Here is a 112,912-nt window from a genome sequence, read left to right on the forward strand (position 1 = left end):
GGGTCATTGCATACCTCCTTCGGGGGCCATCGCGGCCCGCTGTTTACGATGGAGCCAGTGTAAAAAGACGAGCGACCTGAATAAACGCGCAACGCTGGTCATGACTGTTTGTAGAATCCAAACTATCCAGATCCGAGTGAGGCGTGAAATGGACCGTTTCGATGCAATGCAGGCCTTTGCCCGAGTGGTGGAAACCGGCAGCTTCACCAAGGCGGCAGCCACCCTGCACATGAGCAAGACCACCGTGACGCAGCTCGTTCAGCAACTGGAAGCGAGGCTGCGTGTGCGTTTGCTCAACCGCACCACACGCAAGGTCAACGTCACCGCCGACGGCGCGGCCTACTACGAGCGCGTCATCCGGCTACTGGTCGATATGGACGACGCCGAGACCAGCCTGTCCAGCGCGTCGATGACACCGCGCGGGCGGCTGCGGGTGGATGTGCCCAGCCCGCTGGCGCGAATGCTGCTGATACCCGCCTTGCCGGGGTTCTTTGCACGCTACCCGGAAATCCAGCTGACCGTGGGCGCGAGCGATCGCATCGTCGATATCATTGGCGAAAACGTCGACTGCGTGTTGCGCGGCGGCGAGATCACCGATCAGTCCCTGGTGGCAAGGCATGTGGGCGATCTGAACATCGGCATGTATGCCGCGCCCGGCTATCTGCAGCGCTTCGGTATGCCGGCGCACCCTCGTGAGATGGAGGAGGGCAGGCACAGTACCGTTGGCTTCCTCTGGTTTCGTACCGGCAAATCCTTGCCCTACGCGATGCAGCGGGGTGAGGAACGCATTGAGGCCCAGGGTCGCCCGCAACTGACGGTCGACGACGGTAATGCGTACCTCGCCGCCGGCCTGGCTGGCCTGGGCATGCTTTGGCTACCGCAGTACATGGCCAAACCGCACCTGGTCAGCGGCGAGCTGCTGCCGCTGTTTGAGGACTGGCACATGGCGCCAATGCCGATGTATCTGGCATTCCCGCCGAATCGCCACGTCAGCGCCAAGGTGCGGGTATTTATCGACTGGGTAATAGAATTGATGGCCGAGCATGCGCCGGTGGTTAAGTGAAACAGGGCCCACAATGGGGGCCCGGCAGGATCAGGAAGAGCGGGCCCCTTGTTGGGTGGGTTTGGCGACGTTGCGCTCGAACAATCCGTGGGAAAACTCCAGTACCGCCAGCACCAGTTGAACGGCACCCAGCACCAGCAAGAACGGCGAAGCGCCACCGCTGACGGCCACTACCTGCAATACCACTACGATCACGCGTAGCAAGGCGCTAAGACGGGCGTGTTCGCGTGTGGGGGCTCGCCAACGCACAAAGCCCCACACGAGATATGCCCACGCACCGATGTTGAGCAGGAACATGGCCGTGGGGTCGAGCGTCGAGAAGGGGCTGTCGAAGCCCAGTTGATGATCGAGCCATTGGATCAGTGAATAGGCCCAGATGGACACCACCGGCAAGGCGAATGGAGCCATTGCAAGAACGTCGTATGCAGCGCCGACGCGTACGATTTTCTCATGTGTGGATTGGGTCATTGCGAGTCTCCTCCTGGAGTGGCTGGTTCAACAAGTCACGAATTTCTTGGAACTCTCCCGATTTCAGTCCATTACGATGGCGCTCGGCCAAGACGTAGGCGATATGCCCAGCGCGGGACTCGGCGTCGACGATGTAGCCGGGAGTTGCCGCTCGTTGTCGCAGCGCGACAAGGTCGCTGAAACGCTCATCCGCCGCCATGATGGTTCGTGCCACCGTTGTTTGGACGTTGCAGAGCCCCAGAACGGCAAAGAAGCTGTGTGGGTTTTCCAATTGATAGATTTTTGCCAGGGCGTTCAACGCTGCCTTGGATACCGAATATGAGAGCATCCCTGCACGTTGGCGCAGTGCCGAAATCGATGATGAGAAGACCACGGTACTGGGGGGCTGCGTCGCACTCAGCATAATGTCCAGGACCATTTTCACGGCGCCCAGGTTGAGCGCCAAGACGCTATTGAACTCCTGCATCGAGGTCTGCGTGGCCAGTTGGGGCGCGCTGCCGAACCTTCCCGCATTCAGGTAGACGGTCTCTACCGGGGTAGGGGTGCGCGATAGCAACGCCTGCAAGATTGCCGGCGCGCGCTCGATATCGGTCAAATCGCACCGCAGGAAGTGGAAGCGCTCCTGTGGCGGGATATTGGCCGCAGGGCTTCGTGACACCGCGAGCACTTCGTCGCCCCTGGCCAGGTGATAGCGCGCCAAAGCGTTGCCGATACCGGTGCTTACACCGGTGATCAATATGCTAGCCATGATTGCCCCTAGAATTTGCCGATGTGATAGCCGCCATCGGCGCTGAGCACCGTGCCGGTGATGTAGCTGGATCTCTTGCTCAGCAAAAACACGATCGCATCGGCGATTTCCTCTGGCTGGGCAAAGCGCTTCATGGCCGTCACGTCAAGCTTGCGCTGGGTGTTTTCCGGGTGGGCAGCCAGCCGTTCCGGAGAGTTCATACCTCCCAGTGTCGGCCCGGGCGCTACGGCGTTGACGCGCACGGCAAAGCGGGATTCGCTGTCGCAGGCGTTTTCCATGGCGGCGACCTGCGTCAAGGCAATGAGCGCTGTCTTGCTGGCGACATAGGCCGCCTGATTGGCCATGGGCATCACGCCAGCGCACGAGGACACGTTGACGATCGCTCCATTGGGGTACTGGCTGATCAATGCCAGTTCTTTTTGCAGGCAGTAAAGGGGGCCGTTCAGGTTGGTGTGGATGACCCTGTTCCAGTCCTGCGGTTGGATTGTTGCGATCGGCGCGTAGGGGGCGGTAATGCCTGCGTTGTTGATTGCGTAGTGCAACCGATCAACCTCGCCAGCCACCGTCGCGAATGCCTCGGCTACTGACGTTTGCGACGCCACATCGCAAAAGATGAACTGCGCCGAAGCACCCAGTATCTCCAGAGCGGCGTCAGCCTTTTGCTGGTTCCTGCTCATCAGGAACAGCCGTGCGCCTGCTTCGGCCAGTTGCTTTGCCACCGCCAGGCCGATGCCGCTTGCACCGCCGGTAATGACGATGTTCTTGTCTTTAAATTCCATGTTATTGATTCCCGTAATGGATGTGAGCAGGACGCTTGTAATGCTCATTTACACAGCAATACACCCGATCGAGTTGCGGATTGCTCTTGTCCCGAAAGCAGTTACCGTCAAACCGGCATTGCTGGACCTGATCCTCGTGGCCGGCGAGCGACTTGCTGATCAGGTCGTTATCGGCAAAAAGGGCCCGGCTCATGCCGATCAGGTCGCAGTGACCAAGCCGCAGTTGATCTTCTGCCTCCTGCAGGGAGCCAATGAAACCGGCATAGCCGACCGGGAGCGAGGTGAACGACTTGATCAGGCGTACCCCTTCGACGAACTGTCGCTGAATTGTCGGATGGGCAGTAAGCATGTAGCGGAAGGTTTCCTTGATGGTGATCGAGCACATGATTGCCGACGTCCCCGCGTCCGCCAGGGCTGCCACCACGTCCTCGAGCAGTTCCGGTTGCTGCCCTCTGGCGCCCAGACAATCATCGATGCCCAGGCGCACGGAAACCTCCAGGTCTCCAGCGGTAACCCTATGAATGCGGTCGATGACTTCCAGCAGGAACCGCGCTCGCTTGATGGGGCTTGCGCCATAGGCGTCACGGCGATGGTTGGTCCAGGGCGACAGAAAACTGCTCAGCAGATAGCCGTTGGATGCCTGAAGCTGGACCATCCTGGCACCGGCCTGCCTGGCACGCAGAGCCGCTTGGGCAAACTGATCGCAGACAGCGTCGATGTCCTCGACACTCATCTCTACCAATAGATCGGCGCCGCTGCTGGCGGATAACGCACTGCGGCTCGGGCAAAGCAGCGGTTGGCCGCTGATCTGCGTGCCGCCTTGGGCTCCGTAATGCTGAAGTTGCACCACCACTGGGCAGTCCCGCTGGCGACCGTACTCCACCAGCGGCACGAGCTTTTCCAGGTTGGCATCGCTGTGCAGGCACAGGCCACGCGCATGCAGGCGCGTGGAGGGCGCTATGGAGGAGTTGCCCAGCACCACCATGGCGCAGCCACCGTCGATCACATGTTTATAGAAGGTGAGCATTTCCTCGGACAGCGAACCGTCCGAGGTGGCCAGGTCGATGCCCATCGGGGCGAAATACAAGCGGTTTTTCAGCGAAACGCTCTGGCCGATCACCAGTGGGCGTTGTGATATCTCATAGCTCATGGGCGCACGATCCTCATGCCACGATTTGCTCGTGGGCGAGAGAGGCAGGTGAAGGGGCAGCGGCAGCGGCCCATTGCATCTGCCCGGCAAAGAAGCAGTGGCACTTGATCGTTTCACGCAGTTCGCTGGCCTGGTTCTTGGACAGCTTGCCGAACACCAGCACTCGCTGGTCGGACTCGCTGGTGGAGCAGCTCGAAGCAACTGGCAGACTGAGGAAACCACCCCCTTCGATGTAGAGCGATACGGTACTGACCGTGCTCCAATCGATGGCCCCGGCTTGATGAGTCACCAGCACTCCCAGTACCGAGAGCAGGCTCAGCCTGGCTTGCAACACGCTATCGGCGTGATGCACGAGGATGTTCTTGGGCAAGCGATCAGAAGGGGCAAACCAATGATCCTGAGGGTAGTTCAACGAGCGCATGCGTTTGAACAGCGGTAACTTGATCACTGCGCCTTGTAGCCAAAGACGCGACACCAGCCGACCGTTCTGATAGAAGTTCGCGCACTTGTCGATGGACTTGGGTTGTGATCGCTTGAGGCCCTGGGCCTGCTGCACCACGACTTCGACTTCATAGGCCGATTCGGTGTAGGCATTGAAGGAAATGCGCAAGTCTTCGATAGAAATGGAAACTGCGCCGCGTTGGTGTCCCAAGTAGTTGTAGACGTAGTGGTACATGGCTTGCCTGGCCACTTCGATCAACATCAGGCCTGGTACATGTTCGTGCTGCTTGTTGTAGAAGTAGTAATTCTTGGTGTCGTTGATCAACAGATAAGACCCCTGCCTGGCCTTATCCCACTGCGCGAGCGCTTCAAGGCATTCGATCATGCGTAATACCTGGTCGGCCGGTATTTCGGCATCACCGCCCTGAAAATGCTGGGCCAGGTAGCGTTGGGCCTGCTGGGGGATGAATTCAGCCGTGAGGATGAAGTGGTCGCCGCACTCGGTATAGAAGTCAGTCAGGCGGATCTCGAAGGTGGAGAGTGTGCTCGCCTGCTGCGCGCTGATGGTCAAGGGCAGATAGCGCAGCACATACTGGCCATCATGCGCACGGTACAGGGCCTTGAACAGGGCCTGATCCTGCGCGTTGCCAGCCAGTATTTCGGCACCGATCGGAGTGCTGAGAAAACTGGGCAGAAGCAGCCTTGGTCGAGCGATCAGGACATCCTTGGATGTGTCTTTGTGCAACAGATGAGGGTCAATCGAGTCTGCGCTGTTCATGAGTTGCGATCTCCAAGTGAGCGAGTTGGGGAATGTAGGGGGAGGTGGGACAGTAAAAGCTTGATGATGAGCCCATGCACCGGCGCCACCGGCAGCATGTACAGGCGGCCGAACGTGTTGAAGGTCTTGACGGAGGTGGTGATATGCAGGCAACGCGGTTGCGCGAGTGTTGCATCGATCGAGACCATGACCGCCAGATGGGTATCGCGTGAGGTCAGTACCAGCTTCTGTGCGCTGATGGCCTCGATGGTGAAGAAATCGAGCTTTTCGCCGACCGTCGGGACGCACTGTGGTGTGACGCCCGAGAACCCGCCGATCCTCTCGACGTGAAAGTGCTGGGAGATGCTGTCGCGCAGCCTGAACGCGCCTTTGAGCCAGGCGGGCGTCGCGGCCGTCATTTGGCAGTACAGTTCGAATACCGTGGATTCGGTGTCGATGATCGCGCTGGCCGAATGCAGAAAATTCAGCTCATGGTGCGCGGCCACCAGGCTGGCGCACGGTGGGATCTGGTCATTTGGCGTCTTCATCCTTGATGACGCCTTATTGCAGCAGGGCGATTTGCGCCTGCTCGGCCTGCAACAGCATGTTTTCGTAGAGCTGGTCGGCGGATGCCTGGTCCTCAATGACCTGTTCGGCGACATTCCGAGCGGTGACGTCGATTGATTCGTCATCGATGAATACCGATTCGTAAATCCCGACAACAGGCAGGTAGATACCTTTGACATACGCCACCGTCTGCTGCAAAGGCCTGAGCAATTCATCCAGTGTGTAACGGTTGAACCCGCCAGCGCGGTAGCCTGTGGATGGTGCACCCACCGTGGTGATGATCATGAACTCCTTGTTCTTGAGCTTGTCGCCGCCGCGTGCGTAGGCATAGCCGGGGGTGAACACTTCATCGATCCACTGTTTCATGATTGCCGGGCAGGAATACCAATACAACGGAAACAACAACACGATGCGGTCATGGGCATCGAGCAACGCTTGCTCTGCATGAATATCGAACCCGGTGGGCGTGACCGCGCTGGCCAGGCTATGGACCTTGACGCCACGATGGCTGATCTTGCTCATGATCGCGGTATTGACGCGGGAAACCGAGAGATCAGGATGGCCAGAAATGACAATGACGTTTTTCATGTAGGGCGCGTGTCCTTTATAGAGTCGGTTGGAATGCCGATGCAGCACTATTTAAGAGTAGGTGCCTGAGGTTGTAACCTAACCTTTTGGGGAGTCGGCTTGGCCAACTTGCCGGCAGCGGCAGGCCTTTCGTGGTGCTTCAGGCCACTGCTCGATCAACAAGGCTGGGCGGTACCCTGATCCAGTTGGCCATGATCTTATGCCCGTCGATTACGGTCAGCTTGCCCTCGCAATGCGCGTCGAAGCCCGCTTTGCGCAACAATCGGGCAATCCCCGGCGGAGAGACCGTGATCAATTGGCGAACCTCGTGGCGAGCCGCGACCTTGAGCACTTCGTGCAGTAGCGCCACGGCGTTCGGCGATGACAGTGAATGGCCAGTGAAGGTCTGTTGTTGCAGGTCGACGGCGGCAAAACGGGAGATTTCCCAGATGTCTGCGGAATGAGGGAGTGCCTGGCCGCCAATCACCTGGGGGAACACCTCTCCCAGCAGATAGGGCTTGTGCGTGGGCAGCAGCCGCGCTACGCCGACGATGCGCGGGCCTTGATGGGCGATCACGTATACCGTGTCGTCGCGGTCGAATTGATCCAGTTCCTCACCGATCGCACAATCCAGATGCCATCCAAGCTTCTCGACAAATACGCGATAGCGATAGAGCAACAGGGCCTGCCACAGTTCTATCGGTAATGTAAGGCGCGTACCCGTGGTCATATACATGAGGAACCCTCGGCAAATAATCGAGGGGCTATTCGGCAGAATAATCGAATGCTTAGGTACTGCTCTTTTGGGCAGGTGTGCCGCCAAGGTGCGAGTATCATTATTATTGTTATCACTCAGCGACCTTAACGCATCAGAGGTGCGGAACTGAGTTGTGTGTCAGACGAGCAAGCCCAGTGAAGTGGCGCGCACTACGGTAGCGGTACAGTTATGGACGCCCAGTTTCGAGCCTGCATTGCGCAGGTGAAACTTGATGGTTTCCCGCGATAGCGAGAGGATCAAACCGATCTCGTGGGCGGTCTTGCCGTCGGCTGCCCACTTAAGGACTTCACATTCGCGCCGCGACAGCGATTTTTCCTGTGGTAATTGCCAGTGCGGTGTCAGCACGCGCAAGAAACCCTGATGGGCGACCTGCACCAAAAAACGCATGTATTTTTGATTGGCGGCAAGCTCTTGGGTAGTAATAGGGTCATTGGGGCGCGCCAGTGTCAGCATGCCGCCGCTGCCGCGGCCGTCCAGACAGGATTGCGCCCAACCGTGGGCTAGTCCGACGGCGCGGGCTTCCTCCCACATCTGCGGGTTTTGCTGGGTCATTTGCTCGTCCCAGACAATCGGTACCGTCGATTTCGTGCAGTGTTGTACCGTCGGGTCCACGGCGATGTATTCGCATTGGGTATAGCGTTGTCGCCACGAAGGCAGAAAGTTGTTGCTCATCACGACCTTGGGGCGGGTGACGGGTATAGGTATTCGGATCCCATAGGCGCAATAGTCAAACCCTAGATGTTTTGCAGTGCTTACGATCCGGGTCAACAATTCAACTTCGGTTCGGGCATTGTCGATCGTGTCTAGCAAATCATCCATCCACTTCACTGTCATTCTCCTTGAATTGACCTTGTTACGTTCTATCTGCGCCGAAAATCACTTTCGGAGGCACTGATGACGCAGGGCAGTGTTGTCATGGCTGGGTTGACTGATCGGCCACAACCACGCCGAGCCAGCAATGCCTGCCCCTGTCGTGCTACCGGTAGCTGGATAACTGAGGGCGGCTTTCGCCGAATTAACTAAATCCTTTATAGCGATGTCCTGGCAACCAATGGGCAATCAACTGGCTGGGCTCCGGATACGTCGAGGGCTTCGATCAGGTGCCGGGCGGCCCTGCGCCCGATCTCGTAGTACGGCAGTTGTACCGTTGTCAGCGGTGGGATGAACAGTTCAGCGATACCGATCATGTTGTCGTAGCCGAGTACTGCGACATCGTCTGGAATTTTCAGGCCACGGCCCAACAACAACTGATAGGCACAAAAGGCAATGCGGTCGTTGCCACAGATCAGAATGTCGAATTGGGGACGACCGTCCATGATGTGCCTGTCGAGGATGGCTGCGGTTTCACCATAGGCGTCATGATCAGAAAGGTCGTATTGCAGGAGTGCGTCAGGCGCCAGGCCGAATGCCTGACAGGCGCGCTGCATGCCTTTTTGTCGCAGGTGCCAGGCCAGGCTCTTTTTGGGCAAATTGATACACAGAGGGCGCCTATAGCCCTGGCTCAGGGCGTGGTGTACCGCCCGATACTGTCCCATTTCGTCGTCTGGCACATAACTGACCAGGTGACTGTCATCGGCCAGGCAATTGGCGAGTACCAGGGGTTTGCTCTTCAAGCGCTCAGGAATGCACACCTGGCGTAACCCCATGGCACTGAAGATCAGCCCGTCGGGACGGTGCGATAGCATCAGGTCGATATTCTGGTCGCTGGGCGGGTTGCTTAGCAGATTGAGGATAAAGACATTCCAGCCAGCTTGCTGCGCGGTCTGTTCGATGGACAGCAGCAACTCGACGGCGAACGGTGTTGTAGCGGTGTCCAGTGCGAACACACCGATGGTTCGACTCTGGAGGTTGTCGCCGCGAATCTTTCGCGCCGACATGCTCGGTACGAATTGCAGTTCGTCAATGGCACGACGCACCCGTTGATAGGTTTCGGGGCTCAGTTTTTCCGGATTGCTGAGCGCTCGGGAAACCGTCATCAGGGACACGCCGGCCAGCCGTGCAACGTCTTTCACTGAAGTCATGCGAAGAGAAACCGGTCAGATTGACGACGAATCATGACACATGACACATGGTTTGCGCTTCTCGCGACTCCAATGACGCTGCTCATAACCATCCCGAGGCGAGAGACCATGCCCTGGAAATCGAGACACGTCCGCCACTCCCGCTTGCAACAAGCTTCACACCCAAACTACCGGGCTGTGGGTATAGGCGACTGCTGAGGCTGAAACGCCCGTTTTCGTCGAACACCTCAATGGACGAGCGATCGAGGAACACACGCAGTGCCAGCAAGCCTTGTGTCGGGTCTATCGCCACGCTGCGCTGACCGGTGACTTGTGCGCCTGAGTGGCTGCGGTCAAGTACCAGGCGCTGCAACACCGCGTCGTAGTAGAGCAGGGTCTGTTCATGGCCATCGTCGCTACAGCGCAAGGCGATCCCCAAGTGCCCATCGGTGCAGTCGAGCACATCCAGGTGCACATGGATTTCCAGCCTATCGCCATTCACGTGCGGCACGTCCCGGGTTCCCGGCTCATCCCACCAGGGCGTACTCGGCAACGCTGCCTGGCGCAGAGCGGTGAGCTCCCGTGCCGGAAACATGCAAAGGCGATCTGCGCTGAGTTCAAGCTCGCGTGGCAAACCGAGCATGCCGCACCAATGATGGGCCTGGCTTGGCATCGGGCTTTCCCACATGTCGAGCCACGCCCACACGAGGCGACGACCATCGGGGGCCAATAGCGTTTGTGCGGCATAGAAGTCGTGGCCATTATCGAGCTCGATAAAAGGCCCGCCAGTGAAGTGCCACTCGTTGTCGAGTCGGCCCACTCGGTAACCCGTCTGGTACTTGTTGAGCCGTTCGTAACCTTCGGACTGCATTCCTTGAGGGGAGTACAGCAGTACATCGTGTCCGTTCAGCCGAAACAGGTCCGGGCATTCCCACATATAGCCATCACCCTCGCTGCCGCTTGCCACATAGTCGAGAAACTCCCAGGCGTGCAAATCGGTGGAACGGTACAACGGCAGCAGCGGCGTATCGCCCAGGCGTGCGCCGACAATGAGGTACCAGCAGCCATTTTCCTTCCATACCTTGGGGTCACGAAAGTGCATGATGGTGTCTTGCGGTGGGGTCTCGATGACGGCGCCATGCTTGACGAACTGGATGCCGTCAGTGCTGGTGGCCAGGCACTGAACTTGACGGATCAAGCGTTCATCCCCCACTTCTCCCAGCCAGGTGTGGCCGGTGTAGATCAGGGCCAAGGTCTCTCCACACACCACGGCACTACCGGAAAAACAACCGTCACGGTCGAAGTCTTCGCCAGGTGCCAGCGCGATGGGCAGGTGCTGCCAATGAACCAGGTCGGTACTCTTGGCGTGCCCCCAATACATAGGGCCCCATTTGGCTTCGAAGGGGTAATGTTGATAGAACACGTGGTATTCGCCACGAAAGTACACGACCCCGTTAGGGTCGTTCATCCAGCCTGCCGGGGGGGCGATATGATAATCGGGTCGATAATCCTGGATGACGCGAGACAGGCCATCAGTCAGTGCACGCTGCGCAAGGTCGAGGCAGGAAGACATTGGATCGCTGATGTTATTTGACGGCATGGTCATAGGGCCTGTACTCGGACTGCGTGCAGGGAGACATCACTGCGCGGGTTTTCAACAGTGTGGGGGGGGCGCTTCAAGGCAGTGCCGTCCTCGCCGAACAGGTGCAGGTTGCCGATGTCCAGCTGCAGCTCGACCCGATCGCCAGCCTGCCAGCCGGCGCTGACCTCACAACGACAGATCAGTGGCTCGTCCTGACCTGTTTCGAGGTGCACATACGTTTCGCTGCCAAGGTATTCGACCCCGGTCACGACGATTCCGGCGTCTGCCTCTGCCGCTTTGAGCGAAATGTGCTCGGGGCGAACCCCCAGGGTCAGCAGCGTACCCGCCGCCAGGTCGGCGCTCTCGAAGGGCAGGGTGGTCATGCCCAACACGGGGGCGTCGACCAGGCTGGTGGCTCCCGGGGCCTGCAGGCGTGCCGCCAGAAAATTCATTTTGGGCGAGCCGAGGAAACCGGCGACAAAGCGGCTTGCTGGACGCTCATAGAGTTCACGCGGTGAGCCGACCTGCTCTACGCGACCGCCGTTGAGCACAACAATTTTATCCGCCAGGGTCATCGCCTCCACCTGATCGTGGGTGACGTAGACCATTGTCGAGCCAAGTCGATCATGCAGCCGGGCGATTTCGTTGCGCATCTGCACCCGCAAGGATGCATCCAGATTGGAGAGCGGCTCATCGAACAACAAAATGTCCGGTTCGCGCGCCATGGCCCTACCCATCGCCACACGCTGACGCTGCCCGCCAGACAGTTCCTTTGGCTTGCGTTGCAGCAGTTTGTCCAACTGCAGGATTTGCGCAGTTTTCAGCACGCGCTCGCGCAGACTGGTCTTTTCAGTCTTGGCCAGTTTGAGACCAAAGCTGATGTTGTCGTAGACGCTCATATGCGGGTACAGCGCATAAGACTGAAACACCATGCCGACGCCACGCTCGCGCGGTTCCAGGTCGTTGACCCTTCGCCCGTCGATCAACAAGTCGCCGCCGCAGATGGAATCCAGCCCGGCGATCAGTCGCAGCAGGGTCGACTTTCCGCAACCCGAAGGGCCAACGAAGACCACGAATTCACCCGCAGCAATCTCCAGGCTGACGTCGCGAAGAATCCGTGCGCCGCCCAATTGTTTGTTCACATTATCTAGCTTCAATTTGATCACGATGCTGTTCCTTGTAGTTGTTGGGCATCAACCCTTTAGCGCGCCGGCAGTGAGGCCGGAAACGATTCGACGCTGGAAGATCAGCACCAGGACCACCAGTGGGACGGTGACCAGTACCGATGCGGCCATCAACAGCCCCCAAGGCAGCTCATGGGGGCTCCCGCCGGAAATCAAGGCGATGGCAACAGGCACCGTGCGTTGTGAGTCTGTAAGGGTGAAGGTCAAGGCGAACAGGAACTCGTTCCACGCGGCGATAAAGGCCAACAAACCGGTGGTGACCAGTGCGGGCCATAGCAGTGGCAACAGCACCCGGGTAAGCGTGACCCAGGGCGAAGCGCCATCCATGATTGCCGCTTCTTCCAGTTCATGTGGGAGTTGACCCATGAACGTGGTCAGCACCCAGACGGTGAAGGGCAGGGTGAAAATGGTGTAGCTCAGGATCAACGCCCAAGACGTGTTGTACAGGCCCAGAGCGCGGATCACTTCGAACAGCCCCGACAGTACCGCGACCTGGGGAAACATCGACACGCCCAGCACCATCATCAATACCGTGCCACGCCCACGGAATTTCACTCTTCCCAAGGCATAGGCGGCAGTCACACTGAGGAACAGCGCCAGCGTCACCACGCAAAGCGCGACCGTCAGCGAGTTACCGATAGCCCGCAGGAATGAGGCTTGGTGGAGTACCGTCGCATAGTTGGAAAAGTCGGGATTGTCGACCCAGTAACTGACCTCGAACAAAGCGCTGGACGGCTTTAGTGACGTCACGATGGCGTAATAGAAAGGGAAGACCGCATACAGCAACAAAACCCCGATCAGGCACCAGAACCCGAAGCGCAACAGCGCTTTTTTGAGTAAGCGCAGGCTCATGCTCGAACCTCCATTTGACGGCGTCCGAGGTAGAGGTAAAGCATGGCGATTACCGCAACGACCAGAAACAGCAGAGTCGAGGCCGCGCTGCCATAGCCAACATCCTGGAACTCCACCAAGTGTTGGCGGGCATAGACCGACATGCTCATGGTGCTGGAAGAGTTTGAGGTCAGCACATAGATGACGTCGAATACCCGCAGGGAATCGAGGATGCGGAAGATCGCGGCCACCAACAAGGCTGGCATCAACAGTGGAAGCGTAACGCGCCAGAACACTTTCAGCGGATGAATACCATCGACCTTGGCGGCTTCGTAACAATCGCTCGGCAACATCTGCAAGGCAGCCAGCATCAGTAGCGTGACAAAAGGCACCGTCTTCCAGACGTCGACGATGATGACCGCCCACATCGACAGATCCGCATCTGCTGTCCAGGCCAGGGGAGCATCAATCAGGCCGACGCTCAGCATCATGTGATTGATGATGCCGAACTGGTCGTTGAGCATCCATGACCAGATCTTCGCCGAGACAATGGTAGGAATTGCCCACGGAATCAGAATCAGCGCACGCACCAGGGAGCGGCCGGTGAACTTGGTGTTCAGCAGCAACGCCACCAGCAGCCCCAGGACGACTTCCAGTCCCACCGACACCACGGTGAAATGCAACGTGTTGCGCACGGCGTTCCACCATTGTGGATCAACCAGGATGCCCGACCAGTTGGCGCCGTCGCGGGACAGATAATTGCTCAAGCCCACGAAGGATCCGCCACCGGTGTCCGCCAGGTCGGCGTCGGTCAGGCTGAACCAGAATGTCCGTAGCAGCGGCCAGGCGGCCACCAGGGCCAGACACAGCAACATCGGTGTCAGAAACAGCCAGGCAGCGCGTATTCGGCGACGCTCTATGGGGGTTTCCCTGATGAGCAGGCGCTCATCAGGGCAGGCATGGGTAATAGAGGCAGGCATGGTGATTTTCTTCCTTGTGGCTTACCAGTTCTTGCGTTTGATGCGCGTGAGTTCGCTTTCCAGTTCGGCCAGTGCCTGATCGACAGGCAACTCGCCTGCCAGCACGCCATGCACTCGATCGAAGAACGCATTGGAGACCCGTGGGTAACGCTCGGCGGTGATTGAGGCGGGGCGCATGACCCCGTCGCTGAGAATGCGGTGGAGCTGACTGTAATAAGGCATTGACGCGAGCAATTCGGGGTCCTGATACAGCGACTCGATAACCGGGTTATAGGCGCCGATCAGGGCACGGTGTTTTTGCTCTTGAGCACTGGTGAGGTAGCTCACCAACTCTGCCGCGAGTTTGGGATGAGCGCTGTAACGGGATACCGCCAGGCCCCAGCCGCCGAGCGTGGACGCATGGCTACCGGTCATGCCGCCTCGGGGCAGGGGAGCAACCCCAACCTTGTCCTTGACGACACTGTCCTGGCTTTGCACCAGGGCCCAGACATAAGGCCAGTTACGCATGAACAACGCATTTCCCGACTGGAATACGCCACGTCCTTCTTCCTCGGTGTAGTTGAGTACGCCGCGTGGGGAGATGTCGCCTACCCAGCTTTTCGCCAGGGCCAAAGCAGTTCTTGAGGCCTGACTGTTGACCACGATCTCTCCGCGTGGATTGACCAGCCCGCCTTCCGGTTGGCTGCTGATCCACTCCAGCGCATTACACGTCAGCCCCTCGTAAGCGCGTCCCTGGAAGATATAACCCCACGCATTGGCGTTCCCGGCGTTGCGTTCAGCCTGTTGAACCTCCCTGGCGGTAGTGGTCATTTCCTCCCAGGTCTGGGGAACCTGCTTGTTGTACTTCTCGAGCAAGTCCTTGCGGTAATACAGCAGGCCCGAGTCGGTGAACCACGGCATCGTTACTAGCCGTCCATTCACAGTCGCGTTATCCACCTGTGCCTGGAAGTAGCCTTGCGTCGCATCGGCGGGCAGCACGTCGCGCAAATCCAACAGATGTTTGGCCAGCATCCCGGGCCACACCATATCGATTTGAATGATGTCGATGTCAGTGGACTGCGCGCTGAGAATTTGTTGGTAGAACGACAACCTCTCGGTCGCCGAGTTAGGCGTGGAAACCACTTGGACGTTGTGGCCGGTCTGTTTGGACCATGCCTCGACTGCCTCTTTGCAGAGTTGCAGCTCCGCACCCACCGCGCCGCACGAGATCGTCAAATCGGCTGCGTTCGAGACGGATGGAAGTCCGACACAGAGGGTGAACAGTGCGGCAGGAAGAAGAGATTTCAGATGTTTCATTGATCGCCCTTTATTTTTGTTTTTGGAGAAGTTAACGTTAACACGGCCAAATGTATCAGTGTATTTGCGATAAGACATCCTTTTTTCGCCAATTGGAACAACTCGCAACTCACGCAAAAAAGCCCGGTTGCGGGAGCAAACAATAAAAAAATAGGAAATCCACCATGCGGAAAGGATCAAACTGGCTACTTGCAGGTGTGCTCGGCACATCGGCGGCAACCTCTCAGGCCATGACTCTGGAAGAGCGCATGGCCGCGTTTGAAGCCCGTGCCAGCGCAGCAGAACAGCGTGCAGCCGCGGCTGAACAGCAGACCCAAGCACTTGCCAGGGAACTGCAGCAGATCAAACTCGCCACACCTCCCTTGCAGCCCGCCGCGTCTACAGCGAAAGTCATTGCGGAGCCTGCTTTGGACACCCGGGTGGCGAAACTCGAAGCCCGTCAGCAAAGCCTGGAGAAAGAGGGCAATACCGGACACCTCACGGATGGGTTCAGCTTCCACGGCTATGCCCGCTCTGGATTGCTGGTCGACGAAGGGCTTGGTGGTGGCCGTGGTGGCCCTTATACAACGCCGGCCGGCTCGGTCGGTGGCGCAGTCGGGCGACTCGGTAACGAGGACGACACCTACATGCGTATAGACCTGTCGAAAGAAATCTATGCGCAAAACGGTACCCGTTCCAAATTCACGGTCTCCATCGCCGACGGGGTGGAAAGCTCCAATGACTGGACGGCCGACGAGAGCAAACTGAACGTACGCCAGGTGTTCACCGCGCTCGACCATGTGGCGGCGTTCAAAGGGAATTCAGTGTTCGAGAACGCCACGCTGTGGGCAGGCAAGCGATTTGATAGAGATAATTTCGATATCCACTGGTTGGACTCTGACGTTGTCTACCTGGCCGGCACCGGCGGTGGCATTTACGATGTGCAGATGAACAAGAATTGGCGCTCCAATTACTCCTTGATTGGGCGTAGCTACGGGGATTTCAGTCAGGGCGGTATTAATGCCAATGTGGAAAGCTACATCCTGACCTCCAACCAGTTCTTCGAGGAGGGTCAATGGCAGTGGATGTACAACGCCATCGGCGCAAAGAAAAACGATTTCGGTACCCGCACCAATAAGGCAGGTTTGACGCCTGCGAATTCCGGCTTGCACACCATGTTGGCCAATCACCAGAAAAACTTTTTCGGCAGAGAAGGCTTCTTCAAAACCGCGCTGCTCTATGGGCAAGGCCTGGGGGCCGAGGTCAAGAACGTTGGCTCGGACGGTGAACTGATTGACGACGCCCGCGCTCTGCGTCTTGCACTTTACGGTGAGACGCCTATTGCGCCTGACTGGCGCATCGGGCCCAGTTTGCTGGCCGAACAGAGCAAGGACAGATACGTCAAGGGTGACGACTACCGCTGGCTAACCCTCAACGTGCGATTGGCTAACCAAATCAACAGCAACTTCGAGATGGCCTACGAAATGAGTTGGCAAACCATGAAGCTCGACCCCAAGGGCTATCTACAACGTAATGCGGTCGACGGTAACTTCTGGAAATTCACTGTCGCCCCGACATTCAAACTTGACGTTGGAGATCTTCTCACACGCCCCGAATTGCGAGTGTTCGCAAGCTTCATGAACTGGTCTTCGGATCTGGACAGATTCAGTACCACAGACTCCTTTGGCATGACGGACTTCCACGCTGGAGGCGTATGGCAATACGGCATACAGATGGAAACCTGGTTTTAATATTTGAACGCGTCCGGCCAACCGCCTTCAGCGCACCTGTCGGCTGTTGTCGCAAACAGAGATGTCGGCTGCAGACATCTGCTTTGAAGTTGGCTATGAAGACCTCTCTAACTTCAACAGACACTTTCGCATCGAAATGGAACAGACACCGAGCGAATATCGTCGCGGAACAGGCAATGACGTTATTCAATCGAAACGGTGCTCATCAATCCCTGCCTTTCACCAAAGCGCATTGAGTAAGTGATTACCGGTCGAAGCTGATCAGCCAGCAGTTGTCCCTACGACAAGAAAATGAGGAAATGACGATGATATTGCCTCGCGCAGTGGTATTTGGCGAAGCCCTGACTGAATCGCCCCGGGTTTCGTAGACACCTCTTTGCCTTACATTGGATTAATATCGAGCCGTGTGAGTTGCATGGGATTAATCATTAAGATGGGGGGGCCGTAACATAACGCATTTACGTCCCCCGGTAACCGGGGTAAGTTGGATTTCTTGCCTATACGGTTAAGTTATTTCAGCAAATGAATGCTTCATGAGTCTCCAGGTGGCGGCCTATTGGCCGCCCCTGATCCAAAAGTGCAGAAGTATTGAGTCTTAATAACAAGCTTGCGCAACCTATGAAGCCTCAATCTTCAATGTTGCCCATCGCTGTGGTATTGAAGCCGCCATCGACATACAGTATTTCGCCGCTAATTCCGGACGCCAGCTCCGAACACAAGAATGCGCCAGCGTTGCCAACTTCTTCGATAGTAACGTTGCGGCGCAGTGGAGTCTGCGCCTCGTTAGCCGCGAGCATCTTGCGGGCCTAGTGAGCCGGCAAGATAACGTACACTGGCTTCGAGAGAGGCTTTTGCCATGCCCATGACGTTATAGTTAGGCATGGTGCGTTCCGTGCCCAGGTAGGAAAGTGTCAAAAGGCTGCCATTACGGCCTGCCATCATTTTACGCCCTGCCTTGGCCAGCGCGACGAAGCTATAAGCGCTGATATCGTGGGCAATCCGAAAACCTTCACGGGTGGTCGATTCGGTGAAGTCGCCCTCAAGTTGGTCACTGGGGGCGAAGCCGACAGAGTGCACAATGCAGTCCAGGCTGTCCCAATGAGCGCCCAAGGCTCGCGGCGCAGTTGCTGTCCCAGGTTGATTCTCTCGGGCAGCAGGTCGACCGGATGGGCAAGAAGAACGACCGCTACCAAACCATCATCGAGCAGCTCACCCACGAAATCGCCTGGTTCAAACGTAATAAGTTTGCCAAGCGCAGTGAGCAATTGAGCCCTGCCCAAGGCTGCCTGCTCGACGACCTGCTCGACACCGACATCGCGGCCATCGAAGCCGGGCTGAAGGCGTTGAATCCGCCGGCTGCGCCGGCCTGGCGATCGCCCGCTCGACACTGGCGCAGTGGGTCGGCCAAACTGGCGTGCAGTTCCAACCCTTGGTCGACGCACTGCGCGAAACAGTGCTTGCTCAAGGCGTGATCCACGCTGACGAAACGCTGGTGCAGATGCTCACGCCGGGCGAGAAGAAAATCCATCGCGCTTATGTCTGGGCCGACTGCACTACGCCTTTTTCGGCGCTCCAGGCAGTGGTGTACGACTTCAGCCCAAGCCGTGCGGGCGAACATGCACGCAGCTTTCTTGGCCAGTGGAATGGCAAGCTGGTTTGCGATGATTTTGCCGGCTACAAAGCCAGCTTCCAACAAGGCATCACGGAAATCGGCTGCCAGGCCCACGCCCGCCGCAAGTTTTTCGATTTGCACGCGACGAATAAAAGCCAACTGGCTGAGCAGGCGCTGCACTCAATTGGCGGGTTGTGCGAAATTGAACGGCAAGCGCGGGAAATGACCGACGAAAATCGCTGGCGAATACGCCAGGAAAAAGCGGCCCCCATTATCGACGCACTGCATACCTGGATGTTGGCCCAGCGTGATCTTGTGCCCGAAGGGTCGGCTATCGCGAAAGCTCTGGATTACAGCCTCAAACGCTGGACGGCACTGACTCGATATATCGAGGACGGGGCTGTGCCCATAGATAATAACGCGGTCGAAAATCAGATAAGGCCGTGGGCACTTGGACGCTCGAACTGGTTGTTCGCGGGGTCGCTACGCAGTGGTAAGCGGGCAGCTGCGATCATGAGCTGGATTCAGTCCGCCCGCATGAATGGGCATGATCCTTATGCGTATCTGAAAGATGTGCTGACGCGCCTGCCGACGCAGCGAGCAAGTGAGATCGACCAACTGCTGCCACAGCATTGGATCTCGGCCTGACGTTCTCAACGTGAGGGTGCTCTTGCATTAGAATGACCGCTCAACTCATATGGAACAGGATTGATCCGAATGGAAGCGCGAGCCACTTTTTCCTCCAAGAATTTCAAACCAACTGACCTGACTCTCACGCCCGAAATTACAACAGGCTTACCAGTGTCGATCAGCTCCATGGAAAAGTCCTATACAGGAGCTATCGATGGTATTTCTTCAACAGCCTTTACTGCGGCGTTCGACCAAGCGTCAAGAAGGGGCAGCTACATCGCGATGGAGAGCTTCAAGGGTACGGTGAATGGGGTAGAGGGTTCCTTTAACTTCATTCATTCCGCCTCCACTACCGGAATTGATCGTGCAGATGAGTTTTTCTGCATAGTTGGAGGCAGTGGTACGGACGGTTTGAAAGGGATATCAGGGTCAGGAGGGATCACAATTGACACCGATGGAACGCACCATATTTGGTTGAATTACCACCTCGAATAATTTAACAAACCGTAAGGGGCACCGCCCCTGACGCACCAGGGAGGTGTCCTGGCTAGGTGCTTACCGTGGCTTTGCCGGACGCTTACCTTTGATCGACGGTAACAATCCACGCAAAGGTAATGTGTGACCACACAGGCTGCAGTTGCCCCGGGCACTGCGTGCAAGGGGATATATTTTCATGGTAAAAAGTTTTATTGACTAAAATATTATATGGGGTAATTATTTCTCTGCATCTGCTTCATGCAGAGTCATCTTCAGGGTTACCCCGATGAGTCATAAAGCCCAATTCTCCCTCGCGACTTCTTATGTCGAGGCCAATGAGTCTTCATTGGCCACTCGCGTGGCGCCGCTGCTGATGCAGGGGTTTCCCGCCGCGCCGGAACACCGGGTAACGTGGAACAACTGGATGCGCACGCCCTTCAATCAGTGGGGGTTCCGTCATCTGGCGCGACTGCGCCCCAGCATTGATGTGTCGGCGGGGCCAGGGCCTGTCGGTCAGCTTCAGGAGGCCCCGCGCGCGCTGGATCAGCTGTGTTTCGACAGTGAGAGTGGGCTGGGCATCCGTGTGATCGAGCACCTTGTCGCCAGCCAGACGGACGCCTTTTTGGTGATGCAGGGTGACACGGTGTTGTACGAGCGCTACTTCAACGGTCAGCGCGCCTGTGACCGGCACATCATGTTCTCGGTCACCAAGTCGCTGATCGGTACCTTGGGTGAACAGTTGGTGACGCGCGGCGTGCTCAAGCCCGAGCGGCCGGCCGCTTACTACGTGCCTGAACTGGCGGGCAGCGCATTTGGCGATGCGACGGTACGCCAATTGTTCGACATGGCGGTGGGCATCGACTACAGCGAAGTGTATGACGACCCCAATTCACAAAGCTCGCAGTACGGCTATGCCTGCGGCTTTCAACCGGCACCGGCGCAGTACGCGCAGTTCGAATCGTTGTACCAGTACTTGCCATCCCTCAAGAAACGCGGCAGCCACGGGGGCTTTTTCCATTATGTGACGGCCACCACCGAAGCCTTGGCCTGGGTCATGGAGCGTGCCTCGGGCAAGGCGTGCAGTCAGATGCTGGAGGAGGTCTGGGGGCACCTGGGGTGCGACCGCGACGGCTATTTCCTGGCCGATCCCTGGGGCCGTAACGTGGCCGGGGCGGGCTTCAGCGCCACCTTGAGAGACATGGCGCGTTTCGGTCGCCTGCTGGCCAACAACGGTTGCCACGACGGCGTTGAGCTGCTGTCGCCCGAGACTGTGGCCCGTATCACCGCCGGCGCGGATCCAGCGATCTACGCGCAAAATGCTGAGTTCTCCCGCTGGACGTCCGGTGCGTCCTATCTAAGCCAGTGGTACGTGTTCAACGACCACAGCCAGGCCCTGATGGCCGGGGGTATTCACGGCCAGTACCTGTTCATCGACAAGCCGTCCGGCGTAGTGATCGTCAAGCAGTCTTCGCTTACCGATGCGGTCAGCCCATTTGATACTGACAGCGTGCGCATGCTGCGCGCGATCGCCGCCCACCTGAGCCACTGACCCACGCCAAACAATAAGAGTTTTGCGTTCTATTCACCTGGCTTGCCCAGGTGTTGGCGGCGCCCTGCGTCGCCATTGACTGCCCTGTAACAACAATAATTCCACAGGAGCTTCTTATGGTATTCAGCAAGCGTTTCTCTCGAGCGCTGTTGGCGGTCGGCTTACCCTTGACCACCCACGTCGCATTCGCGGGCTACACCTTTGAGGACGGCGATCTCAAGGGCGAAGTCAATCTCACCGCAGGCGGGGCAACGTTGTTTACCCGTGGGGTCAACTTCGGCAGCGGCCGGGTCGATGCGCGCAACGGTAAAAACGGCGGCGCCCGGATCAACTGGCAAGAGGTTTACGTAAAACCGGGGGTCAAACTCGAGTACGCGCTGCAACCGGATTTCAGCCTGCTCGCGGGCGGTTCCCTGGTGGCGGCGAGCACCTTTGGCGATGGTGACGCGGGTGGCTTCAGCCGCAGTTCCGATGGCAAGGCCGCCGCCGAAGAACTCTATGGCGGTTTTCGCGCCGGCGAGTGGAAGCTCACCGCCGGCCGCCAGAACTACATGATCGGTACGGGGTTCATCGTCATGGATGGCAACCTCGACCAGTACAAGGATGGCGCTTACTGGCTCGGCCCGCGAACCGCGTTCAGGGATTCGGCGATCCTCGCCTGGGATCATGGTGCGCTGAAGTCTCAGGCTTTCACCTTGCGCACCGATGATGACTTGGGCGATTTTCGCATGACCGGCGTCAACCTGGATTACAACCTCGATGACCAGGTGACGCTCGGCGCCATGGCCATGAAGGTCAATGCCCTTGGCCCCAGAGGCAGCACGCTCCCGCGCCGCCGGGACGGGATGCAGGTGTATAACCTGCGGGCGCTCAACGCCAAAGTGCCCGGCGTACAGGCGCTGACGCTGAATGCCGAGTACGCGCTGGAGCGGGGCAGCGGCGAGGGTGTCGATTACGCTGCCAGCGCCTGGTATGCCCAGGCCGACTATGCCTTCAACACCTTGCCGCTGACGCCGGTCCTTGGCTACCGCTACGCGAGCTTTTCCGGCGACGACAACCTCACCGACAACCGGCAAAAAGCCTGGGACCCACTGAGCAAAGGCTTCGTCGACTGGAGCACGTGGCTGGTCGGGGACGTGGTCGGCAACTACCTGCTGTTCAACAGCAACGAAAATGTCCAGCAGTTCTCCCTCAAGACCCACCTCAACGAAACCCTGACCCTCGGCGCGATTCACTACCAGTTCTGGCTGGATGAGAAAAACTACCTGGGCGCACCGGTCAGCGATCGGCGCTTTGCCGACGAAAGTGTGGTTTTCCTCGACTGGACACCCACGCCGTCGTTCTATACGTCGCTGTCCTACAACTGGGTCAAGCCACTGGCCGCCGCCAAACAGGTGTTTGGCGATGACCAGACGTTCAGTGCGCTGGAACTGTATTTCACCTACCGCTATTAAGTGCTGCGAGCCATCGCGGCCGCGCTGGAGTGTTTTGATCATGAACAGATTTCTGCGTAATACCGTACTGGGCACTGTCGCCTCGTTGCTCATCAGTGGTGTTTGCCTGGCTGAAGAACGCACCGTACGGATCTACAACTGGATCGAATACCTGCCACCCGAAGTGCTGAAGAGCTTCGAGGAAGAAACCGGCATTCGGCCTATTTATGATGTGTTCGACAGTGCCGAAACCATGGAGTCCAAACTGTTGACGGGCAACTCCGGGTACGACGTGGTGTTCCCCGGCACCGCTAACCTGGGGCACTTGATCACGGCCGGTGCCGTGCAACCGCTGGACCGCAAGCAGTTGCCCAACTGGCAGCACCTGGACCCGCAGTTCATGCAGTCCCTGGAAGCCGTGGGTGACACCGGCAACCGCTACGCCGCGCCTTACCTGTGGGGCACCACATTGATCGGCTACAACGTCGACAAGGTGCGCAAAGCCCTCGGCCCCGACGTGCAAATGAACAGCTGGGACATCATCTTCAAGGAAGAAAACCTCGCCAAACTCGCCAGTTGTGGCGTGGGTTTTCTCGACGCCGGCAACGAGATCCTGCCGATTGCCTTGCACTACAAGGGCCTCGACCCCAATAGCCAGAAGCGTGAGGACTATGTGCAAGCCCAGGCGGTGATGATGAAGATTCGCCCTTACGTGACTTACTTCAACTCGTCGCGCTACGGCATGGACCTGGCCAACGGTGATATCTGTGTGGGCGTGGGCTGGTCCGGCGGCGTCGCACTGGCCATGCGCCTGGCAGATGCCGCCGGCAAGGGCGTCAAGGTCCAGATGGCACTGCCCAAGGAAGGCGCGCCGATGTGGTCGGACGTGATGATGATCCCGGCCAAGGCCCCTGATCTGGCGGAGGCCCATGCGTTCATCAATTACATCCTGCGCCCGGACGTGATTGCGCGCATCAGCAACAAGATCGGCTACCCCAACCCGAACAGGGACGCTACCGCGCTGGTGGACGCCAGCATCCGCAACGACCCCAACATGTATGTGCCGGACGAAGCGCGCAAGACCCTGTTTGCCCTGGAGCCGATTCCGGCCGCCGTGGAGCGCATCCGTACCCGCACCTGGACCGCCATCAAGAGCAACCGATGATCTGTGTGACCCGGTGCGTGCGCGCCGGGCTCGACTCAGGAGGCAATCAGGCCTGCATGCCGTAAAACACCAGCTCGGTGATACGCCTGACCTGCAGGGAGTGCGCGTCGATATCCGGGTGTTCCTGGTTTACCAGCCTGAACAATTGCAGGTGCGAATAGTCGTTCAACAGGAACGCGGCCAATTCCACATCGAGTTGCGCGCGCAGCTTGCCGGCCCGTTGCAGTTCCCGCAGCAGTTCGCTGATTTCGGCCCTGAGCGCATCGTTCATGGCCCGGTAGCCTTCGGGCAGTCCATTGCTGCCGCCGAACAGGATCAGCGGCAGCAGTTCACGCCACAGGCTGGGGTGCATGACCTCCAGGGCATAGCCCGTGAGCAGGCGTTCCAGGTGGCAGAGCGCTTCGACCGGGTCGTCTATTTGGTGGATCAGGCTGCGGGTGTCGGTGATCGCGCGTTGATCGGCGTGGTGCAGGATCTCCAGGATGATTTCCTGCTTGTTGCCGAAGTACTTGAACACCGTCGGCGGCGACACTCCGGCCTGGCTGGCGATCTGTTCGATGGTGGTGTTCTGGAAACCCTGGCGCTCAAACAGTTCGACCGCAGCTTCACTGATAGCTTGCCGGCGCTCGGCTTTCTGACGTTCACGCAGTCCACTCACAGGAGATCCTTGTCACGAATAATAAAGAGGGGCGCGTGTCGGCCCCATACCCCTGCAAAATACTTAATTGGGTAAAGCTTTTAAAGCACTAATTGCCATTCAAGGAGTTTGCCGCCGGTGCTTCTTCATACGGTAAGCAAATTGAGCACGGCTGAGCCCCACGAGCCTGGCGGCCGCGGCCAGGTTGCCGGCGCTTTGTTGCAATGCTTCAGTGATCAGGCGCGATTCAAGGCCTTCAATGGAAACCCCCTGGTCCAACGGGTCGAGGGTATCCAGCAGCGTCGAGCGAGGCGCCTGCGCGGTATTTGACAGGCTGCCTTGGTCGTCGAGGCCATAGGGCTCGGCGGGCATCGGTTCGTTGCGAAACAGATGCACCAGGTCAATGGCCTGGCCTTCGTCGCTGGCGATCAGGCCGCGTTCGATGAGGTTTTGCAGCTCGCGCACATTGCCCGCGAAGTCGTAGCGCAGCAACGTCTTCAGGGCGCGCATGGTCAGGCCTGCCGGGGTCCGGGCGTAGTCCTGGCAGAAGCGCGTCAGGAACGCATTGATCAGTAGCGGGATGTCGTCCCTGCGTTCACGCAGCGGGGGCAGGGCGATGGGGTAAACGTTCAGCCGGTAGAACAGGTCTTCGCGAAAGCTTCCGTCTGCCACGGCTTTACGCAGGTCGATATTGGTGGCGGCCACCACGCGCACATCCACCTTGATCCCGCGCACCCCGCCGACCCGTTCGATTTCCCGTTCCTGCAAGGCTCGCAGCAACTTGCTTTGCCCGGGCAGGCTGAGGCTGGTGATTTCATCCAGGAACAGGGTGCCACCCTGGGCCCGTTCGAATCGCCCGGGGCGCGAGTGCGTAGCGCCGGTATAGGCGCCGCGTTCGACACCAAAGAGTTCGGCCTCCACCAGGTTATCCGGGATGGCGGCGCAATTGAGTGCCACAAACGGGCTGTCATGGCGACGACTGAGCTGGTGCAGCTGGCGCGCAAACATCTCTTTGCCCACACCGGACTCACCGCTGATCAGCACCGTCGCGGGCGTCAGTGCAACCCTTTGCAGCGCTTGCATCGCCGCGTTGAACGCAGCACTGGCGCCTACCAACGGTTGCAGCTGGCGGGTTCCGCCATTGCTGCCCACGGGGCCTGCGAGCGTGGGGGTGGCAGGGCCAGTGACGGCCTGGGACACATTCAGGTAGCGCAGGTCCTGTTCGACATCACCCCATTGCTCGGCCGTCTTGCCAATCACGCGGCAACGGCGATGGCCCATGCCACGGCATTCCACTTCGCGGAAAATCACCATTTGCCCGAAGAGGCCACTGACGAAGCCGATGGCGTAGCCGGTTTCGGTCCAGCACACCGGGTCCTGGCCGATGCCGTAAGCCCCTATATGTTCATCGGCTTCGCACGAGTGGTGCCAGAGAAATTCCCCTTCATAGAACCCCGAGTCGGCATCGAACTTGAAGTGCAGCGGTTCGACCTTGGTCATGCCTTCCAGGGTGTGCAGGTGTGTCCCGGCGCGAAACACCGCGGCGGCATCGGCCTGTGGCCAGCGCTCGCGGATCAAGCGCGCATCCCGTGCGCCGGAGGCATAACCGGTGCGGGTGAACAGGCCCCGGGCCTGGTCCAGTCCCAGGCGCTCGATGACCTCGGCGCGCAGGGCGCCGAACGACGAACTGTGCAGCAACAACATGCGTTGATCGTTGAGCCAGATGCGCCCGTCTTCAGGGGAAAAGAACAGGCAGTCGGCCAGTTCCGCAGTGGTGGGCGAGCTGCTGTCACTGAGTTGGCGACTGTCGCCTCGCGGAGGGTAGGGCGCGCTGGCCACCCGGTCGTCGGGCAGCGCGCTGTGGGGATTAGTCATTGTTATGCCCCTGCAAAGCGAGTGATCGATATGAGCAACTGCTCAGATAGTTATAAAACATAACCTTATCAATTGAACAAGTGGCTGAGCCCGGGTTTTTTGCGGGTCAACGCCCCAGGCGTGTGAGCGTTGCGCGGCAGGCCTCGACCCAGAGCCCTCGCCGGTTTATGTGCGCGCCGTTGCGTGCAAGCGGCACAGCCTTTGCTCAAGACTGGATGCGGCGTTTGCACCCTGTGCAGACGATGACAATTACAAGAACCGGAGTTGCCAATGCCAGTGTCTGAAACCACCCCCTTTCTACAGCGGGCCATCGCGTCCGAATGCCTGTTCAACGGCGACTGGATTCCCGTGTCGGGATCTGTGATTGACGTGATTGAACCCGCCACCGGCGAACCCCTGATGCGCTGCGCCATGGCCAACGCGGCCGACATCGCCATCGCCTGCCGCAGTGCGGCCCTGGCGCAGCCGGCCTGGGCTGCGTTGGGCCCACGGGAGCGCGCCGAGGTGTTTCGCAAGGCGGCGGACCTGGCCCAGCGGTCCTTCGCCGAGCTGGCGCTGTACGTCGCCCGGGAAACCGGGGGCGCGTTGTTCAAGGGCGAGCACGAAGTGCGTGAAGCGATTGTGCTGCTGCATCAGGCGGCGGGGCTGTTGTCCCAACCTCACGGGGTGGTGCTGCCCAGTGCAGCCGGCCGACTGTCCTATGCACGGCGCCAGCCCCACGGCGTGGTCGGGGTGATTTCACCGTTCAACTTCCCGCTGGTGCTGTCACTTCGCTCAGTGGCCCCGGCGCTGGCGGCAGGCAATGCAGTGGTGCTCAAGCCTGACCCGCAGACCCCGGTCAGCGGGGGTTTTCTCATTGCCCGGCTGTTTGAAGAGGCGGGCTTGCCCAAGGGCCTGCTGCAGGTGATGCCCGGCGCGGCGCCGGCGGGGGAAGCGCTGTGCCGCGATCCGAATGTGCGGATGATTGCGTTCACCGGTTCGACGGCGGCGGGGCGCAAAGTCGCTGAAGTGGCCGGGCGACACCTGAAAAAGGTTGCGCTGGAGCTGGGCGGGAAAAACCCGCTGATCATTCTTGAAGACGCCGACCTCGACCTGGCCGCAAGCAATGCAGCCTGGGGCGCCTGGCTGCATCAGGGGCAAATCTGCATGGCGACCGGGCTGATTCTCGTGCATCAATCCATCGCCGAACGCCTCACCCGCAAGCTGGTGGACAAGGCCCGGACACTCACGGTGGGCAATGCCGCCCGGGGTGAAGCGGCGCTCGGCCCGTTGATCAACCAACGGCAATTGCTGCGCGTGCACGAGATCGTCAGTGACAGCCTGCAGGCCGGCGCACGGCTCGAGGCGGGCGGCGACTATGACCGGTTGTTCTACCAGCCCACCGTACTCAGTGGCGTACGTCCGGGCATGCGCGCCTTTGAGGAAGAGCTGTTCGGCCCGGTGGCCACGGTGGTCAGCTTTACCACCGACGAGGAAGCGATCGAACTGGCCAACCGCACGGAGTACGGCCTCTCGGCCGCCATCATCTCGCCGTCGGTTGGGCGCGCCATGGCCATCGGTGAGCGGCTGGACTGCGGCCTGCTGCACATCAACGACCAGACCGTGGCCGACGAATGCATCAACCCGTTCGGCGGGCGCGGTGCTTCCGGCAACGGCGGCAGCGTCGGCGGGCCGGCCGACTGGGACGAGTACAGCCAGTGGCAGTGGGTCACGCTGAAAAATACGCCGCCTGTCTATCCATTCTGAGCCATAGCCGTTCTGGGCGCTGGCTCATCGCTTTGTTACCCCCGTGCCTATACAAAAATAAGAGGGCTTGAACATGAACCTGAACAACAAAACCCTGATCGTCACCGGCGTCGCTTCCGGCATTGGCGCCGAGCTGGCGCGGCTCGCGCGTTTCCAGGGGGCCACGGTGATCGGTGTGGATCGCCATGAACCGCAACTGACCCTGGATGGCTTCTTCCAGGCTGACCTGGGTGACCCTGCCAGCATTGATGCGCTGGTGGCGCGCCTGCCCGCGCGGGTCCACGGGCTGTGCAACATCGCTGGTGTGCCCGGTACGGCGCCCGTGCACGCGGTGGCCACGGTCAATTACCTGGGGCTGCGGCACCTGACTCAATCGCTGCTGCCACGCATGCCGGCGGGCGGCAGCATCGTCAATGTCGCCTCGGTGCTTGGCGCGCAATGGCCGCAACGGCTGGAGCTGCACAAGGCGCTGGCCGCGATACCCAGCTTCGAGGCCGGGCAGCAGTGGCTGGCGGCCAATCCGGTGGAGCAGGGCAGCTGTTATCAATACTTCAAGGAGGCGCTGATCGTGTGGAGCTTCCAACAATCCCAGGGCTGGTTTCGCGATCACTCGGTGCGTATCAACTGCGTGGCGCCGGGGCCGGTGTTTACCCCGATTCTCGGCGATTTCGTCAGCATGCTCGGGCCGCAGCGGGTGGCCGAGGACAGCCAGCGCATGACCCGTCCAGCCCTGGCCGATGAGGTGGCGGCGGTGATTGCCTTCCTCTGCTCGGATGCTGCGCGCTGGGTCAACGGGGTCAATCTACCGGTGGATGGCGGTTTGGCCGCCACCTACGTGTAGGCCCTGCCACAGCAATAAATCCCGGTGCGGCCCCTCGTGCCGGGAGTCTTGAACAACAACAAAAATACAGGACATACAAGATGCTCAAGCCTATCTTGCGGACGGTTGCGGCCACGACATTTGTCGCACTGACATCGACTGCACATGCTTACGACCTGCCCGGACTCAACCTCGGCACCACCAGTTTCTACGACGGCTCGCCAGCGCCGGCCGGCCCTGGCTGGTACCTGGAGGAGTAGCTGACCTACTCGCGGGCCAGCCGTTTCAATGATGCCCACGGCAACAAGCTGGCGCTGCCCAAGCAGGACCTGGAAGTGGTGGCGCCCACCACGCAGATCATCTACGTCGGCCAACCCCTGGTCAATGGCGCGATGCCCGGCTTCACCCTGATCAACACTTCCTTGGCCCGGGTGAATGTCGACGATGGGTTGAACAATGCGGCGCTGAGTTCCCGTGCTGGCGTCGGTGACCTGACGGTCGGTGCCTTCCTGCAACTGCCAACCCTGAATCGCGCTGATGGCAGCCCGCTGTTGACCCAGCGTGTCGAGGCTGATGTTTCGATCCCGGTGGGGGCCTATGACCGCCATCGCTCGATCAACCCCGGCAGCAACTTCTGGTCATTCAACCCGTATTACGCGGCGACGTACTGGTTGAGCCCGACATGGTCGGCGAGCGGGCGTTTCATGTACCTGTGGAATGGCAAGAATGATGATCCGCAGGCTGGCTTCGGGGATGTTTCCGATACCCAGGCCGGCCAGGCATTGCATGCCAACCTGACGCTGCAATATGCCTTGAGCCAGCAACTGAGCGTGGGGGTGAACGGCTATTGGTTGAAGCAGATCACCGACACCCAGGTCGCTGGGCACGCCGTGAGCGGGCGCCGGGAAAAGGTCTGGGCCATTGGCCCAGGCCTGGTCTATGCGTTCAGCAAGGAGGAGGTGCTATCGGTAAACGCCTACTTTGAACAGCAGGCGCAGAACCGCACCGAGGGCAACAAACTGGTGCTCAACTGGCTGCATAAGTTCTAGTAGGCGCGGTACGCACCATCACGCTGATGATGGTCAGTGCGGCAATCACCACCCCGGGGGACGTCGCCAGCAGTACCCCCGCGGTGCCGGCGCCGGCAGCGAGGAGTTGCCCGGCCGCCAGCGGCCCGGCCACCGAACCCAGGCGGCCCACTGCCACGGCGGCCCCGACGCCGGTGGCACGCACCGAGGTGGGATACGAGGGCGGTGCCGAGGCGTACAGCACCAACTGCGCAGCCATCACGAACAAACCGGCGGCAAAGCCGGCAATGGCCATGGGTACGATGCCCACTGACAGCCCGACCCCGGCCAGGGCCGCCAGCAGCCCGGCGTACACCGACAGCACCACTTTGAGGGCATTACAGCGGTCCAGCAGCACGCCGCCGAGCAGCGACCCCAGGGCGCCGCCGATATTGAAGAGCATCTGCACCATGCCCGCCTGGGGTTTGCTGAAACCCTGTTCCAGCAACAGCGACGGCAGCCAGTTAAGCAGCATGTACATCACGGTCAGGGTGAAGAAGTAGCTGAGCCACAAGGCCAGCGTGGTGCGCGCGCGACCGTCGCCGAACAGCGCCTGGCCGGTGGAGGGGCGGGCGCCGTGGGTGTTGTCGAGCTGTTGGCGAAAGGCACTGGATTCAGGCAGCAGCAGGATCATCAGCGGCACGGCCAGCAAGGGCGCCAGGCCGCCGATAATAAACGTGGTCTGCCAGTGCTCACTGGAAAACATCGCCACCACCGCGGCCAATGCTCCCCCCAGCGGCACCCCGCAGTACATCACGCTGATGGCCGTGCCACGGTTGCGTTCGCTCACCGCTTCGGCGCACAGCGCGATCAGGTTGGGCAACGCGGCGCCCAGCCCCAGGCCGGTGAGAAAGCGCACCAGCAACAAGCTTGAGTAGCTCTCGACAAATGCGGTGCTCAGTGAAAACAACCCGAACAGCAGCACGGCGCTGACCAGGATTTTCTTGCGCCCGATCCGGTCGGCAACCCAGCCCCCGAAGAACGCCCCCGGCAGCAGGCCGATGATGCCGACGCTGAACACCCAGCCGAGCATCTTCGGATCCAGGGCGAAGGTTTGACGTAACCCAGCGGCGGCGGTGCCGGCGGCTTGCAGATCGAACCCTTCGATCAGCGCAACGATAAAGCACAACGCAATAGTCAGCGTCGAACGACGCGATGGACTGTCCATGGCAAACCTCATTGTTGTTTTTGTTGTGGTGGCGAGCTTGAGTGGCTGCTAAGGATTAAGATAACAAATATAACTAAAAAATGAATCGTGGAATAAAATCAGTAAAAAAACAGAATAAAGTGATTAAATTCAATTGATTGAGATATTTGTTTGTTCATGGATAAAAAATAGATAGCTTTATTAATGTTCGATTATCGGTCAGTTACGGTTGACGAGTACCGTCGGCTGTTTCCATTCTTGGTTTGCGAGGCTCACAGGGCCGCGCGTGCGCCAACCCAATAACAACAACAAAAATGGACATCGAACATGCCAGAACTCCCTATGGAGGACGCCGTTGCAGCGGCGTCCGTCTCCTGTGTGTCGAACAACACTCCACGCCGGCTGATGGCATTGTTGGCCTTGAGCGTGCTGCCCGGTTCGCTGTGGGCTGCAGGCTTTATCGACGACAGCCACGGCACCCTGACCTTGCGCAATTACTACCTGGACCGCGACTACAAGGATGACGGTGCGAAGACCGCCGCACGGGAATGGGCCCAGGCCTTCATCCTCAACCTGGAATCGGGTTACACCCCTGGCCCGGTCGGCTTTGGCCTGGATGTACGCGGGTTGATGGGGGTCAAGCTCGACTCTTCGCCGGACCGCAGCGGTACCGAGTTGTTGCCGGTGTCGGCCAGCGACAAGCGCGCCGCCGACGACTACTCGCGCCTGGCCCCAACCGCCAAACTGCGGTTCGCCCAAACCACGGTCAAGGCCGGCGATGTGTCGATCTTCCTGCCGTTTGCCTTTGCCAGTCCGTCGCGGCTGCTGCCGCAAACGTTTCGCGGCACCACGTTGAGCTCCAAGGACATCGATGGCCTGACCCTCAACACGGGCTATATCGACCGCATCAACAAGCGCGACTCCACCGACTACCAGGCCATGACCATCGCCTCGCCCAACCGGCGCTTCAACGCCACCGCCACCACCTCGCACCTGGCTTACGTCGGCGGTGATTACCAGGTCAATAAAGACCTCAGCCTGCGGGTTTATCACTCGCAGATCGCGGACCTCTACCAGCAGGACACCTTGGCGCTGCTGCACAACTTGCCGGTGGGCGATGGTGTGCTCACCAGCGACCTGCGCAGTTTTTTCAGCCGTGAGGATGGCAGTGCCAAGGCGGGCAAGGTGGATAACCGCAACCTTTCGGCGTTGTTTGGCTACCGCCTGGGCGGCCATCGCGTCAGCCTTGGCTACATGCACTCAAGCGGGGAGACGGCCACGCCCTATATCTCGGGAACGGAGTTGATGGGCATGAGCGAACTGACCATGAGTTCGGACTTTCTCAACGCCAAGGAGCGCACCTGGCAAGCCATCTACGACTATGACTTCGCGGCATCGGGTGTGCCGGGGCTCAAGACTCGGCTGCGCTATGTGCGTGGCGACCACATCGAACTGGCCGCTTTGAACGCCGAGGATCGCAAGGAGCGCGAGTTCCAGATGGAACTGGGGTATGTGATTCAGAGCGGCCCGCTGAAGAACGTCGGGTTCATGGCGCGCAAGTCGATCTACCGCAATGACTTCCCGAGCGGCGCGGCCTTTCGCGATGAAAACCAGACCCGTTTCCTGGTGCTCTACACCGTGGCGCTCTGGTAGGCCGATCAGTCCTGGTAGACCTTCTTCAGCAAGCGCAGCAGCTCTTCACGTTCCTGGCCGTCGAGGGCGGCCGTGGCGTCGAGGTCACTCTGGGCGGCGATCGCCTTGAGTTCCTTGAGCAGGGTTTCGCCGCTCTTGCTGAGGAAGATCCCGTAGGAGCGCTTGTCCGGTTTGCAGCGTACCCGCACGGCCAGAGCGCGGCTTTCCAGCTTGTTCAGCAATGGCACCACCTGGGGCGGCTCGATGGCCAGGGCGCGAGCCAGGTCGGCCTGCATCAGCCCGGGGTTCTGCTCGATGATTGCCAGGGCCGAAAACTGCGCCGGGCGCAGGTCGTGGTCCGATAACCGGCCGATCAGGTTCTGGAACAGCTTGAGCTGGGCGCGGCGCATGGCGTAACCGATCAGATCGTCCAGGGCTGAATCCAGCGGCGGCCGTACCTCGTCGTTGTCGGGCAGGGCCTGGCTGGCGGTGGCGATGGTGGAAGGCTTGGCCATTGGCAGTGCAATCCTCAGAAGGTGCAGGTTAATAAGAGTATCTAGTTTGCCGGTGTTGGCGCGCTATGGCTATGCCGGGTTTTGAAAGCGCCTGCACCGCGCGGGTTTTAAGCAGGAAAAATATTGGTTATTCAGATTAATAGTTAATTGACATAACTATATTTGCGGTTTAATTTCGAATCATCTTCACACCCAGAACAAGAGCGTACCGCCATGAGCAATTACGAAGGCCGTTGGACCACAGTCAAGGTTGAGATCGAAGAAGGCATCGCCTGGGTCATTCTCAATCGTCCGGAAAAACGCAACGCCATGAGTCCGACCCTGAACCGGGAAATGATCGACGTCCTGGAAACCCTCGAGCAGGATCCTGCCGCCGGCGTGCTGGTCCTCACCGGTGCGGGCGAAGCCTGGACGGCGGGCATGGACCTCAAGGAATACTTCCGCGAAGTGGATGCCGGCCCGGAAATCCTCCAGGAAAAAATCCGCCGCGAAGCCTCGCAATGGCAATGGAAACTGCTGCGCATGTACGCCAAGCCGACCATCGCCATGGTCAATGGCTGGTGCTTCGGCGGTGGCTTCAGCCCGCTGGTGGCGTGCGACCTGGCGATCTGCGCCGACGAAGCGACCTTCGGCCTCTCGGAAATCAACTGGGGCATCCCGCCGGGCAACCTGGTGAGCAAGGCCATGGCCGACACCGTGGGCCATCGTCAATCGCTGTACTACATCATGACCGGCAAGACCTTTGGCGGGCAGAAAGCTGCGCAAATGGGCCTGGTCAACGAAAGCGTGCCCCTGGCTCAACTGCGCGAAGTGACCATCGAACTGGCGCGCAACCTGCTGGAGAAAAACCCGGTGGTGCTGCGTGCCGCCAAGCATGGCTTCAAGCGCTGCCGTGAACTGACCTGGGAGCAGAACGAGGATTACCTCTACGCCAAGCTCGATCAGTCGCGCCTGCTCGACACCGAAGGCGGTCGCGAGCAGGGCATGAAACAGTTCCTTGACGACAAGAGCATCAAGCCTGGCTTGCAGGCCTATAAACGCTGAAGGGCGCGGCCGCCTGGCCGCGCCGTTGTACCCTGCTTGAACGTATTCCCGATAAAGACAATAAAGAGGAATCACCATGCTGGACGTGCCCCTGTTGATCGGCGGCCAGTCGTGCCCCGCCCGTGACGGTCGAACCTTCGAACGTCGCAACCCGGTGACCGGTGAAGTGGTCTCGCGGGTGGCTGCGGCGACCCTGGAAGATGCCGACGCCGCGGTCGCCGCCGCCCACGCCGCGTTCCCCGCGTGGGCGGCGCTGGCGCCCAACGAACGCCGCACCCGCTTGCTCAACGCTGCCGAGCAATTGCAGGCGCGCAGCAGCGAATTCATCGCCGCCGCCGGCGAGACCGGCGCCATGGCCAACTGGTATGGCTTCAACGTGCGTCTGGCGGCCAATATGCTGCGCGAAGCGGCGTCGATGACCACCCAGATTACGGGGGAAGTGATCCCCTCCGATGTTCCCGGCAGTTTCGCCATGGCCTTGCGCCAGCCTTGCGGTGTGGTGCTGGGCATCGCGCCGTGGAACGCTCCGGTGATACTCGCCACGCGCGCCATCGCCATGCCGCTGGCCTGCGGAAACACCGTGGTGCTCAAGGCCTCGGAGCTGAGCCCGGCAGTGCACCGCCTGATCGGCCAGGTATTGCAGGACGCCGGCCTGGGCGATGGCGTGGTCAACGTCATCAGCAATGCCCCGGCCGATGCCGCCGCGATTGTCGAGCGATTGATCGCCAACCCGGCCGTGCGGCGGGTCAACTTCACCGGCTCGACCCATGTCGGGCGGATTGTCGGCGAGCTCTCGGCGCGTCACCTCAAGCCGGCGTTGCTGGAGTTGGGTGGCAAGGCGCCGTTGCTGGTGCTCGACGATGCCGATCTTGACGCGGCTGTGGCGGCGGCGGCCTTTGGCGCCTATTTCAACCAGGGCCAGATTTGCATGTCCACCGAACGCCTGATTGTCGATGCCAGGGTCGCCGATGCGTTCACCGCCAAGCTGGCGGCCAAGGTCGCGACCCTGCGTGCGGGTGACCCTACTGCGGCGGATTCGGTACTCGGTTCCCTGGTGGACGCCAGCGCCGGCACACGCATTAAGGCCCTGATCGACGATGCCCTGGCCAAGGGCGCGCGACTGGTGATAGGCGGCCAGCTCGAGGGCAGCATCCTGCAGCCGACCCTGATCGATGGCGTCACCGAACACATGCGCTTGTACCGCGAAGAGTCCTTTGGCCCGGTGGCCGTCCTGCTGCGTGGTGAGGGTGATGAAGCCTTGTTGCGCCTGGCCAACGATTCCGAGTTCGGCTTGTCGGCGGCGATCTTCAGTCGCGACACCGGGCGCGCGCTGGCACTGGCGCAGCGGGTCGAGTCGGGTATTTGCCATATCAACGGCCCGACCGTGCATGACGAAGCGCAGATGCCGTTTGGTGGGGTCAAGTCCAGTGGGTACGGCAGCTTTGGTGGCAAGGCGTCCATTGAGCACTTCACGCAATTGCGCTGGGTGACCTTGCAGAACGGGCCACGGCATTACCCGATCTGAGCAGTTGCTGCGACATAACAATAACAAGGCGGCTGTGATCCGCCTTGCTGGAGGACATCCTTGTGAGTTCCGAATTCCGACCGCAACCCCAGCCCGCACCGCGATACCGCGAGGTCTCCATCGGCCACGCACCGGTGGCGGTCACTGAAGAACACGGCGTGTTGCACATGCGCTCCCTGGAGCCCCTGGCCGAGTTGCCGGCGCGCCTGCTCGATCGCCTGGTGCATTGGGCTCGGGTACGGCCCGAGCAGACGTTTATCGCGGCACGCCAGGCCGGTGGGGATTGGCGCCGTGTCAGCTACCGCGAAATGCTCGACAGCGTGCGCGCGATTGCCCAGGGCCTGCTCAGCTACGGGCTGTCGGCGCACAAGCCGCTGGCCTTGCTGTCCGGCAACGACATCGAGCATTTGCAGGTTGCCCTCGGCGCCATGTACGCCGGTATTCCGTACTGCCCGGTCTCGCCGGCGTACGCGTTGTTGTCCCAGGATTTCGCCAAGCTGCGGCATGTCTGTGACCTGCTGCAACCCGGGCTGGTGTTCGTCAGCGATGCGGCGGCCTACCAGCGTGCGATCGAGGCCGTATTGCCGGCCGAAACCCCGTTGATCTGCGTGCGCGGCCAAGTGCCCGGGCGCAGCCAGACAAGCTTCGCCAGCCTGTTGCACACGCCGGGGGGCGCTGAGGCCGAGCAGGCCTTCAATGCCACCGGTCCCGACAGCATCGCCAAGTTTCTCTTCACCTCGGGCTCGACCAAATTGCCCAAGGCCGTGATCACCACCCAGCGCATGCTCTGCGCCAACCAGCAGATGCTGCTGCAGACGTTTCCGGTGTTCGGTGAGGAGCCTCCGGTGCTGGTGGACTGGCTGCCGTGGAATCACACCTTTGGCGGCAGCCACAACGTCGGCATCGTGCTCTACAACGGTGGCACCTTTTATCTGGACGACGGCAAGCCCACGGTCCAGGGGTTTGCCCAGACCTTGCGCAACCTCAAGGAAATTTCGCCCACGGCTTACCTGACGGTCCCCAAGGGCTGGGAAGAGCTGGTCAACGCCCTGGAACAGGACGCCGAGTTGCGCGAGCGTTTTTTTGCGCGGATGAAACTGTTCTTCTTCGCCGCCGCCGGCCTGTCCCAAAGTATCTGGGATCGCCTCGACCGCGTGGCCGAACAGCACTGCGGTGAACGCATCCGCATGATGGCCGGGCTGGGCATGACCGAAGCCGCGCCGTCCTGCACCTTCACCACCGGGCCGTTGTCCATGGCCGGCTATATCGGTTTGCCCGCGCCGGGCTGCGAGGTGCGCCTGGTGCCGGTGGACGGCAAGTTCGAAGGGCGCTTTCGCGGGCCGCATATCATGCCGGGATACTGGCGGGCGCCCCAGCAAACCGCCGAAGTGTTCGACGAACAGGGGTTCTACTGTTCAGGAGACGCGATCAAGCTCGCCGACCCTCGGCAGCCGCAACTGGGCCTGATGTTCGATGGGCGAATTGCCGAGGATTTCAAGCTCTCTTCCGGGGTGTTTGTCAGCGTGGGTCCGTTGCGCAATCGCGCGGTGCTCGACGGCTCGCCCTATGTGCAGGACCTGGTGATTGCCGCGCCCGATCGCGAGTGCCTCGGAGCTCTGGTGTTCCCCAGGCTCTACGAATGCCGTCGGCTGGCGGGCCTGGACGCCGCCGCCAGCGACGCCGACGTGCTCGGCAGCGCGCCGGTGCGCCAGTGGTTCGGCGACTGGTTGCAACGCCTCAATCGCGAGGCCACCGGCAATGCCAGTCGCCTGGAATGGATTGCCTTGCTCGACGAGCCGGCGTCCATCGACCGTGGGGAAATCACCGACAAAGGTTCGATCAACCAGCGCGCCGTGCTGCAATGGCGCGCGGCGAAGGTCGAGGCGTTGTATCGCGGCGAAGAGGCCACGATCCTGCGCGCCGAGCCGAAACCTTGAGCGGGCAGTATTCGGCATTTGCCGATGTGGCAATTCTCGAGGCCGTGCGCACCCCCTGGATTGACCTGGGTGGAGCACTGTCTCAGGTCTCACCCATCGACCTGGGGATCAAGGTAGGCCGTGAGGTACTGGCCCGGGCGGGTATTGAACCGCAGGCAGTGGACAGCGTCCTGGCCGGCTCCATGGCCCAGGCCAGTTTCGATGCCTACTTGCTGCCACGGCATATCGGCTTGTACAGCGGGGTGGCGCAAGCGGTCCCGGCACTGGGGGTGCAGCGCATCTGCGCCACCGGTTTCGAACTGTTGCGCCAGGCTGCCGGGCAACTGCAGGACGGCGTGCAACTGGCCTTGTGTGTGGCCAGTGAATCCATGTCGCGCAACCCCATCGCGGCTTACACCCACAGGGGCGGGTTTCGTCTTGGCGGCGAGGTCCAGTTCAAGGATTTTCTGTGGGAGGCCTTGTACGACCCGGCCCCGGGCCTGGACATGATCGCCACGGCCGACAACCTGGCGCGCCGTTATGGTCTGGGCCGCGAGGCGGTGGACCGCTACGCCTGCGCCAGCCACCAGCGAGCGTTGCAGGCGCAGCGTGACGGCGCTTGGGTTGACGAGGTGGTGGCGGTCGATAACCAGCTATTCGAGCTTGAGGGATACCAGCCCAGAGGCATCAGCCTGGCGCGTCGGACCGCTGCCGTCAGCGAGGACAGCCACCCTCGGCCCACCGACCTTGCGAGCTTGAAACGCTTGCGCGCCGTGCATCCCGGCGGCGTGCAAACCGCCGGCAACAGTTGTGCCGTGGTGGATGGCGCGGCGGCGGCGTTGGTGGGCCGCGCCTCGGCCTGCATGCGGCCGGCCCTGGCGCGGTTGCTGGCCAGCGCGGTGGTCGGCGTGGCCCCCGAGTTCATGGGCATCGGCCCGGCACCGGCGATTCGTCTGCTGCTGCAACGCAGCGGGTTGAATCTGGATGACATCGGCCGCTTCGAGATCAACGAAGCCCAGGCCGCCCAAGTGCTGGCGGTGGCCCATGAACTTGAGCTGGACAGCGCCCGCCTCAACGTCCAGGGCGGTTCGCTGGCACTGGGGCATCCACTGGCTGCCACTGGCCTGCGCCTGGTCATGTCCCTGGCCCGACAACTGCGTCAGCACAACCTGCGCTACGGGATTGCCGCGGCGTGTGTGGGCGGCGGGCAGGGTATGGCGCTGCTGATCGAGAACCCTGCTTTTCGCGCTTGAGTACGTGATTCTTTTTAGTTGATGAGGTGTCCCGATGTGGAGCTATGAGGCGCCCCTGCGCGATATGCAATTTGTCCTCGAACACTGGTTGCAGGCGCCCGACAGCTGGCGACGCAACCCGGCGTTCGAGGCCCTCGACCTGCCGCTGGCATTTCAAGTATTGGAGGAGGCGGCACGCTTCAGCCAGGGCGTGCTGGCGCCGTTGAACAGCCGCGGTGATCGCCAGGGCTGCCGCTGGCAGGCGGGCCAGGTCAGCACCCCGGACGGCTTCGTCGAGGCCTATCGTGCTTACGTCGAGGGTGGTTGGCCGGCGCTGGCGTGCGCCGAAGAGCTGGGCGGGCAGGGCCTGCCGCAACTGCTTGATGCGGCGCTGCAAGAAATGCTCTACGCCAGTAACCATGCCTGGGCCATGTACACCGGGATCGCCCACGGCGCCTACCTGTGCCTCAAGACTCACGCCGCCCCTTGGCTGCAGGCACGCTACTTGCCGGAGATTGTCAGTGGCCAGGCGTTGCCCACCATGTGCCTGACTGAGTCCCAGGCTGGCAGCGATGTCGGTTTGCTGCGCTGTCGCGCTGAACCCCAGGCGGATGGCAGCTATCGCTTGAGCGGCAGCAAGCTGTTTATCTCCGGCGGTGAGCATGACCTCACGGCCAATATTCTGCACCTGGTGCTGGCGCGCCTGCCCGATGCGCCGCCGGGCAGTCGCGGCATTTCACTGTTCCTGGTACCCAAGCAGCTGGACGATGGCCGGGCCAATGGTGTGCATTGCGACGGTATCGAACACAAGATGGGCATCAAGGGCAGCGCCACCTGCTCCCTGGTATTCAACGCCGCCCAAGGCTGGCTGATCGGTGATGCCAATCAGGGCCTGGCGGCGATGTTCGTGATGATGAATTCGGCGCGCCTGCATGTCGGCCTGCAAGGTCTGGGGCATGTCGAGGCGGCTTGGCAAAATGCCCGGCAGTACGCTGCCGAGCGTGTGCAGATGCGTGCACCGTCAAGGCCCGAAGACGTGGCGGCCCAGGCCGCTGACCCGATCCGTTATCACCCGGCCATGCGCCGCGTGTTGCTGGAGCTGCGCACCACCAGCGAGGGCATGCGCGCCATCGGCTATTGGGCGGCGCACCTGCTGGATCAAGCCGAGCATGGCCAGGATTCGTCGGCCGCCCGGTTGGCGCCTTTGCTGACGCCCATCATCAAGGCGTTTTTCACCGAGCAGGGCTTTCGTCAGGCGAGCAATGCGCTGCAGGTATTTGGCGGTTACGGCTATGTCACCGAGTTCGCCATCGAGCAAACCCTGCGGGACAGCCGCATCGCGATGATCTACGAGGGCAGTAACGAGATCCAGGCCAATGACCTGTTGCTGCGCAAAGTGCTGGGGGATGAAGGTCGAGCCTTTGGCCTGCTGCTGGCCGAGTTGCGTGCCGAGGCCGGGCAGGGCGTGCAATATGTCGAGTGCGCAGGGTTCTCCCGCGCATTGGACAGCCTGTGCGACGCGCTGGCCAGTGTGGTGAGCGCCGTGCATGAACGCGCGCAGGAAGACAGTGAATACCCCTATCGGGCCGCGCCGGATTTCCTCCAGCTCTGTGGCGTGGCGTTGCTGGCCTTTGCCTGGGCGCGGGCTGCGCGGGTCTCCAGGGCATTGCCCGAAGACGATCCATTGCGTGCCGCCAAGCTGCAAAGCGCCGGGTTCTTTTTCGATTACCTGCCGTCGCGGCTGGCGCAACACCTGGGTGCCATAGAGGGGGCGCGCGCCGCGCTGGCGTTCGTCTGACGGGATCGGATGCTTGCGGTACTATGGCAGGCCACGTTTTCTGGAAGTTGCCTGGATGAGTAAGCCCGGTCAATTGGTGCTGGTTGCACTGCGCAAGATGATTGCCAACGGGGAGTTGGTGGCGGGGGAGCGCCTGATGGAAACCCCTACGGCGCAACGCTTTGGTGTGTCGCGCATGCCGGTGCGCATGGCATTTCGTACCCTGGAGCAGGAAGGGCTGCTGGTGCCGTTTGGCGGGCGCGGCTATCAGGTGCGGTCGGTCAGCGCCAGCGACATTGCCGGCGCCGTCGAAGTGCGCGGTGTGCTGGAAGGCCTGGCTGCACGGCAAGCCGCCGAGCAGGGTCTTTCCGACGTGGCGCGTGCGGCGCTGGAGCGCTGCCTGGTGGAAGGCGACCAACTGTTCGAGAAAGGCTACGTGACCGAAGATGACCTCGAGGTTTACCACGACCTGAACATGCGCTTTCACCAGGTCATTGTGGAGGGCAGCCACAACCCCGCGATCACGGATGCGCTGGCACGCAATGATCACCTGCCCTTCGCATCGGTGACCGCGCTGGCGGTGGATCGTGAGGACATGGCTCGTGAATACCGACGCTTCAACTATGCCCACATGCAGCATCACTCGGTGTTCGATGCCCTGGTCAATCGCCAGGGCGCGCGCGCCGAAGCCATCATGCGCGAACACGCCAATGCGACATTGCGTTATGCCGAGATCTTCAGTTCAACCACCGCCGACGCGCGCATGAAGGTGATTTTGCCCGCGTCGTGACACGGTTCAGATGTCCAGCACCAGCAGTGGCGTTTTCGAGCGTGAGCAGCAGGGCGTGAACTGGTCATTCAGCGCCTGTTCCTGCTCGGTGAGGAACAGGTCGCGGTGCTCCGGGATGCCGTCCAGCACACGGGTCAGGCAGGTGCCACAGATCCCTTGTTCGCAGGACACGGCAATCTCGATGCCTTGGCTTTCCAGGACCTGGACCACGGTTTTGTCGGCGGGGATCGTGAAGACCTGGCCGCTGCTGCCGAGCTTCACTGAAAAGCTCCCGTCGAGGCTGTTGTCCACTGGCGCCGCCGAGAAGTACTCGCGATGCAGGCAGTCCTCCTGCCAGCCTTGCGCCCGCGCGCTGTCGAGCACGTGTTGCATGAAGCCGCCGGGGCCGCAGACATACAAGTGCACATCGTCTGCGGGCGCAGCCAACACCTCGGCAGTCTTGAGGGCCGTGTGGGGCTGCTCATCGAAATGCAGGAACACGCGCTCGGCAAACGGTGACGCCTTGAGCCGCTGTACAAACGCAGCACGCTCACTGGCGCGGGCACAATAATGCAGGTCGAAGTCCGCACCTGCATGGGCCAGGCGCTCGGCCATGCACAGGATCGGGGTGATGCCGATGCCGCCGGCGAACAGCAGGCTGCGTCGCGCTTCATGGGCCAGGGGGAATAGATTGCGTGGTTCGCTGATCGTCAGGTGGGCGCCCTCGTGTACCTGCTCGTGCAAGCTGCGCGAGCCGCCGCGAGAAGCCGGGTCGTTGAGTACGCCGATCAGATAGCGATGACGCTCCTCGGGGTGATTGCACAGCGAATACTGGCGCACCAGCCCGTCCGGCAGATGCACGTCAATATGCGCGCCGGCACTGAAGGCGGGCAGCGGCTGGCCATCGACCCTGGCCAGTTCATAGCTGCAAATGTCCTGGGCTTCGTTAATACGGGATACCACCACCACATCGATCATGTTCGGTCCTCGCAGAGTTGTCGCGCCGTTCAGGCGGTGGTGGTCGTGATCAGTTGTGGTTCGAGGGTGTGTTCCTTGGCGATCAGTCGCTCCAGGATTTTGCGCGACTGCACGCCGCCGGCATCGATATTCAACTTGAGCAGGTTGCGTTGCGGGTGGGCCAGCAGGTTCTGCTGCTGACGTTCGAGCATCTCCAGGTCTTCGCTGAAAATCTTCCCTTGGCCTTCGCGAATGCTGGCGGTCAGCGCCTCATCGTGAGGGTTGAAGTTGCGCGCCATGCCCCAGAAATACCAGATCGACGTCTCGGTTTGCGGGGTGATGAAGTCGACCACGATGCTTGCCGCCTTGTGTTCGGGCGCTGCGTGGTAGCCGCCCTTGCCGGCGTGGGCCACGCCGACTTCGATCAGCACATGGCTGGGCGGGGTGAAGCGACAGATCTGCCAGCGGTCCACCGGCACATCGTCGGCGAGGTTGTTGCCGCGCAGGGCCATGCGCCAGAACGGCGGAGCCATGATGTTTTCCATGTGCCGGGCGGTGACGACTTCGTCGCCTTCAACCGTGGTGACGGGAGGCGCTTCATCGATTTCCTTTTGGCCGATGCTGGAAGCGTGGACGTAGGTTTCGTGGGTCAGGTCCATCAGGTTGTCGATCATCAGGCGGTAATCGCACTGGATGTCAAACAGCCCGCCGCCGTACGCCCACTGGTCACTCACTGCCCACTCCAGGTGATGTATCAGCGCCGGGTCGGCAAGGGCCTGATCGCCGGGCCATACCCAGATAAAGCCATAGCGTTCAACCGCGGCAAAGGTCTTGTTGCACGGAAAACCACGCACCCGCTGCCCGGGCATTTCGACGGTCTTACCGTCAGCCCCCATGACCAGGCCGTGATAGCCGCATACCAGGTTGCCATTTTCGACATAACCCAGTGAAAGCGGTGCGCCGCGATGGGGGCAGAAGTCTTCGACGGCTACGACGCTGCCTTGCGAGCCACGATAAAACACCATTTTTTCACCGCAGATCTGCCGACCCAGGGGTTTTTGGGCGATTTCATCGGGTGTGCAGGCGACGTACCAAGTGTTTTTGGGGTACATGGCGACTCTCTGGTTAATTATTTTTGTTTAATGGATCCATTAAATTTCCAGAGCTGCTATGAGTCAATATATATGGCAGTAATTTTGAGGTTATTATGGGCGATTATCGACCAATGGATTCTTATTGGATCCATTGAGTGGGCGGCGTTTGGTGCGCTGATGGCAAAGAAAGGCCTGCCAAAAAATACCCTGTCTAGATCATCGGGCGTAACCAAGCCCTTCACCGGACATCCGCTACTTTTTTGCGCAGAAATGGAAAGTCACTGCGTCATTTGGTAGCAAATCGCTTTACCCGCTTTGCGCAATTTCCCCCACCTGAACGAAAGACTTCATTTAAATCAATGACTAATGTTCTGTGGTAGGTGTTGGCACGCGTTATGCTTTTTTGTATTCGTGGATAATTGGATACAAAAATACAAAGAGGCCGCCGATGCAATTTGCTCCCGCTCACGTTGACCGCCAGCCCCTCACTGCCGAGGAGGAGGCCTACAACTTCCTGCTCGACGCCATCTGCGGCGGTCGTTTCCGCAAGGGCGATCGCCTGATCGCCGAGGATATCGCCGGCGAGATCGGCATGAGCCGCATGCCGGTGCGTGAGGCATTCCGCCGCCTGGATGCCCAGGGCCTGGTGACGCTGCGGCCCAATCGCGGTGCCATCGTCAGCGGCCTGGATATCGCTGAGCTGTACGAAGTGTTCGAGATGCGCAGCGCACTGGAAGGCCTGGCGGTGCGCGTCGCGGTCAGCCGCATCGGTGAGCGCCAGTTGGCGGCTCTGGAGCGGCTGCTGGACGAGATGGATGACTACCGCGACGAGAGCGCCGCGTGGGTCCGTTGCCACCGTGCCTTTCACGAATACCTGTGCGGGCTCAGCGGCCGGCCACGCTTGCTCAAGCAGATTTCGGCGTTGTATTCGCTGGTGGAAGCGCCCATGCGCTTGTGGCTGCAGCACAGCGAAAAACCCCTCGGTGCGCGCCAGGAACACGCCGTAATCCTCGACGCGATTCGCGCCGGTGACGCCGCCGGTGCCGAAGCTGTGGTACGCGAGCACATCGAAAGCACCGTGCCGCTGCTGATTCAATTTCTGCAATTGGAAAAATAAAAGAGGCGGGCCCCAACCCGCCCATGTTTAGACGTTGATTCCTGCCCCGTTATTTAACGAAGTGGAGTGTCTGGTCATGCATAAACAACACCGCGCCTTGCTGGTGGCTGTCACCCTGGGTCTCTGTACACAATGGGCCTGCGCCGCAGTCCAGGTGCCTGAACGCCTGAAGAGCCTCGACAAACTCACCTATTGCTCGGGGATGGATTCACCGCCCCTGGTGTCCTTCGACGAATCCCAGAAACCGCGTGGGCTCACCGTCGACCTGGGCCTGGAAATCGCCAAGCGCCTGGGCAATAAAACCGTGCAATGGCGGGTCATTCCGTTTTCCGGCCTGGTGCCGGCGCTGCTTGCCCAGCAGTGCGACATGATCGTCGACCAACTGTTCGACAAACCCGAGCGGCGCCAGGTGATCGACATCGTCAACTACATGTACTCCAGCCAGTCGGTGGTGGTGCCCAAGGGCAACCCCAAAGGCATCAAGACCCTGGATGACCTGTCCACGCGCAAGGTGGCGGTGCTCAACGGCTCTACCATCAAGACCCTGCTCGACACCCAGAACGAGAGCCTCGCCAAGGCCGGCAAGCCACCGATGAAACTGGTGGTCTACAACACTGACACCGATGCGTTCCAGGCGCTGCGCATCAGCCAGGTGGACGCCTATGGCACCACCGTGGAAACCGCCGGTTACTACGCGGCGATGGCCCCGGAGCTGTTTCAGGAAGGGGTGCCTGCGTTCAGCCGCATCCTCACCGGCCTGGGCATGCGCAAGGACGACCCGCAACTGACCGCCGCCGTGCAGCAGATCATCAACGACATGCGCAGCGACGGCAGCTATGTGCAATTGCTCAACAAATGGCATGTCAGCAGCGACACACTCGACTGAGGTTCTACCACGATGAATTTCAATTGGGATGTGTTCTGGCAATACCTGCTGCAACCCAGTGGGGTCTACCTCACCGGGCTGTGGCTGACTTGCCTGATCAGCGTGCTGGCGATGCTGCTCGGCTGTGCGCTGGGTCTGGCGGCGGCGCTGTTGCGCCTGTCGAAGAACCCGCTTTTGCACCTGCCGGTACGCCTTTATGTGTGGCTGATGCGCGGCACGCCGCTGCTGGTGCAGATCGTGTTTTTGTACACCGCACTGGCAGCGGGCGGGATCTTCCGCTTCGAGGACATCGAGCTGTTCGGGCTGATCATCCCCGGCAATATCCAGGCGGCGATCATCGCCCTGGGCCTGAATGAAGGCGCGTACATGGCCGAAATCATCCGCGCCGGCATCGGCGCGGTGGACAAGGGCCAGTACGAAGCCGGGCGTTCCCTGGGCATGGGGTTCGGCAAGCTGATGCGGCGCATCGTGCTGCCCCAGGCGTTTCGGGTGATCGTGCCGCCGCTGGGCAATGAGTTCAATGTGATGCTCAAGAACACCACGCTGGTGAGTGTGATCGGCGTGCAGGAGTTGTTGCTCAGCACGCAGATGGTGACCTCGGCGACGTTTCGCGTATTCGAGTTGTACCTGGTCGTCGCGATTTACTTCCTGACCCTGACCACGCTGTGGGGCTTTTTTCAACGCTGGCTCGAACACCGTTTCGGCCAGTCCGATCGACCTTCGGCGCCACCTCCGGCCGCCAGCCGCATGTTCGGTCGCAGCACCCTGAAACTGCTGAGGGGACGTTAACCATGGCGCACCAAAGTGAAGAGCTGATCATTGACGCACAGGATATCCAGAAGTCGTTCGGCGAGTTGCAGATCCTCAAGGGCATCTCCCTGCAAGTGCGGCGCGGCGAAGTAGTGGTGCTGATCGGCGCCTCCGGCTCCGGCAAGACCACCTTTATCCGCTGCATCAACCTGCTGGAAGACATCCAGGGCGGGCGCATTCGCGTCAACGGCCGCGCCATGGGCTATCGCGAACGCGCCGATGGCAGCCTGATGCGCGATTCGGAGCGCAACATCGCCCGCCAGCGCCGCGACATCGGCATGGTGTTCCAGCGCTTCAACCTGTTCCCGCACATGACCGCATTGGAAAACATTATCGAAGCGCCGATCCAGGTGCTCGGCGTGCCGCGTGCCCAGGCGCTGGAACAGGCTCGGGGCTTGCTGGCGCGGGTCGGCCTGGCGGACAAGGCCAGCCACTATCCGTCGATGCTCTCCGGCGGTCAGCAGCAACGGGTGGCGATTGCCCGTGCGCTGGCGATGAAACCCCAGGCGATGCTGTTCGACGAACCCACCAGCGCCCTCGACCCGGAAACCGTCGGCGAAGTGCTGCAGGTGATGAAGGAACTGGCCGAGGAGGGCATGACCATGGTGGTGGTCACCCACGAAATGGGCTTTGCCCGTGAAGTGGCCGACCGCGTGGTGGTGCTCGACCAGGGCGAGCTGATCGAACAAGGCCCGCCGGAACAGATTTTCAGCCGTCCCAGCCATCCGCGGACCCGGGCGTTTCTCAGCCGCGTGTTATGACCTTTTTTTGAAGAGCCTTTGCCATGTTGAAATTCTCCGCTCATGAATACCCCTACCCGTCGCAACGCCAGAGCGTATTTGCCCGTCGCGGCATGGTTGCGGCGTCCCAGCCGCTGGCGGCCCAGGCCGGCATCGAAATCATGCAAAAGGGCGGCAATGCCATTGATGCCGCCATCGCCACCGCCGCTGCGCTGACCGTTGTAGAACCTACCGGATGTGGCCTGGGTGGCGATGCCTTTGCGCTGGTGTGGTGCAAGGGGCAGTTGCATGGCCTCAACGGCAACGGCCATGCGCCGGCCGCCTTGAGTATCGAGGCGGTCAAGGCGGCAGGGCATCAACAGATGCCGCTGTACGGCTGGACCTCGGTGACGGTGCCCGGTTGCCCGTCGGCGTGGGCCGAGTTGTCCAAACGCTTCGGTAAATTGCCGTTTGCTGATTTGCTGCAGCCGGCCATCAGCCTGGCGCGCGACGGTTTCCCGTTGTCGCCGGTGGTCGCCCATCAATGGCAGATATCCTTGAACGAATTCAGCCCGCACCGCGATGACGTGCTGCAAGCCTGGTTCGACACCTTCCTCATCGACGGTCGCGCGCCCCAGGCCGGCGAGATTTTCCGCAACCCGGCCCAGGCCCGTACCCTGGAAGAACTCGGCGCCACCGGCTGCGAAAGCCTGTATCGCGGCGCTCTGGCCGAGCGCCTGGATGCGCATTCGCGCGCCAGCGGTGGTTACCTGCGCGCCAGCGACCTCAAGGATTACCGCGCGCAGTGGGTGGAGCCGATCCACATCAATTACCGGGGCGTGGATGTTTGGGAAATCCCGCCGAGCGGCCAGGGCCTGGTTGCACTGATGGCGCTGAAGATCCTCGAAGGCTTCAACTTCGATCACCGCGACAGCCAGCAAACCTGGCATCGCCAGCTGGAAGCCATGAAGCTGGCCTACAGCGACGGCCTGCATTACATCACCGACCCTGCGCACATGCGCGTGGCGGTGGCCGACTTGCTGAGTGACGACTACAGCACCCGTCGCCGTGGCGAGATCGGCGAGCAGGCGCAGCCGCCCAAACCCGGCACCCCCCATGCCAGCGGCACGGTGTACCTGGCGACCGCCGACGCCGAAGGCAATATGGTTTCGTTCATCCAGAGCAACTACCACGGCTTCGGCTCCGGCGTGGTGCTGCCCGACAGCGGCATCGCCTTGCAGAACCGCGGGCAGGAATTCAGCCTCGATGAGTCCCATGCCAATTGCCTGGCACCGGGCAAGAAAACCTTCCACACCATCATCCCGGGTTTTCTCAGCAAGGACGGCCAGGCCCTTGGCCCGTTCGGCGTGATGGGCGGCTACATGCAGCCCCAGGGCCATGTGCAGATGGTGATGAACCTGGTGGACTTCGGCCTCAACCCCCAGGCGGCCCTCGACGCACCGCGCTGGCAATGGCTGGGCGACATGAAGGTCGGCATCGAACACGGCGCGTCCCGCGACCTGGTCAATGCGCTGGCGCGACGTGGGCACAAGGTGCAGACCGACAGCGACCTGACCGACTATGGGCGAGGGCAGATCATCCTGCGTGACCCGGCCACCGGCGTGTTGTGCGGGGGCACTGAGCCAAGGGCGGACTCTCATATCGCGGTTTGGTGAGCGGCTACACAAGCGCTGGGCCAGACGGCTAATAATGACGGGGTGATGAGTTGTTTGATCTTCGCGACGGCGGGTTGGCGCCGCCGCAAGCCTCAATGTGCACTTTGACTCATCAAATACGACGAGGCTCGCCCTGCGTAATTTCGCGTATCAGGCTCAGGTAACGAAGCGCGCCCAGTCCCAGGGGCCGGTTTTTTACCCAGATGATATCGACCCATAGCCGCATCTGACTCGGCATGTAGTCAAACACCACCTCCGTCAATGCGCCTGACGTGATGAGAGGGTGTACCAGCGATTTTGGAAGATATGCCCAGCCTAATCCTTGCTGCACCAGGTCCAGCGTGGCCAGATAATTGTCGCTGTGCCAAATCCGCCGCGACAGCACAACACGTGGATCAGAGTCTGCAGGTCCTCCGGTCGCGACGATGATCTGCCTGACGTTGACCAGTTGCTCCTCACTCAAGGGGCTTTTTTTGCCGGCGGCCGCAGGGTGATCCGGAGCAGCAACCGCGACTAACAACTGGCTCCCCGCCTCAAGAAATGTTTCCCGCTCGTCAAGCCCTGGTCGCTCAAATCCAAGTGCCAATTGCACACGCCCTTCATGGAGCATGCGCATTGCCTCCGGATGGGACGCGGAGCGAATCTCGATTTCAAGCGTGGGAAACTCCCTGGCGATAATCGACAGCGGACGATTCCATACGCCTGTTTGCAACTCCGGCGCCATCGCAAAGACCAAGCGTTCCTCCAACCCCTGATGCAGCTGGAGGGCATGCGCATCCAGCAGGTTGATCTGGCTCGCGACCTGTCGTGCCTGGGGCTCAAGTGCCTTGGCGGCGGCGGTAGGAATGGCTTTGCGAGTTGATCGGTCAAACAGCAACAAATCCAGCTCTGCTTCAAGCTGCGACACCGCCATGTTGACGGCCGAGGGGACCCGGCCTAATTTTCGCGCCGCCGCCGAAAAGGATCCGCTGTCGATGACCGAAAGGAAAATCTTAAGTGACTCACTGGTAAACGCCATGGGGGTTGTCAGATTTTCTGATGATGATTGTCTTTATGTATCAGATTTATTCGCCTAGTTTCTACTCTCTTTCAAATGAAGTACGTGGGGCACACCATGTTGGATACGCAATTGAGAGGGTATGTTGCACTCGTCAGTGGTGCCGGGAGTGAATCCGGGATCGGCATGGCTATTGCTCGCAGGCTAGGTGCATCCGGAGCGAAGTTGATCATCACTGCCAGCAGCAACCGCATTGTGGATCGGGTTAAAGAGCTGCGCCGTGAAGGGTTTGAAGTTGAAGGCCGACCTGTAGACCTTACTGATGAAAAGTTGGTGCGTGAATTCAGCCTGTGGGCAGAGTCAGTCTGGGGACGGGTCGATATTCTGGTGAATAATGCCGGGATGTCCATGCACGGCAGCCCTGAGATTTTCTCGGAATTGGCGTCGATGGAACTGCATGACTGGAACCTTTCACTGGCCCGAAACCTGACCACTGCCTTTCTGCTGACCCGAGCCGTGTTGCCCGGTATGAAGGCGAGAAGCTACGGGCGCATTGTCAATATCAGTTCCACCACGGGCACCCGCGGGAGCAATCCGGGGGAAGCCGCTTATAGCGCCGCCAAGGCAGCGATGGTGGGCATGAACATGGGGCTTGCGCTTGAAGTCGCCAGGCAGGGGATTACCGTCAACAGCGTGGCCCCCGGCTGGATCACCACGGGTTCAACCACCCCCGTTGAAGCCGAGGCGGGGCGTTTCACCCCGATTGGGCGCGCAGGCAGCCCCCGCGAAGTGGCGGCGGCGGTTGCATTTCTGGCATCGCCTGACGCCAGTTACATCACAGGGGACGTCCTTGTGGTGGATGGCGGGAACTGTCTGGTCGAGAACAAAGCCCCTCACGGCGATTATTAAGTTTGAATACGCGCCAGCGCGCTCAATCCACGAGGGTGGGCGGGGGCGATAACCGAGATTTATAAAAGCGTGATGTATCAAAGAACCTATGAGTTCTTTGAGCCGTATCCGGCTGTCAGTCAGCAACGGACTTTTAATTAATTTGATAATTAACATGGGGTATTGATCATGTCGAAAAGTGGAATCAGTGAATCAGCGATTGCTGCTTTTACCGCCTCCGAGCGTGCCCGGTTTATACAAAACAACCCCACCTCACTGGCGCTTGCCGAGCGCGCCAAGGCGAATCTGTTCAACGGTGTGCCCATGCACTGGATGAGCGACTGGTCGATGCCTTCGCCGCTCTTCGTTCAGCGTGCCAAAGGGGCGCGCTTCACCGATGTCGACGGTCATGAATACATCGACTTTTGCCTCGGCGACACCGGCACGATGTTTGGCCATTCACCTGATCCTGTTGCCCGCGCCATAGCCGAACAGGCGAACAATGGCTTGACCACGATGCTGCCGGGCGAAGACGCGGTGGTCTGCGGTGAGTTGCTGGCTGAGCGATTCGAGCTGCCTTACTGGCAAGTGACCGCCAATGCGACTGACGCCAACCGTTATGTGCTGCGCTGGGCGCGCGCTATCACCCGGCGCAAGGTCTTGCTGGTGTTCGATGGCTGCTACCACGGCACCGTGGATGACGTGATGGTGCGCTACCGTGACGGCAAAACAGTGCACCGTTCAGGTCTTGTGGGCCAAGCGTACGACTTGAGCCAATACAGTCGATCCATCCCCTTCAACGATGTCGCCGCACTGGAGGCGGCGTTAGCCAAGGGCGATGTGTGCGCGCTGATGTGCGAGCCGGCGATGACGAACATTGGCATGGTCCTGCCGGATCCGGGGTTCATGCAAACGTGTCGAGAGCTGACCCTTAAATATGGCAGCCTGTTGGTCATTGATGAGACCCACACTATTTCCACCGGCCTCGGTGGATGCACGCGCCAGTGGGATTTGAAACCCGACTTTTTCGTGGTGGGTAAACCCATTGCAGGTGGCGTGCCTTGCGCGGTGTTTGGCGTTAGCGAGCCAGTCGCCTCGGCCATGCACGACGTCCAGAAGACCATCAGCGAAGAGAGCGGCGGGCATGGCCACAGTGGCATGGGAACGACGCTGTCCGCCAACGCACTGGCGATGCGTTGCATGCGCGTCAGTCTCGAAGAGGTCATGACCGAGTCTGCATACGAGCACATGCTGGCGCTGGCCTCTAGGTTGGCCCAGGGGTTTCGAGGGTTGTTCAAGCGGCACCAGCTGAACTGGTCGGTAACAGAGTTGGGCGCGCGTTGTGAATTTCAATTCTGTGCCACACCGCCAAGAACCGGTGCGCAAGCCGAGGCGGCTTTTCACGACAGCCTTCAAATGGCGCTGCATCTCTATCTGATCAATCGCGGAATTCTGATCACGCCTTTTCACAACATGACCCTGTGCTGCCCGCAAACAGGTGATGCGGATATCGACCGGCTGATCGCTGAGTTGGATAACGCGCTGACCACGCTGCTTGCCCTGCCTGGCGCGCGGGTTATCGCTTGATAACGGCACGTCTGAAAACGCCATTGTTCTTACATACTGCCAGTCGCTTGAATGAGCGCTAAGAGGTTTGACATGCAATTTGCGGATAAAAAAGAGGCCCTGGATTATCTGGCCGCCCACCCTGAAGTGCTGAGCATCGAGTTGTTCCTTATCGACGCGAATGGCGTTCCACGGGGCAAACTGTTGCATCGCGACGAACTGCTGGCGATCTACGAAAATGGCCGGCCATTGCCCAGTTCCATTCTCGCCTTGACCGTGCAGGGTGAAGACGTAGAAGACACAGGCTTGGTCTGGGAGGTTGCCGACGCCGATTGTTGGACATACCCCTTGGCGGGAAGCCTGACCTTGCAACCCTGGCGCACCAACCCCACCGGTCAAGTGCAGGTGAGCATGCACCCGACCCAAGGTATTCCCGCCGCACCGGCGGACCCGCGCCACGTACTGGTGAACACTATCGAGCGGCTGAAAGCCGATGGATTGCACCCGGTCATGGCGGTTGAGTTGGAGTTTTACCTGCTGGACCGACAACGCGACGTCAACGGTCGGCCGCAGCCGGCGTTGCAGGCCAATGGCGTACGCCCTGTGGCTCCACAGGTCTATGGCGTATACGAGCTGGAGCAGCTTCAACCGTTTCTTGATGACCTCTACGCGGCGTGCGCGCTGCAGGGCTTGCCGGTACGTACGGCGATATCCGAGTACGCGCCAGGCCAGGTCGAGTTGACGCTGGAGCATCGGTTCGACGCACTCCAGGCCATTGATGAAGGCGTACGTTACAAACGCCTGGTCAAGGGTGTGGCCAACAAACATGGGCTGCAAGCGTGCTTCATGGCCAAGCCATTCAGCGATCAGGCCGGCAGCGGTATGCACCTGCACGTCAGCCTTGCCGACGAGCACGGCAATAACCTGTATGCGAGCGAAGACCCACAGGGCACGCCATTGTTGCGGCACTCCATCGGCGGGATGATGGAGACCTTGTTTGACGCTCTGGCGATATTTTGCCCCCACGCCAATTCATATCGACGCTTCCAAACCGGTAGTTACGCGCCGCTGGCTAAAAGTTGGGGCGTCAACAACCGTACCGTTTCGTTCCGCGTGCCCGGCGGCCCTGCAATCAGTCGGCATATCGAACACCGCATTTGCGGTGCCGATGCCAACCCCTATCTCGCCGCTGCCGCGTTACTGGCGGGCATTCACTACGGCATCACGCATGAAAGCGATCCCGGCGCGGCGATTGTGGGGAATGGCTATGAACAGGCGACCGATTTTCTACCCACCGACTGGCTGACAGCCTTGCAGGCACTGCAACGTTCAACCTGGGCACGTGAGGCGCTGGGCGCTGAGTTCCTGAAGGTGTTCCTGGCGATCAAGTGGCGCGAGTTCCGTGAATTCAATGCTGAAGTCGGAGAACAGGACTGGCGCTGGTACCTCACTCACGCATAAATGCTGGCCCGTCAGTTTGGGATTGCACGGCGTGCTCCGCTCACGCCTGCTGAGGTGCTGGATCAACTCAATGTGACACGTGTTGTGCCTTATGAAGCGCACTCCATGTCGATATCAGGCACTAGTGTGCCGTTATGAGGCTATTTTTGCGGTTGGAAGGCCGCGTATTGTGACTCGTCATTGGAGAATGATGATCGCCTGACCCTATAGTCAGAACGTCTTAAAGCCGATCACAGAGAACAATAAGAATGATCAACAGCCCAAGTTCGAAGGATGCAAGCGGCCAGCTGGCGCAGGGTTTCAAGCCGCGTCACGTCACCATGCTCTCCATTGCAGGGATTATCGGCGCAGGGTTGTTTGTCGGGTCTGGGCATGCCATTGCGGCGGCGGGCCCGGCGGTGATGCTGGCCTACCTGTTTTCCGGCCTGCTGGTGGTGCTGGTAATGCGAATGTTGGGAGAGATGGCGGTCGCCAACCCCGACACAGGCTCCTTCTCAACCTATGCCGATCAAGCCATCGGCCGCTGGGCCGGGTTCACCATCGGCTGGCTTTACTGGTGGTTCTGGGTGCTTGTGATTCCCATCGAAGCATTGGCCGCCGGGCATATTCTCAACCAGTGGTTCCCGCAGATCGACGCTTGGCTGTTTGCCTTGTTGTCGATCTTTTTGTTGGTGGTTACCAACTTGTTCAGTGTGTCCAAGTACGGCGAATTCGAGTTCTGGTTCGCGATGGCCAAGGTGGTGGCGATCATAGGTTTTATCGGCCTGGGGGGCGCGGTGTTGATGGGCTGGATTCCCGAACGGGAGGCCAGCGGTTTGAGTCGACTGATGGATGAGCATGGAGGCTTTGCGCCTAATGGTTTGTCGGCCGTCGTCGGCGCATTCATTACCATCATGTTCAGTTTTATCGGCACTGAAGCCGTCACTATTGCGGCTGCGGAGTCCAGCAACCCGGCGCAGAATATCGCCCGAGCGACACGTTCGGTGATGTGGCGCATCGGCGTGTTTTACGTGTTATCGATCTTCGTGGTTATTTCCGTGGTGCCCTGGAATGACCCGTTGCTGGCGTCGGTCGGCTCTTATCAGCGTGCACTGGAGTTGATGAACATTCCCCATGCCAAGCTGCTGGTGGATGTCGTCGTGTTGATTGCGGTGGCCAGTTGCATGAACTCCTCCATCTACATTGCTTCGCGCATGCTGTATTCACTGGGCAAGCGTGGGGACGCGCCAGCCTTGATGAAAAAAACCTCGGCACAGAGTGTGCCCAGGGCTGCGGTGATCGCCAGCACCATCCTGGGCGCTGGCGTGACCTTGCTCAGTTACTTCATGCCGGCTGGGCTGTTCCAGTTTTTGCTGGCCAGTTCGGGCGCCATCGCCTTGCTGGTGTACCTGGTGATCGCCGTTTCACAATTGCGCATGCGCAAGGTATTGCAACAGCGCAATATTCTGCTGACGTTCAAAATGTGGCTGTTTCCCTGGCTCACCTGGGCGGTAATTGTATTTATCTGCTGTGCATTGGCGGTGATGCTTTTAACGCCCGAGCATCGCTCCGAGGTGTCTTCGACGATCGGCCTGGCCTTGCTGATTTCACTGATCGGCGTCATCACCGCGCGGGAGCCCCACTCTGTACAAAAACCGATTCCCGCCGTCTCGCGCCCATGAAAGAACGGTCGGCGCACTGTTATTGGCTTATCCGGGGGTGAGTGGTTTTTTTGCCTGCGATTTACGTAATAGACACTTCGGTGTTTTTTTCTCTCGACCGTCACCCGAGTTTTCTACCCAGCAGCCAAGTGCTTATAGCCTCAACCAGTTCCGTCTTGCACTCCACCGGCAACCAATGCCCACCGGGCAAGCTGGTTACGCTGAGGTCTGCGCAAGCCGCACGCATGGGGTCGCCCAACCGATTGCCCTTGATGGTATTCATCGGGTCGTAATCGCCATTCACAAACAACACGGGCAATGACAGGCGGCCGCCATCGGGCGCTCGGTGCGCATAGTCGATATTGGCATCGTCGTTCAGATACCACGCGCAGGGTGCGCGGAAACCATGCGCTTCGAAACTGCGTACCAGTGCAGCGAAGTCCGCCTGCGGCCATAGCGCCAGGTCTGGTTGGGTGGGGGGCGCCCGATGCGCCTCGCCAAACCGTCCACCTTTGCGGGTCACTTCGGCATTTGACGTCACCTTGGAGATATTCGCCGGGTCGCCTCGCCGATAAATCGACGCCAGCGATGCGGCTTTATCCGCATCAAGATCAGCGACAGCAGACGCAAAGTGCGTGTTGTAGTAGCGGTAGTAATCCCATTGACCGTCAGGGTACTGGTCCGCCGGATAGAGCGTTCGGTCCACCAGCGGGACGAGCGTGGGCAGTGCATTGGTGCTCGGGAAGTACGGCACCGACACCAGCACCACGCCACGGCTGCGCTGCGGTTGATGGGCGGCCAGTTCACCTGCCACCACGCTGCCCCAATCATGGCCCACCCAGATGGCGGGTGCCCCACCGAGATGCTCATGCAGCTCGGCCATGTCGGCCACGATGTTTTCAAGGGTGTAGGCGTTGATGTCGGAGGGCGCAGAGGAGCCACCATAGCCGCGCATGTCGGGTGCAACGCAGTGCCAGCCTTGGGCAGCGAACGCCTCGATCTGCGCGCGCCAGATCAGGCTTAGTTCTGGCCAGCCGTGCAGGAAGATCATCAACGGCCCATCGGCCGGGCCCGACTCCAGATAGTGCGTGGTATGGCGGGGCGTGCTGTAAAAACGCGAAGTCAGCGTGGAAGTGGTCAAAGGAAATCCTCCTGATTAGCGCACGAACTTTACATAGACAAGCTCAGGGTCATGCTCATCAAGGTTCTCGATTCGCCCGCTCGGTATAAACCCGGCCTTGGCGAGCATGGCCTGGGACGCCAGGTTGGAGGCGTTGGTTGATGCAAACAACTTGGACGTTTTGCACAACGCTTCTGCGCCCGCCAATAATTGCAGCGCCAGACCCTGGCGTTGATGTATCGGCGACACAACCACCAGCGCAACAAAGTCGTAGCTGAAAAACTCATCAGTCAACACCAGGTAGCCCGCGCATTCACCGGCAATGACGACGACCAGGCATCGCTGGCTAATTACCGCGTCATGGATAAACACGCGTCGATGAGCGTGGGCTGTGGCGTAGGCGTCCAACTCCACCAGGGCGCGCACATCATCAGGCGTGGCCTGGCGGATTAGCCGGCTCTCAGGGGCCGGCGAGTGTCGGTCTTGGGCCATTGGAATCACCGTTGGGGCGAATGGGTATAGTGTTAGTGTTGAAGGCGTTTGCAGTGTTCAAAAAAAGAACAGCGGGCAAGTGCATCAGCAGCATACAGCCAGCGCTGGCCTTGAGCGCCTCCTTGGCCAGCGCTTTGCTGTCAGCGTGTCAAGCACCAGGCCTGACGCGCAATGCCAGGAAGACCGGGACGTCCGGGAAGGTACTGGCTTGCAGCTCATCGAGTGGATTGAGCGTATTTGTTCGCACCCCTGGGTTGCTAACGTGTGGAGGTATCAACCTGGTAGTCGATGTAATCTGTCGAGACGATGGTGCTGGTCGTGTTGGCGTCAGGTGCCCAGGTGAAATCCAGGACTCTTGCGGCTTTGATCTGCTCCTGCGAGACGGTGGCCTGGGTGGTAGTGGTAGCGCCTGACTGCTGCAAGTCGTCGTTCATGATACTCATCCTTAAGTAAAGTGCGTGCTTGAATGCGGGTCGACATGGCCCGAAGCGTATGACTGCCGTCATAGCGCTATTTTTCTACAGCGCAAGCGTGCTTCATTTTTTATGCTGTGTGGATAAACAGTGGTCTGAGTTTTGTCGCCTCGCAACTGTGGCGAGGGAGCTTGCTCCCGCTGGGGCGCGAAGCGGCCCCAAAAATGGGACTGCTACGCACTCCAGCGGGGCCAAGCGCCCTCGCCACGGGTCAGTGATTGTCAGCTCGAACGCTTAACTGGCTGGCATTACGTAGGCTGGGTTGTTTTAACTCAGCTGCGCGCCGCCATCCGCACGTGCGTATTGCGCCAGCAGATCGGCCGCATCCTGATAGCAACCCGTCCGCCAGTCGTGCGCTCAATACTGATCCACCAGGCGCTGCAACTGCGGGTCTCGAATCCTGAACACCTCGAACAGCCCAAGGGCACGTAACGCCGGGAGCAACGCCAGCAGGTCCTGCTCGGCGACGGTTCGCAGGTGTGCATCGGTGTTTGGATCACACCAGGCCTGGGCATTCACCAGAAAGGCTCCGACGCTGCCTTTGCGGATCACAACGCCGTGGCGTTCAGTCTGGTTCTGGTCATCGGGCAACAGTTCTTCGGCGCGCATGCGGTGTATTCCTGGGAGTTGAGGCTGCGACTATAGACGCACCAATGTGGCCTGGGTACGCTATTGAAGACAATCAATAGTCCGCTAAGGCCACTTATGTCCGCTCCGCTGATTCCCACTTCGGTATTAACGGCTGTCGATGACCCGCTGGTTGTCGCCGTGGTCCGAGTGGGCGCTGAACCGCGTATCACCGAACGCCATTGCCATGCGCGTGGGCAGTTGCTGGGCACAGGCCAGGGCTTGTTATCGGTGGACGCCGGCGCCAGCCAGTGGGTGGTGCCGGCGACCCATGCGGTGTGGATCCCGCCGAATGTCGCCCATGGCGCGCGCTCCCATGGTCCCTTCGCGGGGTGGAGTGTCTACGTGTCGCCGCAGGGCTGTGTCGAGCTGCCGGATACGCCTTGCATCCTGGCCACCTCCGGCCTTTTGCGCGAGGCGGTGATGCGCGCTGCCGCCTGGCAGAGCCCTGAACTGGATGCTGCGCAGCAACGCTTGGCCGGGGTGATTGTGGATGAGATTCGAACCTTGCCGCGTGTGACCCTGGGCTTGCCGATGCCTCAGGATGCGCGCCTGCGCAAGATCGCCGAGGCGCTGTCCGATTGCCCGGATGACGAACGCCACCTGCAGGAATGGGCGACATGGGCGGGCATCGCTCCGCGCACACTGACACGTCGGTTTGTGCTGGAAACGGGGTTCAGTTTCACCGCGTGGCGCCAGCGCGTGCGTTTGTTGCGCGCGCTGGAGAGGCTGGCGGCGGGTGTGCCGGTCACGCGTGTGGCGCTGGAGTTGGGCTATGACAACGTCAGTGCTTTTATCGCGCTGTTTCGCCGCACGTTTGGGGTGACGCCTGGGCGTTACTTCACAACGCATGAGAGTTTATGAGTAAAAAATCAATACCTGAAGTTAGTGGTTTGCACTTTTATTGATGATTATTAAGCTGTTGTTCAGGCCGAATTAAACTGAATAAACAGGGCGTATAACCTTTACAACTCTTTACCTTTGCAGTCTGGATGAGCGAAAAAAAAACATGCTAGCCTGCGCGTTTTCGACAGGCAGCAGGCGCGCATGAAAAGGCTAAAGGAACTGGCTGTAAACAAGCCCTGTTCATCAATATTTATAGTGGCGTTTATTGTATTGGCTGTGCTGCAATACAAACCGGCCGTGCTCAACTACACCACACGCTTTGTCGACTTTGCCGAGTATATGCTCGCCCATGGCGTGACACTGTTTCCCATTGCTGATGACCTGCAGCCATACCCCGATTACACGGTGCTCAATACACTGCTTGTGTACCTGGTTTCCTTGCCGTTTGGGCGTGTATCCATACTGTCGATGGGGCTGCCTTTTTGCGTGGCGGCTGCCTTGATGCTGGTGTTTATTTACAAGCTGGGTGCCCTGCACGAAAAAAAATGGGGCGCCTATGCGGTGGTCTTTGCGCTGTTTACCTGGTCATTTCTGGACGGCGTGAATTCCTTGGCGCTGGACATCTACCCGGCGCTGTTTACCGTGATGTGTTTTTACCTGGCTTATGCGGGCCAACTGCACCCGCACCGTTTTCATGTGCTGCCGGTACTCCTGGGCCTGGCGCTGGGCTTTGCCTTTCGTGGCCCTATTGGCCTGATCGGCCCGGCGGGCGTGGTCGCCTCCTATTATCTGTTAAGTCGACAATGGCGCCTGCTGGTGGTGTTCTGCTTGCTCGCAGGCCTGGTGCTGGCCGCAGGTATCACAGTGCTGAGCGGCGCGGCCTACCTGCAAGGTGGGCAGGCTTTTGTGCAAGAGGTGCTGGTTATGCAAGGCTTGGGGCGCTTTGGCGCTGATCACGCCCCGCGTTATTACTTCTACTTCTCTGCAGGCTTGCTCACCTATGGCGTCACAGCCTTTATCGCATTAAACGTGATCATCAAGAAGGGCAAACACTTCTTGGATCGCTCGCCGGCGCCGGCCACTCAGATGCTGCTGTACCTGACCGGTTGGTTATTGGTAGTGATCGTACTGTTCACGATTCCAAGTTCCAAGAAAGCGCGTTACATTCTTTCGATTACGCCGGCGATTTCATTATTGGCCGCGTATATCTTCGTGGATCGCAGTCAGCGCTTTGCAAGTACCCGCGACAAGTTGCTGAAGTTCTGCCTCAACTTACCTATGGTCGGCCTGGGCATGTTGTTACTTGCCTTTATCTATGGCCTGTATGCAGCGACGCCGCTGCGGCCTAACTATCTTGGCGCGTGTGCCGGGTTGATCAGCCTTATTGCCATTCGCTCTTGGGTGACGTCGCGGTTTCATGCACATCCACACCGGGAGTTCGTACTGTTGTGTTTTGGTGCTGCCGCCTTCCTGGTCCTGGATATGTTTTTCTTCAATTCGATTACTTACCACCTGGAATTGGCCGATGAGCCGACACCCAAGTTTCTGCCTTATTGGTTCTGGTAGGGTATGTTCGCAGCCAGACCCGGAATCAAGCCAAACAAAAAACGTCATGCGCCAACCTCAGTCGAGCATCGGGTGGTCGTTCAGGCGGGTGTTCAGGAAGTAGCCGAATAGCAAGGCGATCACTACACCCAACCCGTGACTGGAAAATTGCAGGCTGCCTACTGCGCTCCATGGCTTTATCGAGACCTTGATCGGCTGCCTGCAACGGGTCAACTGAACACTAACGTGTCAGGCTCGCGCCCGCGTGCCTGGCACGCTTGAACGCCCCCGCGGCGGCAATGTCGAGTAACCGCCGAAAGTTCGGGCATTGCGCGTGGTCGGGAGCAGGGCAGGCCGCAGCGTGGCGCAATCCGCGACTCATGGCCTGCAGTTGTTTGACCGTTGCGTCGATCTCATCTGCCTTGGCCAACAGCACCGCTCTGTCCACCGTGGCCTGGCCATTGGGGCAGAGCATGGCCTGTATCTCATCGAGTGACAGGCCGCCCGCCTGCCCAAGGGCGATCAGCGCCAATTGCTCAATCACCGCCACGCCAAACTGGCGGCGAGCGCCAGGCGGGCTGATGGAGCTGATCAGCCCTTTCTTCGCATAAAAACGCAACGTGTGAGCCGGCACGCCCGTGCGTTTGACCACCTCAGTGATATCCATTACCAGACCCTTGACTTGAAGTTGACTTCAACTTCTATGATGCCTGCGCAGGTTAAATGGGTCCATGAATTAGAGGTCGATATGGCATCGCTGCACGTGGCTGCACAGGTAATTTTATTGGGGGCCGGGGCTACGGTCGTGATGGATATGTGGATGCTGTTGATGAAGGCACTGAAGGTGCCCACGCTGAATTTCGCCTTCGTGGGGCGCTGGGTCGGGCATGCGTGCCACGGGCAGTTTGCGCATCGCAGCATTGCCCAAGCGGCGCCCGTGCAGGGCGAGGTCGCCCTGGGCTGGATCGCGCACTACGTCACGGGGGTTGTGTTTGCGCTGCTGCTGGTGGGGATAGAAGGAGTCGACTGGTTGCAGGCGCCCACATTTATGCCGGCATTGTTACTGGGTATCGCCACCGTGGCTGTCCCGCTGTGTGTCATACAACCTGCCATGGGCGCGGGGTTTGCCTCCTCCAGGACACCCACGCCGGGCAAGAACTGCCTGCGCAGTCTGATCAGTCATGCGGTGTTCGGCGTGGGGCTTTATCTGGCTGGAGTATTTTCCAGCCACTGCTGGTAAGTGACGCGGCTGATGTGCGCGACTTCGCCGATACTTCATACTTGTGCCGCTACTCAAAGCGTCAAACCGGGGTTTCACTTTCCGGCTATCGCAGGCATCAGCATGCGGCAAGCGGGCAGGGTTGATCTGCGGCCCAGGGAAGAAGCAAGTGCCAGGCAAGGGAAATGTTTTAATGAACCAATACGATCTGATTATTGTGGGGGCCGGCATTCATGGTGCGGCTTTGGCCTATTACAGCGCCAAGGCCGGGCAGCGCGTGATGCTTATTGAAGAAGCCCGGCCTGCCAGCGGTGCCAGCGGCCATGCCTTTGGGTGGATCAATGCCAGTGCATTGATTGAACCCGTGCAGCATCTGGCGCATAGCGTGATGGATGATTACCACCACCTCCAGGCTGCGTTGCCATCGTTCCCGTTGCGTTGGTGTGCAGAATTGACCTATGGCGTCTGCCCGGGAAATCCCCAAGCATCAGCAGCGGGCCTGAACCTTTCTTCCCTTCAACCGCGTACGGTTTCGCAGGCTGAAATCCGAGTAATTGAGCCCAATCTTGCTCACCCGCCTCTTCACGCCCGTTATACGCAGGCGGCAGGGATCATCTCGCCGGTCGGAGCCATTGAGTGCCTGGTTCTGGCCGCTGAAGGCTTTGGCGCACGGGTAGTCTGCGATTGTGCAGTCAGCCAGTTGCTCGTTGAAAATGGCCAGGTTGTGGGCGTCAGTACGCAGGCAGGCAATTGGTATGGCAAAAAAACGGTACTGGCTGCGGGCTTGGGAGTGCTTGATCTTTTAGTCGGCCAAAGCCTGCATCTGCCCATTCGACCGTCTCCGGCGATTCTGTTGAAGTTTGAAGTGGCGCAGGCGCTGCTCAATGGCATTGTTTCGAACGCCGAAATGGAGGCTCGTCAAGGCGACACCTGTACGTTGATTGCGGCTGAAGACTACATCGACGATACGCCCGAGAATGGCCCCGCTGCCATTGGGCTCAGAGCCCTTGAGGCCATTCGTGGGCAGTTGAACGGTGCACAATCCATCGCGCTGAAGTCCGTAGCGGTGGGGTGGCGACCGCTGTCTGACGACCACCTGCCTATTGTGGGGCCAGCGGGCGACGACGGCGGGCTTTATATCTTGAGCGCCCATCCAGGCTTGACCCTGGCGCCCACCCTGGCGCGGCTCTTGAGCGAAGAGCTGATCACCGGTGTCACTTCGCCATTGCTGAGCAACTTTCGGCCGATGCGTTTTCGGGTGTGAGCGTCAGAACCTTGTATCGTCAGCTGCCGTTTCAATCACTTTCAACATTCCATTGAAAGTCTATGCGCCCCGAGCGGATGGCTAACGCAGCCGGGGTTTCATTACGCTGGGTTTCTCCTTAACCACCTGCGGCGTATATCAACATGGTATTTAAAAACCTCATCACTTCTACGGGTGTGACGCTGCTTGCGCTGTTGATTGCAGGTTGTGCGAGCCATTCCCCTGACGGAGCGACCCCTGTGTCAAAACCCTTGGTTTCCATCGCCGTACTCAAAGCCAAACCTGGCAAACAGCAGGCACTCAAACACGGCCTGCTGGCCCTGGTTGCGCCAACGCGCACCGAGCCCGGTAACCTCGACTATGTGCTGTTTGAGCTGCGCGACGCCCCCGGCACCTTCTACATGCGTGAGTCGTTCAAGGACCAGGCGGCCCTCGATGCGCATTTTGCCACGCCGTACTTCAAGCAATTTGCAGCCACGGCCGACGACTTGCTTAGCGAGCCGCTGCAGCTGATTTTCCTTGAGCAAGTGTCGAACTGAGCCATTCGTCATCTTGCACCGTTATCGACCTAACGGTGGTGCGACGCTGGACCTGTGGCAAGCAGGCTTGCCACAGTTAGAGTGTTCGTCCTTTCGCGCTGCAGATCAGTGCGTGCCGTTGCCGGCAAACATCTGTTTGGCGTGTGCAAAACACTTCTCGGCGATGGCCGAGCGCGGTTCGGTCTTGCGCATCACCAACCCCAGTGGCGCGAGCACGCTGGCGTCCGGCAAGTTGATAAAGGCGAGGTTCTCGATCGGGTTTTCCATGCCACTGTCCAGCGGCATGATCGCGCAGCAAAAACCTTCGTGGATCGCCTGGAACAACTGATAGGTCGAGTCGCTTTCGAGAATGGGCTGCGGGTCGAGGCCACGGCTGCGGAAACTCAGGTCAATGGATTTTCGATAATGCATGCCGTTGCTGATCATCCCCAGGGGCAACTGCGCGGCATCTTCCCAACTCATTTCGGTGCCTTCGAACTGGAAGTGGCGCGTGTCGTACAGCAGGCCGACGCGGGTTTCGCCCAGTTCAAAAACCTCCAGGTAATTGGGGTTTACGTGGTCCAGGTAGCACACACCCAAATCCAGTTGATTGGTGCCCAGGGCTTCGATGATCTTGTCCGAACTCATGGACGACAGGCTGAATTTGAGCTCTGGAAACGTCTGGGACAGACCTTGGATGTAGCTGATCGAGTTGAACCCGCTGAGCGGTACCAGCCCCAGGCGCAGGCTACCCACTAACTGCCCGCGACACGCCGCCGCTTCGGCAAACAAACCGTCATGGGCGGCGAGCAGGGTTCTGGCCCAGGCCAACACGCGTTCGCCGGCCTGGGTGAAGCCTTCGAAGCGCTGGCCACGGGTGACCAACTCCAGGCCCAGCTCATCCTCCAGATTGCGCAGGCGCATCGACAGGGTCGGCTGGGTGATATGGCAGCGCGCAGCCGCCTGGCCGAAGTGCCGGGTCTGCTCCAGCGCGATCAGGAATTTGAGTTGCTTGATGTCCATTTAAAGCCCCAGCCTGGGAATAAGTGAGCGGTCAGGATAAGTGCCCGTGCCTGCACCCGCAGCAGACCCTCTCATTGTAAGGCCTGCGCGTCCAATCGCCTGCATTGACGTGATCCCCAGCGGATCAAAAGCACAGCAGCAACCTGATTTTCGGCGGTGTGATCGGTTTTTTTAGCGCCCACTGAAACCTGTACGCAATTTGAAACGTTTAAGTGGTTTAATGTTTATGTCGGCTTGCGATGGATCGCAGCCGCCGACAGACCTTCTGTCATTGAATCATCCCAAGGAGCTACACCATGCATGGAAGTATGAAGCCCAAACACCTCGCGTTTCTGTTGATCCCGCTGGTTGCCGCTTGTACCACACCGGACAGAACCCGTGAGTCGGCCGTCACACCGCAAGCCCAGCCCCAACAGGCCTGGCAGTTCGACAACTGCTCGGTCGGCTGCCCCAGCGGTGGCAGCCCACTGACGCTGAACCGCCAGGCGTACACCCTGAACAATAATGGCTCGACCAAGTTTGCCAACTGGGTGTCGTACAAAATCACCAAGACCACCCCCGCCAGCGGCCGCGCGCGCGACTGGCAGACCGACCCGGACATTCCGGCCGGCGAAACCCTCGACCCGGTGGATTACAACGGCGCCAATGTCGCGCTCAAAGTCGACCGTGGCCATCAGGCCAACCTCGCCTCGATGGCGGGGGTAGCCGATTGGCAAAGCCTCAATTACCTGTCGAACATCACCCCGCAGAAGTCCGACCTCAACCAGGGGCCGTGGGCGCACCTGGAAGACCAGGAGCGCAACCTGAGCAAGCAGGCGGGGATCGACGCGGTGTATGTCGCCACCGGGCCGCTGTATGAGCATTTTGTCGGCACGCTGCCGGGTACGAACAAGGTGCACACCATTCCCAGTGGCTACTGGAAAATCATCTTCGTCGGCAGCTCGCCTGAAGGCGGAATGTACGCCTCGTTCGTCATGAACCAGGAAACACCCAAAGGCGCGAACTTCTGCGATTACCAGGTGCCCGTGAGTCAAATCGAAGAGCGCTCCGGGCTGACGTTCTGGAGTGATCTGCCGCAGGCGGTGCAGGCCGCGTTGAAGGCCAGGCAAGGGCAGTTGCCGGGGCGCATTGGGTGCAAGCAAGCGTTGTAATAGTTAAGGATCCGTATCACTTCTGTGGCGAGGGAGCAAGCTCCCTCGCCACAGGTTACCGGTGCAGATACTGGCCTTTACTGTCAGCTTCGCTCGGCCTTCACTTAGTCCAGGCGTAGTTCACGGACCCGAAGAATCTGCTGATCAAAATTGACTACGATGATTGCGCAAGGGCTCGCCAGCAACCTGCGCTTATCAACACAGATAGCGGTTGCGTGCTTCTCTGAGCAGGTCACGCATCTGGTCGACGCGCAATAACAGCGTCATTTGCCGCTCATCGACGATAATCTCCGCCACGATCAATGCGCAGATCATCGGTGCGGTCACCAGCCAGTGCTCGTAACACTGGGTGGCCAGCGATATGAAGATGCCTGCAATCCACAACCCCAGCACCCACTTCGGGGCACGCCGTTGCAGCGGCACCCAGAAACGCTGCAACCTTTTCAAACGGGCCGTGTGCAGCCTTAACGAGGCTTCGAGTCGGGACACGTCATTGCTCATTTATACACTCGCTCAACGGTACGGGCGCAGCCTGGGAGCGTGGTTCCCAGCCAAGACAGGTTGACCCGTTCGACTTCTATCCAATGCTCGCCGACAGGTTTTGTGCGGCAGCTTTTAAACGCAATACACACCTGCTTTGCGTCCAATAAAGCAAAGTGCCGATAACGGGGCGGGCGCTTAAACACCGAAAAAAACATACGCATCACCGTGCCTCGCCCAATCAAACGTGCCAACTGAGTTCAAACAGCGTGCCGCCGTTTTCCATGCGCCGGCAGGTCACGGCGCCGCCATGGGCGAGGGCGATGGCACGCACCACGGCCAGGCCCAGGCCACTGCCGCCCTGGGCGCGTGAGCGGGAGTTTTCACCGCGTTGGAAGGCGTCAAACAGGCGCGCGGCAAAACCTTCGTCGATGCCGGGGCCGTCGTCGCGCACGCGCAGGTAGTTGAAGCCGTCGCGGGTGCTCAGGTGGACGATGACATTGCCCGGTGTCGCGTGCCGCCGAATGTTATCCAGCAGGGCCAGCAAGGCCTGGCGAATGCGCGCCGGGTCGCAGCGCATCGTGCGGCGTTGCAGGTCCAGTTGCAGCACAAAACCTGCGGCCACCAGGCTCGGTTCGAACAACCGTACATCGTCTTCGATGCCTGTCGCCAGGTCGGCTTCTTGCAGGTTGAGTTCCAGGTAGCCACTGTCGGCCAGGCCCACCACGCGCAAATCCTCGATCAAGCGCGTCAAGCCTTCGACCTGGCCCAGCAGGCTGTAGAACTGTGCGGTGTCGGGTTCGAATACACCCTCGGCCAACCCTTGCAGGCGCCCGCGCAGAATAGTCAGGGGTGTGCGCAGTTCATGCGCAATGGCGGCATTCCAGAACGCTTGCTCCTGCGCCATGCGCTGCAAGCGTTTGGCCATGCTGTTGAAGTCATTGACCAGGATCGCCGCTTCGCCGATCGACTGGTCACCGGCAACGGCCTGTACGTCCAGGTCGCCGTCGGCCAGTTTGCGCAGGTTCTCGGCCACGGAGTTGAGCGGCATCAGGATTCGCCGCGACAGTTTCAGCGCCACAATCGAGCCCACCGCCAGGCTCACACACGTGGTCAGGCCCATCCACACCCATTCAGCCTTGGCCGGCAGCCAGGCATCCACTTCGGCGTCGGTGAGCGGCCAGTAGGTCCACAGCAATGCATAAAAAATATATGAGCCGATCACCGCCAGGGCGATCACGCACAGCACCACGGCGCACATGGACAGGATGATCTGGCGGCTCAGGCCATTGAGCCCTTTCACACCATGCTCCCGAACCGGTAGCCGACGCCACGGATACTGGTGGGCACACCCTGCACGCCGAGGTCTTCGAGCTTGCGCCGCAGTTTGCTGATATGGCTGTCGACCGTGCGCTCCAGGCTGTCGCTTTCCGGTGAGCACTGGGCCAACAGCTCGGCGCGGGTGAACACCCGTTTCGGTGCCTTGGCCAGTTGCGCCAGCAGCCTGAATTCGGTGACGGTCAAGGCCAGCGGCACTCGGCGGCCGGCCAACGTCACCGTGGCTTCATAGCTTTCCAGGTCAATTTCAAACGCGTCCACCCGCAGCACCGTGGGGCAGGCGCGGTCGCGATAAGCGATGGAGCGGCGCAGTACCGCCTGGGTGCGCGCCACCACTTCGGCGGGGTTGAACGGCTTGACGATATAGTCGTCGGCGCCGATGCGCAGGCCCATGAGCTTGTCCATGTCCTGGTCTTGCGCGGTCAGCATGATCACCGGCGTATGGCCGCGCTGGCGCACTTGCGCGAGCACTTGCCAGCCGTCCACGTGGGGCATCAGCACGTCCAGCAACATCAGCTCCGGCTTGAGCGCCAGGTGCATGTCCAGCGCCTGTTGGCCGTCACGCGCGTGGGCGGTGCGAAAGCCGCTGCGTTTGAGGTAAGCCTCCAGAATGTCGGCGATTTGCGGCTCATCTTCGGCAATCAGCACGAGAGCCTGGGGTTCTCTGACGCAGTCCGGGCGGGGCATCGATGCAACGGGGAAATCAGTCATGGTCTGCTCGGTGAATACGCGGCGAGCCTGTGCATCCCTGCGCTCGTGCTTATCTGCCTTATCGTGGCTGCCGGTCCCTGGCCACGTTTGCCAGTAGTGATCATAGCTTCTGGGTGAGGGTGCTGACCTCCAGAGCAGGAATCATCGTGTTCTCCTGGTAAATCTACGCAACGGTTAACGCAAGTGTGCGCAACCAACGTGCGCATTCATGGGAGGTTTTGTGGAGAAACGATGGAGGCGGGCAATAATTTGTGCCCGAGCGCTTAGGAAGGTGGCATGGATTGACGATCAATACCTAAAAGTCCAATATGGAATTATAAGTACAAAAAGCCTATACCTCTCTTTCTTCACGCTTGCCAAACCAACAACAACTTGCGAGATAACGACCATGAAGAAACCCGCGCTGATCGCTGCACTGGCCCTGGGCCTGTATGCTTCAAGCCATGTGCTGGCCGCTGAGAAAACCTTGCGTATCGGCATTGAGGCGGCCTACCCACCGTTCGCCTCCAAGACCCAGGATGGCAAGATCGTCGGGTTCGACTACGACATCGGTAATGCCTTGTGCGCGCAGATGAAGGTCAAGTGCGTGTGGGTGGAAGGTGAATTCGACGGCCTGATCCCTTCGCTTAAAGTGAAGAAAATCGACATGGCCCTGTCATCCATGACCATCAACGAAGACCGCAAGAAATCGGTGGATTTCACCCACAAGTATTACTTCACTTCCTCGCGCCTGGTGATGAAGGACGGCGCGGTGGTGGATGACCAGTACGCCAGCCTCAAGGGCAAGACCATTGGCGTGCAGCGCGCCACCACCACCGACCGCTATGCCACCGAGGTGTTCGAGCCCATGGGCATCAACGTCAAGCGCTACAGCAATAACGAAGAGATCTACATGGATTTGGCGGCGGGGCGCCTGGATGCGATTTTTGCCGACACCATCCCGTTGAGTGACTTTTTGTCGATGCCACGCGGCAAGGGCTACGCCTTCGTCGGGCCGGAACTCAAGGACCCCAAATACGTGGGCGAGGGCGCCGGGATCGCAGTGCGCAAGGGCAATACCGAACTGGTCAGTGAGCTGAATACGGCCATCGACGGCATCCGCGCGAATGGCGAGTATCAGAAGATTTCACAGCAGTATTTCAAGTCCGATATCTACGGCGATTGAGTGTGAAACAGCAACAGTAGAGCCATACTCGGTCACATGTGGGAGCTGGCTTGCCTGCGATGCAGACACCTCGGTACATCAGGTATACCGAGTTGATGCCATCGCAGGCAAGCCAGCTCCCACAGTTGATGAACGATCGCTCAGCCCTTCAATTCCTTAAGGTGCTTGTACACCGTCGCCCGCCCCATCCCCAGCACATTCGCCACGTAGTTCGACGCGCTCTTGCCCTTGAACGCGCCCTCGGCATGCAATGCCAGCACCAGCTCACGCTTATGGTCGCGGGTCAGCAGGTTCAGGCTCAACTGACGCTCACGCATCCAGGCATGCAAGAAGGTGTTGATGCGCTCCTGCCAGTCATCACGAAACAGTGAATCTGGCTGCGGGATCAGCTTGCTCGGCGACAGGAACAGGTCCAGCGCCGCCTTGGCGTTTTCGAACAACGAGATATTCAGGTTGATGCACAGCACCGCCAGCCGACGACCTTTGTGGTCATGCAACACCGTGCTCAGGCTGCGGATTTTCTGACCATCCCAGTTGAGCTTTTCGTACGGGCCGATATTCACTTCGCGGATGTCATCGCTGAGCATGTCCTCCAGCGACGAGTCGTCACCAATGGCCCGTTTCGACAGATTGTTGGCGATGTAATCGACCTTTTGCGTGCGCAAGTCATGCAGCACCACTTCGGCGTGGGGAAAGAACAGCGTGGCGATCGCATCGGCGATCGCCCGGAAGTTCTGCACAACGTTTTCTTGTTCAGCAATGCTCATCAATGCGGCTCCAGGCGGACGGGCGAGAGCATACCAGCGTCCAGGCCAAACCGCGTCAGCGGCTCCGGCAACGGTGCGCCGCGTACCAGCGCCGCGCTGGCCTGGCCCATGGCCGGTGAGGTCTGGATGCCATAACCGCCCTGCGCCGCGACCCAGAACAGCCCCGGCACCTGCGGGTCGAAGCCCGCGAGCAAATCACCATCAGGCACAAAACTGCGCAGCCCGGCCCAGGTGCGGGTCGGGCGGCGGATGGTCAAGGTGGTGGCTTCTTCGATCTGGTAAATGCCCATGGCAATGTCCAGTTCTTCGGGCTGCACATCCTGGGGTTCGACCGGGTCGGCGTTGGCCGGTGAGCCGAGGAACATGCCCGCGTCAGGCTTCATGTAAAAGGCTTCGTCGAGGGCCACCAGCATCGGCCACCCATGCGTGTCGACACCCTCTGGCCCGGCGAAGATAAACGCCGAGCGCCGTTTGGGCTGCAGGCCGATGGACGCCGCGCCAGCGAGGCCGCCGATCTGATCGGCCCAGGCACCGGCAGCGTTGATGATGATCGGCGCGGTGTAGGTCGCGTCCTGGGTGCGCACCTGCCACAGGCCGTCGGCGTCACGGCTCAGGCCCAGTACCGGGCTGTCGGTACGCACTTCGCCGTGATGGCGACGGATACCACGCAAATAACCCTGGTGCAGGGCATCGGTGTCGATGTCACTGGCGGTCGGGTCGAAGATGGCGCCGTGGACTTTTTCACGACGCAAAATCGGCAAGCGTGCGCACGCCTCATCGACACTCAGCCGTTCCACCTGCGCCACCGTGGCCTTGGCGCTCTGGTATTGGCGCTCCAGTTCCGCCGGGTCGCCGCTGAAATCCACGGTGATCTCCCCGCGTGGCGTCAGCAACGGGTGCTCACAGAAGCCTGCCGGCGGGTTATCAAAAAATGCACGGCTGGCCAGGGTCAACGCGCGCACTTGCGGTGTGCCATACGCCGCGGTGTAGAGCGCCGCCGAGCGCCCGGTGGAGTGATAGGCCGGGTGGCTTTCGCGCTCCAGCACCAATACTTTGCCATGCTGCGACAACCAGAACCCAGTGGATGCACCGGCAATGCCGCCGCCGATGATGATGAAGTCTGCATGGCTCATAAACATCTCCTTAAACAATGGTTAGCGCTGGGTTTGGTACAGGGCATTGGCCAGTGCGACGTCTTCCAGGCCCAGGCCGATCGAGCGGAAAAACACGTGGCGGTCATAGTCCGGGCGCTGCGCCATATCACTGAGCAACTCCGGCAGGTCGCCGATCACGGCGCGCTTGTCCCAAGCGTGTTGCTCGGCGGCGATCAGCATCTCACCGGCCGCGCCCGGCGTGGTCTGGCGATAGTCGCAGAACACATGCATGGCGTGCAGGCTGGCGGGTGGCACTTCATGGGCGCGTGGCGCATTGGTGCTGATGGAGGTGATCAGCGCTGGCTTACGCAAACGCGCCGGGTCGAGCACCGGGCCGGCCGATGAGGTACACAGCAGGATCACATCGGCGTCTTCCACGGCGCTGTCACAGCTGTCGGCCAGGGTCAGGCGCGGGTCCAGGCCTTTGAGGTGGGCGAGGGTGTCGACGCTGGCGTGGCCCAGGCTCGGTGAATACAGGCGAATCTGCTGCCAGTCGCGCAGGTTGCGCACGTAGTGCAGGTGCGCTTGCGCCACCTTGCCACTGCCGATAATCGCCAGGCGCCGCGCGGCAGCAGGCGCCAGCACGTCCACCGCCAATGCAGTGGCGGCAGCGGTGCGCGCGGTGGTCAGCTCGGCCGCATCACACAGCATCAGCGGCTGGCCGCTGTGCATCGACATCAACAACGTCCAGGCCGTCACCAGTGGGCCTTGCTCGCGCACGATGTAGGGCGACGTCTTGACGCCATAAACGCCCTCATCGGCCAGCACGCCCAGGTAGTTGATAAAGTCGCCGGCCCCATGCGGGAACTCCACCAGCTGCTGCGCCGGCTGCACCGCCAGCCCGGCCGCCAGGTCGCGGAACAGCTTGTGCAGAATGTGGGGCACATCGACCTGGGTGAGCAATTCACGGGCCTGGGCCTGATTCATGACAAGGGGCGTGCTGGACATGGCAATCTCCGCAGATAAACTAATTTGTCTATTATGGACTTTTAGTTCTGTTGGGCAATATCCACGTCAGAAAAAACTGCACGTTACTTCGCCAGCCACACCGTGACACACAAGCCCCGTTGCGCAATGGCGTCAGTAAACGCGAGTTGCACCCGTGCGCCTGTGCGATCGGCAATCACCTTGACGATCGAGAGTCCAAGCCCGGAGCCGGCCTCGTCGGTGCCCAGGCTGCGATAGAACGGATCGAACACGCGCGCCTGTTCCTCTAGCGTAATGCCGGGGCCGGAATCTTTGATTTGCAGTTGAGCGCCGTCGGCAGTCAGCGCAACCGACAGGTCGATACGCCCACCCGGCGGGGTATAGCGAATGGCGTTATCCACCAGGTTTTTCACCAGCGTAAACAGGTCCAATTCGTTGAGCGTCACCTGCACATCCTGGGTGCTTTCAACGCCGATATCGATCTGTTTGCTCTCGGCCAACGGCAGCAAATCTTCCAGTATCTGGCGGTACACGGTATGCACCGACAGTGTGGTTTGCGCCCGCTCAGACGCCGACTGCGCCGCCGCCAGGCTCAGCAATTGATCAATCAGTTTGCGCCCGCGTTGAATGCCGCGTGACAGCGGCTCAAACCGCTCGCGGCTGACGGGCGACAGCTCGGTGGCGGCCAGCCGGTCGGCTTGCAGCGCCAGGGCGGTCATCGGTGAACGCAGTTCATGGGCGGCATCGGCGACAAAGCGCCGTTGGCTGTCCATGGACTGCCCGACGCGTGCCAGCAGGCGATTGATCGCGACCACAAACGGGCGTACTTCGCTGGGCAGGTGCTGCTCTTCAATCGGGTGCAGTTCCTGCTCGGCCCGTTGGTCGATCTCTGCGGCAAGCACGCCAATGGGGCGAAACAACTTGCGCACCAAGTCGCCGACCACCAGTAACAACACCGGAAACAGAATCAGGAACGGCAACAAACTGCGCCAGGCGCTTTCGCGGGCGTCCTTGTCGCGGGCATCGGATTCCTGGGCCACGGCGATGCGTTCACCACGGGCGGTGGTGTGCACCAGCACGCGAAAATTTTCGCCGACCATGGCGACGGTGGACAGGCCATCGGCGAGGCTGGCCGGAAACGGCAAAGGCAAGGCTTCATCCGTGGTGCCCGTGGCCCTTGGGCTGTCACTCAGGTGCTGGATGATCACCCGGGTTTCTTCGTCATCGCCTTTAAGCGCCGGGCCTTGTGGGTATTGCAGGGTCATGTGCTGGCGGTCATACAGCATCGCCACCTGGCGCAAGGTGGCGTCCTGCTGTTCGTGGGTTTCTTCAAACGCCGAGACAAAGGCGAACACGCTGGCCACCAAGGCCACCAGCAAAATAGCGAGGGATAACGCCACCGACAGGCGCAGTTGCACTGACTCGCTCAGACGTTTTTTGAAACCATCCATCCCATGCCCCTGACGTTCTTGATCACGTGAGTGCCCAATTTGCGCCGCAAGGCGTGAATCAGGAATTCGATGGCGTTGCTTTCCACCTCATTGCCCCAGCCATACAAGCGGTCTTCCAACTCGCTGCGCGAAAGGATGGCGCCGGGACGAATCAACAGCGCTTGCAGCAGCGCAAATTCGCGACTGGAAAGGGCGACCTCATGCTGTTCTTGCGTACTGGCTTGCTTGGTGAGCAGGTTCAGCGTCACCACGCCATTGCCCAGCAACGATTGAGCGCTGCCGCCTTTGCGGCGTAATACCGCACGCATGCGTGCGAGCAGTTCCGGGATATCGAAGGGCTTGAGCAAGTAATCATCGGCGCCGCCGTCAAGGCCCCGCAGGCGGTCGTCGAGGCTGTCGCGGGCGGTGATGATCAGCAAGGGCACGGGGTTGTTGCGTGCGCGAATCGTGTCCAGCACGTCGAGGCCATCCTTGCCAGGCAGGCCAAGGTCGAGCAGCACCAGGTCATAGGGATGGGTGTCGAGGGCGGCGAGGGCGGTGAGGCCATTCTTGACCCAGTCAGCGGCATAGCTCGCGTCGCTGAGCGCACGCTGGATCGCATCGCCAATCATCGGGTCGTCCTCGACCAGCAGTATTCGCATAAGTCTCTCCGCACAAAAAGCACGCGCGGCGAGGTGATCGCCGCGTGTGTATTGAAGCACCTGGGCAGGCATTTGTCCGATATCAGCCTTTCATCAGGTCGAAGGTCTTGAGCAGGTCGTCCATCGAGGCTTTGCACTCTGCCTGGTTCGGGTTGCCGTCACGCAGGGCCGAGAGGGCGCGGTCGATGGCTTTGTCGAGCACGTGCCAGTCGTTGGCGGCACGTGGCTTGATCCCGGCTTCAGCGCTGTCCCAGCTGGTTTCCAGGTCTTTGATGCGGGCTTTGGCACCTGCCAGGTCGTTCTTGGCGACAAGACCGGAAACGTCTACCGCGATGTTACGAAACGCCGACAGATCACCCAGTTGCGACATATGGCGCTGGCTGCTGGTGGGGTTGACCGCGCTGGCAGGTTTGTCAGCTGGCTTGGAACAACCGGTGGCGATGCCCAGCAGGAAAATCGCTGAAACAATGGCGGCGTGGCGGATCACATTGCGAACTTTGCTCATGGCAGTTTCCTTGGAGTGAGAATTTATTGAATGAGGGTTTTACGGCTGCCGATGCTGATTTGCGCCACGGCCACCAGCAACACGATCACGCACAAGAACAACGCGCTGGTCCAACTGGCGCCCATGCCCAGGCCGCCGTACGTCTTGGCTTGGGTGAGCAGGTCGCCGAGGGAGGCGCCGAACGGGCGGGTGAGGATGTAGGCGATCCAGAAGGTCAGCACGCTGTTGACGCCCAGGCGCCAGGCCAGCAGTGTCACGCCGATTAAACCGGCGAAAATCACCGCGCCGAGGGTAAAGCCCAGGCCCAGGGCTTCGGTGGCCAGGTCACCGGCGGCGGTGCCTAAAGCGAAGGTGCACAGCACGGTGGTCCAGTAGAACCACTCGCGCCGTGGGGTCACGATGTCGCGGATCGACAGGCTGCGCTCGGTGCGATACCAGACGATGAAGTTAAGCGCGAGCAACACCGAAAAAATCGCCGTGCTGGTGTACAGGCTGACGTCGAGCTTATCGGTGAGGATATCGGTGATCTGTGTGCCGACAATGCTCACCAGCACCACCGTCAGCCAGTAGATCCAGGGCGTGTAGGCCTTGGTGCGCAGTTGGCAGAACAACGCGAGCCCCAGCAAAGCGGCCATGCCGAAGCTGGTCCAGCCGGCGCCGAAGCCTGCATCCACGGCGAGGTAATCCGCGCCGGTTTCGCCCACGGTGGTGGACAGTATCTTGATCACCCAGAATGACAGCGTCACCTCGGGTACTTTGTTCAGCCAACGGGCTGCTGTGGCATTCATCGGGGTTACCTCTCCTTGACTGCGCAGTGGTTGGCGCAGGGGAGAAGGTAAGCCCCGACACTTAGCTGAGACTGAGGGCCTGGGGTTTTTTCAATACATGCGCCGTGCCGAGTGTCGTGAGGTGCACCACACTGCCGGTGGGCGGGGCTTGCAGGCCGGAACTGCGCACCAGAATCGCCTGGCCCGGTTCATCCTCGGCAGGCTGCAACACCACGGTCAACGTGCAGGTATTGCCGCCGAATTCGCGCTCGGTCACGACACCACGACAGCCCGACAGGTCGGTGGTACTCAGCTGCAATTGCTCCGGGCGCAGCATGATCCGCGTTGCTGCGTGGTCCGCCGTACTGTCCACCGGCACACGGCCTAGCCCGCAATGCGCCCAGCCAGCTTCAATACGGGCGGGCATCACCACCGCTTCGCCGAGGAACAACGCGGTTTGCTCATCGACCGGGTATTGGTACAGGTCCATCGGGTGGCCCGCCTGCACCAGGCGCCCCTGGCGCATCACTGCCAATTGGTCGGCAAACGACAGCGCTTCACTTTGATCATGGGTGACCAGGATCGTGGTGATGCCCGCGTCGCTCAGCAGGCGCGCGACCATTTTGCGCATGGCCGAGCGCAGGCCGGTGTCCAGCGCGGAAAACGGTTCATCCAGCAACATCAACCGGGGTTGCTGGGCCAAGGCCCGGGCGAGTGCCACGCGTTGCTGCTGGCCGCCAGACAGTTCATGGGGCCAGCGCCGGGCCATGTTGGCGTCGAGGGCCACGCTGTCCATCAGTTCGGCGATGCGCGTGTGCCGGGCTTCACCTTGGGTGGCCAGGCCAAAGCCGATATTGTCGGCCACCGTCATGTGCGGGAACAGCGCGCCATCCTGCGGTACATAGCCGATCTGGCGCTGGTGGGCCGGCACCGCGTGGGTGGCGTCGACCAATACCTGGCCGTTGAGCGTGAGGCTGCCGGTGTCGGGGAATTCAAAGCCGGCGATCATGCGCAGCAGGGTGGTCTTGCCCGAGCCCGAAGGCCCGACGATCACTGTACGGCTGCCGGTGGGCACCGCCAGGGAGACGTCCGCCAGGGCACGCTGGGTGCCGAAGGTCTTGCAGAGGGCGTGGAGTTCGAGGGCGTTCATCGGCCTGCCGTGCGTTTGGATTGATGGTAGAGAAGGCCGGTTAACGGCAGTGACAACAGGATCATGATCAGCGCGTAAGGCGCGGCAGCGGCGTAGTCGATTTCGCTGGTCAGCGCCCAGAAACCGGTGGCCAGGGTGCGCGTGCCGTTAGGCGCCAGCAGCAAGGTGGCGGTCAGCTCGTTGGTGATCGCCAGGAACACCAGCGCCGCACCCGCAGCCGCAGCAGGCGCGGCCAGCCGCAACGTAATCAGCCACAGGGCGCGGCCCGGCGAACGGCCGAGGCTGCGCGCCATGTTTTCCAGCTCTACGGGCGCCTGGGCGATACCCGCGCGCAGGCTCACCAGCGCCCGTGGCAGGAACATCAGCAAATAGGCGAGCAGCACGGTGATGGTGGTCTGGTAGATCGGCCGGGCGAAATGAATGGTCACTGTGACCAAGGCCAGCGCCACCACAATGCCGGGCAACGAGCTGGTGATGTAGTTGCAGCTTTCCAGGATGCGCTGTAAACGCCCTGGCGCCCGAATCGACAGCCACGCAATCGGCACCGCCGCACAGGTGGTCAGCACGGCACCGGCCACGCCCAGTAGCACGGTCTGCTCCAGCGCGGGCAGCAGTTCGTTGAACTGCCAAACCTCACGGCCACCGGCGATCAGCCACTTGCCCAGGGTGATCAACGGCACACCCAGGGCCAGCGCACAGGTCAGCCCTTGCAAGCCAAGGGCAAGCAGCGTGGTGCGCGTGCGCAGGCTCACAATACGTTGCTCGCGGGCGCTGCCGGAGCCGACCCGCGCATAACGCGCATGCCCGCGTGCAGCGGATTCCGCCGTGAGCATCGCCAAACAACACAGCGCCAGCACCGCCGCAAGCATATTGGCGGCAGGGCCGTTAAAGGTGGATTTGAACTGATCGAAAATCGCGGTGGTGAACGTATCGAAACGAATCATCGCGTACAAGCCGTATTCGGCGAGTAAATGCAGGCCCACCAGCAGTGCGCCGCCGCAGATCGCCAGGCGCAACTGCGGCAGCACCACGCGAAAAAATACCGCCCAGGGCTTGAGGCCCAGGGACTCGGCCACGTCTTCAATGGCAGGGTCGAGCCGGCGCAAGGTCGCCGCCACCGGCAAGTACAAAAACGGGAAATAGGCAATCACCGAGACCAGCACGCCGGCCGGCAAACCATGCATCGACGGCACCAGGCTGACCCAGGCGTAACTGTGCACAAACGCCGGCACCGCCAGCGGCGCAACCGCCAGCAGCGACCACACACGGCGCCCTGGCAGGTTGGTGCGCTCGGTCAGCCACGCCAGCGCAATGCCCAGCACCACGCACAAGGGCAGGGTGAACACCACCAGCAACACGGTGTTGACCAGCAGTTCACCCACACGCGGACGCCACACCAACGCTTCAATCTGCGCCCAGCCGATTTGCCAGGACACGCCGATCACAAACGCAATGGGCAGCAGCGCCAGCAGCGACACCACTACTGACAAACTGGTGACCCACGTGCCCCCACGGCTTTTAAACAAACCGTGGGCGCGTTTACGCGGTTGCGCCTGCGTTAAGGCGGGAGCTAAAGGTTCAGGCAGCAATCAGAGCAGTCCGGCTTGGGTCATCAGTTCGACGGCCTTTTTGCTGTTGAGCTTGGAGGCGTCCACTTTCGGCGCGTCCAGCTGGGCCAGCGGTGTCAGCTTGGGGTTGGACTGTGCGCCCTGGCCCACGGCGTATTCGAACGAGTTGCCGTCCTTGAGGATCGCCTGGCCGTCTTTGCCGGTGATCCACTTCAAGAAGGCCTGGGCTTCTTCTTTATGCTTGCTGGAGGCCAATACACCGGCGCCGGAGATGCTCACAAAGGCGCCTGGATCCTGGTGTTTGAAGTAGTGCAATTGGGTGTTTTTGCTGTTTTCGCCGGTCTTGGATTGGTCGACAAAGCTGTAGTAGTGATAAATCACGCCGCTGTCGACCTGGCCGGCGTTGACGGCTTTAAGCACCGCGCTGTTGCCACGGTAGATGCTCGCGTTGGCTTTCATCGCCTTGAGCCAGTCGAGGGTGGCGGCTTCGCCTTTGAGTTCCAGCACGGCGGCGACGATGGCCTGGAAGTCGGCACCGGCCGGTGAGGCAGCCCAGCGGCCTTTCCAGCTTGGCGAGGCCAGGTCCAGCAGGGACTTTGGCAGCTCGGCTTCTTTGAGTTTGCTCGGGTTGTACACGAACACCGTCGAACGTGCGGCGATGCCCAGCCACTTGCCGTGGGCGGGGCGGTAGGCGGTGTCCACTTGTTCCAACGTGCTCGGCGCTACTGGCGCGAACAGCCCGGCGTTGTCCACCAGCACCATGGCCGGGGAGTTTTCGGTGAGGAACACGTCGGCCGGTGAGGCCGCACCTTCCTGCACAAGCTGGTTGCCCATCTCGGTGTCGTCGCCATTGCGGATGGTTACCGGAATCCCGGTTTCCTCGGTAAAGCCCTCAACCCAGGCCTTGGTCAGGCTTTCGTGCTGGGCGTTGTACACCACGATGCCGGAGGTTTCGGCGGCATACACTTGCCCGGCGCCAACCAATGCAGTGGCGAGCAGGGCTTTAGTGAGGAAAGACGGTAGACGGGAAGCCATACGTTGAATGCTCCGGTTTTTATGTAGGCACGGGAAGCCCGTGAGGGGTCGACTGAGACTAGACCAATAGGAATCATTTGCATATTGAGGCGCGGCGAATGTAGAGGCGCAGATGAGAAAAAAACGTCAAATAAACGGTTAACAAATGTGATGAGGCCTATTAAATGACGCAGGTCAAATGTGGGAGCTGGCTTGCTCGCGGATGCAGTGGTTCAGTCAGCATCTCTGGGTCTGACCCACCGCATTCGCGAGCAAGCCAGCTCCCACCGTTTTTATTGTGTTCAGGCAGGCGGGGCTGTGGGTTTAAGGCACTCGATGGATCGGTCCACGGTGGTCTTGGCCATCTCCAGCAAATGCCACACCGCCAGAATCTTCGCGCGCTGTGGGCTGGCCAGTAATTCACCGCAATTGAGCGCGGTAGCTGAAGCACTGTCGAGCAAGCTGGCGGTGTAGAGCAGGGCGTCTTCGAAGCTCAGGTCTTCGATTTTAACGCCGTTGGAGGGCAGGTAATGGTCGATGGCGCGGTTGAAGGCGGCGCGGTCTTTGGCGGCGTTGCGGGGTGGGTCAGGGACGACTTTTTTCATTCTTTAGCTACCTTTTGGATTCAAGGAGCCGAACCGTTCGCGACTAAACGTAGGGTGGCGGCTGTACGCAGGTTAGTCGACCGGACCAAAAGGTAAAAACCGGCGCACCCGAGGGCGCCCTGCGCACAGCCACCATAAAACCTCATGGAGGGCCATGCACCTTTTGGAATACCGAGCGACTAAACCCGATCACTGATAAGCAGTGACGGATCGCAGACTAGCCATCGATTCCAACAGGCACAAGGCGGCAAGGATTGTCTAGGAAACGTCCTGCAATTTAAAGGGACGCGCCCTGCTGGCCCTTTAAAAACCATGACCAAATGCCACTAATCTCGCCACAGATCGTTCCCACGCGCAGCAAAGGAACGCAGCCTGGGACGCTCCGCGTCCCGCCCACAACATTCAAGTTTTGCGCAGGTGCGACGCGGAGCGTCACGGGCTGCATTCCCACGCGGGAGCGTGGGAACGATCTATCAAGTCCGGCCATTTTTGTAGGCGTTAATTTCTAGTGATGTAGGCAACTTCCCAAATATCACTCAGCCTTCCCGACCTTGTGTCCGAGCCCTGTTCGCCTGCTTATATTCCAACGCCATCTTCATTGCATTCAGGGATACGAAGCATGGCGCAGGGCTATATCAACGACCGCCTCACGGACTACATCAGCTTGAAAAACCAGTTGATGGGTCATGCCCCCGGACGGCAGCGTGCCGATCATTATGATGTGCTGAACCGGCACCTGCGTCATGGGCTGGTGAGGCCAGGGCAGTTGGTGATTATTCCCGATCCCTGCAGCGTGACCTGTTCGCTGGAAGAGGCCTGGCTTGTGCGCCATGCCGAGGCAATCGGTCGGGAGCTGGACGCGCGCGCCGCCACCCAAGTGGTCAACAACTATGACCTGCTGCAAAGTCTTCTCGGGTACGGCTCGTTGGGAATGGGCAGCTCAACATCGGCGTGGGCGCGGCATCTGGACGAAGTGGCGCAGACGCTGGAAGAGATTGAGCGGCTGCACCAGCGCCTGAAAACCGCAGGCTTGGAGCGTGAGGCTTTTTTGCGCCAGCGCCAGGCGCTGTTTGGGCTGCTGGATACCCAGTTGCAAGGCGCGGCGCGATTTGGCACGGGGTTGCGAGGTAATCAGGCGTTGAAAAAGATATTGGGGGTTTCAACCAAAAGCTATCTGCACAAGGGTGAGATTGCCGGGTATGCGCAGCGGATGCGGAGCATTGCGCAGACCTCGAAGTGGTTGGGGATGGGCACCTATGTGGGCTTGGCACTGGACGTGGGCGTGGCAGGGTTGGAGATCAAGGAGGCGTGTGTGGAGGGGCGCGAGGCGCAGTGTCGGCGGGCGAAGTATGTGGAAACGGGGAAGTTGGTGGGTGGCGTAGGGGGCGCTTATGGCGGAGGGAAGGCGGGCGCGAAAATAGCCCGTCTCGGCTGCAAGGTTTTTTTGGGCGTCGTGGCTAAAGGAAACGGTGACCTGGCTTGCGCAGTGATCGGCGGCGCTGCGGGAGGGTTTGCAGTAGGCAATGTAGTTGGCGATTTCGGTGCGTTTCTGGGCGGGCAAATCGAAGAGATCGACGGTGATCTGATCTTTCAGCCAGAGGGCGCATAAGCATGGATTTTCAACTCATCCTTGCAATCATTCTATCCATAGCGACGTTCGTTTTTGGCGGACTCACTTTCTACGCCGAGTGCACAAAGCTCGAAGCCCTGGAAAGCTACTTCAGCGAAAACGAGGTGGTCTGCGCCAACAAACGGTTTTGGGGCAGAAACAAGCACATCGACAGGTTTCATCGCATGCTTGTGATCAGTGACCTGTTGGGCATGCCTAAATTTCACATCAAAAGAGGCGAGGTGACCGAGGCAGAGGTGGCGGCCGTCCCTCTGTCCCTCAAGCGTTGGGCGGTGTGGCCGTATCATTTTGGGATGGTATGGTTTGCTGGCTGTATCCTCTGGACCCTCTTGTATGGCTGGTAGCCTGCGGCCATCAGATCGTTCCCGCGCTCTGCGTGGGAATGCAGCCTGGGACGCTCTGCGTCCCGCTCACAACATTCAAGTTTTGCGCAGCTGTGACGCGGAGCGTCACGGGCTGCATTCCCACGCGGGAGCGTGGGAACGATCTGTTAGCGCATGTGCAGGATAATCGGGCTACTACTGGCCGGGTCCGTATGCCCGCGCAGCTTGTTCACCGCCGCAGCCTCCACCGCGCCGCCGTTGTTGCCCCATGTACCGCGCACGTAGCTCAACACTTGGGCGATTTCCTGGTCGGACAATTGCTCGCGGAATGCCGGCATGCGGTACGCGTCCGGCATTCCGGCGGTCACGATGCGTTGCGAGCCATTGAGGGTGATGTTGATCGCCGAGGCGCTTTCCTTGGCCAAGGCTGAGGTGGCCCCGGCCAACGGTGGCATCCAATCCGGCTGGCCCTTGCCGTCCAAGCCATGGCAGGAGGTGCAGCGGGTGGCATAGGTGTGGGCACCCGGTGCGCTCGTGTCGAGCGCTGCCGTTTGGTACTGCCACGGTGAACCGTCACGCTGCGGGTCGCCCGGCAGCGACTTGAGGTAACGCGCAATGGCGGCCAGGTCGTCGTCCTGCATGAACTGCGTGGAGTTGTTAAACGCCTCGGTCATCGAGCCATACACCACTGCGTGTTTGTTACGCCCGGTCTTGAGGAATTGCACAATCTCCGGCTCGCTCCAGCGGCCCAAACCGGTGTTGTGGTCCTGGCGCAGGCTGGGTGCGTACCAGCCGTCGAGCAAGGCACCGGCGAGGAACGGCGCGCCGGACTCGTCCAATGCCTTCTCGTTGAACGCCAGCCCACGCGGCGTGTGGCAACTGCCGCAATGGCCGGGGCCTTGGACGATATAGGCGCCTCGGTTCCACAACGCGTCCTGCTCGGGTTTGGCGGCATAGGTTTTAGTCGGCGCGAACACGCCGTTCCACAGTGCGATGGGCCAGCGCATGTTCAGTGGCCACGGGATGCTGCTGGGAATGTTCGGCTCGCTGGCCGGTTGCACGCCTTGCATAAAAAACGCATACAGCGCACGCATGTCGTCGTCGCTGAGTTTTACGTAGGACGGGTAGGGCATGGCCGGGTAGAGCCGTCGCCCGCCCGGTGCCACGCCGTGGCGCACGGCGCGGTCGAAGTCGGCCAGGCTGTAGGTGCCGATGCCGACGTTCTTGTCTGGCGTGATGTTGGTGGCATGAATGGCGCCCAGCGGGGTGGCCATCTCCAGGCCGCCGGCAAACGGCGCTTTGCCCGGCAGGCTGTGGCAGGCCACGCAATCACTGACGCGGGCGACGTATTCGCCATGGCTGACCAGTGTCGGGTCAGCCGTGGCGTTGGCCTGTTCAAACGGCGAAGCAGGTTGACGGGTGACGTACCAGGCCAGCAGGCCGGCGGCGACTGCGCCGGCCAGCACCAGCCAGCCAGCGGTTCTAGCCAATCGTTGGTTGTTCATAGGCGTTCCTTGTCGGTCAGGCGAAGGTGTATCGGCTCAGGGGCAGGCTGCGGATGCGCTGGCCGGTCAAGTGCGCCACCGCATTGGCCACGGCAGGCGCCACTGCGGGTAGCGGCGGCTCGCCGATACCGCCCATCTTTTCGCCGCTCTCGACGATCTTTACGTGCACCTTGGCCATCCGCGAGGGTGGCAGGATCGGGTAAAGGTCGTAGTTGCGCGCCCGTGGTTTACCGTCCACGTACACCGCTTCTTCCACCAACGTTTGTGACAAGCCCAACGCTACGGCGCCGTTGACCTGGGCCTCGATGATCGCCGGGTTGACGATGCTGCCAGGGTCGATGGCTTCCCAGATGTTATGCACCTTGACCTGGCCGTTTTCGATCGACACTTCGGCAACCACCGCCGCATGCGAGCCAAAGGGCGAGGCCATGGCCACCCCACGGGCGCGCCGGCTGCCGTCTTCTGCGGTATACGGGCCACGTTTCCAGCCACCGGACAACTCGCCCACCGCTTGCAGCAACGTGGTCAGGCGTTTGTTGTCGCGCAGCAGGTGCAGGCGCAACTCATACGGGTCATGGCCGCCTTTGTCAGCCAGTTCATCGAGGAAGGCCTCGTAGAAAAAGTCATTCAGCGAGTTGCCCACCGAGCGCCAGTAGCCGAGCATGGCCGGGCCTTTGACGTAGATCTGGGCGATGCGTTTGTTGGGAATCGCGTAGGATTTGCCTGACAACCCTTCAAGGGCCGTCGGGTCGATTTTGTCGCCCTGTTTGCCGGCGATGGCCTCGGATGGGCCTTCGGTGGCGCTCACGGCTTCGATGGCCACCGGCAAGCCTTTGTCATCCAGCGCCGCGCGGAACTTGACCACCGCGACCGGGCGCAGCACATCGCGCAGGAACTCTTCTTCACGGCTCCAGATCAGCTTGACCGGGCGGCCCACAGCCTTGGCCAATGCGACGGCCTGCGGGTACGGGTTGGCTGAGTCGTACAGGAAATGCCGGCCGAAAAAGCCGCCCAGCAACGGCGAATGCAAGGTGATCTTCGACACATCCAGCCCGGTGCGCTTGGCGATGTCGGCGCGGAACATGTCTGGCGCCTGGTTGGGCAGCCAGACTTCCAGCGTGCCGTCCGGGTTATAGCGCGCCAGGGCCGATGGCGGCTCCAGTTGGGCGTGGTTGACGTACTGGTTGTGGTAGGTGGCTTCGACCTTGGTCTTGGCGTTTGCCAGTGTGGCGTTGACGTCGCCTTCGTTTTCTTCGTCGCGGGCCGGGCCTTGCTGGGCGGCGAGGAAGTCACGGTATTTGTCGCTGGAAAAGTCTGCCGGCATGGCGCGCACTGTAGAGTCAGCGGCGGCTTCCAGCCATTCGACCTGAATAGCTTCTACTGCACGCTTGGCGTGCCACCAGCGCTCGGCCACCACGGCCACGGCGCCAGGCAGTTGATGCACCGAGTGCACGCCTTTCATGGCTTCAACTTGCGCCTGATTGCGCAGGCTGCCCACGGTCATGCCCAGGCGCGGCGCATGCTGCACGGCGGCGTGGAGCATGCCGTCGACCTTGAGGTCGATGCTGTATTGCGCCTTGCCGGTGGATTTGTCGTAGGCATCCAGGCGTTTGACCGGCTTGCCGATCCAGCGGAACTGGCTCGGATCGCGCAGGGTGATGGTGGACGGGTCAGGCACCGGCATGTCGAGGGCGCGGCTGGCGAGTTCACCGTAGCCCAGCGAGCGGCCCGAGGCGGCGTGTACCACGCGGCCGGGGGTGGTGGTCAGTTGTGCGACCGGCACGCCCAGTTGCTCGGCGCCGGCCTGCAACAGCATGGCGCGGGCCAGGGCGCCCAGGCGGCGCATTACCGGGTAACTCATGCGCACCGACATGCTGCCGCCGGTGATGCGCATGCCGTTTTCCATCACCACATAGGCATCGCCCGGTGGCGCGGCTTCGACGACAAACGTGGCAGGGTCGGCGTCCAGTTCTTCACCAACAATTTGCGCCATGGCGGTGTGGGTGCCTTGGCCGCCTTCCATAAAGGGGCTGAGCAGGCGCACCGTGCCGTCCGGGCGAATCTCGAGAAACGCCGGCACCTGCGTGCCGCGCTCCGCAGGGTTGGCGGTGGCCGCGAAGGCGCGGCCGCCACCCAGCGGCAGGCCGAAACCAATCACCAGCGCGCCCACGGCGGTGCTGGCCAGAAAGCGCCGGCGTGACAGGTTGACCGGGTCGCCCAGGGCCACATCCAGCAGTTCGTTGCGCGTATTCATCATGCGCGCTCCTTCTGCTGGGCCAAATCCTGCATGGCGGTGTGGATGGCGTTATAGGTGCCGCAGCGGCACAGGTTGACCATGGCGGCATCGATTTGCGCGACCGTCGGCGCGGGGGTGTGCTTGAGCAGCGCCGTGGCCGCCATCACCTGCCCGGACTGGCAATAACCGCATTGCGCCACCTGATGCTCGACCCAGGCGGCGACCACGTGCTTGCCCACCGCATCGTCCTCAATGGCCTCGATGGTCGTGACCTCGCGGCCGACCACACCTGCCACCGGGGTAACGCAAGAGCGCACCACATTACCGTCCACCAGTACCGAACAGGCGCCGCACTGGGCCAGGCCGCAACCGTACTTGGTGCCGGTCATGCCGAGGTCGTCGCGGATCACCCACAGCAGCGGCGTGTCGGCGTCGGCATCGACCTGGTAGGTCTTTTGGTTGATACGTAATTCCATGGCGGGTTCACCTGCTGATCATCGGTTGGTGGTGCTGAGCTCTTTTGAGCCCTTATAAGAAGAGTGGGACTTGTGGCCCATCGTTGCACTCTAGACCACGGCGCAAGGGCTATCTATCCGCCAGTCGATAAGTCGGAGGATCAGGCAAGTATTTCGCAGGAATGCACTACCGGCAGCTTGATCGTTCCCACGCTCCGCGTGGGAACGCATCCTGTGACGCTCTGCGTCACGGCGTCAGAAGCGGGACGCGGAGCGTCCAGGGCGGCATTCCTTTGCGGCGCGTGGGAACGATCCTATAGGCACTCCTTTGTGTGTAGGCAACCTCTGATCCGACCCGGCTCGCCGCACTTTTTTTGATTCTCCTGATCTATCCCTGTCACGACCCCACTCATTCAGAGTGTGAGCAGCAGAATCAGACCCGGTGCCGATGGATCGAACGTCACATACTTGTATCTCCCGCTGGCCGTTGTTTTTGGTTGTTCTTTTGGCACTGTTTACCAGTGGTTGCAGCCAGCAGCAGGGCCGCGACATCGCCAGCCAGTTCAGCAATGGCAGGCCCGATGAGTTCTTTCAGACCAGCGTTGACCGCATGGCAACCCTGAGCATGCGCGACAACTTGCAAAGCCTGTATCTGCTGATGAGCAAGCTCTACCTGCGCAACCCCAGCCAGTGGCGCCTATCCGGTTACCCGGATGCGGTGAGTGCCGCGCGGGAAATCCGCCAGGCCATCGAGCATCAGCAACCGCTGCCGGCCCTCGGCGAGCGGCGCGATCTCGCGGCCTTGAGTTACTCGTTAAGCCCCGACTTCAGAGGCGACCGGGTCGGTGCGTTTATCTACGCGATCGGCAGCATGCTGGTGACCGCTCACGGCGGCCGCACCCAGTTCTATATGACTGACTCGATCAACCCGCAGTTTGTCAGCAACGCCGCACGCAATATCGAAAAAGCCACCTGGCTGCTCAGTCAGCGCCAGGATGCCAACGGGGTGTTGCTGCTGTTTTCCAACGAGATATCGGAGGAGGGCAGTAACCTGAGCTTTGCGGTCGAGTTCGGCAAAGTGGTTGCGCGCCTGGACTTGCTCGCGCAGATGCTCGATGAACGCTACCGACGTGTGGCGCTCAACTACGCGCAGAGTTTGCTGCTGATGAATTTCTTGCCGGTGCAGTAATGTAGGTACGGTATTTCCCTTTCAGGTGTAGGAAGTGGCCTATCTTAAGTCCCCACGCTTGAAACACCCCTCGGTGGGCAATAGCCTCGGACTTTTCTCAACGGATGAGTGCCTACCTTGGGTAAGCGAAAAACGGTTTGGCCTACGGATCGCGAAGTTCGTCTGCGATTCATTCTCTTTGCGGTGATCGACGTGGCAAGCGCCCAGGGTGTTCCTGCCGAGGTGTTATTGACCGCACATAAACTGCTGCGTGACTCGCCGGCGGAGTCTCAGTTACGTAAAGCCCTGGCTGACATCCTGGCCTGCGATGAAATGGCGGGGTTCAGTTTCCTCAGGGGGTCTGAGGCGGATGATTTTATGCGCACGATCGAACCGCTCACGGAGGCGACTGATCACCAGGTTTTGCTCTCGGGTTAGATCGTTTATTTCCTTAAGTGAGGTCGCAAGGCTTTAATCGCATATCCATCCTGACGTTTATGCGGTGCCAGTAGCGGCTTTAAACGTCTTTACAGCTATTTATCTGTTATCACGCCCGGTGTCGCTGTCCTGTTCACCCAAGCACGCTCCCGAACAGCCATTTGTGCTGCTCTGCCGTCGTCTTGCGCCGTAGCCCGGTGTCTCTAGAATCGGCGCCAGAACTTAGCCATTTCCTGTCGATTACGGAGTTTCGAACATGATGAACGCAATGCAGATGCCGATGAACACGTCCATGCCAATGATGCCGATGATGGGCATGCCGATGATGATGGCGACCATGAAGTGCGAAATGGCGGGCGACGCCATGATGTGCACCATGAAGCCGGCGGCCGGTATGGACATGGCGCAGTTCAAGACCAATGCCGACATGATGGCGATGATGATGAACTGCGGCATGCCGATGATGATGCAGTGCGCAAACATGTCGATGCTGTGCATGTCGGCCGATGCCATGAAGATGATGGCTGACATGAACATGCCGATGATGGCCATGGGCATGTCGATGCCGATGATGAAATGCATGATGGAATGCAGCGTGATGGGCGACAGCATGATGTGCAAAATGATGCCAATGCCAGGCATGAGCATGGCCATGATGGAAAACTGCTGCATGCTGATGAACAAACTGATGAATGACTGCGCCATGCCGATGATGATGAGCTGCAACGGCATGCCGATGATGTGCTGCACCTGCTGACCGCTGCTGCCTAAAACGCAAAAAAAAGCCCCGACTTGTCGGGGCTTTTTGCATTCAGTCCAGGCGTTCCGGGTAGGTGATCACCAAAAATGCCACCGCCTCGCTGTCCGCCGGGTTGCGGTAGCGGTGGGGCTGGTCGGCGTAGAACAGGATCGAGTCGCCGGTGGAGAGCAAGTAGCGCTCATCGTTGACGCTGACTTCCAGTACGCCCTGGGCCACCACCAGGTTTTCCTGAATGCCGGGGCCGTGACCGGCAGAAATTTCTTCGCCGAGCGCACACAAGCGGATTTCGTAAAATTCCGATTGGCGGGCGGTATCAAAGGGAAACAACGCACGGCTGACGAATGCCCCGTCGGCACTTACCAGGCGTTTGCTTTGTCGCGCCGGCAACACCTCGACGCCTTCAAAGGCACGGTCCTCCAGAAAGGCCGCGACCGACACCTTCAAGCCTTTGGCGATTTTGCACAGCACCTTGATCGACGGCACGCTGCGGCCCGATTCGATCTGCGCCAGCATCGCCCGGCTCACGCCACACGCGCGTGCCAACCCGTCCAGCGAGAGGTGGCGCTTACTGCGCAAACGTTGCAGGTTCTGCGCCACGCACAGGCTGGTGTCGTCATCCTCAATCGCAGGTTTTGGCAGTGCTTGGGCTGATTCGGGCAGTACCTGTAAAAAATTCATCGGCGTTACGCCCGGCGCGTATCACTGGCGGTTGCGGTGTGGGCGGAGAACACCGCAAGCCCCGCGCGTGCCGCGTACATCGCCCACATCAGCTCGGCCGCGGCACGCGCCTGGCGGCGTTTACGGTGGAGGGTGAAGTCAATAACGCTGGCGGATGTTTGCATGGGGGAAATCTCGTGGGCGACTCAATGCCTCCACAGTAATGCGTGCTGGTTATTTCTTTAAATACTGAGTTTGCATGTGTTAATGCGATTTTGGACTTAGAAAATAATCCCGGTCCGATGCTGTTGTGGGAAGGGTCTGGTCCGTTAATTAAGCGTGACCTGGTGAGCCTGCCTGGCTTCCCATCACTGTTCGCGTGATGGCCCAGGCTTTGTCACGCCCCCGAATGCCAAGGATTTACCCCATGCTGTTGCGCCAACCCCCACTGCTGTTTGCCGCCCTGACCCTCAGTTCACTGGCGCACGCCGACACCCTGCAACTGGCCCCGGTCGAGGTCTCCAGCAGCGAAGCCAGCGCCGCCGAAGTGGCCCAGGCGCAGCTCAAGAGCGTGCCCGGTGGCACCAACTTCATCGATATGAGCAGCGTGCAACAGGGGCGCGTCAGCACCAACGAAGACGTGTTCAAGTACCAGGCCGGCGTCTACGCCAAGGCGGCGAATAATGAAGGCGTGAAGTTGTCGATCCGCGGTTCCGGCCTGAACCGCAGCCCCGGCTCCCACGCCTCGGGCCTGTATGAAATGCTCGACGGTTTGCCGCTCACCGGCCCCGGCGGCACGCCCTATGAACTCAAGGACCCGCTGTGGCAAAGCCGCGTCGAGGTACTGCGCGGCGCCAACGGTTTTGACCAGGGCGCCCTGGCCCTGGGTGGCTCGGTCAACTATGTCACGCACACCGGCTATGACGCGCCGAAGTTGCAGGTGCGCTATGAAGTGGGCAGTCGCGGTTATGCCCAGCGCGAAATCAGCTCCGGCCAGGTGCTGGGCGACGCCGACTACTACATCAGCCTCACCGACTCCGAATCCGACGGCTACCAGCACCAGAGCGCCGGCACCGGCAAGGGCATTGCGGCCAACTTTGGCTACCGGTTCAACCCGGACCTGGAGACGCGCTTCTATTTTCGCTACCGCGAAACCACCAACGACAGCCCCGGCAAGCTGACGCGCTACCAGATCAGCCACGATCCAACCGCCGCCAACAGCCTCAACGCCGCCCGCGACTCGAAACGCCTGCAGCCGGGCTCGACCTGGATCGCCAACAAGACCACCTTGCAGCTCGATGACACTTCCCGCGTCGAGGTGGGGCTGGCCTATCACGACTACCCGATGGATTTGCGCGAAGGGCTCAACCGCCTGAAAGTCGCCTACACGGATGTCAGCGGCACCCTGAACTACATTCGCCAGGACAGTTGGTTCGGCCACGACAGCAAAACCACCATTGGCCTGCGCACCACCCAGGCGATGCCCAACAACGGTGCCTCGGAATATGTGCGCGTACCGTCGAGCAACCCCGCCACCTATTACGCCCCCGGCACCAAGACCCGCGACTACAGCTACCTGGGTTCCGACACGGTGTTGCATATCGGCAACGAGCTGGAACTGGTGCAAGACCTGTGGCTGACCACCGGCCTGGCTGCGATCTACACCCGCCGCGAAACCCAGGTCAGCTACCCGCAAGGGCAGGCGCCGCTCAGCCAGCATGATTGGGACTACGCGCCGCGCATTGGCCTGCGCTATGACTTCACCCCGCAGTTGCAGGTGTACGGCAACCTGAGTCGCTCGGTCGAACCGCCGCACGCGTGGTCGATGATTTGGGGATCCAACAAGTATTTCACCGGCGGCCCGGCCAAGGGGCTGGCCCGCGAAGGCGTGAGCTTGCGCAATCAGACCGCCACTACCCTGGAGATAGGCGGGCGTGGTGAGCAATGGTTCGGCCAGTGGGATTTGGCGTTGTATCGCTCCGAAGTGCGTCACGAACTGCTCACAGTGGAGACCCAGGCGCAGACACAGACCAGCAGCGCCGTCGTCGCCGAAGCCAACGCCAGCCCCACCGTGCACCAGGGCGTGGAGTTGAGCCTGCTCAGCCCACTCTGGGACGGCGGTGGTAATGGCCAGTTGGCCTTGCGCCAGGCCTACACCTACAGCGATTTTCACTACCGTGACGACGACCGCTTCGGCGCCAACACCTTGCCGGGCATCCCCAAGCATTACTACCAGGCGCAAGTGCGCTACAGCCACCCGACTGGTTTCTACACCAGCCTCAACACCGAGCACGCTTCACGGGTGGCGGTGGATTACGCCAACTCTTACTACGCGGCGGCGTACACAACGCTGGGCGCCACTTTCGGCTATGACGCGCCGAAACAGGACTGGCAAGCCTGGGTTGATCTGCGCAACCTCACCAACCGGCGTTATGCCAATACCGTCACGCCGGGGTATGACGACAAGGGGTTGGATGTGGCCCGCTCCACACCGGCCGATGGGCGCGGTATCTATACCGGTGTGTCGTGGAACTGGCGCTAAGCCAATTTAACTGTCACCGAGGTCTAACTGTGGGAGCGAGCTTGTGTGGGGGGCTGGCTTGTGTGGGAGCTGGCTCCCACACAGACCAGCATCCACACAGACCAGCATCCACTCAGACCAATTCCCACACAAGCCCGCCCACGGCATCCAGCCCACCCGAGTGGCCCTTGCCCCGCCACAGTTTTACTGGCATTGTTCGCTCAATTGGTAATCTTTCCCATTTGAGAAGTTTTTGCGCATGCATGACATTCCGGCCGCGCCGGGCGATTGCGCCCGTCAGCAGACCCTTACGGCGATGTACAGCGAGCACCATGGCTGGTTGCACGGCTGGCTGCGCAAAAAACTCGGGTGTTCCCAGTACGCTGCCGACCTGGCCCACGATGCGTTTATCCGCGTGTTGATGCTGGCCGATCCGCACACCATCAAGGAGCCTCGCGCCTTTCTCGCCACCACCGCCGGGCGCCTGTTGATCGATGGGGCGCGGCGCCGCCGGATCGAAAAGGCCTACCTGCAAGCCCTGCTGGTGCAGTGTGAAGACGCCGGCATGCCCGACCCGGCCGCGATCCATGTGGCGCTGCAAGCCCTGGAGCGCATCGCCGAGATGCTCGCCGGCCTGCCGGCGAAAACCCGTGAAGCCTTCCTGTTAAGCCGCCTGGACGGGCTCACCTACAGTGAGATCGCCACGCGTCTTGAGGTGTCACCCAGCACGGTCAAAAACTACCTGTCCACCGCGCTGGTGCATTGCTACCACAGCCTGTACGGGGCGGACCCGTTGCCGTGAACGCCGAGCAGATCATTCAACAAGCGGCGAATTGGCTGACGCGGCTGCACGATGAAGACGTCAGCGATGCCGAGCGCCACGCCTTCAATACCTGGTGTCAGGCCGACCCGCGCCATGCCGTGGCCATCGAGCGTATGCGCTCGCTCTGGGGTGGCTTCGATACGTTGCCCGCGCAACCGGCACGCATCGCCCTGAATCGCGCCTTTGCGCTCCAACGTTCGCGCAGGGTGCAGGCCTTGGGGGTGCTGGGCGTAGTGCTGTGCTGCTGGTTCGGTGTGCAGCACATGCCGGTGTGGACGGCCGACCAGCGCACCGGCATCGGCGAGCGCCGCCAGGTTGCTCTTGAGGACGGCAGCCAGTTGCAGCTCAACAGCAACTCGGCGGTGGACGTGAAATTCGACGGCCACCAGCGCGTGATCGAACTGCTGCAAGGCGAGCTGTGGGTTGACGTGGCCAAGGACGCGCAACGGCCGTTCGTGGTACGCACCGATCAAGGCACGGCCACGGCCTTGGGCACGCGTTATCTGGTCAAGCGCGCAGTGGACGGCAGCACCGTGGTCACGGTGATCGAGTCCACTGTGGCGGTCCAAGGTGACACGGGCGAGGGCGTCAAGGTCACGGCCGGGCAGCGCGCGATTCTTGATCATGGCCACGCGGGGCCTGCACAGGCCAGCGGCAGCGCCGACCCGGATGCCTGGACGCGTGGCCTGCTCAAGGTCAACGACCAACCGCTGAGTGAGGTGCTGCAAACCCTGGCCAGCTACCGCCACGGCTTGGTGCGCTTCGATGCCCAGGCGTTGAAAAACCTGCGTGTGTCCGGGGTGTTCAAACTCGACGACACGGCGGCGGCGCTCTCGGCGCTGGCCGATAACCTGCCGATTCGGGTGGAGTACTTCACCGACCTGATGGTGGTGGTCAAACCGCGCTAGATCAGCCTTCGTGCTGGCGCAGGCGCTTGTACAGGGTGTTGCGGCTTACGCCCAGTTCCCGCGCCAGGTGGGAGATGTTGCCGCCCGCTGCTTTCAAGCGTTGGCTCAGGTCGCTGTTGTCTTCCAGGCTTGGCTGGGTGGGCAAGGGCGCGGTCACGTTCAGGTCGACAAAGAAATCATCCGGCAGATGCTCCGGTCGCACCGGCTGCTCCTCGGCCATCGCCAGCGCCACCTGCAACACGCTGCTGACCTGGCGCAGGTTGCCCGGCCACGGGTGCTGCTCGAACAACGCCAGCACTTCGGCACTCAGCCCGGCCCATTGGGTCGGCTCACGGTGCTGTTGCCACAGCTGCTGGAACAGTGCCTGCTTGTCGGTACGCTCGCGCAGGGGCGGCAGTTCCAGGGTCAGGCCACCGATGCGGTAGTACAAATCCTCACGAAAGCGCCCGGCCTGCACCCAGTCGCGCAGCACGCGGTTGGTGGCCGAGATGATGCGCAAGTCCACCGGGAACAGCTCGCTGCTGCCCACCGGCTGCACGCAACGCTCCTGCAACACCCGCAGCAAGCGGGCCTGGGTCGGCAAGGGCATGTCGCCAATTTCATCCAGAAACAGCGTGCCCTTATCCGCCTTGCGGATCAGGCCGATGCTGCCTTTCTGGTTGGCACCGGTAAAGGCGCCTTTTTCATAGCCAAACAGCTCGGACTCGACCAGTTCGGCGGGGATCGCTGCACAGTTCACCGCAATGAACGCCTGTTTGCTGCGCGAACTGGCCTGGTGCAGGGCTTTGACGAACACCTCTTTGCCAACGCCGGTCTCGCCGTGAATCAACAACGGAATGTCTTTCTCCAACAAGCGCTCAGCCTGGCGCACGGCCTTTTCTACGCGCACATCGCCAAAATGCAGGGTCTGGATGCTCATCGGCGCAGGTTTTGTGGGCTTGGGTTCAGCAAAGACCCGCGCCTGCACCGGCATCTTCTGCGGCCGCTTCAATAAACACTGGAACCGATTGCGGCCCGCGGCCTGTAACGAGAACGGCAAGCCCTCGGGTTGATTCAACAATTCCAGCAGCGAGACTTTAAACAAACTGTCGATCAGCACCCGCGACAAACTGATGCCCAGCAAGTTATCGGCGCGACGGTTGGCCGACAGCACCTGGCCGCTGTCATCAAAGATGATCAGGCCCGCCCACTGGCTGTCGAGGTTGTTCAGGCCGGTGTTGAAGGTCAGTTGGAAATGCTCGCCGCGAAACAGGTTGAGGATCAGCCGGTTCTCGACGGTCTGGCTCATCATCTTGACCATGCCAAGGGTGTGGGAGGGCGGCAGGTAGCTGTCGCTGGACACATCCAGTACCGCAATGATTTCGCGCTGGGCATCGAAAATCGGCGCCGCGGAGCCGGTCATGAAGCGGTTGGCCTTGAGAAAGTGTTCATCGTGCTCGATATGCACCGCCTGGGCACAGGCCAGCGCAGTGCCGATGGCGTTTGTGCCGCTTGAGCGCTCCCTCCAACTGGCGCCGGCAGTGAAGCCGCGCGCCAGCTTCGGCTCGATAAAACGCTGGGTGCCCCACGAGGTCAGCACCTGGCCCTGGTTGTCGGCCAGCATGATCAGGCAGTTGGAGTTGCTGAGGATGTTTTCGTAGTAGGGCAGCACTTCCTGATGGGTGGTCTGCACCAGGGAATGCTGGCTTTCGAGCAACTGGCTGATGCCTTCGGCGGGCAGTTGATCAAAGCTGGGGGTGCTCTGGTGGTCCAGTCCAAAGGCGCGGCAACGGCGCCAGGATTCCTGGATAAGGGTGTCGTGTGCGAGGGGTTCGGCCATGGGGGCGACCTTCTTTTATTTTTATTGTTATCAAGCCTTACGCCGTCCAACTGTGGGAGCAGGCAAGCCAGCTCCCACATTAAATCTGTGGCGCCCATCGATTGTTGTTCAGAACTGTTCAATGTCAACCCGCTTAATGTTCAGTTGTTCAGCGCTGGTTGTTCATTTGTGTTCATGCCTGAACATCCTGTTCAACCCATTTCCTTACAGATCAACCACCTGCCACTTCTGGCACGAAACTCGCTCTTACGAATGGCCAGAATCATTCCAATAATAAAAAGGGCGTGTCATGTCATTGACCCTGGAACATGTCTCCCGCGTTGTCGAAGGCCAGACCTGGATCGACGACGCCAACCTGCGTTTCGAAGCCGGTTCTTTCAACGTATTGCTCGGCCGCACGCTGTCCGGCAAGACCAGCCTGATGCGCCTGATGGCCGGGCTGGACAAACCCGACAGCGGCCGCATCCTGATGAACGGCGTAGACGTCACCCACAAGCCGGTGCGCCTGCGCAACGTGTCGATGGTCTACCAGCAGTTCATCAATTACCCGACCATGACCGTGTTCGAAAACATCGCCTCGCCATTGCGCCAGGCCGGTGTGTCCAACGAACTGATCCACAGCAAAGTGCTGGAAACCGCGCAGATGCTGCGCATCGAGAAGTTCCTGCAGCGCCACCCGCTGGAGCTTTCCGGTGGCCAGCAGCAACGCACGGCCATGGCCCGCGCCTTGGTCAAAGACGCCGAGCTGATCCTTTTCGATGAGCCGTTGGTAAACCTGGACTACAAACTGCGCGAAGAGCTGCGTCAGGAAATGCGCGAGTTGTTCAAGGCGCGCCATACCATTGCCATCTACGCCACCACCGAACCCAATGAAGCCCTGGCCCTGGGTGGCACCACCACCATCCTGCACGAAGGCCGGGTGATCCAGAGCGGCAGGGCCGCCGAGGTGTATCACCAGCCCCAGACGGTGCTGGCCGCCGAGCTGTTTTCCGAGCCGCCGATCAACCTGATGCCGGGGCGTATCAGCGGCAATGAAGTGAGTTTTGCCAATGTCGTGCACTTCCCGTTGAACGTGGATCTGCGTCCCATCGGCGAAGGCGAGTTCCGTTTTGGCGTGCGCCCCAGCCATATCAGCCTGGTGCCGAGCAACGACGATGACCTGGAACTGGCGGTGACCGTGGAGGTGGCCGAGATCAGCGGTTCGGAAACCTTCCTGCACGTGCGCAGCGAGCATTTCCTGTTGGTGCTGCATTTACCGGGGGTGCATGAGTACGACGTCGACGCGCCGATTCGTGTGTACATCCCCACCCATAAACTCTTTGTGTTCGATGGCCAGGGGCGTTTGGTCCAGGCCCCCGGGCGCCGCGTCGCGAGGGTTGCCTGATGGCCGAGATCCATTTGCAGAACCTCGCGCACAGTTACAGCCCTACACCCAATGGCCCCGAGGACTACGCCATTCGGGCCATGAACCATGTGTGGGAGCAGGGCGGTGCCTACGCCTTGCTCGGGCCATCGGGCTGCGGCAAGTCGACATTGCTCAACATCATCTCCGGCTTGCTCAGCCCGTCCGAAGGCCAGGTGCTGTTTGACGCTAAAGTGGTCAACGAGCTGACCCCGGAGAAACGCAATATTGCCCAGGTGTTCCAGTTCCCGGTGGTGTACGACACCATGACGGTGTTCGACAACCTGGCGTTTCCCCTGCGAAACCAGGGCATGGCTGAGGCGAAAATCCACAGCAAGGTGCAGGAAATTGCCGAAGTCCTCGACCTGCAAGCCCTGCTGAGCAAAAAAGCCCGCAACCTCACCGCCGATGAAAAGCAAAAAGTTTCCATGGGCCGTGGCCTGGTGCGCGATGACGTGTCGGCGATCCTGTTCGACGAACCGCTGACGGTGATCGACCCGCACCTCAAATGGAAACTGCGCCGCAAGCTCAAGCAGATTCATGAGCAATTCAATATCACCATGGTCTACGTCACCCACGACCAGCTTGAGGCGTCGACCTTCGCTGACAAAATCGCGGTGATGTATGGCGGGCAGATCGTGCAGTTCGGCACGCCGCGTGAGCTGTTCGAGCGCCCCAGCCACACCTTTGTCGGCTATTTCATCGGCAGCCCCGGGATGAATCTGATCGAGGTGCAGGCCGAAGCCGGTGGCGTGCGCTTTGCCAGTACGTTGCTGCCGTTATCCGAGGCGTTGCAACAGCGCCTGCGCGAGGCGGACTACAAAAAGCTGCAGGTGGGTATCCGCCCGGAATTTATCCACGTGTGGGACGAGTACAACCCTGACGCGCTGCAGGCCGACGTCGTGCATGTGGAAGACCTCGGCACCTACAAGATCATGACCCTCAACCTCGACGGCGCGTCGTTGAAAGTACGCCTGGCCGAAGACAAACCGGTGCCGGAAGGCAAAGCCTCGATCAGTTTTCCCGCGCAGTGGTTGATGGTGTACGCCGACGATTACCTGCTGGAGGTGCAGCCATGAACAAGGTGCAGAACAACAAGGCCTGGTGGCTGGTGTTACCGGTGTTCCTGCTGGTGGCGTTCAGCGCGGTGATCCCGATGATGACCGTGGTCAACTATTCGGTGCAGGACATTTTCGACCAGTCCAGCCGCTATTTTGTCGGTGCCGACTGGTACAAACAGGTGCTGCTCGACCCCCGCCTGCATGACTCCTTGCTGCGCCAGTTCATCTACTCGGCCTGCGTGCTGTTGATCGAAATCCCGCTGGGCATCGCCATCGCCCTGACCATGCCGACCAAGGGCCGCTGGTCGTCACTGGTGTTGATCATCCTGGCGATTCCGCTGCTGATCCCGTGGAACGTGGTCGGCACCATCTGGCAGATTTTTGGCCGCGCCGACATTGGCTTGTTGGGTTCGACGCTCAACGCCATGGGCATCAACTACAACTATGCGGCCAACACCATGGACGCCTGGGTGACGGTGCTGGTGATGGATGTGTGGCACTGGACTTCGCTGGTGGCGCTGCTGTGTTACTCGGGGCTGCGTGCGATTCCGGACGTGTACTACCAGGCAGCGCGGATTGATCGCGCATCCGCTTGGGCGGTGTTCCGACATATCCAATTGCCAAAGATGAAAAGCGTGCTGCTGATCGCGGTGATGTTGCGCTTTATGGACAGCTTCATGATTTACACCGAGCCTTTCGTGCTGACGGGCGGCGGGCCGGGTAACGCCACCACGTTCCTCAGTCAGACCTTGACCCAAATGGCTGTAGGCCAATTCGACCTGGGCCCGGCGGCGGCGTTTTCCCTGGTGTATTTCCTGATCATCCTGTTGGTGTCCTGGCTGTTCTACACCGCCATGACCCATTCCGACGCCAACCGCTGAGGCCGCCAACATGAGCAAGCGCAAGGTTATTCCGCTGCTGATCTACATCCTGTTTCTGCTGGTGCCGATCTACTGGCTGCTGAACATGTCCTTCAAGAGCAACACCGAAATCCTCGGCGGGCTGACCCTGTTTCCGCAGGACTTTACCCTGGCCAACTACAAGGTGATCTTCACTGACCCGAGCTGGTACACCGGTTACCTCAACTCGCTGTACTACGTGAGCCTGAACACGGTGATCTCCCTGAGCGTGGCGCTGCCGGCGGCCTATGCGTTTTCGCGCTATCGGTTCTTGGGCGACAAGCACCTGTTCTTCTGGCTGCTGACCAACCGTATGGCGCCGCCGGCGGTGTTTTTGCTGCCGTTTTTCCAGCTGTATTCGTCCATCGGGCTGTTCGATACGCACATCGCCGTGGCGCTTGCGCATTGCCTGTTCAACGTGCCGTTGGCGGTGTGGATCCTGGAAGGCTTCATGTCTGGCGTGCCCAAGGAAATCGACGAAACCGCCTACATCGACGGCTACAGTTTTCCCAAGTTTTTCGTGAAGATTTTTATCCCGTTGATTGGCTCCGGTATCGGTGTGACGGCATTTTTCTGCTTCATGTTTTCCTGGGTCGAACTGCTGCTGGCGCGCACCTTGACCTCGGTTAACGCCAAGCCCATCGCGGCGGTCATGACGCGCACGGTCTCGGCTTCCGGCATTGATTGGGGCGTGCTGGCAGCGGCGGGGGTGTTGACCATTCTGCCGGGCATGCTGGTGATCTGGTTTGTTCGCAACCACGTGGCCAAGGGCTTTGCCCTGGGCCGGGTCTAGAGGGTTCGATGATGGAATGGATGGCCTGGACCACCCCGACCGCACTGTTCTTTGTGACGATTGGCCTGCTGCTGGCAGGCATGACCACCTGGGAACTGCGTTCGCCGAGTATTCCTCGGCGCGGTTTGTTGCCGATCAGCACCACCCGTGGTGATCGTTTGTTTATCGGTCTTCTCGGCAGCGCCTACCTGCATTTGCTGGTGATCGGCGTTACCGACTGGAGCATCTGGGTGGCGTCTGCGCTATCCCTGGTATGGCTGTTGAGTGTGATGCGTTGGGGCTAGTGCCCTTATGAATAAACCACCAGGAGGTCTCTATGTTGAATAAAAACAATAAGCTGCGACATAGCATTTCATTGGCCGCCGTACTGGCCTTGAGCGGTTTGAGCGCCACGGCCTGGGCCGATGCGTACGAAGATGCCGCGAAAAAATGGATCGGCAGCGAGTTCAAACCGTCCACCCTTACCGAAGCCCAGCAGCTCGAAGAGTTGAAGTGGTTTATCAAGGCGTCGGAACCGTTCCGTGGGATGAAGATCAACGTGGTGTCGGAAACCCTCACCACCCACGAGTACGAATCCAAGGTACTGGCCAAGGCCTTCAGCGAAATCACCGGCATCAAGCTGACCCACGACCTGCTGCAGGAAGGCGACGTGGTGGAGAAGCTGCAAACCCAGATGCAGTCCGACAAGAATATCTATGACGGCTGGGTGAACGATTCCGACTTGATCGGTACGCACTTTCGCTATGGCAAGACCGAATCCATCACCGACCTGATGGCCAACGAAGGCAAGGCCTTCACCTCGCCGACCCTGGATATCAAGGACTTTATCGGCATCTCGTTCACCACCGCGCCGGACGGCAAGATCTACCAGTTGCCCGACCAGCAGTTCGCCAACCTCTACTGGTTCCGCGCCGATTGGTTTGAGCGCGCGGACCTTAAAGCCAAGTTCAAGGAAAAATACGGCTACGAGCTGGGTGTGCCGGTGAACTGGTCGGCCTATGAAGACATCGCCAAGTTCTTCAGCGAAGACGTCAAGGAAATCGACGGCAAACGTATCTATGGGCACATGGACTATGGCAAAAAAGACCCATCGCTGGGCTGGCGCTTCACCGATGCCTGGTTCTCCATGGCCGGCGGCGGCGACAAGGGCCTGCCCAACGGCTTGCCGGTGGACGAGTGGGGCATTCGCGTGGAGGACTGCCACCCGGTAGGCTCCAGCGTGACCCGTGGCGGCGACACCAATGGCCCGGCCGCGGTGTTTGCCACGCAAAAGTACGTGGACTGGATGAAAGCCTACGCGCCTCCGGAAGCGGCGGGCATGACCTTCTCTGAATCCGGGCCGGTGCCGTCCCAGGGCAACATCGCCCAGCAGATCTTCTGGTACACCGCGTTTACGGCCGACATGACCAAGCCGGGCCTGCCGGTGGTGAATGCCGATGGCACGCCGAAATGGCGCATGGCGCCGTCGCCGGTCGGGCCGTATTGGGAAAAGGGCATGAAAAAGGGCTATCAGGACGTGGGTTCCTGGACCTTCCTCAAGTCCACGCCCGAGAAGCAAAAGCTTGCGGCGTGGCTGTACGCGCAGTTTGTGACCTCGAAAACCGTGTCACTGAAGAAAACCATCGTTGGCCTGACGCCGATTCGTGAGTCCGACATCAACTCCCAGGCCATGACCGACATGGCGCCGAAACTCGGCGGGCTGGTGGAGTTCTACCGCAGCCCGGCGCGGGTGGAGTGGACGCCGACCGGCACCAACGTGCCCGACTACCCACGCCTGGCGCAGCTGTGGTGGAGCAACATCGCTGCAGCGGCCAGTGGCGAGAAAACCCCGCAACAGGCGCTGGATAACCTGGCCAAGGAACAGGACGCGATCATGACGCGCCTGGAGCGTTCCAAGGTGCAGCCGGTGTGCGGCCCAAAAATGAACCCGGAGCGGGATGCGCAGTACTGGTTTGACCAACCGGGTGCGCCGAAGCCCAAGCTGGCGAATGAGAAGCCCAAAGGGGAGACCGTGGCTTACGGTGATCTGTTGAAGCAGTGGGAGGCGGCGCGTAAATAACCCATAGGCCGAAACACTGTACCTGTGGCGAGGGAGCTTGCTCCCGCTGGCCTGCGTAGCAGGCCCATTTTTGGGGCCGCTGCGCAGCCCAGCGGGAGCAAGCTCCCTCGCCACAAGGGCAGGTAAACACTAGGTCAGGCGGCCTGCGGCTGAACCTGCAACTGCCCATCCACATCCTTGACCAGCTCACTGGCCAAAAACAGCGGCGCCAAGCGCTTGTGAAGTTGCGGCTCGACAAACTCCTTCACCGTCTCCAGCACCAATACGCCACTGAGCGGCAGCTCGGCCTTGGTGTATGACAGCCACGCCTTCTTCAACACCATCAACACATCGCTGCCCGCCGTGGAGGCAAAGCGGCGGTGCGTGGGTTTGCCGTCGAAGTTGAAGGTGTGCTGGAACGCGTAGCCGGTTTCGTCACCGTTGGCGGCGCTGCAGCGCACGCAGGTGCATGGGCCATCGCCGAATGCGCTGCGCAGGTAAGCGTTGAAGTCCACCACGGGCTTGAGTGACAGGCGCTTATCGACCTCGAACAGATCCCCAGTCATTTTATCGTCAGTGTTCAACGTCCATTTCCTCGCAGGTTGGCAGGTGTATTTCAAAGCGCGGCACAATAACAGCCACACGGCATTTTGGGGATGATTAGCATAACAATAGATCCCGATATTCTTTTCCAGTCTTAAAATTCGTCGCTAGGCTCTATCACCTTCTCGAAAACGCGGCAGATTCCCATGACTTTCAAGCGTTCCTCCCTGACCCTGTTGGCCGCGTCCCTGGCGGCCGCGAGCGCCTTGCTCAGCCCCGGCGCCCAGGCCGAAGGCAAGATCAGCATTGCACAGCAATTCGGTATCGGTTACCTGATCCTCGACGTGGTGCGCGACCAGCACCTGATCGAAAAACATGGCAAGGAGCAGGGCCTGGATATCAAGGTGGAATGGAACAGCATTTCCGGCGCCACCGCCATGAATGAATCGCTGCTGGCCGGCGCCCTGGATGTGGTCTCGGCGGGTGTGCCGCTGATGCTCACCCTGTGGGACCGCACCAAGGGCAAGCAGAACGTCAAGGCCATCGCCTCCCTGGGTTCGATGCCCAATTACCTGCTGACCAATAACCCCAACGTGAAGACCCTGCAGGACTTTACCGAGAAAGACCGCATCGCTGTGCCGGCCGCCGGCGTGGGTTTCCAGTCGCGCACCTTGCAGATCGAGACGGCCAAGCTGTTCGGCGATGCCAATTTCAAGAAGTTCGACGACATCTCCATCAGCCTGGCCCACCCGGATGCCACGGCGGCGTTGATTGCCGGTGGTTCGGAGATCAATTCACACTTCTCCAGCCCGCCGTTTCAGTATCAGGAGTTGTTGAACCCTAACGTGCACAAGGTGCTCAGTTCCTACGACATTCTTGGCGGGCAGGCGTCGTTCAACGTGCTCTACACCACGCAGAAATTTCACGATGACAACCCCAGGACCTACAAGGCGTTTTATGACGCGCTGGCGGAGGCCGAGAAGATCATCAAGGCCGATAAACCTGCGGCCGCCAAGACGTATATTCGCGTAGAGGAATCCAAGCTGCCGCTGGACCTGGTGGAGAAAATCGTCCAGGACCCGGAAATCGACTTCACCATCGTGCCGCAGCGTACGTTTATCTATGCCCAAAAGCTGCAGGAATTGGGCGTGCTGAAGAACAAGGCGGCGAGCTGGAAGGATTACTTCTTTGAAGAAGCCCATGGTGGTGATGGCAGCTGATTTGTAATTGGGAGCCAATGTGGGAGCTGGCTTGCCTGCGATAGCATCAACTCGGTGTACCTGACACACCGAGGTGCCTGCATCGCAGGCAAGCCAGCTCCCACAGTGGATCGTTGTTGTCTATGTGTCAGCGGAAGAATTCGCCCGGCGTAGACTCAAACTGCTGCCGAAACGCATTGATAAACGCCGACGTCGACTCATACCCACACCCCAGCGCCACATCCGTCACCCGCTCGCCTTGCTCCAGCGCGGGCAGGGCGCTGAGCAAGCGCAGGCGCTGACGCCAGGCGCGAAAGGTCAGGCCTGTATCACTCAAAAACAACCGGCTCAGGGTCTTTTCACTGACCCCAAGCTTGTGGCTCCAGTCACCCAGGGTGGTCTGCTGCTCCGGGTGCAGGTTCAGGCTGCGGTAAATCTGCCGCAGCCGTGGGTCATGGGGCAACGGCAGCATCAAATCCACCTGGGGCGCGGCCGCCAGTTGGTCGAGCACCACCTGGGCCAGCCGCCCGTCCGGGCCGTCCTCGGCATACTCCACCGGCAACTCGCTGAAACTGCGGATCAACTCGCGCAACAAACTGCTCACCTCCAGCACCTGGCAACGCTCGGCCGCCCAGGCGGTGACGCTGCAATCGAGGTACAGGCTGCGCATTTCCGTGTGCGGTGAGCTGAACACCCGGTGCGGTACGCCCGCAGGAATCCACACGGCGCGCTGGGGCGGGGCGACGAAACGGCCGACACTGGTCTGGATCTCCAGCACCCCCGAAATCGCATACGACAACTGCACCCACGGGTGGCTGTGCCGGCGGGTCAGTGCGCGGTTGGGCAGCGATTCGGTGCGGCCATACACCGGGCGTGGCAGGCTGGAAAGCCCGGGCACACTGCGTCGGACCGTCTTGTCATGTCCTTTAGGCGGCATTTACTGGCTCATTGGCGTTAGTCGGTAACAGGCCGTTAAGTTAGAGTCGCAGCGATGCTCTTGGCAACCCCTGGAAGATTTGCTTATGACCCGCCCGCGTTTTCTACCTGACAACTTCACCCTGACCCTGATCGCCACGGTGATCCTTGCGTCACTGCTGCCGGCCAGCGGCCAGACCGCCGTGGCCTTCGGCTGGGTGACTAACCTGGCCATCGCGCTGCTGTTTTTCCTGCACGGCGCCAAGCTGTCGCGCCAGGCCATCGTTGCCGGTGCCGGGCACTGGCGCCTGCATTTACTGGTGTTCAGCCTGACTTTTGTGCTGTTCCCATTGTTGGGCCTGGCGCTCAAGCCGCTGCTGTCGCCGCTGATCGGCAACGACCTGTACATGGGCATGCTGTATCTGTGTGCGCTGCCGGCCACGGTGCAATCGGCGATTGCCTTCACCTCGCTGGCCCGCGGCAACATCCCGGCAGCCATCTGCAGCGCGGCGGCCTCCAGCCTGTTCGGCATCTTCCTGACGCCGTTGCTGGTGACCTTGCTGCTTAACGTACACGGCGATGGCGGCTCCACGGTCGACGCCATCCTGAAAATCAGCGTGCAGCTGTTGCTGCCTTTTGTGGCCGGGCAGATCGCCCGGCGCTGGATTGGCGAGTGGGTGGGGCGTAACAAGTCCTGGCTGAAGTTCGTCGACCAGGGCTCGATTCTGCTGGTGGTGTATGGCGCGTTCAGCGAAGCGGTCAACGAAGGCATCTGGCACCAGATCCCGTTGTGGGAGCTGGGCGGTCTGGTCGTCGCCTGCTGCGTGTTGCTGGGCTTGGTGCTGGTGGCCTCCGCCGTGTTGGGCAAGGCATTTGGGTTTAACCAGGAAGACCGCATCACCATCTTGTTCTGTGGCTCGAAGAAAAGCCTGGCCACCGGTGTACCGATGGCCCAGGTGCTGTTCGCCGGGGCGACCATGGGCGTGCTGATCTTGCCGTTGATGCTGTTTCACCAGATCCAGTTGATGGTCTGCGCGGCGCTGGCGCAGCGTTATGCCAAGCGCCCGGAAAGCATCTCCGAGATGATGGGCCAGGTCGATCCGTGATCCAGCGCACACCTTGGCAAGATTGACCTCAAGTTAACGCTCGAGCAGACGACTTCCTTATTGAGAGCCCAATAAGGAGTGTCGGCATGAACGTTAAAGGTATTTCGGTATTAACCGGCCTGTTTTGCCTATGGGCGGGAGCCTGTGGTGCCGCGCAGACCATAGGGCAGGGCACCATTCAATTTCGCGGCGCCATCGTCGAACCCGGCTGTGCGACAAATGCGCGCAGTGGCGCGGTGATGGAGTTGACCGGGTGCGCCAGTTCCAATCGTGGTAGTCGCTTCGAGGTGCGCAATATTGCGCCAGTGGCCAGCGTCAACGCCGCCCATGTAAAGCTGGTGGCAGACAGCGGCGATGGGCGTTATTACAACCAGAGTTACTTGCTGGTGGATGCCGCCGGCAAGGCGATCCAGTCGGGCAACTACGTGATTACCATGACCTCGCCCTAAGCCTTCGGGCGACGATCCGCGTCAACAGCGGGCCAAGAAACCTATAGAATGCCCGGCGGCGGCGCTGTTCTGCGCGGCCGTCGGATCATCGCCAGAGTATCTCGCCCGCCAATGAGCATTTCAGCCGCAACGCCCCAAGCCAATTGGCAACCGGTCATCGCCTTGGCGCTGGCCGCCTTTGTGTTCAATACCACCGAATTCGTGCCCGTGGGCCTGCTCAGCGCCATCGGTGCGAGCTTCGACATGCCCATCGCCAGCGTCGGCTTGATGCTCACCATCTATGCCTGGATCGTTTCGCTGACCTCGTTGCCGGTGATGCTGCTGACGCGCAACGTCGAGCGGCGCAAGTTGCTGATTGTGCTGTTCGGCCTGTTTATCGCCAGCCATATCCTCTCCAGCGTCGCCAACAGTTTTGGCCTGCTGATGGTCAGTCGCATCGGCATTGCGTTGTCCCACGCGCTGTTCTGGTCAATTACCGCGTCCCTGGCCGTGCGCCTGGCGCCGGAAGGCAAGCAGGTGCAAGCCCTTGGGTTGTTGGCTACTGGCACCTCTTTGGCGATGGTGTTGGGCATTCCCCTGGGCCGTCTGCTCGGTGAAGCCATGGGCTGGCGCACCACCTTCCTGGTGATCGCCGCGTTCGCTGGCGCGCTGGTGTTCTGGCTGGCGCGCACCTTGCCGCCGCTGCCGAGCCAGAACTCCGGCTCGCTGCGCAGCCTGCCGTTGCTGTTCAAACGCCCGGCACTGGTGGCACTTTACGTACTCACCGCCATGACCGTTACCGCGCAATTCACCGCCTACAGCTACATCGAACCCTTCGTCGAAGGCGTGGCCGGTTTGGGTGGTGGCGCCGTAACCCTGATTTTGCTGGTGTTCGGCGGCGCGGGCATCATCGGCTCGCTGCTGTTCAGCCTGGTACACCGTTTCAACCCACATATCTTCGTGGTCAGCGCAGTGTTCCTGCTCGCGGCCTGCTTGACCCTGATGCTGCCCTTGAGCGGCGCCGAGTCGTACCTGGTGATACTGAGCATTTTCTGGGGCATGGCCATCATGGGCTTCGGCCTGGCGATGCAATCGAAGGTGCTGGTGCTGGCACCGGACGCCACCGACGTAGCCATGGCAATGTTCTCCGGCATCTACAACATCGGCATCGGCGGCGGCGCCCTGATGGGCAGTTGGGTCGGCAGCCACTTCGGCTTCGCCTGGATCGGCGTGGCGGGCGGGGCGTTGGCAGCGGTGGCGTTGATCGGGTATTGCCTGGCGATTCGCAAGTTTGGGACGGGTGTGGTGCGTAGCTGAGGAGTAACGATTGATGATCAAACCTGCTGTTTTCGCGATGCTTGCCAGCGTGTCTGCGCTGTTGCTCAGCCCTTCGAGCGTTGCCGCCAGCTTCGACTGTGGCAAGGCCAAAGCGCCTGACGAAATTGCGATTTGCAAGAACGTCAGCCTCAACGACCAGGACGTGACCATGGCGTTGCTCTACGACCTGAACAAGCACTTCATGGCCATGGGCGGGCGCGGGTCATTGATGGACGGGCAGGCCGAATGGCTCAAACAGCGGCATGCCTGCGGGGCGAAAGTCAGTTGCCTGAGCGCTGCTTATACGCAGCGGATTGGCCTGTTGCGCGGGTTCATTGATGAGCGGGTGATGACGAAAGGGCCGTTTTGAGCCAGCAATCCTAGGCAAAAAAGCAACCTGTGGGAGCTGGCTTGTTGTGGCGAGCAGGCTTTTCTGTGGGAGCTGGCTTGCCTGCGATAGCGATCTGTCAGCCACCACCGCTATCGCAGGCAAGCCAGCTCCCACATTTGACCGCATGCGGTTTTAGTACCTTACAGCGCAGCCAGCACCGCCTCGAGCTTCTCCTGATCCCGCGCAAACTGGCGAATGCCTTCGGCCAGCTTCTCGGTGGCCATCGCATCTTCATTCGACGCCCAACGGAATTGCGCTTCGGTCAATGGCTGACGCGCTTCGCCTTCTACGCCCGGCGCCAATTTGCGTTGCAGCACGCCGTTATCGTCAGCCAGTTTTTGCAGCAGGTCAGGGCTGATGGTCAGGCGGTCGCAACCGGCCAGCTCTTCGATCTGGCTCAAGGTGCGGAAGCTGGCGCCCATCACCACGGTGTCGATTTTATTGGCCTTGTAGTAGTTGTAGATACGCGTCACCGACTGCACGCCCGGGTCTTCGGCACCTGTGTAGTCCAGGCCGGTGTTTTTGCGATACCAGTCGTAGATGCGGCCCACGAACGGCGAGATCAAAAACACCCCGGCATCCGCGCAGGCCTGGGCCTGGGCGAAGGAAAACAGCAGGGTGAGGTTGGTCTGGATACCGGCTTTTTCCAGGCGCTCGGCGGTGCGGATGCCTTCCCAGGTGGAGGCCAGTTTGATCAGCACGCGGTCGCGGCCGACACCGGCCTGGTCATACAGGGCGATCAGCTGGTTGGCCTTGGCCCACAGCGCGTCTTCGTCGAACGACAAACGCGCGTCGACTTCAGTGGAAATACGCCCCGGAATCACCTTGAGAATGCCCGCGCCCACCGACACCGCAAAGTGATCGCAGGCCAGGTCCACATCGCCTTTGGACAGGCTCACGGCATTGCGCAGCAGCTCGGCGTATTCCGGGATGGCGGCGGCCTTGAGCAGCAGCGACGGGTTGGTGGTGGCGTCCACCGGGCGCAGGCGGCTGATGGCTTCCAGGTCGCCGGTGTCGCAGACCACGGTGGTGAATTGCTTGAGTTGTTCGAGCTTGGACGTCATGAGTGGCGGTCCCCAGGAAAAGAGTGAAGGTAGCTGTTGTACCATTTCCGGGGCGCCCTGTTTACCGCGCGTGCAAACCTGTCGCGGCCTTAAGGCTTCCAGGTCTGCACGTCCTGCGCATCCACCGCCTTGGCGTAAGGCGTGCCTGTCATCACCGCGATTTTCTTGCGAAATAGCGCCAAGCTTAAAGTTATGAAAAGCATTCGATAAATACTCTTTCGATCTGAGCTTAGGGCGCTTTTTGCAGCGTCCGACCAATCGGGCATAACCATAGAGTTATATGATTCTTTCATAATTTTGCGTGATTAATATAATAAAAAGCGAACTTTCCCGCGAAGACGCTTTATGACCTCACGCCGCCAGATCCATTTGTCAGCCTTCCTGTTGAGCGGCCCGGTGGTGCACAGCCACGCGGTATGGCGCCACCCCGAAACCGTCGGCAATTACCTCGACCCCGAGTACTACACGCGTATCGCCAAAGTCGTGGAGGAAGGCTTGTTCGACTTCCTGTTTTTCGCCGATCGCCTGGCCGTGGGCGACCAGATGGGCGGCTCCCGTGAGTTTGCCTTGCGCTACGGCGCCCAGGACGCCACGCGCCTCGACCCGCTGCCGATCCTGTCGTACCTGGTGGGCCAGACCACCAAACTCGGCCTGGGCGCGACCCGTTCCACCACCTATTACGAACCGGCGCATATTGCCCGCGAATTCGCCACCTTGGACCACCTGTCCAAGGGCCGCGCGGCGTGGAATATCGTCACCTCGATGAATGACAGCGAAGGGCGCCTGTTCGGCAAGGCCAAGCACCTGGAGCATGACCTGCGCTACGACCGCGCCGATGAGTTTGTCGAGGTCGCGCTGAAACTCTGGAACAGCTGGGGCAAGGACGCGCTCAAGCTCGACCGCGAAAGCGGCGTGCTCGCCGACCCGGCATTGATTACCTCGGTGCAACACCAGGGCGAGTGGTTCCGGGTTGAAGGCCCGCTGAATATCCCGCGTTCGCCCCAGGGCCGGCCGGTGCTGATCCAGGCCGGGTCTTCCGGGCGGGGTCGGCGCTTTGGCGCACGGTGGGCCGAGGCGATTTTTACCATTCACCCGCACCTGGCGGCGATGCAGTCCTTTCGCGATGACGTGCGCGCCCAGGTGGTGCAACAAGGCCGCGCCGCCGACAGCTGCAAAATACTCACCGCGGTGATGCCGTTTATTGGCGGCAGCGAAGCCGAAGCCCGCGCCAAGCGCGACCAGCACAACGCCCTGGCGCGGCCGGAGTTGGGGCTGGTGACACTGGCTTCGCAGCTGAATGTGGACCTGTCGCCGTTCCCGTTGTCGGCCACCCTGGCCGAGGTGGCGCAGTCGCCGCTTATCCACGGTGCAGCGGCGGAAAAGCTGCTGATGCAAGGCCCCGAGCTGACCCTGGAACAACTCGGCCGGATCTTCGCCAGCAGCGTGCGCGTGCCGCAACTGGTGGGCACCGGCGCGCAGATCGCCGACCAATTGGCTGAGTTGTTCGAGCAAGGCGGTTGCGACGGCTTTGTGATTTCGCCGGGGTACTTGCCGGGCTCGTTCACCGAATTTGTCGAAAGCGTGATTCCGCATTTGCAGCGCAAGGGCCTGTTCCGCACGGCGTACGAAGGTTCGACGTTGCGTGAGCACCTCGGTCTGGACTGATGCGCTCTATGTGGGAGCTGGCTTGCCTGCGATAGCGGTGGGTCAGTTTGCACCGTTGTTGACTGACACTGCGCTATCGCAGGCAAGCCAGCTCCCACATTTGGGCGGCGGTGTTTTTTATTGGGTACATCAATTTAAAAAGGGAATTGCGCATGGTTGCTTTCGATCACTTGACCCGTCGCCGTTTGCTCGGCATAGCGGGCATTTCCATGGCCGGCCTGGCGCTGCCCAGCCTGGGCTTTGCGGCCGACGAGCACGCCGGGCACGGCACGCCTGCGGAACCTGCAGGCACCGGCGAGTTCATCCGCCTCGACGCGCCGCGCAAGCTCAAACTGGCGGTCAACCTCAACGCCGTGTGCCTGGCGCCAGTGGTGATCGCCCACGGCCAGGGCTTTTTCACCAAGCACAACCTCGATGTGGAACTGGTCAACTTCGGCAACTCCACCGAAGTGCTGCTCGAAGCCATCGCCACCGGCAAGGCCGATGCGGGCATCGGCATGGCGCTGCGTTGGCTCAAGGCGCTGGAACAAGGCTTTGACGTCAAGCTCACGGCCGGCACCCACGGTGGTTGCTTGCGCTTGCTGAGTGCCGCGAACGGTGGCGTGAATAAGCTCGAAGACCTCAAGGGCAAGGCCATCGGTGTCACCGACATGGCCAGCCCCGACCGCAATTTCTTCTCGATCCTGCTGAAAAAGCACGGCGTCGACCCGGTGCGCGACGTCGAATGGCGCCTGTACCCGGCCGACCTGCTGGGCACCGCGCTGGAGCGTGGCGAAGTGCAGGCGGTCAGTGGCAGCGACCCGTTCATGTACCGTCTGATCAAGTCCGGCGTGGCGCGGGAGTTGTCCACCAACCTGGTGGAGGCATACGCCAACCTCAGTTGCTGCGTGGTCGGCGTCACCGGCAAGCTGGTACGTGAAGACAAGCGCGTGGTCGCGGCGCTGACCCAGGCGATTCTGGAGGCCCACGATTATTCCGTGCAGCACCCCGAAGAAGTCGCCAAGGGCTTCCAGGCCTATGCGCTCAATACTACGACAGAAGAAGTGCAGGCGATCCTGCACGATCACACCCACGGCCACCATGCGGTCGGCGCGGCGCTGACGCAGGAAATCACCACCTATGTCACCGACCTGAAAACCGTCGAGGTGATCAGCAAAGGCACCGACCCGGTGGAGTTCGCCAAGGAGATCACCGCTGATGTCTTCAGTTGACGCTACAACCCTGAACCCAAGCCTGACATTCAAGGCCGGCTGGCAGGGCGCCACGGTGGTGGCGGCCTGGGTGGCCGTGGCGCTGTTGATCAGCTATTGGCCCAATGCCGTGCGCAATTGGCCGATGACCCAAGGGCTGGCCAATGTGTGCGTGGTGGTGGCTGCGCTGTTCATTCTGTTGAGCCTGCTGGGCCTGCGTTTTTCGCGGCTCGGCCAGCGCTTGCAAAAGGCCGGGCCGTGGTTGATTGCCTTGCCCGTGTTGCTGGGTATCTGGGAACTGCTCACCGCCAAGCTGGCGCTGCTGCCGGTGCCGTTTTTCGCGCCGCCCCAGGCCTTGCTTGCGGTGTATGTCGAAGACTATGCGCGCCTGGCCGACAGCCTGCTGCATTCGGCCTTGCTGCTGGGTTCGGGCGTGGCGCTTGGCGCGGCGACTGGTTTTGTCGCGGGCGTCTCCATCGGCTGGTCCACGCGCATCGGCTACTGGTTGCACCCGGTGCTGCGTATCCTCGGGCCGGTGCCGTCGACGGCGTTGCTGCCGCTGTGTTTTTTCCTGTTCCCCAGCAGTTGGAGCGCAAGTGTTTTCCTGATCGCGCTGGCCACCTGGTTTCCGGTCACGGTGCTGACCTGGTCCGGCGTGGCGAGTGTCGATAAAGCCTATTACGACGTGGCGCGCACCTTGGGTGCCAAACCGGGCTTCCTGATTTTCAAAGTGGCGATCCCCGCCGCGTTGCCCCACGTGTTTGTCGGCTTGTTCATGGGCCTGGGCGCCTCGTTTTCGACCTTGGTGGTGGCGGAAATGATGGGGGTTAAATCCGGCATCGGCTGGTACTTGCAATGGGCTCAGGGCTGGGCCGCCTACGCGAATATGTACGCGGCCTTGTTGATCATGGCGCTGGCGTGCTCGGGGCTGATCACCGGGTTGTTCCTGGTGCGCGACCGGTTGTTGGCCTGGCAGAAAGGAGCGATGAAATGGTAGCGCTGGCGCAAGCAGTTCAACCCGCGCCCGGGCTGGCGCTGCGGATTGAGAACCTCAGCCATGGCTTTGCACTGGACGGGCAGCATTTGCCGGTATTAGAGCGGGTTTCCCTGGAGGTGGCGCCCGGTGAATTCGTGGCGTTGCTGGGGCCTTCGGGTTGCGGCAAATCCACTTTGCTGCGCCTGGTGGCCGGGTTGGAACCGGCTGACTCCGGGCGTTTGCTGGCCGATGGGCACGCCATCACCGGCCCCGACCCGAGCCGCGTGGTGGTGTTCCAGGACCCGACCCTGTACCCGTGGCGCCGCGTGTGGGACAACGTCGCGCTGGGCCTGGAGGCTCAAGGCTTGCTCAAGACCCATTCGGCCAAGGTCGATCAAACCCTGGAAAAAGTTGGCCTCAGCGCCTTCGCGCACGCCTACCCTCGACAACTTTCCGGCGGCATGGCCCAGCGCGTGGCGTTGGCCCGTGCGCTGGTCAACCAGCCACGGCTGCTGATTCTGGATGAACCCCTGGGCAAGCTGGACTCGCTGACGCGCATCACCCTGCAAAAGGAGCTTATCGACCTGTGGCAGCGCCAGGGCTACACGGCGTTGCTGGTGACCCACGACGTGGAAGAAGCCTTGCTGCTGGCCAACCGCGTGATCGTGTTCAGCGACCGCCCGGCGAAGATCCAGGCGCAGTTGACCATTGACCGGCCCTATCCTCGGCATCGCGATGATGCCTATCTGGTGGGTTTGCGCCGGCAGATTCTGGGGTTGTTGGGGTTGGGGGAGAGCTGGTAGTTGTTGGTCTGATCGTTCCCACGCTCTGCGTGGGAACGCCGCTTGGGACGCTCCGCGT

General features: G+C 60.5%; 107 protein-coding genes and 5 pseudogenes (1 of these 112 only partly in view). 57 read left to right on the forward strand and 55 right to left on the reverse strand.

The window, feature by feature from the left end; all coding sequences use genetic code 11:
- Window positions 1–7, reverse strand: partial view of a RidA family protein gene (locus HU759_RS11495; protein WP_017139024.1) — the beginning only. The gene continues 389 nt to the left of window position 1, outside the view; the window shows 7 of its 396 coding nt (coding positions 1–7); it begins with the start codon at window positions 5–7; its stop codon lies beyond the left edge, outside the window.
- A 141-nt stretch (window positions 8–148) separates the two neighbouring features.
- Here HU759_RS11495 and HU759_RS11500 point away from each other — a divergent pair, with 141 nt between their 5' ends.
- Window positions 149–1,063: a LysR family transcriptional regulator gene (locus tag HU759_RS11500; RefSeq protein WP_186617380.1), complete on the forward strand. Its 915-nt coding sequence runs from the start codon at window positions 149–151 to the stop codon at window positions 1,061–1,063.
- Between the two features lie 30 nt (window positions 1,064–1,093).
- Here HU759_RS11500 and HU759_RS11505 read toward each other — a convergent pair whose 3' ends face one another.
- The 15 genes from HU759_RS11505 to HU759_RS11575 all read right to left on the reverse strand — a co-directional run bounded on the left by HU759_RS11505 (window position 1,094) and on the right by HU759_RS11575 (window position 15,191).
- Window positions 1,094–1,531, reverse strand: a complete 438-nt coding sequence (locus tag HU759_RS11505) for a hypothetical protein (RefSeq protein ID WP_017139026.1) — start codon at window positions 1,529–1,531, stop codon at window positions 1,094–1,096.
- Window positions 1,512–2,279, reverse strand: a complete 768-nt coding sequence (locus HU759_RS11510) for an SDR family oxidoreductase (RefSeq protein WP_170038699.1) — start codon at window positions 2,277–2,279, stop codon at window positions 1,512–1,514. Before HU759_RS11510 ends, HU759_RS11505 begins: the two co-directional genes overlap by 20 nt.
- 8 nt (window positions 2,280–2,287) lie before the next feature.
- Window positions 2,288–3,058, reverse strand: a complete 771-nt coding sequence (locus HU759_RS11515) for an SDR family NAD(P)-dependent oxidoreductase (RefSeq protein WP_186617382.1) — start codon at window positions 3,056–3,058, stop codon at window positions 2,288–2,290.
- A 1-nt stretch (window position 3,059) separates the two neighbouring features.
- Entirely contained in the window at window positions 3,060–4,208 is a 1,149-nt protein-coding gene (locus tag HU759_RS11520; protein WP_017139029.1) for a hypothetical protein, read from the reverse strand.
- A gap of 13 nt (window positions 4,209–4,221) precedes the next feature.
- Complete coding sequence (locus HU759_RS11525; RefSeq protein WP_186617384.1) at window positions 4,222–5,427, reverse strand: AfsA-related hotdog domain-containing protein; 1,206 nt, start codon at window positions 5,425–5,427, stop codon at window positions 4,222–4,224.
- Window positions 5,424–5,954: a DUF2867 domain-containing protein gene (locus HU759_RS11530; protein ID WP_099547692.1), complete on the reverse strand. Its 531-nt coding sequence runs from the start codon at window positions 5,952–5,954 to the stop codon at window positions 5,424–5,426. The genes HU759_RS11525 and HU759_RS11530 overlap by 4 nt, the downstream gene beginning before the upstream one ends.
- Before the next feature lie 13 nt (window positions 5,955–5,967).
- Window positions 5,968–6,561, reverse strand: coding sequence for an NAD(P)H-dependent oxidoreductase (locus HU759_RS11535; protein ID WP_017139032.1), 594 nt, complete (start codon window positions 6,559–6,561; stop codon window positions 5,968–5,970).
- A gap of 139 nt (window positions 6,562–6,700) precedes the next feature.
- Window positions 6,701–7,276, reverse strand: a complete 576-nt coding sequence (locus HU759_RS11540) for an acyl-homoserine-lactone synthase (protein ID WP_017139033.1) — start codon at window positions 7,274–7,276, stop codon at window positions 6,701–6,703.
- 159 nt (window positions 7,277–7,435) lie between these two features.
- Complete coding sequence (locus HU759_RS11545; protein ID WP_032865893.1) at window positions 7,436–8,137, reverse strand: autoinducer binding domain-containing protein; 702 nt, start codon at window positions 8,135–8,137, stop codon at window positions 7,436–7,438.
- A 209-nt stretch (window positions 8,138–8,346) separates the two neighbouring features.
- Complete coding sequence (locus tag HU759_RS11550; RefSeq protein WP_017139035.1) at window positions 8,347–9,339, reverse strand: LacI family DNA-binding transcriptional regulator; 993 nt, start codon at window positions 9,337–9,339, stop codon at window positions 8,347–8,349.
- 82 nt (window positions 9,340–9,421) lie between these two features.
- Window positions 9,422–10,924 carry a sucrose-6-phosphate hydrolase gene (locus HU759_RS11555; RefSeq protein WP_186617386.1) on the reverse strand — a complete coding sequence of 501 codons (1,503 nt, stop codon included), beginning with the start codon at window positions 10,922–10,924 and terminating at the stop codon, window positions 9,422–9,424.
- A complete protein-coding gene (gene ugpC, locus HU759_RS11560) occupies window positions 10,921–12,066 on the reverse strand; it encodes a sn-glycerol-3-phosphate ABC transporter ATP-binding protein UgpC (RefSeq protein WP_099547695.1) in 1,146 nt (381 codons plus the stop codon). The genes HU759_RS11555 and ugpC overlap by 4 nt, the downstream gene beginning before the upstream one ends.
- Window positions 12,067–12,093: 27 nt before the next feature.
- On the reverse strand, window positions 12,094–12,936 hold the full coding sequence (locus HU759_RS11565) for a carbohydrate ABC transporter permease (protein WP_017139038.1): 843 nt from the start codon (window positions 12,934–12,936) through the stop codon (window positions 12,094–12,096).
- A complete protein-coding gene (locus HU759_RS11570; protein WP_099547696.1) occupies window positions 12,933–13,895 on the reverse strand; it encodes a sugar ABC transporter permease in 963 nt (320 codons plus the stop codon). Before HU759_RS11570 ends, HU759_RS11565 begins: the two co-directional genes overlap by 4 nt.
- A gap of 21 nt (window positions 13,896–13,916) precedes the next feature.
- Entirely contained in the window at window positions 13,917–15,191 is a 1,275-nt protein-coding gene (locus tag HU759_RS11575; RefSeq protein ID WP_186617442.1) for an ABC transporter substrate-binding protein, read from the reverse strand.
- Window positions 15,192–15,355: 164 nt separating this feature from the next.
- On the opposite strand from HU759_RS11575, the gene HU759_RS11580 reads away from it, so the two are divergent.
- Both HU759_RS11580 and HU759_RS11585 read left to right on the forward strand, forming a co-directional pair.
- Entirely contained in the window at window positions 15,356–16,921 is a 1,566-nt protein-coding gene (locus tag HU759_RS11580) for a carbohydrate porin (RefSeq protein WP_017139041.1), read from the forward strand.
- A 22-nt stretch (window positions 16,922–16,943) separates the two neighbouring features.
- Window positions 16,944–17,157, forward strand: a pseudogene (locus HU759_RS11585) (helix-turn-helix domain-containing protein); the annotation flags it as partial.
- A 390-nt stretch (window positions 17,158–17,547) separates the two neighbouring features.
- On the opposite strand, the pseudogene HU759_RS11590 reads toward HU759_RS11585, so the two are convergent.
- A pseudogene (locus HU759_RS11590) lies at window positions 17,548–18,034 on the reverse strand (SDR family oxidoreductase); the annotation flags it as partial.
- Window positions 18,035–18,045: 11 nt separating this feature from the next.
- Between HU759_RS11590 and HU759_RS11595 the strand changes: the two are divergent.
- The 5 genes and pseudogenes from HU759_RS11595 (at window position 18,046) to HU759_RS11615 (ending at window position 23,787) form a co-directional block, all read left to right on the forward strand.
- Window positions 18,046–19,181, forward strand: a pseudogene (locus HU759_RS11595) (IS66 family transposase).
- 69 nt (window positions 19,182–19,250) lie between these two features.
- A complete protein-coding gene (locus HU759_RS11600) occupies window positions 19,251–19,658 on the forward strand; it encodes a DUF3224 domain-containing protein (protein WP_017139043.1) in 408 nt (135 codons plus the stop codon).
- A gap of 268 nt (window positions 19,659–19,926) precedes the next feature.
- Window positions 19,927–21,189 (forward strand): serine hydrolase domain-containing protein, encoded by a 1,263-nt coding sequence (locus tag HU759_RS11605; protein WP_186617388.1) that lies wholly within the window; start codon window positions 19,927–19,929, stop codon window positions 21,187–21,189.
- A gap of 116 nt (window positions 21,190–21,305) precedes the next feature.
- A complete protein-coding gene (locus HU759_RS11610) occupies window positions 21,306–22,643 on the forward strand; it encodes an alginate export family protein (protein WP_099547698.1) in 1,338 nt (445 codons plus the stop codon).
- Between the two features lie 40 nt (window positions 22,644–22,683).
- Window positions 22,684–23,787 carry a polyamine ABC transporter substrate-binding protein gene (locus HU759_RS11615; protein ID WP_099547699.1) on the forward strand — a complete coding sequence of 368 codons (1,104 nt, stop codon included), beginning with the start codon at window positions 22,684–22,686 and terminating at the stop codon, window positions 23,785–23,787.
- Between the two features lie 46 nt (window positions 23,788–23,833).
- Here the strand turns inward: HU759_RS11615 and HU759_RS11620 are convergent, their stop codons facing one another.
- Together HU759_RS11620 and HU759_RS11625 are read right to left on the reverse strand one after the other, a co-directional pair.
- Complete coding sequence (locus tag HU759_RS11620) at window positions 23,834–24,445, reverse strand: TetR/AcrR family transcriptional regulator (RefSeq protein WP_170038675.1); 612 nt, start codon at window positions 24,443–24,445, stop codon at window positions 23,834–23,836.
- A 99-nt stretch (window positions 24,446–24,544) separates the two neighbouring features.
- Window positions 24,545–26,299 carry a sigma-54-dependent Fis family transcriptional regulator gene (locus HU759_RS11625; protein ID WP_186617389.1) on the reverse strand — a complete coding sequence of 585 codons (1,755 nt, stop codon included), beginning with the start codon at window positions 26,297–26,299 and terminating at the stop codon, window positions 24,545–24,547.
- A 270-nt stretch (window positions 26,300–26,569) separates the two neighbouring features.
- On the opposite strand from HU759_RS11625, the gene HU759_RS11630 reads away from it, so the two are divergent.
- The 3 genes and pseudogenes from HU759_RS11630 to HU759_RS11640 all read left to right on the forward strand — a co-directional run bounded on the left by HU759_RS11630 (window position 26,570) and on the right by HU759_RS11640 (window position 29,914).
- On the forward strand, window positions 26,570–28,045 hold the full coding sequence (locus HU759_RS11630) for a benzaldehyde dehydrogenase (RefSeq protein ID WP_170038671.1): 1,476 nt from the start codon (window positions 26,570–26,572) through the stop codon (window positions 28,043–28,045).
- Between the two features lie 73 nt (window positions 28,046–28,118).
- On the forward strand, window positions 28,119–28,886 hold the full coding sequence (locus HU759_RS11635) for a coniferyl-alcohol dehydrogenase (RefSeq protein WP_170038669.1): 768 nt from the start codon (window positions 28,119–28,121) through the stop codon (window positions 28,884–28,886).
- 80 nt (window positions 28,887–28,966) lie between these two features.
- A pseudogene (locus HU759_RS11640) lies at window positions 28,967–29,914 on the forward strand (transporter).
- Here the strand turns inward: HU759_RS11640 and mhpT are convergent.
- Window positions 29,892–31,100, reverse strand: a complete 1,209-nt coding sequence (gene mhpT, locus HU759_RS11645; RefSeq protein WP_017139053.1) for a 3-(3-hydroxy-phenyl)propionate transporter MhpT — start codon at window positions 31,098–31,100, stop codon at window positions 29,892–29,894. The pseudogene HU759_RS11640 and the gene mhpT overlap by 23 nt on opposite strands.
- A 306-nt stretch (window positions 31,101–31,406) precedes the next feature.
- Here mhpT and HU759_RS11650 point away from each other — a divergent pair, with 306 nt between their 5' ends.
- Window positions 31,407–32,732 carry an OprD family porin gene (locus HU759_RS11650; RefSeq protein WP_176991976.1) on the forward strand — a complete coding sequence of 442 codons (1,326 nt, stop codon included), beginning with the start codon at window positions 31,407–31,409 and terminating at the stop codon, window positions 32,730–32,732.
- A 5-nt stretch (window positions 32,733–32,737) separates the two neighbouring features.
- Here the strand turns inward: HU759_RS11650 and HU759_RS11655 are convergent, their stop codons facing one another.
- The gene (locus HU759_RS11655; protein WP_017139055.1) at window positions 32,738–33,226 is read right to left on the reverse strand and encodes a MarR family transcriptional regulator; all 489 of its coding nucleotides are present in this window, start codon (window positions 33,224–33,226) and stop codon (window positions 32,738–32,740) included.
- Between the two features lie 213 nt (window positions 33,227–33,439).
- Here HU759_RS11655 and HU759_RS11660 point away from each other — a divergent pair, with 213 nt between their 5' ends.
- The 6 genes from HU759_RS11660 to HU759_RS11685 all read left to right on the forward strand — a co-directional run bounded on the left by HU759_RS11660 (window position 33,440) and on the right by HU759_RS11685 (window position 41,510).
- Window positions 33,440–34,270: a p-hydroxycinnamoyl CoA hydratase/lyase gene (locus HU759_RS11660; RefSeq protein WP_017139056.1), complete on the forward strand. Its 831-nt coding sequence runs from the start codon at window positions 33,440–33,442 to the stop codon at window positions 34,268–34,270.
- Window positions 34,271–34,346: 76 nt separating this feature from the next.
- Window positions 34,347–35,795, forward strand: a complete 1,449-nt coding sequence (locus HU759_RS11665; protein ID WP_186617390.1) for an aldehyde dehydrogenase — start codon at window positions 34,347–34,349, stop codon at window positions 35,793–35,795.
- Between the two features lie 62 nt (window positions 35,796–35,857).
- Window positions 35,858–37,732: a feruloyl-CoA synthase gene (locus tag HU759_RS11670; RefSeq protein ID WP_186617391.1), complete on the forward strand. Its 1,875-nt coding sequence runs from the start codon at window positions 35,858–35,860 to the stop codon at window positions 37,730–37,732.
- Window positions 37,729–38,964 carry a thiolase family protein gene (locus tag HU759_RS11675; RefSeq protein ID WP_170038659.1) on the forward strand — a complete coding sequence of 412 codons (1,236 nt, stop codon included), beginning with the start codon at window positions 37,729–37,731 and terminating at the stop codon, window positions 38,962–38,964. The genes HU759_RS11670 and HU759_RS11675 overlap by 4 nt, the downstream gene beginning before the upstream one ends.
- 34 nt (window positions 38,965–38,998) lie before the next feature.
- Window positions 38,999–40,741 (forward strand): acyl-CoA dehydrogenase, encoded by a 1,743-nt coding sequence (locus HU759_RS11680; RefSeq protein ID WP_186617392.1) that lies wholly within the window; start codon window positions 38,999–39,001, stop codon window positions 40,739–40,741.
- 55 nt (window positions 40,742–40,796) lie between these two features.
- Complete coding sequence (locus HU759_RS11685; RefSeq protein ID WP_170038655.1) at window positions 40,797–41,510, forward strand: GntR family transcriptional regulator; 714 nt, start codon at window positions 40,797–40,799, stop codon at window positions 41,508–41,510.
- 6 nt (window positions 41,511–41,516) lie between these two features.
- Here HU759_RS11685 and HU759_RS11690 read toward each other — a convergent pair whose 3' ends face one another.
- Both HU759_RS11690 and HU759_RS11695 read right to left on the reverse strand, forming a co-directional pair.
- Window positions 41,517–42,467, reverse strand: a complete 951-nt coding sequence (locus HU759_RS11690; RefSeq protein ID WP_170038653.1) for a PDR/VanB family oxidoreductase — start codon at window positions 42,465–42,467, stop codon at window positions 41,517–41,519.
- Between the two features lie 29 nt (window positions 42,468–42,496).
- Window positions 42,497–43,558, reverse strand: a complete 1,062-nt coding sequence (locus tag HU759_RS11695) for an aromatic ring-hydroxylating dioxygenase subunit alpha (protein WP_170038651.1) — start codon at window positions 43,556–43,558, stop codon at window positions 42,497–42,499.
- 430 nt (window positions 43,559–43,988) lie between these two features.
- Here HU759_RS11695 and HU759_RS11700 point away from each other — a divergent pair, with 430 nt between their 5' ends.
- The 5 genes from HU759_RS11700 to HU759_RS11720 all read left to right on the forward strand — a co-directional run bounded on the left by HU759_RS11700 (window position 43,989) and on the right by HU759_RS11720 (window position 48,748).
- On the forward strand, window positions 43,989–44,657 hold the full coding sequence (locus tag HU759_RS11700) for a GntR family transcriptional regulator (RefSeq protein WP_170038649.1): 669 nt from the start codon (window positions 43,989–43,991) through the stop codon (window positions 44,655–44,657).
- 76 nt (window positions 44,658–44,733) lie between these two features.
- The gene (locus HU759_RS11705) at window positions 44,734–45,543 is read left to right on the forward strand and encodes an ABC transporter substrate-binding protein (RefSeq protein WP_170038647.1); all 810 of its coding nucleotides are present in this window, start codon (window positions 44,734–44,736) and stop codon (window positions 45,541–45,543) included.
- 12 nt (window positions 45,544–45,555) lie between these two features.
- Window positions 45,556–46,332 carry an amino acid ABC transporter permease gene (locus HU759_RS11710; RefSeq protein ID WP_056857994.1) on the forward strand — a complete coding sequence of 259 codons (777 nt, stop codon included), beginning with the start codon at window positions 45,556–45,558 and terminating at the stop codon, window positions 46,330–46,332.
- Window positions 46,333–46,334: 2 nt separating this feature from the next.
- The gene (locus tag HU759_RS11715) at window positions 46,335–47,114 is read left to right on the forward strand and encodes an amino acid ABC transporter ATP-binding protein (protein ID WP_170038645.1); all 780 of its coding nucleotides are present in this window, start codon (window positions 46,335–46,337) and stop codon (window positions 47,112–47,114) included.
- 23 nt (window positions 47,115–47,137) lie between these two features.
- Entirely contained in the window at window positions 47,138–48,748 is a 1,611-nt protein-coding gene (locus tag HU759_RS11720; RefSeq protein WP_170038643.1) for a gamma-glutamyltransferase family protein, read from the forward strand.
- A 112-nt stretch (window positions 48,749–48,860) separates the two neighbouring features.
- On the opposite strand, the gene HU759_RS11725 is transcribed toward HU759_RS11720, so the two are convergent.
- A complete protein-coding gene (locus tag HU759_RS11725; protein WP_017136660.1) occupies window positions 48,861–49,766 on the reverse strand; it encodes a LysR family transcriptional regulator in 906 nt (301 codons plus the stop codon).
- Between the two features lie 96 nt (window positions 49,767–49,862).
- On the opposite strand from HU759_RS11725, the gene HU759_RS11730 reads away from it, so the two are divergent.
- The 4 genes from HU759_RS11730 to gabP all read left to right on the forward strand — a co-directional run bounded on the left by HU759_RS11730 (window position 49,863) and on the right by gabP (window position 55,321).
- On the forward strand, window positions 49,863–50,654 hold the full coding sequence (locus HU759_RS11730) for an SDR family oxidoreductase (RefSeq protein ID WP_170038641.1): 792 nt from the start codon (window positions 49,863–49,865) through the stop codon (window positions 50,652–50,654).
- Window positions 50,655–50,822: 168 nt separating this feature from the next.
- A complete protein-coding gene (locus HU759_RS11735; protein WP_170038639.1) occupies window positions 50,823–52,220 on the forward strand; it encodes an aspartate aminotransferase family protein in 1,398 nt (465 codons plus the stop codon).
- Between the two features lie 72 nt (window positions 52,221–52,292).
- On the forward strand, window positions 52,293–53,660 hold the full coding sequence (locus HU759_RS11740; RefSeq protein WP_170038637.1) for a glutamine synthetase family protein: 1,368 nt from the start codon (window positions 52,293–52,295) through the stop codon (window positions 53,658–53,660).
- Window positions 53,661–53,911: 251 nt separating this feature from the next.
- Window positions 53,912–55,321 carry a GABA permease gene (gabP, locus tag HU759_RS11745; protein ID WP_170038769.1) on the forward strand — a complete coding sequence of 470 codons (1,410 nt, stop codon included), beginning with the start codon at window positions 53,912–53,914 and terminating at the stop codon, window positions 55,319–55,321.
- Window positions 55,322–55,421: 100 nt separating this feature from the next.
- On the opposite strand, the gene HU759_RS11750 is transcribed toward gabP, so the two are convergent.
- From HU759_RS11750 to HU759_RS11765, 4 genes are all read right to left on the reverse strand, one after another.
- A complete protein-coding gene (locus HU759_RS11750; protein WP_170038635.1) occupies window positions 55,422–56,441 on the reverse strand; it encodes an alpha/beta hydrolase in 1,020 nt (339 codons plus the stop codon).
- 15 nt (window positions 56,442–56,456) lie between these two features.
- Entirely contained in the window at window positions 56,457–56,912 is a 456-nt protein-coding gene (locus HU759_RS11755) for a GNAT family N-acetyltransferase (RefSeq protein WP_186617393.1), read from the reverse strand.
- Between the two features lie 257 nt (window positions 56,913–57,169).
- The gene (locus HU759_RS11760; RefSeq protein WP_225933042.1) at window positions 57,170–57,346 is read right to left on the reverse strand and encodes a hypothetical protein; all 177 of its coding nucleotides are present in this window, start codon (window positions 57,344–57,346) and stop codon (window positions 57,170–57,172) included.
- Window positions 57,347–57,742: 396 nt separating this feature from the next.
- A complete protein-coding gene (locus HU759_RS11765; RefSeq protein WP_017137683.1) occupies window positions 57,743–57,994 on the reverse strand; it encodes a hypothetical protein in 252 nt (83 codons plus the stop codon).
- A 96-nt stretch (window positions 57,995–58,090) separates the two neighbouring features.
- On the opposite strand from HU759_RS11765, the gene HU759_RS11770 reads away from it, so the two are divergent.
- Window positions 58,091–58,876: a helix-turn-helix transcriptional regulator gene (locus HU759_RS11770; RefSeq protein WP_186617396.1), complete on the forward strand. Its 786-nt coding sequence runs from the start codon at window positions 58,091–58,093 to the stop codon at window positions 58,874–58,876.
- A gap of 183 nt (window positions 58,877–59,059) precedes the next feature.
- Window positions 59,060–60,424: a hypothetical protein gene (locus HU759_RS11775; protein WP_099547727.1), complete on the forward strand. Its 1,365-nt coding sequence runs from the start codon at window positions 59,060–59,062 to the stop codon at window positions 60,422–60,424.
- 57 nt (window positions 60,425–60,481) lie between these two features.
- On the opposite strand, the gene HU759_RS11780 is transcribed toward HU759_RS11775, so the two are convergent.
- Window positions 60,482–60,637 carry a hypothetical protein gene (locus HU759_RS11780; protein ID WP_186617397.1) on the reverse strand — a complete coding sequence of 52 codons (156 nt, stop codon included), beginning with the start codon at window positions 60,635–60,637 and terminating at the stop codon, window positions 60,482–60,484.
- A 7-nt stretch (window positions 60,638–60,644) separates the two neighbouring features.
- Window positions 60,645–61,070: a helix-turn-helix domain-containing protein gene (locus tag HU759_RS11785; protein WP_186617398.1), complete on the reverse strand. Its 426-nt coding sequence runs from the start codon at window positions 61,068–61,070 to the stop codon at window positions 60,645–60,647.
- Window positions 61,071–61,151: 81 nt separating this feature from the next.
- Here HU759_RS11785 and HU759_RS11790 point away from each other — a divergent pair, with 81 nt between their 5' ends.
- The 4 genes and pseudogenes from HU759_RS11790 to HU759_RS11800 all read left to right on the forward strand — a co-directional run bounded on the left by HU759_RS11790 (window position 61,152) and on the right by HU759_RS11800 (window position 63,425).
- On the forward strand, window positions 61,152–61,643 hold the full coding sequence (locus tag HU759_RS11790) for a DUF2938 domain-containing protein (RefSeq protein ID WP_186617444.1): 492 nt from the start codon (window positions 61,152–61,154) through the stop codon (window positions 61,641–61,643).
- Between the two features lie 8 nt (window positions 61,644–61,651).
- Window positions 61,652–61,768 (forward strand): annotated as a pseudogene (locus HU759_RS29835) (AraC family transcriptional regulator); the annotation flags it as partial.
- A gap of 47 nt (window positions 61,769–61,815) precedes the next feature.
- Window positions 61,816–62,886, forward strand: a complete 1,071-nt coding sequence (locus HU759_RS11795; protein ID WP_186617399.1) for an FAD-binding oxidoreductase — start codon at window positions 61,816–61,818, stop codon at window positions 62,884–62,886.
- Window positions 62,887–63,125: 239 nt separating this feature from the next.
- Window positions 63,126–63,425, forward strand: coding sequence for a putative quinol monooxygenase (locus tag HU759_RS11800; protein ID WP_017137694.1), 300 nt, complete (start codon window positions 63,126–63,128; stop codon window positions 63,423–63,425).
- Window positions 63,426–63,530: 105 nt separating this feature from the next.
- Here the strand turns inward: HU759_RS11800 and HU759_RS11805 are convergent, their stop codons facing one another.
- Window positions 63,531–64,427, reverse strand: coding sequence for a LysR family transcriptional regulator (locus tag HU759_RS11805; protein ID WP_017137695.1), 897 nt, complete (start codon window positions 64,425–64,427; stop codon window positions 63,531–63,533).
- A gap of 296 nt (window positions 64,428–64,723) precedes the next feature.
- Between HU759_RS11805 and HU759_RS11810 the strand changes: the two genes are divergently transcribed.
- Window positions 64,724–65,578, forward strand: a complete 855-nt coding sequence (locus tag HU759_RS11810) for a DNA/RNA non-specific endonuclease (RefSeq protein WP_186617400.1) — start codon at window positions 64,724–64,726, stop codon at window positions 65,576–65,578.
- Between the two features lie 195 nt (window positions 65,579–65,773).
- Here the strand turns inward: HU759_RS11810 and HU759_RS11815 are convergent, their stop codons facing one another.
- The 3 genes from HU759_RS11815 to HU759_RS11825 all read right to left on the reverse strand — a co-directional run bounded on the left by HU759_RS11815 (window position 65,774) and on the right by HU759_RS11825 (window position 68,107).
- A complete protein-coding gene (locus tag HU759_RS11815) occupies window positions 65,774–66,079 on the reverse strand; it encodes a hypothetical protein (RefSeq protein WP_177034133.1) in 306 nt (101 codons plus the stop codon).
- Window positions 66,080–66,299: 220 nt separating this feature from the next.
- Complete coding sequence (locus HU759_RS11820) at window positions 66,300–67,361, reverse strand: ATP-binding protein (protein WP_017137699.1); 1,062 nt, start codon at window positions 67,359–67,361, stop codon at window positions 66,300–66,302.
- Complete coding sequence (locus HU759_RS11825; RefSeq protein ID WP_026013754.1) at window positions 67,358–68,107, reverse strand: response regulator; 750 nt, start codon at window positions 68,105–68,107, stop codon at window positions 67,358–67,360. Before HU759_RS11825 ends, HU759_RS11820 begins: the two co-directional genes overlap by 4 nt.
- Before the next feature lie 388 nt (window positions 68,108–68,495).
- Here HU759_RS11825 and HU759_RS11830 point away from each other — a divergent pair, with 388 nt between their 5' ends.
- Window positions 68,496–69,272, forward strand: coding sequence for an ABC transporter substrate-binding protein (locus HU759_RS11830; protein WP_186617401.1), 777 nt, complete (start codon window positions 68,496–68,498; stop codon window positions 69,270–69,272).
- Window positions 69,273–69,412: 140 nt separating this feature from the next.
- On the opposite strand, the gene HU759_RS11835 is transcribed toward HU759_RS11830, so the two are convergent.
- From HU759_RS11835 to HU759_RS11885, 11 genes are all read right to left on the reverse strand, one after another.
- Window positions 69,413–70,039 (reverse strand): PAS domain-containing protein, encoded by a 627-nt coding sequence (locus HU759_RS11835; protein WP_017137702.1) that lies wholly within the window; start codon window positions 70,037–70,039, stop codon window positions 69,413–69,415.
- Window positions 70,039–71,172 carry an FAD-binding oxidoreductase gene (locus HU759_RS11840; RefSeq protein ID WP_017137703.1) on the reverse strand — a complete coding sequence of 378 codons (1,134 nt, stop codon included), beginning with the start codon at window positions 71,170–71,172 and terminating at the stop codon, window positions 70,039–70,041. Before HU759_RS11840 ends, HU759_RS11835 begins: the two co-directional genes overlap by 1 nt.
- A gap of 21 nt (window positions 71,173–71,193) precedes the next feature.
- Window positions 71,194–72,141 (reverse strand): ornithine cyclodeaminase family protein, encoded by a 948-nt coding sequence (locus tag HU759_RS11845; protein ID WP_177034137.1) that lies wholly within the window; start codon window positions 72,139–72,141, stop codon window positions 71,194–71,196.
- Window positions 72,142–72,224: 83 nt separating this feature from the next.
- Window positions 72,225–73,571 (reverse strand): ATP-binding protein, encoded by a 1,347-nt coding sequence (locus HU759_RS11850; RefSeq protein ID WP_186617402.1) that lies wholly within the window; start codon window positions 73,569–73,571, stop codon window positions 72,225–72,227.
- A complete protein-coding gene (locus HU759_RS11855; RefSeq protein ID WP_017137706.1) occupies window positions 73,547–74,212 on the reverse strand; it encodes a response regulator transcription factor in 666 nt (221 codons plus the stop codon). The genes HU759_RS11850 and HU759_RS11855 overlap by 25 nt, the downstream gene beginning before the upstream one ends.
- 82 nt (window positions 74,213–74,294) lie before the next feature.
- Window positions 74,295–74,717 carry a hypothetical protein gene (locus HU759_RS11860; RefSeq protein WP_186617403.1) on the reverse strand — a complete coding sequence of 141 codons (423 nt, stop codon included), beginning with the start codon at window positions 74,715–74,717 and terminating at the stop codon, window positions 74,295–74,297.
- Between the two features lie 23 nt (window positions 74,718–74,740).
- Window positions 74,741–75,505 (reverse strand): membrane protein, encoded by a 765-nt coding sequence (locus tag HU759_RS11865; RefSeq protein WP_017137708.1) that lies wholly within the window; start codon window positions 75,503–75,505, stop codon window positions 74,741–74,743.
- A gap of 61 nt (window positions 75,506–75,566) precedes the next feature.
- Window positions 75,567–76,634: an ABC transporter ATP-binding protein gene (locus HU759_RS11870; protein WP_186617404.1), complete on the reverse strand. Its 1,068-nt coding sequence runs from the start codon at window positions 76,632–76,634 to the stop codon at window positions 75,567–75,569.
- Window positions 76,631–78,160 (reverse strand): iron ABC transporter permease, encoded by a 1,530-nt coding sequence (locus HU759_RS11875; protein WP_017137710.1) that lies wholly within the window; start codon window positions 78,158–78,160, stop codon window positions 76,631–76,633. Before HU759_RS11875 ends, HU759_RS11870 begins: the two co-directional genes overlap by 4 nt.
- Window positions 78,161–78,223: 63 nt before the next feature.
- Entirely contained in the window at window positions 78,224–79,237 is a 1,014-nt protein-coding gene (locus tag HU759_RS11880) for an iron ABC transporter substrate-binding protein (RefSeq protein ID WP_186617406.1), read from the reverse strand.
- A 281-nt stretch (window positions 79,238–79,518) separates the two neighbouring features.
- The gene (locus HU759_RS11885; protein WP_186617408.1) at window positions 79,519–79,821 is read right to left on the reverse strand and encodes a hypothetical protein; all 303 of its coding nucleotides are present in this window, start codon (window positions 79,819–79,821) and stop codon (window positions 79,519–79,521) included.
- A 619-nt stretch (window positions 79,822–80,440) separates the two neighbouring features.
- On the opposite strand from HU759_RS11885, the gene HU759_RS11890 reads away from it, so the two are divergent.
- On the forward strand, window positions 80,441–81,430 hold the full coding sequence (locus tag HU759_RS11890; RefSeq protein ID WP_186617410.1) for a hypothetical protein: 990 nt from the start codon (window positions 80,441–80,443) through the stop codon (window positions 81,428–81,430).
- A 2-nt stretch (window positions 81,431–81,432) separates the two neighbouring features.
- Window positions 81,433–81,795, forward strand: a complete 363-nt coding sequence (locus HU759_RS11895; protein ID WP_017137713.1) for a hypothetical protein — start codon at window positions 81,433–81,435, stop codon at window positions 81,793–81,795.
- A 146-nt stretch (window positions 81,796–81,941) separates the two neighbouring features.
- Here HU759_RS11895 and HU759_RS11900 read toward each other — a convergent pair whose 3' ends face one another.
- Genes HU759_RS11900 through HU759_RS11910 form a run of 3 tightly spaced genes read right to left on the reverse strand, consistent with a single transcriptional unit; the run spans window position 81,942 to window position 85,991 of the window.
- The gene (locus tag HU759_RS11900) at window positions 81,942–83,279 is read right to left on the reverse strand and encodes a cytochrome c (RefSeq protein ID WP_186617412.1); all 1,338 of its coding nucleotides are present in this window, start codon (window positions 83,277–83,279) and stop codon (window positions 81,942–81,944) included.
- A gap of 16 nt (window positions 83,280–83,295) precedes the next feature.
- Complete coding sequence (locus HU759_RS11905) at window positions 83,296–85,533, reverse strand: molybdopterin cofactor-binding domain-containing protein (protein WP_017137715.1); 2,238 nt, start codon at window positions 85,531–85,533, stop codon at window positions 83,296–83,298.
- Window positions 85,533–85,991 (reverse strand): (2Fe-2S)-binding protein, encoded by a 459-nt coding sequence (locus HU759_RS11910; RefSeq protein ID WP_017137716.1) that lies wholly within the window; start codon window positions 85,989–85,991, stop codon window positions 85,533–85,535. The genes HU759_RS11905 and HU759_RS11910 overlap by 1 nt, the downstream gene beginning before the upstream one ends.
- Before the next feature lie 427 nt (window positions 85,992–86,418).
- On the opposite strand from HU759_RS11910, the gene HU759_RS11915 reads away from it, so the two are divergent.
- Entirely contained in the window at window positions 86,419–87,159 is a 741-nt protein-coding gene (locus HU759_RS11915; RefSeq protein WP_186617413.1) for a hypothetical protein, read from the forward strand.
- A 117-nt stretch (window positions 87,160–87,276) separates the two neighbouring features.
- On the forward strand, window positions 87,277–87,576 hold the full coding sequence (locus HU759_RS11920) for a hypothetical protein (RefSeq protein WP_017137718.1): 300 nt from the start codon (window positions 87,277–87,279) through the stop codon (window positions 87,574–87,576).
- 240 nt (window positions 87,577–87,816) lie between these two features.
- Here the strand turns inward: HU759_RS11920 and HU759_RS11925 are convergent, their stop codons facing one another.
- The 3 genes from HU759_RS11925 to HU759_RS11935 form a co-directional block, all read right to left on the reverse strand.
- Window positions 87,817–88,326, reverse strand: a complete 510-nt coding sequence (locus tag HU759_RS11925; RefSeq protein ID WP_169987196.1) for a hypothetical protein — start codon at window positions 88,324–88,326, stop codon at window positions 87,817–87,819.
- A gap of 61 nt (window positions 88,327–88,387) precedes the next feature.
- Window positions 88,388–89,014: an XRE family transcriptional regulator gene (locus HU759_RS11930; RefSeq protein ID WP_225933043.1), complete on the reverse strand. Its 627-nt coding sequence runs from the start codon at window positions 89,012–89,014 to the stop codon at window positions 88,388–88,390.
- Window positions 89,015–89,019: 5 nt separating this feature from the next.
- A complete protein-coding gene (locus HU759_RS11935; protein ID WP_017137721.1) occupies window positions 89,020–89,178 on the reverse strand; it encodes a hypothetical protein in 159 nt (52 codons plus the stop codon).
- Window positions 89,179–89,420: 242 nt separating this feature from the next.
- On the opposite strand from HU759_RS11935, the gene HU759_RS11940 reads away from it, so the two are divergent.
- The 3 genes from HU759_RS11940 to HU759_RS11950 all read left to right on the forward strand — a co-directional run bounded on the left by HU759_RS11940 (window position 89,421) and on the right by HU759_RS11950 (window position 93,245).
- A complete protein-coding gene (locus HU759_RS11940; protein ID WP_186617415.1) occupies window positions 89,421–91,535 on the forward strand; it encodes a TonB-dependent receptor in 2,115 nt (704 codons plus the stop codon).
- A gap of 238 nt (window positions 91,536–91,773) precedes the next feature.
- Entirely contained in the window at window positions 91,774–92,316 is a 543-nt protein-coding gene (locus tag HU759_RS11945) for a sigma-70 family RNA polymerase sigma factor (RefSeq protein ID WP_017137723.1), read from the forward strand.
- Window positions 92,313–93,245 carry a FecR family protein gene (locus HU759_RS11950; protein ID WP_186617417.1) on the forward strand — a complete coding sequence of 311 codons (933 nt, stop codon included), beginning with the start codon at window positions 92,313–92,315 and terminating at the stop codon, window positions 93,243–93,245. Before HU759_RS11945 ends, HU759_RS11950 begins: the two co-directional genes overlap by 4 nt.
- Before the next feature lies 1 nt (window position 93,246).
- Here HU759_RS11950 and HU759_RS11955 read toward each other — a convergent pair whose 3' ends face one another.
- Complete coding sequence (locus HU759_RS11955) at window positions 93,247–95,064, reverse strand: sigma-54-dependent Fis family transcriptional regulator (protein ID WP_186617420.1); 1,818 nt, start codon at window positions 95,062–95,064, stop codon at window positions 93,247–93,249.
- Window positions 95,065–95,353: 289 nt separating this feature from the next.
- Here HU759_RS11955 and HU759_RS11960 point away from each other — a divergent pair, with 289 nt between their 5' ends.
- Genes HU759_RS11960 through HU759_RS11985 form a run of 6 tightly spaced genes read left to right on the forward strand, consistent with a single transcriptional unit; the run spans window position 95,354 to window position 101,278 of the window.
- Window positions 95,354–96,448, forward strand: coding sequence for an ABC transporter ATP-binding protein (locus HU759_RS11960; RefSeq protein WP_017137726.1), 1,095 nt, complete (start codon window positions 95,354–95,356; stop codon window positions 96,446–96,448).
- Complete coding sequence (locus HU759_RS11965; protein WP_017137727.1) at window positions 96,448–97,545, forward strand: ABC transporter ATP-binding protein; 1,098 nt, start codon at window positions 96,448–96,450, stop codon at window positions 97,543–97,545. The genes HU759_RS11960 and HU759_RS11965 overlap by 1 nt, the downstream gene beginning before the upstream one ends.
- Window positions 97,542–98,408 carry a sugar ABC transporter permease gene (locus tag HU759_RS11970; protein ID WP_017137728.1) on the forward strand — a complete coding sequence of 289 codons (867 nt, stop codon included), beginning with the start codon at window positions 97,542–97,544 and terminating at the stop codon, window positions 98,406–98,408. Before HU759_RS11965 ends, HU759_RS11970 begins: the two co-directional genes overlap by 4 nt.
- Window positions 98,409–98,418: 10 nt before the next feature.
- Window positions 98,419–99,219 carry a carbohydrate ABC transporter permease gene (locus HU759_RS11975; RefSeq protein ID WP_003174634.1) on the forward strand — a complete coding sequence of 267 codons (801 nt, stop codon included), beginning with the start codon at window positions 98,419–98,421 and terminating at the stop codon, window positions 99,217–99,219.
- Between the two features lie 11 nt (window positions 99,220–99,230).
- On the forward strand, window positions 99,231–99,503 hold the full coding sequence (locus tag HU759_RS11980; RefSeq protein WP_026013758.1) for a DUF2160 domain-containing protein: 273 nt from the start codon (window positions 99,231–99,233) through the stop codon (window positions 99,501–99,503).
- 32 nt (window positions 99,504–99,535) lie between these two features.
- Window positions 99,536–101,278 carry an ABC transporter substrate-binding protein gene (locus HU759_RS11985; RefSeq protein WP_017137730.1) on the forward strand — a complete coding sequence of 581 codons (1,743 nt, stop codon included), beginning with the start codon at window positions 99,536–99,538 and terminating at the stop codon, window positions 101,276–101,278.
- 134 nt (window positions 101,279–101,412) lie between these two features.
- On the opposite strand, the gene HU759_RS11990 is transcribed toward HU759_RS11985, so the two are convergent.
- Window positions 101,413–101,841, reverse strand: coding sequence for a hypothetical protein (locus tag HU759_RS11990; RefSeq protein WP_017137731.1), 429 nt, complete (start codon window positions 101,839–101,841; stop codon window positions 101,413–101,415).
- Window positions 101,842–102,006: 165 nt separating this feature from the next.
- Here HU759_RS11990 and HU759_RS11995 point away from each other — a divergent pair, with 165 nt between their 5' ends.
- Window positions 102,007–103,020, forward strand: coding sequence for an ABC transporter substrate-binding protein (locus HU759_RS11995; RefSeq protein WP_186617422.1), 1,014 nt, complete (start codon window positions 102,007–102,009; stop codon window positions 103,018–103,020).
- A gap of 127 nt (window positions 103,021–103,147) precedes the next feature.
- On the opposite strand, the gene HU759_RS12000 is transcribed toward HU759_RS11995, so the two are convergent.
- Window positions 103,148–103,936 (reverse strand): helix-turn-helix transcriptional regulator, encoded by a 789-nt coding sequence (locus tag HU759_RS12000; protein ID WP_017137733.1) that lies wholly within the window; start codon window positions 103,934–103,936, stop codon window positions 103,148–103,150.
- Window positions 103,937–104,021: 85 nt separating this feature from the next.
- Here HU759_RS12000 and HU759_RS12005 point away from each other — a divergent pair, with 85 nt between their 5' ends.
- From HU759_RS12005 to HU759_RS12020, 4 genes are all read left to right on the forward strand, one after another.
- Window positions 104,022–105,020, forward strand: a complete 999-nt coding sequence (locus HU759_RS12005) for a bile acid:sodium symporter family protein (RefSeq protein WP_138453533.1) — start codon at window positions 104,022–104,024, stop codon at window positions 105,018–105,020.
- 86 nt (window positions 105,021–105,106) lie between these two features.
- Complete coding sequence (locus HU759_RS12010; protein ID WP_017137735.1) at window positions 105,107–105,469, forward strand: hypothetical protein; 363 nt, start codon at window positions 105,107–105,109, stop codon at window positions 105,467–105,469.
- A 111-nt stretch (window positions 105,470–105,580) separates the two neighbouring features.
- Window positions 105,581–106,765, forward strand: coding sequence for a sugar transporter (locus HU759_RS12015; protein ID WP_099547752.1), 1,185 nt, complete (start codon window positions 105,581–105,583; stop codon window positions 106,763–106,765).
- Window positions 106,766–106,778: 13 nt separating this feature from the next.
- Window positions 106,779–107,135, forward strand: coding sequence for a hypothetical protein (locus tag HU759_RS12020; protein ID WP_170038595.1), 357 nt, complete (start codon window positions 106,779–106,781; stop codon window positions 107,133–107,135).
- 161 nt (window positions 107,136–107,296) lie between these two features.
- Here the strand turns inward: HU759_RS12020 and tal are convergent, their stop codons facing one another.
- On the reverse strand, window positions 107,297–108,220 hold the full coding sequence (gene tal / locus HU759_RS12025) for a transaldolase (RefSeq protein ID WP_176991955.1): 924 nt from the start codon (window positions 108,218–108,220) through the stop codon (window positions 107,297–107,299).
- A gap of 345 nt (window positions 108,221–108,565) precedes the next feature.
- Between tal and HU759_RS12030 the strand changes: the two genes are divergently transcribed.
- The 4 genes from HU759_RS12030 to HU759_RS12045 all read left to right on the forward strand — a co-directional run bounded on the left by HU759_RS12030 (window position 108,566) and on the right by HU759_RS12045 (window position 112,854).
- Entirely contained in the window at window positions 108,566–109,885 is a 1,320-nt protein-coding gene (locus HU759_RS12030; protein ID WP_099547755.1) for an LLM class flavin-dependent oxidoreductase, read from the forward strand.
- A 152-nt stretch (window positions 109,886–110,037) separates the two neighbouring features.
- A complete protein-coding gene (locus HU759_RS12035) occupies window positions 110,038–111,096 on the forward strand; it encodes an ABC transporter substrate-binding protein (RefSeq protein ID WP_176991954.1) in 1,059 nt (352 codons plus the stop codon).
- Window positions 111,083–112,072, forward strand: coding sequence for an ABC transporter permease subunit (locus HU759_RS12040; RefSeq protein WP_186617423.1), 990 nt, complete (start codon window positions 111,083–111,085; stop codon window positions 112,070–112,072). Before HU759_RS12035 ends, HU759_RS12040 begins: the two co-directional genes overlap by 14 nt.
- Window positions 112,066–112,854 (forward strand): ABC transporter ATP-binding protein, encoded by a 789-nt coding sequence (locus HU759_RS12045; RefSeq protein WP_186617424.1) that lies wholly within the window; start codon window positions 112,066–112,068, stop codon window positions 112,852–112,854. Before HU759_RS12040 ends, HU759_RS12045 begins: the two co-directional genes overlap by 7 nt.
- Window positions 112,855–112,912 lie beyond the last annotated feature (58 nt).

The sequence above is a fragment of the Pseudomonas sp. OE 28.3 genome (assembly GCF_014268205.2).
Classification (GTDB): Bacteria; Pseudomonadota; Gammaproteobacteria; order Pseudomonadales; family Pseudomonadaceae; genus Aquipseudomonas; species Aquipseudomonas edaphica.

Bases quoted from the DNA above. Each gene is read 5' to 3' on its own strand.
- HU759_RS11970 (WP_017137728.1), top strand. From the start codon at position 97,542: ATGAACAAGGTGCAGAACAACAAGGCCTGGTGGCTGGTGTTACCGGTG.
- HU759_RS11935 (WP_017137721.1), bottom strand. From the start codon at position 89,178: ATGCAAACATCCGCCAGCGTTATTGACTTCACCCTCCACCGTAAACGC.
- tal (WP_176991955.1), bottom strand. From the start codon at position 108,220: ATGACGTCCAAGCTCGAACAACTCAAGCAATTCACCACCGTGGTCTGC.
- HU759_RS11910 (WP_017137716.1), bottom strand. From the start codon at position 85,991: ATGGAATTACGTATCAACCAAAAGACCTACCAGGTCGATGCCGACGCC.
- HU759_RS11760 (WP_225933042.1), bottom strand. From the start codon at position 57,346: ATGAACGACGACTTGCAGCAGTCAGGCGCTACCACTACCACCCAGGCC.
- HU759_RS11775 (WP_099547727.1), top strand. From the start codon at position 59,060: ATGAAAAGGCTAAAGGAACTGGCTGTAAACAAGCCCTGTTCATCAATA.
- HU759_RS11700 (WP_170038649.1), top strand. From the start codon at position 43,989: ATGCAATTTGCTCCCGCTCACGTTGACCGCCAGCCCCTCACTGCCGAG.
- HU759_RS11985 (WP_017137730.1), top strand. From the start codon at position 99,536: ATGTTGAATAAAAACAATAAGCTGCGACATAGCATTTCATTGGCCGCC.
- HU759_RS11915 (WP_186617413.1), top strand. From the start codon at position 86,419: ATGGATCGAACGTCACATACTTGTATCTCCCGCTGGCCGTTGTTTTTG.
- HU759_RS12010 (WP_017137735.1), top strand. From the start codon at position 105,107: ATGAACGTTAAAGGTATTTCGGTATTAACCGGCCTGTTTTGCCTATGG.
- HU759_RS11710 (WP_056857994.1), top strand. From the start codon at position 45,556: ATGAATTTCAATTGGGATGTGTTCTGGCAATACCTGCTGCAACCCAGT.
- HU759_RS11980 (WP_026013758.1), top strand. From the start codon at position 99,231: ATGGAATGGATGGCCTGGACCACCCCGACCGCACTGTTCTTTGTGACG.
- HU759_RS11735 (WP_170038639.1), top strand. From the start codon at position 50,823: ATGTCGAAAAGTGGAATCAGTGAATCAGCGATTGCTGCTTTTACCGCC.
- HU759_RS11505 (WP_017139026.1), bottom strand. From the start codon at position 1,531: ATGACCCAATCCACACATGAGAAAATCGTACGCGTCGGCGCTGCATAC.
- HU759_RS11695 (WP_170038651.1), bottom strand. From the start codon at position 43,558: ATGTACCCCAAAAACACTTGGTACGTCGCCTGCACACCCGATGAAATC.
- HU759_RS11940 (WP_186617415.1), top strand. From the start codon at position 89,421: ATGCTGTTGCGCCAACCCCCACTGCTGTTTGCCGCCCTGACCCTCAGT.
- HU759_RS11705 (WP_170038647.1), top strand. From the start codon at position 44,734: ATGCATAAACAACACCGCGCCTTGCTGGTGGCTGTCACCCTGGGTCTC.
- HU759_RS11605 (WP_186617388.1), top strand. From the start codon at position 19,927: ATGAGTCATAAAGCCCAATTCTCCCTCGCGACTTCTTATGTCGAGGCC.
- HU759_RS11635 (WP_170038669.1), top strand. From the start codon at position 28,119: ATGAACCTGAACAACAAAACCCTGATCGTCACCGGCGTCGCTTCCGGC.
- HU759_RS11810 (WP_186617400.1), top strand. From the start codon at position 64,724: ATGCATGGAAGTATGAAGCCCAAACACCTCGCGTTTCTGTTGATCCCG.
- HU759_RS11550 (WP_017139035.1), bottom strand. From the start codon at position 9,339: ATGACTTCAGTGAAAGACGTTGCACGGCTGGCCGGCGTGTCCCTGATG.
- HU759_RS11615 (WP_099547699.1), top strand. From the start codon at position 22,684: ATGAACAGATTTCTGCGTAATACCGTACTGGGCACTGTCGCCTCGTTG.
- HU759_RS11870 (WP_186617404.1), bottom strand. From the start codon at position 76,634: ATGAACGCCCTCGAACTCCACGCCCTCTGCAAGACCTTCGGCACCCAG.
- HU759_RS11930 (WP_225933043.1), bottom strand. From the start codon at position 89,014: ATGAATTTTTTACAGGTACTGCCCGAATCAGCCCAAGCACTGCCAAAA.
- HU759_RS11880 (WP_186617406.1), bottom strand. From the start codon at position 79,237: ATGGCTTCCCGTCTACCGTCTTTCCTCACTAAAGCCCTGCTCGCCACT.
- HU759_RS11975 (WP_003174634.1), top strand. From the start codon at position 98,419: ATGAGCAAGCGCAAGGTTATTCCGCTGCTGATCTACATCCTGTTTCTG.
- HU759_RS11850 (WP_186617402.1), bottom strand. From the start codon at position 73,571: ATGGATGGTTTCAAAAAACGTCTGAGCGAGTCAGTGCAACTGCGCCTG.
- HU759_RS11740 (WP_170038637.1), top strand. From the start codon at position 52,293: ATGCAATTTGCGGATAAAAAAGAGGCCCTGGATTATCTGGCCGCCCAC.
- HU759_RS11795 (WP_186617399.1), top strand. From the start codon at position 61,816: ATGAACCAATACGATCTGATTATTGTGGGGGCCGGCATTCATGGTGCG.
- HU759_RS11630 (WP_170038671.1), top strand. From the start codon at position 26,570: ATGCCAGTGTCTGAAACCACCCCCTTTCTACAGCGGGCCATCGCGTCC.
- HU759_RS11995 (WP_186617422.1), top strand. From the start codon at position 102,007: ATGACTTTCAAGCGTTCCTCCCTGACCCTGTTGGCCGCGTCCCTGGCG.
- HU759_RS11500 (WP_186617380.1), top strand. From the start codon at position 149: ATGGACCGTTTCGATGCAATGCAGGCCTTTGCCCGAGTGGTGGAAACC.
- HU759_RS11785 (WP_186617398.1), bottom strand. From the start codon at position 61,070: ATGGATATCACTGAGGTGGTCAAACGCACGGGCGTGCCGGCTCACACG.
- HU759_RS11805 (WP_017137695.1), bottom strand. From the start codon at position 64,427: ATGGACATCAAGCAACTCAAATTCCTGATCGCGCTGGAGCAGACCCGG.
- HU759_RS11525 (WP_186617384.1), bottom strand. From the start codon at position 5,427: ATGAACAGCGCAGACTCGATTGACCCTCATCTGTTGCACAAAGACACA.
- HU759_RS11890 (WP_186617410.1), top strand. From the start codon at position 80,441: ATGGCGCAGGGCTATATCAACGACCGCCTCACGGACTACATCAGCTTG.
- HU759_RS12030 (WP_099547755.1), top strand. From the start codon at position 108,566: ATGACCTCACGCCGCCAGATCCATTTGTCAGCCTTCCTGTTGAGCGGC.
- HU759_RS11540 (WP_017139033.1), bottom strand. From the start codon at position 7,276: ATGTATATGACCACGGGTACGCGCCTTACATTACCGATAGAACTGTGG.
- HU759_RS11855 (WP_017137706.1), bottom strand. From the start codon at position 74,212: ATGCGAATACTGCTGGTCGAGGACGACCCGATGATTGGCGATGCGATC.
- HU759_RS11580 (WP_017139041.1), top strand. From the start codon at position 15,356: ATGCGGAAAGGATCAAACTGGCTACTTGCAGGTGTGCTCGGCACATCG.
- HU759_RS11765 (WP_017137683.1), bottom strand. From the start codon at position 57,994: ATGCGCGCCGAAGAACTGTTGCCCGATGACCAGAACCAGACTGAACGC.
- HU759_RS11535 (WP_017139032.1), bottom strand. From the start codon at position 6,561: ATGAAAAACGTCATTGTCATTTCTGGCCATCCTGATCTCTCGGTTTCC.
- HU759_RS11575 (WP_186617442.1), bottom strand. From the start codon at position 15,191: ATGAAACATCTGAAATCTCTTCTTCCTGCCGCACTGTTCACCCTCTGT.
- HU759_RS11905 (WP_017137715.1), bottom strand. From the start codon at position 85,533: ATGAATACGCGCAACGAACTGCTGGATGTGGCCCTGGGCGACCCGGTC.
- HU759_RS11565 (WP_017139038.1), bottom strand. From the start codon at position 12,936: ATGAGCCTGCGCTTACTCAAAAAAGCGCTGTTGCGCTTCGGGTTCTGG.
- HU759_RS12045 (WP_186617424.1), top strand. From the start codon at position 112,066: ATGGTAGCGCTGGCGCAAGCAGTTCAACCCGCGCCCGGGCTGGCGCTG.
- HU759_RS12000 (WP_017137733.1), bottom strand. From the start codon at position 103,936: ATGCCGCCTAAAGGACATGACAAGACGGTCCGACGCAGTGTGCCCGGG.
- HU759_RS11660 (WP_017139056.1), top strand. From the start codon at position 33,440: ATGAGCAATTACGAAGGCCGTTGGACCACAGTCAAGGTTGAGATCGAA.
- HU759_RS12040 (WP_186617423.1), top strand. From the start codon at position 111,083: ATGTCTTCAGTTGACGCTACAACCCTGAACCCAAGCCTGACATTCAAG.
- HU759_RS11815 (WP_177034133.1), bottom strand. From the start codon at position 66,079: ATGAGCAATGACGTGTCCCGACTCGAAGCCTCGTTAAGGCTGCACACG.
- HU759_RS11725 (WP_017136660.1), bottom strand. From the start codon at position 49,766: ATGGCGTTTACCAGTGAGTCACTTAAGATTTTCCTTTCGGTCATCGAC.
- HU759_RS11680 (WP_186617392.1), top strand. From the start codon at position 38,999: ATGTGGAGCTATGAGGCGCCCCTGCGCGATATGCAATTTGTCCTCGAA.
- HU759_RS11665 (WP_186617390.1), top strand. From the start codon at position 34,347: ATGCTGGACGTGCCCCTGTTGATCGGCGGCCAGTCGTGCCCCGCCCGT.
- HU759_RS11610 (WP_099547698.1), top strand. From the start codon at position 21,306: ATGGTATTCAGCAAGCGTTTCTCTCGAGCGCTGTTGGCGGTCGGCTTA.
- HU759_RS11845 (WP_177034137.1), bottom strand. From the start codon at position 72,141: ATGTCCAGCACGCCCCTTGTCATGAATCAGGCCCAGGCCCGTGAATTG.
- HU759_RS11965 (WP_017137727.1), top strand. From the start codon at position 96,448: ATGGCCGAGATCCATTTGCAGAACCTCGCGCACAGTTACAGCCCTACA.
- HU759_RS11515 (WP_186617382.1), bottom strand. From the start codon at position 3,058: ATGGAATTTAAAGACAAGAACATCGTCATTACCGGCGGTGCAAGCGGC.
- HU759_RS11545 (WP_032865893.1), bottom strand. From the start codon at position 8,137: ATGGATGATTTGCTAGACACGATCGACAATGCCCGAACCGAAGTTGAA.
- HU759_RS11625 (WP_186617389.1), bottom strand. From the start codon at position 26,299: ATGACTAATCCCCACAGCGCGCTGCCCGACGACCGGGTGGCCAGCGCG.
- HU759_RS11860 (WP_186617403.1), bottom strand. From the start codon at position 74,717: ATGAGCAAAGTTCGCAATGTGATCCGCCACGCCGCCATTGTTTCAGCG.
- HU759_RS11730 (WP_170038641.1), top strand. From the start codon at position 49,863: ATGTTGGATACGCAATTGAGAGGGTATGTTGCACTCGTCAGTGGTGCC.
- HU759_RS11825 (WP_026013754.1), bottom strand. From the start codon at position 68,107: ATGACTGATTTCCCCGTTGCATCGATGCCCCGCCCGGACTGCGTCAGA.
- HU759_RS11835 (WP_017137702.1), bottom strand. From the start codon at position 70,039: ATGAGCATTGCTGAACAAGAAAACGTTGTGCAGAACTTCCGGGCGATC.
- HU759_RS12035 (WP_176991954.1), top strand. From the start codon at position 110,038: ATGGTTGCTTTCGATCACTTGACCCGTCGCCGTTTGCTCGGCATAGCG.
- HU759_RS11840 (WP_017137703.1), bottom strand. From the start codon at position 71,172: ATGAGCCATGCAGACTTCATCATCATCGGCGGCGGCATTGCCGGTGCA.
- HU759_RS11955 (WP_186617420.1), bottom strand. From the start codon at position 95,064: ATGGCCGAACCCCTCGCACACGACACCCTTATCCAGGAATCCTGGCGC.
- HU759_RS11895 (WP_017137713.1), top strand. From the start codon at position 81,433: ATGGATTTTCAACTCATCCTTGCAATCATTCTATCCATAGCGACGTTC.
- HU759_RS11600 (WP_017139043.1), top strand. From the start codon at position 19,251: ATGGAAGCGCGAGCCACTTTTTCCTCCAAGAATTTCAAACCAACTGAC.
- HU759_RS11650 (WP_176991976.1), top strand. From the start codon at position 31,407: ATGCCAGAACTCCCTATGGAGGACGCCGTTGCAGCGGCGTCCGTCTCC.
- mhpT (WP_017139053.1), bottom strand. From the start codon at position 31,100: ATGGACAGTCCATCGCGTCGTTCGACGCTGACTATTGCGTTGTGCTTT.
- HU759_RS11770 (WP_186617396.1), top strand. From the start codon at position 58,091: ATGTCCGCTCCGCTGATTCCCACTTCGGTATTAACGGCTGTCGATGAC.
- HU759_RS11720 (WP_170038643.1), top strand. From the start codon at position 47,138: ATGTTGAAATTCTCCGCTCATGAATACCCCTACCCGTCGCAACGCCAG.
- HU759_RS11685 (WP_170038655.1), top strand. From the start codon at position 40,797: ATGAGTAAGCCCGGTCAATTGGTGCTGGTTGCACTGCGCAAGATGATT.
- HU759_RS11530 (WP_099547692.1), bottom strand. From the start codon at position 5,954: ATGAAGACGCCAAATGACCAGATCCCACCGTGCGCCAGCCTGGTGGCC.
- HU759_RS11715 (WP_170038645.1), top strand. From the start codon at position 46,335: ATGGCGCACCAAAGTGAAGAGCTGATCATTGACGCACAGGATATCCAG.
- HU759_RS11945 (WP_017137723.1), top strand. From the start codon at position 91,774: ATGCATGACATTCCGGCCGCGCCGGGCGATTGCGCCCGTCAGCAGACC.
- HU759_RS12005 (WP_138453533.1), top strand. From the start codon at position 104,022: ATGACCCGCCCGCGTTTTCTACCTGACAACTTCACCCTGACCCTGATC.
- HU759_RS11865 (WP_017137708.1), bottom strand. From the start codon at position 75,505: ATGAATGCCACAGCAGCCCGTTGGCTGAACAAAGTACCCGAGGTGACG.
- HU759_RS12015 (WP_099547752.1), top strand. From the start codon at position 105,581: ATGAGCATTTCAGCCGCAACGCCCCAAGCCAATTGGCAACCGGTCATC.
- HU759_RS11690 (WP_170038653.1), bottom strand. From the start codon at position 42,467: ATGATCGATGTGGTGGTGGTATCCCGTATTAACGAAGCCCAGGACATT.
- HU759_RS11570 (WP_099547696.1), bottom strand. From the start codon at position 13,895: ATGCCTGCCTCTATTACCCATGCCTGCCCTGATGAGCGCCTGCTCATC.
- HU759_RS11885 (WP_186617408.1), bottom strand. From the start codon at position 79,821: ATGAAAAAAGTCGTCCCTGACCCACCCCGCAACGCCGCCAAAGACCGC.
- HU759_RS11960 (WP_017137726.1), top strand. From the start codon at position 95,354: ATGTCATTGACCCTGGAACATGTCTCCCGCGTTGTCGAAGGCCAGACC.
- HU759_RS11830 (WP_186617401.1), top strand. From the start codon at position 68,496: ATGAAGAAACCCGCGCTGATCGCTGCACTGGCCCTGGGCCTGTATGCT.
- HU759_RS11520 (WP_017139029.1), bottom strand. From the start codon at position 4,208: ATGAGCTATGAGATATCACAACGCCCACTGGTGATCGGCCAGAGCGTT.
- HU759_RS11755 (WP_186617393.1), bottom strand. From the start codon at position 56,912: ATGGCCCAAGACCGACACTCGCCGGCCCCTGAGAGCCGGCTAATCCGC.
- HU759_RS11510 (WP_170038699.1), bottom strand. From the start codon at position 2,279: ATGGCTAGCATATTGATCACCGGTGTAAGCACCGGTATCGGCAACGCT.
- HU759_RS11555 (WP_186617386.1), bottom strand. From the start codon at position 10,924: ATGACCATGCCGTCAAATAACATCAGCGATCCAATGTCTTCCTGCCTC.
- HU759_RS11900 (WP_186617412.1), bottom strand. From the start codon at position 83,279: ATGAACAACCAACGATTGGCTAGAACCGCTGGCTGGCTGGTGCTGGCC.
- HU759_RS11790 (WP_186617444.1), top strand. From the start codon at position 61,152: ATGGCATCGCTGCACGTGGCTGCACAGGTAATTTTATTGGGGGCCGGG.
- HU759_RS12020 (WP_170038595.1), top strand. From the start codon at position 106,779: ATGATCAAACCTGCTGTTTTCGCGATGCTTGCCAGCGTGTCTGCGCTG.
- HU759_RS11655 (WP_017139055.1), bottom strand. From the start codon at position 33,226: ATGGCCAAGCCTTCCACCATCGCCACCGCCAGCCAGGCCCTGCCCGAC.